Raw genomic sequence first — 115,343 nt, forward strand, 5'->3', positions numbered from 1 at the left:
GCACCAGCCCGTCGAGCGCGAACTCCCCGCCACTCGTCACCCCCGCCTCGCGGGTCGCGCCCAGCGTGGCGCTGCCTGCGGTGTCGCAGGCCGAGAGGATCACGAGATCGGCATCTAGCCTCAGGCCGAAGATCTCGGCGAAGCTGAGGAGGCCGTCTGACCCTGCCGCTTGCGCGAAGCTCGTCAGCAGCGCCGGGCGCGGCGGGCAGCCGGGCTGGGGCGCGGTGACGAGGCCGTGGGTGGCGAAGTGGAGGATGCGGTATTGCCTCAGCTCGGGCAGGCTCTCGATCGCCACGTCGGTGAAGGCCGGCCCGGTCAGCACCCGTGCGGTGTCGCCGAACTTCGCCGCCGCCTCGCGCAGCTCCTTGGCCTTGATCGGGTTCGCCCAGATGTTCGGCGACCAGGCGCACCGCTCGCCGTCGCTCGCCGCCAGGCCCGCGCCGGGCGCGTTCTCGCCGAGCCCGAGATAGGCGCGCGTGCCGCCCGAGGGCCGCGCCGCGCGCACGTCGCGGAACGCCGAGGCCGCGACCGAGGTGCTGATCTGCGTCCCCCGCCCCAGCCACTTCGTGCCCCGGAAGTCGTATTCGTCGGCGCCCTTGGCCTTCATCCGCGCCGCGTAGGCGGCAACGCTCGCATCGTCGGTGACGAGCAGGTTGATCGGCAGCCTGAGCAGCGCGCCGTCGGGCTCGAAGACGAGATGGCGGACCTTCGGCAGCTCCTCGCCGACGGGGGCGAACAGGCGCACGTAAAGCTCGCGCGCCTTGGCGAGGTCGAAGGGATAGGTGAGCACCTGCCCGCCCTCTACAATCGCGATGCTCTCGCGGATCGCGGTGACGAGGCTGTCGAGCTGCTTCGGCGTCGCATCGGCGCGCCAGGCCCGCGCGGTCGTCGGCGTGACGTAGATGACGTAGGCCGCCGCGTCGAGCGTCACCAGCTTCACGTAGGCCTCGCCCTCGCGCAGGCTCGCCTGGAGGTCGGCGAGCGGAATCGCGCTGCCGGTGACGGCGCGGTAGCGCGGATAGGCGGCGAGCTTCTGGAGCACCTCGGCCTGCTGCTGCCGGAGCAGGCCGAGCTCGCTTTCGCGCGCGGCGATGGCGGCGGCGGGGTCGCTCCCGTTCGGCGCGGCGCTGCGCAGTTCGAGCAGGGCGAGGCGCTGCTGCTCGATGGCGCGGCCGAGATTGGTGCTCGAACGGAACAGCTGCGCCGCCTCGTCGGTCCCGGCGGACAGCTCGCGGGCGAGCACCGCCTGGGTCTGGGCGAGGCCGGGGCGCTGGAGGAGCTGGCTGGCGGCGAACAGGTCGGCGGCGCCCGCATCGCTTGCACCGTTCGCCAGCAGCAGCTCGAAATAGGGCGCGAGCAGCCCGCGCAGCGAGGGCAGCGGACGGCCCTGCGCGTCGCTCACGATGTCGCGGTAAAGCGCCAGCGCCTCGGCCTTGCGGTCGGCGCGGGCGTAGAACCCGGCGAGCAGCGCCCGCGCGCTGTCGTAGGCGGGCGAGGCCGGATAGGTCGCCGCGAGCAGCGCCACCGCGCGGCCGTGCAGCGCCTCCGCATCGGCGGGGCGCCCCGCGCGCTCGGCGGCCTCGGCGAGCTCGCCGAGCACCTGCGCGCGCAGCCAGCCGATCGACACCACGCGGCCCTGCCGCACGCCGCCGAGCACCGCCTCGGCCTGGCCGAGCAGGGCCGCGGACGCCTCGGCGCGGCCGAGCAGGCGCAGCGCGGTCGCCTTCAGATAGGCGCTCTGCCCGTCGAGCAGCTGCGCGCGCTCGCGCGGGGTGAGGTTCGCCGAATAGGCGCTGGTCATCCGCTCGCCCTCGCTCGCCAGCTGGACCGCGAGCGCCGGGCCGATCCGGAGGGCGCGCAGCTCCTCGACATCGCCGAAATCACTGGCCAGCGGCGCGTCAAGCGCGGCGAGCGCGGCCTCCGGGCGGCGCTGGTTCAGCGCGTCCATTGCGAGGTAGTTGCGGTAGAGCCGGGCAAGCACGGGGCTTGCGGCGCTCCCGGGCCGGGCGGCGGCAAAGAGGCGCGCGGCTTCGGCATGGTTGCCGAGGTTCGACTGCTGGAGCGCCTGGTTGAGCCGTGCCTCGGCCTCGAGCGGGCCGGTCAGCGCGCCCGCGGAGACCGCGAAGAACTCGGCGGCCTCGGCGAAATTGCCGGCATTGCCGCGGCGATAGGCCTCGGCAAGCGCCTGGTCGGCGGCGATCGCCTCGGCCTGCTGGCGGGCGAAGGCGAGGTCGTCGGTCGCGCTGGTGAGCGGGATCTCGACATCGCCGGCGACGACGCGGTCGCTCGCCACCGAGGCGAGCGCGAATTCGAGCGCCCTGGCATAGGCCGACATGCCCGCGACCGCGATGGTCTGCCCCCCGCGCCGGGCGAGCAGCAGGTCGGTGCGGATCACGCTGCCCTCGGTCGCGCAGGTGAGGCGCTGGGCGTCCTTCACCCCCGCCAGCGACAGAGCGCCGGACGGCGTGCAGCTTGCGCCCGCGCCGGCGAAGCGCCCGGGCGCAGCGGCGGCGGCCGCGCCGTGCACCACCCAGACAGTCCCGACCGGCGCGGCGGCATCGCGGCAGATCACCGAGTAGCGCCGGTCGAGCACCCCGGCACCGGGCTCGGCCGCAAGGATCTGCGCCTCGCACAGCCCGTTGGAGCCGACCGGGAAGGTATCGCGCAGACTGACCCGCTCGGAGCCCGACGTGGCCTTCGCGCCCTGTGCCGCGGCAGGCAGGGCCGTGGCGGCGAGGCCTAACGCGAGGCCGGCGACGGCGAGATGCTGGAGGCGGGCCATGCTACTGCTCCCCCCCGTTCTGGCCCGGCGTGGTGGTGACCAGCGAATCGTTGCCGCTCGCCACCGGATCGTCGAGCAGGCTGTCGCTCCCGATCAGCCCGGCCTCGGGCTGCACCGGGAAGTCGATCCCGAAGGCCTCGTCGTCGCTGGTTTGGGGGTCCTCGCCCGGTTCCTCCTCGCCCTCGTCGACCGGGTCGAGCACGGTCGTCGGGTTGTCGAAGCCCGGCGGAGTCGGCGGCGGGTCGATGGTCAGCGTCCCGTCGACATAGGTGAGCGTGTAGTTCGGCCCGGCGGCAAGCGACCCCTGGCGGATCGCGAAGGTGCCGACCCGCTCGCCGGGATCGCGGGTGAGGCTCCCCGAGAGCTGGTCGCCGTTCACCAGCCCGTCGCCGGAGACGGCGAAGGTGAGCGCCGGGTCGATCAGGCCGAGCAGCTTGGCGAGGTTGTCGGCGGTGACGGTGATTGCACGCGGGGTGATGGTGAGCTGCCCGTTGACGAAGGTCACGGCGTAGTTGTTGCCCGCGGCAAGCGTCCCGCGGGTGATCGCGACGTTGCCGACGCCGGTCGTCGCCCCCGCGGTGGTCGCCAGCGCGCCGGTGAGCTGGTCGCCGTTGACGAGCCCGTCGCCGCCGACGGTGAAGGTCAGCGCCGGGTTGGCGTTGCCGTAAATGCGGCTTAAGCTGTTCGCTGTGATCGTGATCGGCCGGGCGGTGATCGAGAGCACGCCGTCGACGAAGGTCACCGCGTAGTTCTGGCTCGCCGCGAGCGTCCCCTGGGTGATCGCGACATTGCCGACGCCCGTCGTCGCCCCCGCGGTGGTGGCCAGCGCGCCGCTCAGCTGGTCACCGTTGACGAGGCCCTCGCCGCCGACGGTGAAGGTCAGCGCCGGGTTGGCGTTGCCGTAGACCCGCGAGAGGTTGTTCGCCGTGATCGTGATCGGGCGCGGGGTCACGGTCAGCGTCCCGCCCGGCGCGATTGCGAACTGATAGCCCTGCTCGCTCATCAGCGTGCCGAGCGCGACGGTGATCGCGTATTGCCCAATGCCGGAGGTCGCCGTCGCCGCGGTGCTGAACTCCGGCGCCCCCGAAAGGTCGCTCACGCCGTCGCCCGGCTGGAAGCCCGCGAAGCTCGCGGTGAAGGCCGGGTTGGCGTTGCCGTAGAAGCGGCTCGCATCGTTGGCGGTGATCGTCAGCACCGGCGCGAGGCGGAAGGCGGTGAAGTTGCCGCCCGGGTTGAGCGTGTCGTAGGCCGCGGCATTGCCGACATTGTAGCGCCGCGCGTAGTTCGCGAAGCTGCCGATCTGCGAGCCGGTGGGGGTCGCGGCGAAGATGCCGTAATGCCCGCCGCCGGTCAGGACGAGCCCGGCGTCGCCCGCGAGGTTGATCACCTCGCCGCCGAGCGAGGCGAGGTCGATCGCGCGCCCGCTGCCCGAGGCGGTGAGGACGCCGTCTGCGAGCATGCGGATGTCGGTGCCGCTGGCGGTCGCGAGGTTGCGCACGTCGATGCGGCCCGCCGCAATCCCGGCGAGCGTGATCGCGCCGCTCGCGCGCTGGGGATCGCTCCCCCCGTCGAGAAGGCGCATGGTGACCGTGCCGGCGCCGGCGTCGATGCGGCTGCCCTGCGCCATCGTGATGACCGCGCTGCCGGGCTGCGACACCCCCGGCCCCCCGCCGCGATTGGCGGTGAGCGTGACCGCGCCGCCCCGGCCCACAAGGCTCCCGCCGAGCAGCAACGAGCGGCCCGCGAGGAGGGTAATCGACTGCCCGCCGATCCCGCTCCCGCTGCTGCCGTCGCCGAGCGTGCGGATCGTGCCCGCCGCGGTCACCTCGAGCGTGGTCGCATTTCCGCTCGCGGCAAGGTTGCCGATGACGCCGCCCTGTGCGGCGGCGAGCGTGATGTCGCCGAGCGCATTGGCGGTGAGCGCGCCCGAGACGCGGATCGACCCGCCGCTCGCCGAAAGCTGCGAGGCGACAGGCGCGTCCGGCAGGGCGTCGCCGAGCGCGGCGGCGCTCAGGCGCGCAAGGTCGAGCGTGCCGCTCGAAGCGGTCACGGCGAAACGTCCGGCGATGTTCTCGCCCGCGTTCGGCCCGGCGCCCTGCGCATTGGCCGAGAGCGAGAGCTCGCCGGCGGTAAGTTGCGCGGGCGAACCGGCGAGGAGGTCGACCAGCGCCTCGCCCGCGGTGCTGCGCCCGCCCGGCGAGGTCGAGGCATCGGCCCGCAAGCCGATCGTGTCGGCGGTGAGCTGCGCGCCGCCGCCGAGCGCGAGGCGGGCCGTGCTGCTGGTGGCGTTACCCCCGGGACTGGCGTCGCCGGGCACGCTCAAGGCAAGGGAATCGATCAGCAGGGTGCCGACCGAGAGGCTCCCGCCGGTGAGCGTAAGGTTGGCAGCGCGGCTGTTCCCTGCTCCGGTCGTGCTCCCGGCGCCGCCCAGGCCGCGGGCGCCGATCACGAGGCCGCTCGGGTCGGACCCTGCCGCGGCTATCGTGACGCTCGAGGTGTCGAAGGTGACGTTGACGCTCCCGCCGCCGGGCGCCTGCGTGCTGCCGCCGATCCCGCCTGTGAAGCCCGCGCCGCCGCGCGCGGTGGCGGTCACGATGTTGCTGCCCGACAGGCCGAGGGTCGATCCGGTTACGGTCACATCGGCGCGCGCGACGGCGGCATTGCCCCCGCTGCCGCCGCTGCGCCCGCCGCCATTGCCGCCGGTTGCGGTGTTCTCGAGCCTGAGGTTGCCATTGGTGAGGGTCGAGCCGCGGATCTCGATGAGCGCCTGCCCGCCGAAGGCATTCCCGCCCGCGCTCGCGCCATTGCCGCCGACGAGGCGCGAGCCGATGTCGAGGCCGCGTTCGCCGCTGCGCGCGTCGGGGGTGAAGGTGATGGTCGCGCCGTCAGCGCGGAAGGCGACCTCGGGGCCGCCCGCCTCGCGCGCATCGGCATCGCCGCCGATCGCGCCGCTGCCGCCGGTGGTGCTGTCGACCCACAGGAACTTGCCGACGATGTTGAAGGTGCCGCCCGCAATGTCGACGAGGCTGCGCCCGGCCGCTGCCCGGCCGCCGTTCGCCCCGCCGGTGCCGCTGCCGCCGAAGCCGCCCGCGCGGCCCTCGGAGAATTCTCCGGTAAGCGTGCCGCCGTCGCTCACCCGGATTGCGCGCAGGCCGCCGGTGCCGCTGCCGCCGGCTATCGCCAGCGCGCTGTCGAGGCTCGACCCGCCCTCGCCGTAGACCGCGAAGCGGGTCGCGCCCATGCCGATGGTCCCGCCCGCGGCTTCGATCGCGCCGCTGCCGCCGGTGCCCGCGCCGCCCGCGCCGCCGCCCACCAGCGAGCCGCCGCCGAGGCCGGAGGCGGTAAGGCGGATCGCGCCCGGACTGCCCTGGTCGCTGAACGGCGTCTGCGGCAGGGTCACCGCGCCGCCCTGCTCCGCGCGCAGGAGGAACGTGCCGCCGGTGCCCGCGCCGCCGACGCCGTTCCCGCCGTTGCTGTCCCCGCCGAGGCCCAGCGCCGCGAGCAGCGCGCCGCCGTTCAGCTGGTCCGCGAACTGGCCGAGCGCGTTGGTCTCGACGATGATCCGGCTCCCGCTGCCGGCGCTGCGGATCGTCGCGCTGCCGCCGACGCCGTCGCCGCCGCGGTTCACGAGGCCGAGGCCTTCGCGCTCGCCGCCCGCGCCGCTAGCGGAGACCGAGAGGGCGTTGAAGGTGAGCGTGCTGCCGGCCAGCGCCTCAACCGCCGCGGAGCCGCCCCGGCCGGTGCCGCCGGTGGAATCGGCGCCTCCCCCGCCGCCGATGCCGTGCGCCTCGAGGCTGGCGAGCGAGCGGAAGGTGCCGCTGCCGCGCGTGCTGCTGCGCTGGCCGACGAAGACCGTGCCCCCGGTGCCGTCGCCCCCCTTGCCGCCCGTGCCGAACCCGCCCGAGCCGATCGCGGTGAGCGCGGTGATGCCATCGAAGGTCGCGTTCACGCCGTCGAGCAGGATTGCGGTCTCGCCGCCGCGCCCCTCGCCGCCCGCGCCGCCGTCGCCGAAGCCGCCGAAGCCGGCCGCGTCGAGGAAGGCGCTCGACGCCGCGATCGTGCCGCCCGCCGAGCCCGAGATGATCGCCCGGCCGCCCTGTCCAGTGCCGCCATTGCGCGAGAAGCCGGCGACGCCCGGCGCGCGAAGGTCGATGCTCGAGCTCTCGACCCGGCCCGCATTCGCGGTCAGCAGCGCATCGCCGCCGGTGCCGTTGCCCGCAAGGCCGAAGCCGGTGCCGAGGAAGAAGCCGTCGCCACCCTCGCGCCCGCCATTGCCGCCGCTGCCCTCGACATCGACGACCACGCCCGAAAAGCGAGCGAGGCCGGCGCCGAGCGAGCCGTCGGTCCCGAAGAGGGCGGTGCCGACCTGCGCGGTGCCGCCGAAGCCATCGCCTCCGTCGCCCGCATCCTCGGGGCCTTGCGAGGGATCGTAGGTCGAATAGCCGCCGCCCGCGCCGCCGAGCCCGCGTGCCGAGGCGCTGGTGAGCGCGCCGGTGGTGAGCGTGCCGTTGTCGCCGCCCGCGAGGATGTAGGCCCCGCCGACGAAGTTCGCGTCGGCTTGGTTGATGCGCGAGGCGCTGCCGCCGCGCCCGTCGCCGCCGCGTCCGCCGCGCGTGGTGCCGTCGGTCTGTGCGGCCTCGCCGCCGAGCCCGTCGGCATTGGCGATCGCCGACACGCCGACGATCAGCGCCGCCGTCTGGGTGAGCGTGCCCTCGGCCCGAAACAGCGCAGTGCCGCCGGTGCCCGCGCCGCCGTTTCCACCGCCCGAGAAGTAGCCGAACCCGCCGGTTCCCTTGGCGATCGCGCTCGCCGTGCCGCGCAGGTCGATGCGACCGGTCTCGGCGATCGCGCCCGCCACCCCGCCGGAGCCGGCGCCGCCGCTGAGGCCGAAGCCGCCCTCGGCCTCGGCATTGGCGGCGAAGGCGCCGGTCACGTCGAGCCGGCCGCCGCCGCGCGTCACCGCGAGCGCCACCCCGCCGAGCGCCTCGCCGCCGACACGGCCGTAGTTGTAGCCGCCCCGCGCGTTGGCGGAGAGCGAGAGGAGGCCGCCGACGCGCGTCAGCCCGTCCCCGTCGACGATCACCCGCGCCTCGCCCGCATCAGCAAGAGCGCCGTCGGCGTCGCTCTCGGTCCCGGCCGCGCTGGCCGAGGCGGTGAGGAAGGCGTCGCCGGTGATCGCGACCCTGCTGCTCCCGTTGTCGAGCCGCGCGGTGCCGCCGTAGACCGCGCCGGGGAGCTGGGCACCGAAGCTGCGATGATAGGCGTCGGCGGTGAGCACCAGCGTGCCGTTGATGGTGACCTCGGCAAGCCCCTGCGCGCTCAATTCGGCAAGCCCGCCGCGCAGCACGCCCTCGCGCTCGCCGAACTGCACGGTGGCACCGATCGCCTCGGCCGAGAGGGTCGCGCCCTTGCCGGTGGTGACGCTTGCGCCGTCGGCGACCAGCCGCGCGCTGCCGCCCTGCGCCGAGCCCGCCGCCCCGCTGGCGAGATTGGCGCCGGCGGTGGCATCGGCGCTGATCCGCAGCGCCCCGGCGATGTCGAGCGTGGCGCCCGCGCGCGCCTCGACCAGCGCCGCCCCGGCCTCGGCATCGGCATCGCTCGGCAGCGCGAGGTTGACGCTGCTCACCCCGAAGGCGTCGGAGGCGACCAGCAGGTCGCCGCCCACGGTCAAGCTCCGCCCGACCCCGAGGCGCACCTCGGCCGCCCCGCCGCCGGCGAGCAGCAGGTTGCCCGCGACGCTCGCATTGGCGCCCGAGGCGCTGAGCCGTGTAAGATGCGTGCCGACCGCCATCAGGCTGCTGGTCGCGGTGACGTTGTCGATGAAGATGTCGGCCCTGACCGAGCTCGTCCCGGCCTTGGCATCGAAGCGCGCGTCGAGCCCCTGGTCGATCGCACCGCCCGCCACGGTGCGGCCCGCGACGTTGTGGTTGGCGGCGAGGATGATCTCGCCGTTGACGATATCGGCGGACTGCGCGGGCTCGAAGCCGAGGTTGCCGCTGAAGAGCATCGAGATGGGATCGTTTTGCGCCGCAGCGACGCCGTAGATCACGCGGTTGTCGCCCGGTGCGCCGCTGCTCGCGGGGCCGCCGATCGTTCCGTCGAGGGTGAGCACGTTGCCGCTTGCCGCGGTGCCGACCGGCACCTCGATGTCGAACAGCCCGTTCGAAAGGCGCAGGTTAACGACCTCGCCCGCGACATAGGCGTGGCTGCCGTTGACGTGCGCGATGCCCTCCATCTTCACGTCGGCCGCGACGACCGCGAAGAAGGCATTATCGGCGCTGGCGGTGATCTGCGCGCCGGGCGCGATGCTGATCCGCGCCCGCGAGCCGGCCGCGCCGGTCAGGGCGAGGGTCTCGCCCGCGCGGAACCCGCCGAAGGCCTGGGGGTCGGGCGCGAGCGTCGTCAGCATCAGCTGGCCGACGTCGAAGCTCGCGGTGCTGCCGATCAGGAAGCCGGTCGGTGAATAAAAGGCGACGAAGCCGCCGGGCGCGACGCCCGGGCTGGTCATCGGCTGGGCGGTCCTGAGGCTCGAGCTGAAGTCGCGGATGCGCGAGATCACCGCGCCGTTGATGACGACGGGCGCGCCATTGGCGTCGGGGAGGATGCGGTTGAGCACCGCGAAGTCGCTGACCCCGAAGCCGTTCTGGAAGATCGCCTCGTTGCCTGCGGGCAGGAATTCGAGCGTGTTGCCGAGCGCATCGACGAGCGGCGTCCAGTCGATCACCACCGTCGGATCGTAGACATCGATCTGGGTGGTCTGAGTGCCGCCGCCGTTCTCGTAGGAATAGATCTCCGCCGAGCCGACGACGACATTGCTCTGGGCGTTGATGCCCTGCGCCCCGGCCCCGCTCGCGGCGAGCGCGAGCGAGAGCGCCAGCGCGGTGCTGGCGCAGCCGGCCAGCATGCGCACACGGTTGGCAGGCAGCGGAGGGGTCATCTCAACGTCTCCACGGAATGAGGCGAGCGGTCAGCGTGAACAGGATACGCACGTCGCCGCGGCTGGCGGCAAGGTCGGGGGTGGTGAGCGGGACGGCGACGATCAGGTCGCTCTGGATCCCCCCGCCCCACGCCGCGCGCAGGCCCGCGCCCGCCGACCACAGCCGGTCGGGATTGGCGGCGCGGCGGCTCGGGTCCTCGTTCCAGACGAAGGCGAGGTCGGTGAAGGCATAGGGCTGGAGCGCCACCGCCGCCTCGCCCTTCGGGGCGAGCGAGCCGTAGCGCAGCTCGAAGGTGCCGAGCACCCCGCTGTCGCCGAGCACCACGCCCGGATCATAGCCGCGCCCGGTGGTGAAGTTGCCCGCGGCGAGCTCCTCGAAGGCCGGGAGCGCGTCGCCCGTGAGCTGCACGGTGGTGTCGAGCGCCAGCGTCAGGCGCGGCTCGGGGCGGAACTCGGCGCCGCCGGTGATCCGCGCGAGCGTCGGCGTGGGATCGGCCTCGATCCGGCTCGGCGCGGCCTTGCCGCCGATCAGGCAGGCGACGAGGTTCGGCCGGCAATCGGGGCTCGCGCCGAGCACGTCGAAGCCCTGCCGCGCCTCGATCCCGTAATGCACCCGCCAGCGCGGCTCGAAAGGGCTGTAGCCGGCCGCGCGCAGCACCGAGTCCCGGTCGCTCGCGGTGCCGCCGAGCCGCAGGTAGCCCATGCGCACCCGGTCGCGGGTGAGCGGGATGGCGTTGACGGTCACGTCCTGGTCGACAAGGTCGAAGCCCGCTTCGGCGGTCAGGCTGTGCGCGCGGCGCCGGACCAGCGGGAAGCTCGCATAGGCGGTGGCGAAGGTGGTCTCCGAGGAGACGCTGAAACCCGCGATCCCCACCGAGGGGTCGGCGGTGCTCCAGGTGAACTGCCCGCCGAGCCGCAGCCCCTCCCCGCCCACGCGGAACTCGTGGCCGAGCTGGAGGGTCTGCTGCTCGGCGAAATCGAGCGTCGAGAAGGCCGAGACGGTGGTCCGGTCGCCGAGTCCGGTGAGCCCGTAGAGCTCGCCGCGCAGCACCCCGCCGAAGCGGCCGAGCGCGCGCGAGCCGAGGTTCTGGAGGTTGAGATCGAGGCTCCCGCGCTCGCGCAGCACAGCGATCTCGCCGACGAGGTCGCCCGGCTGGCCGCCCGCCGCCGGGCGCAGCGAGAGGCGCACGCTGAGGCCGGGGATGTCGTCGGCGAGCAGCAGGTAGCGCTCGGCCGCGTCGGTGTTGAAGACGTCCTGCTGCGTCAGCTTCTCGAGATAGGCCGCGACGAGCTTGCCCGAGGGCCCCGCATCGCCGCGCACCCGCACCGCGGTGAGGCGGCCGAACACGACGCGGAAATCGGGCGTGCCGTCGGCGAGGTTCTGCTCGGGGATCTCGACCGTTGCCAGATAGCCCTGGCGGCGCAGCAGCGCATTGGCCTCGGCGCGGATGTCGCAGAGCACCGAGACGGGCAACTCGCGCCCCTCATAGCTGCGCCACGCCGCATCGAGCGAAAGGCCGGGAACGCGCTCCAGCCCGAGGAACCGGGCGCCCCTGACGGTGAAGCGGATGCCGGCGAACTCGGGCCGGTCGAGCGCGCAGGCGGGCCGCTCGAAATCGCCGTCGATGGTGAGCGTGACGGGCCGCTCCTCACTGCGCAATTCGGGCGGGGCGAGGTCGCTGCGGGTCGGCGGGGCGATGCGCACCGGCGCGGGCGGCGCCTGCTGGGCGGCGGCGGGCAGCGCGGCGCCGGCGAGCGCCACAGCGGCGGCCGAGGCGAGCCAGCGCGCGGGGTACGTCCAGACGGCGCGGTGATGCTGATCGCTCGACAATTTCCCCCCCGGACGTGCCCGCGCCGCAGCCCGCGCGGCACCTGCAAACCTACAGGGGAATGCGGCAAAAACAAGCCGCCAGCACCTCGGCCGGTCGCATCCGGCCGGGGCCCTGAGGTCAGCTTCCGGCGGCGAGCATGACCTTCGCCGAGGCCCCCGAAAGGGCCCCCGCCTCGACCGGCAGCTTGGCCGGGCGTGCGGCACCCGGATAGGCCTTGGCGAGCAGCGCCAGCGCCTCGGCGATGCGGGCATGGGCCGCGGGGTTCTCGGCCTTGATCGCCGCGCCCGAGGCGGCGAACTGGCTCGCCGCGACCCGCGAGAAACCGTAGCCGTCGAGGTAGGGCTCGTAGGCGGCGTCCTTGGCGAGCCGGCGGTACATCGCGCTCGCGCGTTCGATCATGTCGGCGATGACGCCGGTCGCGACCTTGCCCCGGGTGCCCCCGGCGGGGGCCTTCTGCGCAGCGGCGCGCAGGGCGGCGATGATCTTGTCATAGGCGGCATTGACCTCGGCGACGCTCTTGCCGGCGAGGGCCGCGTCCGAGGCGGCCGAGAACAGCGGCTTGACGTCGGCGACGCCGAGCTGCGTGAAGACCGGGTCCATGTCGAGCAGCACCTCGCTCACCGGGTGGGCGAACATCTCGGCGGCGGCGTCCTTCTTGCCCGCGGCATAGGCGTCCTTCGCGGCGGCGACATGGGCCTCGGCCACCGCGAGGGCGATGCCGTAAGCGACCGGGTCCTTGGCTGCATCGGCGACCGCGACCCCGCCCTCGCCTTCGCCGCCGGCCGCCGCGCCGCCGCCTTCACCCTCCCCGGACCCGCCCTCGCCTTCACCGGCGGTGGCAGCCGCCTCGGGCTGGCTCGTCGCGCCCTCGCCCCCGGCCTCGCCGCCCGCCTCGCCGCCGCCGCTGCACGCGGCGAGCAGCCCGCCCGCGAGCGCGGTGCCGAGGCCAAGCTGGGTCCAGAGTTTGAGCGTGCTGTTCATCGGGGAAGGTATCCTTGTGCGCGAAATGGCTCGGGCAAGCCTATTGGCCGAGATGATAATCACTCGCAAGAGCCTTTCGCGCGCGCCTGTTGCGCGGAGGGATGCCCGCTGATAATGCGATGTTACAACATCACTCATCAGCATAGCGACCGCCTCATGACCCTGCTCGCCGAATCCCGTTCCCGCCTCTCGGGCGACCCTTCCGTCCTGAGCGCGATCCGTGACGAGGGCTGCAACCTCGCGGTGTGGCAGCGCGCCCCTTTCGCCGATTTCGCCCCGCTCGTCGCGGGCGAGCCGAAGGACCTGCGCTTCATCGGCGATCCCGCTTCGCTCGGCACACGGCTGCTGCGCGAGCTCGCTTCGGGCGGCTTCGGCGGTGGCGCGGCCCTGCACCACGTGCTCGCCGAGGACGCCGCCCACCTCGGTCGCCTGTTCTGCGCCGCGATGGACCTTGCCCTTCTCGAGCTGCGGCTCGAGGTGGTACGCACCGACTCCTGCCGCAAGTTCCATGCGGACTACGTCACCGCCCGGCTCATCACCACCTATGTCGGCGAGGGAACGCACTGGCTTGCGGACGAGGATGCGGCCCGCCTCGCCGCCGGTGGCGAACCGCGGCGCATCCATCGTCTCGCCCCCTTCGATGTCGGGCTCTTCAAGGGCAAGCTCGCGACCGGTAATCCAGTGATCCACCGCTCCCCGCCGATCGCCGGGACGGACGGGGGAGCGCGGCTGCTGCTGGTGCTCAATCCCGCGAGCCCGCCCCGCGGTGATGTTGCCCAATCGCCACTTCCGGCGCGCGGTCACATGGCCTAACAGCCCCGCCATGCGCCGAGGGGCGCGTCAACACCGATGCCGGCCGGCCGCGAGTGTCCGGAGGCATCCTTCGCGAGAGGTAAGCTGCCCGATGAAGAAGTTCCTGCTGGCCGGGGCCTCGGCCCTGATCGCCACCCTGCCGCACGCCGCGATGGCCGACGAGGGCATGTGGCTGCCGAGCCAGACCGGCGCGATCGCCGAGCCGATGAAGGCCGCCGGCCTCGAGCTCGACGCCAAGACCCTGGGCGACCTCCAGCGCCCGCCGCTCACCGCGATCGCCTCGCTGGGCGGCTGCTCGGCCGCGTTCCTCTCGCCGCAGGGCCTCGTCGCGACCAACCATCACTGCGTGGTCGGCTCGCTCCAGTACAATTCCTCGCCCGAGAAGGACTACCTCACCGACGGCTTCCTCGCGACGACCCTCGCCGATGAGCTCCCCGCCGCGCCGGGCAGCCGGATCTACGTGATCGAGGACCTGCGCGACGTCACCAAGGACATGCTCAAGGGCACCGAGAAGCTCGACGGCCGCGCGCGCTACGACCGGCTCCAGGCGAACCGCGCCGCGCTGATCACCGCCTGCGAGCAGCAGGCCAACCGCCGCTGCGACGTGCGCGCCTATTTCGGCGGGGCACAATATTGGCTCCAGCAGCAGCTCGAGATCAAGGACGTGCGCCTCGTCTATGCGCCCGCGCAGGGCGTAGGCAATTTCGGCGGCGAGAAGGACAACTGGATGTGGCCGCGCCACACCGGCGACTTCTCCTTCTACCGCGCCTATGTCGCGCCCGACGGCTCCTCGGCGCCGTTCAGCAAGGACAACGTGCCCTTCAAGCCCAAGGCCTTCCTGCCGATCGCCAAGGAGGGCGTGAAGGCAGGCGACTTCGTGATGGTCGCGGGCTTCCCCGGCACCACCGAGCGCCTGCGCACCGCGGCGGAGGCCAAGTTCACCTACGAGGCGCTCTACCCCTACCAGCAGCGCATGCTCGCCGAATACGGCGACCGGATCGACGAATTGACCGCCGGCAACCAGGCCGCGAGGATCGCCTATGCCGCGACGCTTCAGGGCACCGAGAACTACGAGAAGAAGATCGCCGGTCAGCTTGCGGGCGCGGATGCGATCTCGCTGGTCGCCCGCAAGGAGGCCGACGAGGCGGCCTTCCGCGCGTGGATCAAGGCCGATCCCAAGCGCGAGGCGCTTTATGGCGCGGCGCTGGCCGAGCTCGACAGGCTGGTCGAGGAGAGCAACGCCTCGGCCCTCGCCGAGGTGCGCAAGGGGATGCTCGGCCGCGGCCAGCTCTACGCCGCGGCGCGCACGCTCTACCGCTGGGCGAACGAGCAGGCCAAGCCCGACAAGGACCGCGAGCCGGGCTTCCAGGAGCGCGACAGGGCCTTCATGACCCAGCGCATGCAGATCATCGAGCGGCGTTACGTCCAGGCGATCGACCAGGCGCTGTGGGCGGACGGTATCGCCGAATACCGCCAGCTTCCCGCCGAGAGCCGCATCAAGAGCTTCGATGCTTTCATGGAAGGCCGCGACCCCGCCTCGCTCTATGCCGCGAGCGAGCTCGGCACCACCGCCAGGCGGCTCGAGTGGATGGGCAAGACCCCGGCCGACTTCAAGGCGTCGAGCGATCCCTTCATCCAGCTTGCGGTCGCCACCTATGACGAGGCAATGGCCGCCGAGGCCGCCGACAAGGAGCGGTCGGGCAAGGTCCAGAAGGCCCGCGCGAAGGTGATGGAAGCGCGCCTCGCCCATGCCGCCTCGCAGGGCAAGGCGATGTACCCCGACGCCAACGGCTCGCTGCGCTTCACCTACGGCAAGGTGACCGGCAAGACGCTCGACGGCCAGGTCTGGACTCCCTTCACCACCGCCGAGGGGCTCCTCGCCAAGCACACCGGCCGCGGCGAGTTCGATGCGCCGGACAAGATGATCGCGCTGATCAAGGCCAAGGACTACGGCAGCTACGTCGCGCCCGCGCTCGGCACCCTGCCGGTGGACTTCATGTCGACGGTCGACATCACCAACGGCAACTCGGGCTCCTCGACGCTGAACGCGCGCGGCGAGTTCGTCGGCCTCGCCTTCGACGGCACGATCGAGGGGGTGGTCTCGGACTGGATGTACGATCCCGCGATCAACCGCACGATCCACGTCGACAGCCGCTTCATGCTGTGGACGATGGAGAAGGTCGACGGGGCGGACCGCCTGCTCGCGGAGATGGGCGTCGCTGCCCGCTGAGGTTGAATACATATGCGGCGCGTGGGATTCCCGCGCGCCGCCTGCTAGGCTAATCCCTCGCTCAGGACGGACGAGGGGAATACAAGCATGGCGCGCGATCTGGTGGTGGTCGATATCGGCGGCACCCATGCCCGCTTCGCGATTGCCAACATCGGCGCCGACGGGGCGATCGCGCTCGACGCGCCCGAGACGCTCCACACCGCCGACCACGCCAGCTTCCAGACCGCGTGGGAGTCCTTTCGCGAGCGCAAGGGCGGCACCCTCCCCCCGGCGGTGAGCATCGCCATCGCCGGGCCGGTCGGCAGTCCGGGCAAGCCCAACCCGGTGATCCGCTTCACCAACAACCCTTGGATCATCCGCCCGGCGCTGATCCCCGAGAAGCTGGGGGTGACCGACTACACCCTCGTTAACGACTTCGCCGCCGTCGCCCACGCCGTGGCGCGCGCCGACGACAGCCAGTTCCTGCATCTCGCCGGGCCCGATGCGCCTCTCGGGCGCGAGGGCACGATCAGCGTGATCGGGCCGGGCACCGGGCTCGGCGTCGCGCACCTCTACCGCTCGGGCGACCATTACCGCGTGCAGGCGACCGAGGGCGGCCACATCGACTTCGCGCCGCTCGACACCATCGAGGATGCGATCCTCGCCCGCCTGCGCCGCCGCCACAACCGCGTCTCGGTCGAGCGGGTGGTCGCGGGGCCGGGGATCGTCGACATCTACCAGGCCCTGGCCGCGCTCGAGCACCGCACCGTGCCCGAGCGCGATGCGATCGAGATCTGGAACCTCGGCACCAGCGGCGAGGACAGCCTCGCCGCCGCCGCAGTCGACCGCTTCTGCCTCGCGCTCGGCTCGGTCGCGGGCGACCTCGCGCTGGCGCAGGGGGGCTTTGCGGGCGTGTGCATCGCCGGGGGCCTCGGATACCGCATCCGCGACACCCTGCTCGCTTCCGGCTTCTCGGCGCGGTTCAAGGCCAAGGGGCGCTTCGAAGGGCTGATGGGCTCGATCCCGGTCAAGCTCATCGTCCACCCCCAACCCGGCCTGTTCGGCGCCGCCGCAGCCTTCGCCTCCGAGCACGGAGCGGGCGCGTGAAGACCGTTGCTGACCTCGAGAACCGCCTCGGCGAGCTTCATCAGCGCACGCGGGAGACTCCGCTGTTCAACCCGGTGTTCCAGCTCTCGCTCGACCTGTCGCGCGCGCTCGAGGGGGGCGAGATTTCGCTCGACGACCTGAGCAGCCTCGTGGCCCAGCTCGAATGCGAGGGGCTGAAGTCGCGCGCCAAGCGGCTGCGCAAGCTGCTCGCCGCGCCGCCTGAAACCGGCCGCGCTGCCGAGGAGGAGGACTTCGCCGGTTTCGCCGCGCGCTGGCAGCACCCGCAGCTCCACGCGGTCTTCACCGCGCACCCGACCTTCCTCCTCGCGCCCGCGCAGGCCGAGGCGGTGGCGCTCGCCGCCTCGGCGGCGGGCGAGGTCGACGATACGGTCTGCGCCGTCCCGCCGACCCGCACCGCCGTCACGCTCGAGCACGAGCACCGCGCGGCGATGGCGGCGATGGCCCGCGCGCAGGACGCCCGCGACCTGATCGTCGCCCGCCTCTTCGCCGAGGCCCGGGAGCGCTGGCCCGACGAATGGCGCAGCCTCCGCCCGGTGCCGTTCCGCTTCGCCAGCTGGGTCGGCTACGACATGGACGGGCGCACCGACATTGGCTGGCACACCTCGATCGCCTTCAGATTGCAGGAGAAAGCCGAGCGCCTCGCGCGCTACACCGCTTCGCTCGAGGCGCTCGATCCCGCGCATCCGCTGCTCGCGCGCCTGAAGCCCGCCGCCGCCTTCGCCGCGGCGCGGGCGGAGGACTTCGCGGGCGACCTCTCGAGCGCCGAGGCGCTCGCCGCCGCCGCCAATCGCCTGACCGAGCACGGCGAGGACAACCTCCTCTCGCTCGCCCGGCTCATCGCCGCGCTCGAAGGCGAAGCCGAGAGCGCGCCTGCCGAGCGCGCCATCGGCCTCCTCACCCTCGCCGCCGCGATGCGCGCCGATGGGCTCGGCATGGGCTGGATCCACTTCCGGGTGAACGCCAAGCAGCTCCACAACGCGGTGCGCCGCCGCCTCGGGGACCATGAGGCGATCGATCTCGCCAGCAAGGGCGCGATCGCGACGCTGCGCCGGCTGGTCGAGGAAGCGAAGCCGCTTCGCACCAATTTCGCCGCGCTCGCCACCGAGAGCTCGACCGCGATCCGCCAGTTTCTGGCGATGGCCCAGATCCTCAAGCACATTGATGCCGACGCGCCGATCCGCATGCTGGTGGCCGAGTGCGAACAGCCCGCCACGGTGCTCGCCGCGCTCTATTTCGCCAAGCTGTTCGGGGTCGAGGGCAAGGTCGACGTCTCGCCCCTGTTCGAGACCGAGACCGCGCTGGAGCACGGCGGCCGGTTCCTCGACGCGCTCCTCGCCGAGCCCGCCTACCGCGCCTACGCCCGCGCGCGGGGCCGGGTGGCGGTGCAGACCGGGTTCTCCGACGCGGGGCGCTTCGTCGGGCAGGTCCCCGCCGCCCTCGCGATCGAGCGCCTCCAGGGGCGGCTCGCCGAGGCGATGGCGGCGAACGGAATGGGCGGCCTTGCCGCGCTGGTCTTCAACACCCACGGCGAGAGCATGGGCCGCGGGGCGCATCCGGCCTCTTTCGCCGACCGCCTCGAATGGCCGCTATCCCCTTGGGCGCGCAGGCGTTTTGCTCGGGCGGGCATCCGCCTCGAGCCCGAGGTGAGCTTCCAGGGGGGCGACGGCTACCTGTTCTTCGCCACCCCCGAGCTCGCCCTCGCCACCCTCTCCCGCATCGCCGAGGCGCGCCCTGCCGAGGCCGATCTCGCCGCGCCCGCGGACCCCTTCTACCACCGCACCGACTTGAGCCTCGACTTCTACCGCGCGGTCAAGGAGCACCAGGGCGAGCACCTCGCGAGCCGCACCTATGCGCGGGCGGTGACGGCGTTTGGATTGGGGCTGCTCAATCCAACCGGCAGCCGCGTCTCGCGCCGCCAGAGCGACATCAACGCCGACCGCGAGATGAGCCTGCGCCAGATCCGCGCGATCCCGCACAACGCGATCCTCCAGCAGCTCGGCTACCCCGTCAACGTGATCGCCGGGATCGGCAGCGCGGCGGACGGGAACCGCGAGGAACTCGCTCAATTGCTTGGAGAATCCGCGCGCGGGCGGCAGCTCCTGCGGCTCGTGCGGGCGGCCAATGCGCTCGCCAGCATCAAGACGGTCGCGGCTTTCGGGGAGCTCTTCAACTCGGCCTATTGGGCGAGCCGGACCTATCGCGGGACCGAGGACCACCTCGCGGGGCCCTGCGGGGCGCTCGCGGAGTATCTGGTCGGCGACGACCGGACCGGGGTGTTCCGCCGCCTCGCCTCGCGCCTTCGGATAGATGCCTTGCAATTCCACAGGTTACTCGACCTCGTGCCCGACGAGGATGCCGACCGCGAGGCGCGCGAGCACGTGCGGCGGCGCATCGGGGTGCTCCAGGCGCTGCGGCTGGCGCTGCTCCAGCACATGTTCCTGAAGGTCGTCGCGGTCCCCGCCTTCAGCCGCGCCAACGACATCAGCCGCCGCGATGTCGTTGAAATGGTTCTGACTTTGCGCGTCGACGAGGCCCTCGCCCAGCTCCGCCGCGCCTTCCCGGTGCGCGTCCCCGGCCCGCGCGATTTCCCGCTCGACGAGCCCTCCGACTACCCCGACGGCGGTGAGGAGGGCTACGGCGCCTACGAGCGCGACTTCATGACGCCGATCGCCCGGGCGCATGAATTGAGCCTCCGCATCAGCACCGCCATCGCCAACGAGTTCGGCGCGCACGGGTGATCCCGCCGATGCGGTGTTTCACGTGAAACATCGCGAAAAACGGCGTTATGGCGGGGGTCTGGAAGGGGTCTGGAGGGGGTGTAACCGGGGTCTGGGCGCGTTTTCGCCCGGCTTGGACGGGTCTTGCGGGAAGCCGCGCGCGCCCCTCCACCACCTGCGGTGCTCCTCGTCCCGTGAAGGGGAGGATTTCAGCGCGCGGTGCTGCCCCGCCGGATCAGGCGGACGGGGACGCGGCGGCGGGTGGTGCTGTCCTCGCCCAGCACCGCCTCGACCAGCGCGGCGCCGGCTTCGGCGGGGTCGGGGGCGATGGTGGTGAGCGGCGGGCGGCTGAAGCGGCCGGCGACGAGGTCGTCGAAGCCCATCACCCCGATGTCGCCCGGCACCGCCATGTCGGCGGCGGCGAAGGTCTCGAGCGCGCCGAGCGCCATCGCGTCGCAGGCGGCGAAGATCGCGTCGACCTCTTCCCCGCGCTCGATCAAGCGGCGGGCGGCGCGGCGGCCTTCCTCCTCGCGGGTCGCGGCATTGACGGTCGGGGCGAGGCACGGCTCGAGCCCCGCCGCCCGCATCCCCTCGGCATAGCCCTCGTAACGCTCGGTGAACTGCACCTGCGGGGTGTTCAGCGCGCCGAGGAAGCAGGGGCGCCGGTAGCCTGCCGCCAGCAGGTGCTCGACAGCCAGCCTTCCGGCGGCGCGGTTGTCCGAGCGCACCCAGTCCAATTCGTCGAAGGGCGAGCCCCAATAGGCGACACGGCGATCCCCGGCCTCGAGCCCGCGGAAGTGCTCCCACGCCGCCTGGTTCATGGTGGTGCCGATCACCACGAGCCCGTCGGCGCGGCCCTGTTCCTGGTAGTGGCCGAAGAACTCGCCCTCGCGCGCCTGGAAGCTCACCAGCGTCTCGAAGCCGCGCTCCGAGGCGGCGACGCAGACGCTGCCGAGCAGGGCATAGGCGAAGGGATTGATGCTGCCCGCGCTGTCCCCCTCGCGGCAGATCACCACCACCGCGAGCGTGCCCGTCGAGCCCCGGCGCAGCCGCGCGGCGCGCTCGTCGACGAAATAGCCCAATGCCTCGGCGGCCTCGATGACCTTGCGGCGGGTCGCTTCGGCGATGGCGGGAGAGCCCGAGAGGGCACGGCTGACGGTCGGCTGGCTGACGCCGGCCCGCTCCGCCACATCGAAGGATGTCGGCCGTCTGCGCGTGCTCCCGCTCATGGCGCACGTCTCTACGGCCTGTCGATAGCGGTGCGCAAGTCGCGCCTGCATTCCTATTCGCACTGGAAAAGCGGGCGACAGTCTTGCAGGTTGACAGCAGCGGGCGGATTGTGAACGTTCGCAAGAGAAGGCACGCGGGGTGAACCCGCGCGGCGGGGAGAGGGATCAGGCATGGCTTTGGCACCGGGCGGCAGCACCGCGGGGGATTTCGGACGGATCGCGGGCGAGGAAACGCCGCAGGTCGACGCGCCGGGGCTCAACTACTTCGTCTTCGCGCTGTTCTTCATCTTCGGCGGGATCACCTCGCTGAACGACGTGATCATCCCGAAGCTGAAGGAGCTGTTCACGCTCAACTTCTTCGAGGCGAGCCTCGTGCAGTTCTGCTTCTTCATCGCCTATGCGGTGATCGGCATTCCGGGCGCGCGGCTGGTCAAGCGGCTCGGCTACATGAGGGGCGCGGTGGCGGGGCTGGTGACGATGATGGCGGGGTGCCTGCTCTTCATCCCGGCGAGCCAGACCGCGCTCTTCCCGATGTTCCTGCTCGCCTACTTCATTCTCGCGACCGGCGTTGTGCTGGTGCAGATCGTCGCCAATCCGCTGATCAGCCTCCTTGGACCCGAGCGCACGACGCACAGCCGCCTGACCTTCGCGCAGGCGTTCAACTCGCTGGGGACAACGATCTTCCCCTATGTCGGCGCGATCCTGATCCTCGGCAGCCTCGCCACCGTCACCGCCGCCGAGCTGTCGGGCGCCGAGCTCGCCGCTTATCGCACCGCCGAGAGCCAGGCGATCGTCAACGGCTACCTCGGCCTCGCCGCCGCGCTTGCCGTGGTCGCGGGCGTCGTCTGGCTGTTCCGCAACCGCCTCAAGGGCGAGCGACACGAGCAGACCAGCCTCGCCGACGGTCTTGCGCTTCTGAAGCGCCCGCGGTTCGGCTACGGAGCAGCATCGATCTTCCTCTATGTGGGGGCCGAGGTCGCGATCGGCAGCTTCATCGTCAACTACCTCATGCAGCCTCAGGTGCTCGGCATCCCCGAGCAGGAGGCGGGCAAGCTGATTTCGCTCTACTGGGGCGGGGCGCTGGTCGGGCGCTTCATCGGCTCGGCGGTGCTGCGGATGGTGAGCCCCGGGCTGCTGCTGGCGACTGTTGCCGCAGGGGCGATCTCGCTCATCGCGATCTCGGCCAACTCCACCGGGGTTGTCGCGGGCTACTCGCTGCTCGCGGTCGGCCTGATGAACGCGATCATGTTCCCGACGATCTTCTCCCTCGCCTGCGAGAAGCTGGGCCCGCGCGCGGCGGACGGATCAGGTATCATCAACGTCGCGATCTGCGGCGGCGCGATCATCCCGCCGCTCTACGGCGCGCTCGCCGACGCGACGAGCCTCGCCTTCGCGCTTGTGCTGCCGGCGGCGTGCTACGCGATCATCGCCGGCTTCGGAGTGTTCGCACGGAAGCCCGCCTGATCCTCCGGCCACCTGCCGGTGGCGCAGCGCCAACGCAACCAACTTGAATAAGTATGCGCGCACTGGCGATTATGCCCCTGCGCGCCTAGGTAGGGCGCGACGCAAAAAGGGGCATCGCCATGGGCTTCACCGCTGACCGTCTGCTGCTGTTCGGGGCCACCGGCGACCTTGCCCAGCGCATGCTGCTGCCGAGCCTCTTCGCGCTCGACGCCGACGGCCTCCTCGCCCCCGACCTCAGGATCATCGGCACCGCGCGCAGCGAGATGAGCGACGGCGAGTATCGCAACTTCGCCCGCGCCGCGCTCGAGAAATACCTCCCCGCCGAGCGCCGCGGACGGATGGCGGAGTTCATGAACCGCCTCTCCTACCAGACCCTCGATGCGACCGCGACCGAGGGCTATGCGGCGCTGGCGGAGAAGGTCGGCACGCCCGCGCGCGGCCTCGCGATCTTCCTCTCGACCGCGCCGAGCCTGTTCGGCCCGACCATCAAGGGCCTCCAGTCCGCGGGGCTGACGGGCGAGACCGTGCGGATGTGCCTCGAGAAGCCCCTGGGCACCGACCTCGCCTCCAGCCGCGAGATCAACGACGCGGTCGCCGGGGCCTTCCCCGAGAGCCGCATCTTCCGGATCGACCACTATCTCGGCAAGGAGACGGTGCAGAACCTGCTCGCGCTGCGCTTTGCGAACCTGATGTTCGAGCCGCTGTGGAACGCGGCCCACATCGACCACGTGCAGATCACCGTCGCCGAGACCGTCGGGCTCGAGGGCCGGGTCGCCTTCTACGACGATGCCGGCGCGATCCGCGACATGGTGCAGAACCACATGCTCCAGCTGCTCGCGCTCGTCGCGATGGAGCCGCCCGCGCATTTCGACGCGACCGCGGTGCGCGACGAGAAGGTCAAGGTGCTGCGCGCGCTCAGGAAGGTCGCCGCGAACGAGACCGTCACCGGGCAATACCGCGCAGGCGCGATCAACGGCTCGGCGGTGCCGGGCTATGACGAGGAGCTCGGCAAGCCCTCCGACACCGAGACCTTCGTCGCGATCAAGGCCCATGTCGACAACTGGCGCTGGAAGGGCGTGCCCTTCTACCTGCGCACCGGCAAGCGGATGCCGCGGCGCGTCACCGAGATCGTGATCCAGTTCGCCTGCGTGCCGCACTCGATCTTCGCCGGGCGCGGCGCGACCATGCAGCCCAACCGCCTCGTCATCGGCATCCAGCCCGAGGAGAACATCACCCTCTCGCTGATGGCCAAGGTGCCGGGATTGGACCGCGAAGGCATCCGCCTGCGACAGGTGCCGCTCAACATCGCCATGCCCGACGCCTTCACCGGCGCGGTGCGGCGCATCGCTTACGAACGCCTGCTGCTTGATCTGGTTGAGGGCGACCAGACCCTGTTCGTGCGACGCGACGAGGTCGAGGCGCAGTGGGAATGGGTCGACGCGATCCGTGCCGGCTGGGAGGCGGACGGCCTCACCCCCAAGACCTACACCGCAGGGACCTGGGGCCCGAGCGCGGCGATCGCGCTCGCCGAAAGGGACGGAGTGACCTGGCATGAGTAAGCCCCTCAACGACACCCTCCACCGGGTGACCCAGCGGGTGATCGAAAACTCGCAGCGCACCCGGCAAGCCTATCTCGACCTCATCGCGCGCGAGGCCGACAGCCTCGGCAAGCGCCCGGCGGTCTCGTGCTCGAACCTCGCCCACGCCTATGCCGGGACCGAGGAGGACAAGTCCGCGCTGGTCGCCGCGCACGGCCCCAACATCGGCATCGTCACCGCCTACAACGACATGCTCTCGGCCCACGCGCCCTATTACCGCTACCCCGAGCGCCTCAAGATCTACGCCCGCGAGGTCGGCGCGACGGCGCAGGTCGCGGGCGGCGTCCCGGCGATGTGCGACGGGGTGACGCAGGGCGAGACCGGCATGGAGCTCTCGCTGTTCAGCCGCGACGTGATCGCGCTCGGCACCGCGGTCGCGCTCAGCCACGCGATGTACGAGGGCGCGCTGATGCTCGGCATCTGCGACAAGATCGTGCCGGGCCTCCTGATCGGCGCCCTCAGGTTCGGGCACCTGCCCACCATCTTCGTCCCCGGCGGGCCGATGCCGACCGGCATCCCCAACAAGGAGAAGCAGCGCGTCCGCCAGCTCTATGCGGAAGGGAAAGCGACCCGCGCCGAACTGCTCGCGAGCGAGATGGCGAGCTACCATTCGGCGGGCACCTGCACCTTCTTCGGCACGGCGAATTCGAACCAGATGATGATGGAGATGATGGGGCTGCACATCCCCAACAGCGCCTTCATCAACCCCGGCACCAAGCTGCGGCAGGCATTGGACCGCGCCGCCGTCCACCGGGTCGCCGAGATCGGGCCGGGCGGCAACGACTATCGCCCGCTCGGCCACTGCGTCGACGAGAAGGCGATCGTCAACGCGGCCGTGGGCCTGCTCGCGACCGGCGGCTCGACCAACCACGCGATCCACCTCCCCGCGATGGCGCGCGCCGCCGGGGTGATCCTCGACTGGAACGACCTTTCCGAGCTGTCGAGCGCGGTCCCGCTGATCGCCCAGATCTATCCCAATGGCTCGGGCGACGTGAACCACTTCCACATGGCGGGCGGCATGGGCTTCGTGATCGGCGAGCTGCTCGAAGCCGGTCTCGCCCATCCCGATATCCTCACCGTGGGGCGCGGCGGGTTCGCCGACTACGCGAAGGAGCCGGGGCTGGAGGGCGACGAACTCGTCTGGCGCGAGGTCGGCCCTTCAGGAGACGATAGTATGCTCCGCCCCGTCAGCAACCCCTTCAAGGCGGACGGCGGGATGCGCCTTCTCGAAGGCAATCTCGGGCGCGCCTGCTTCAAGACCTCGGCGGTCGAGGAGACACGCTGGACGGTCGAGGCGCCGTGCCGCGTTTTCGAGGACCAGGCCGCCGTCGCCGCCGCCTTCAAGGCGGGCGAATTGGACCGCGACGTCGTGGTGGTGGTCCGCTTCCAGGGGCCCCGGGCCAACGGGATGCCGGAACTCCACAAGCTCACCCCGCCCTTGGGCGTGCTCCAGGACCGCGGGCACAAGGTCGCGCTGGTCACCGACGGGCGGATGTCGGGCGCCTCGGGCAAGGTCCCCGCGGCGATCCACTGCACGCCCGAGGCGCTCGGCGGCGGGCCGCTGTCGCGGCTGCGCGACGGCGACATCGTCCGCGTCAGCGCCGCGACCGGCGAGCTCTCGACCACCGCCGACCTCGCCAGCCGCGAACCCGCGCCCGACCCCCGCGCCGAGATCGGCACGGGCCGCGAGCTGTTCGGGATGTTCCGCCGCTTTGCCGACGGCGCCGAACAAGGCGCGAGCGCGATGCTCGCCACCGGAGACCTGTGATGACCATCGACACCATCATGCGCACTGCGCCGGTCATCCCGGTGATCGTCATCGAAGACGAGGCCCACGCCGTCCCGCTGGCCGAGGCGCTGGTCGCGGGGGGCCTGCGCGTGCTCGAAGTCACCCTGCGCACGCCCGCGGCGCTCGGCGCGATCCGGGCGATGAAAGAGGTCGAGGGCGCGATCGTCGGGGCGGGCACCGTCACCAACCCGCGCGAGCTCGACGCGGCGCTCGAGGCGGGCTCGGAGTTCATCGTCTCCCCGGGCCTTACGGAAAGCCTCGGCAAGGCGGCGATCGCGAGCGGCGTGCCCTTCCTCCCCGGCATCGCCAATGCGGGCGACATCATGCGCGGGCTCGACCTCGGGCTCGACCGGTTCAAGTTCTTCCCGGCGATGGCGGCGGGGGGGCTCCCCGCTTTGAAGGCGCTCGCCGCGCCCTTCGGCCAATGCCGGTTCTGCCCGACGGGCGGGATCAGCCTGGAGAATGCGCCGGAGTGGCTGGCGTTCGATCCGGTGCTGTGCGTCGGGGGCTCGTGGGTCTCCCCCAAGGGCGCGCCGGACAAGGCGGTGATCGAAAAGCTCGCCCGCGAGGCCTACGGGCTGCGCTAAACAGTCCCTCCCCATCCTTTCAGGACGGGGAGGGACTTGAGGTCCTCACTTCCTCAGCAGCCACCCGAAAATCTCGGGCAACCTTGCCGCCCAGGCGTTCTCCTCGTGCTCGGCGCCCTCGTAGACCCGGCTCTCCCAGTCGCGGCCCTTCCGCCAGCCCGCCGCGGCGAAGCGCGCATCGACGACCTCTTGGTAGGGCGCGTAGAACTGGTCGAGCGTCGCGGTGCCGTGGTCCATCCACACCCGCCGCCCGTCCGGCTTGCCGAGACGCGCGGCGAACCAGCCGTCCCACAGCTGCTTGACCCCGCTGTCCTCCCCCGCGACGGCGCGTGGATCGACCGCCGGCCAGTGCGAGGAGACGCAGCCCGCGCGGCCGAACACCTGCGGCTTCTCGAGGAAGGCGTAGCAGCTCATCAGCCCGCCCATGCTCGAGCCGACGATCGCGGTGTCGTCGCGCCCGGTGCGGGTGCGATAGCGGGCGTCGACCCACGCCTTGAGCGGCCCGGCGATCCAGTCGAGGTAGCGGTCCGAGACGATCGCCCCGCTGGCGAAGGCATCCATCTGCGCCTTGAGCGCCGGCGGGGCCGCGTCGTAGGCGCTCTTCGGCAGGTATTGCCGGTAGCGGTCCGGCCCCGGCGCCCAGATGCCGACGATGATGTGGGGCTCGACCTTGCCGGTTGTCATCGCCGCCAGCATCGCTGTGTCGGCGGCCCAGATCTTGTTGAAGTTGCTGTTCTTCACGTCGAACAGGTTGTGCCCGTCGTGCATGTAGAGCACCGGGTAGCGCTTGCGGCCCTTGTCGTAGCCGGGGGGCAGCCAGAGGGTGATGCGCTGCTCTGGAAGGCCCGCGGCGGCGACGTGCTCGAACTCGACGAGGCGGCCCCGATCCTGCGCCGCCAGAGGGGCGGCGAGCCCCGCCAACGCCAGCAGCGCGAGCACTATGCGGATCATCGGCGGGCCCTCCCTCGTTCGTCCCCCGCCACCTATCGCGGGGAACACGCGCAGGCTCAAGCCCCCGCGGTGCCTTGCGCGAGCAGGAGGGCGCCGACGATCCCCGAGTCCCCGCCGAGGCGCGGGCGGATCACCGCGTGGCGCGCGCCGCCGGGGAGATAGCCCGCGTCGAGCTCGCGGGCGCGCGCGGCGACGCGGCGGGCGAGGCCGGGGGTCTGCGCGACCCCGCCGCCGATCACCACCTCGCCGACCGCCGTGGTCGCGAAGAGCAGGTGGCAGGCCTGTGCCACGTAGTCGGCGATGATCGCATGGCCGGGGTGGTCCTCGGGCAGGTCCGAGAGCGAGGCGCCCCAGCGTGCGAGGATAGCGGGGCCGGCGGCGAGGCCCTCGAGGCAGTCGCCGTGGTGCGGGCATACTCCTGCAAAATCAACGTCCTGCGGGTGACGGCGGGGGTAGATGTGGCCGACTTCAGGGTGGGCGATGCCGTGGACCGGGCGCCCTTCGAGCACCAGCCCGCCGCCGATCCCGGTGCCGATCGTGAGGTAGGCGAGGCTCCCCGCCCCGCCCCCCGCGGCACGGTGCTCGGCGAGCGCGGCGGCGTTGACGTCGGTGTCGAAGCCGACCGGCACCCCGAGCGCCGCGGCCATGTATCCGGCCACGTCGCAGTCGGCCCAGCCCGGCTTGGGGGTGGTGGTGATGAAGCCCCAGCGTTCGCTGCGGGGGTCGAGTTCGACGGGTCCGAAGCAGCCGATCCCCAGCGCGCCGATGCCGCGCCCCGCGAACCACGCGGCCGCCTCGGCGAGGGTCGTCGCAGGGTCGTGCGTGGGAATGACGTGGCGCGCAAGGACGGAATCCGGCGAGGTTCCTACGGCGAGCACGAACTTCGTCCCCCCCGCCTCGATCCCCCCGAGCATCATCCGGCGAGACCCGCTCGCTCGCCGTCGAGCGCCAGCCTCAGCAGCGGCGCGGGGACGCCGCCGAAGCTGCCGTCGGGGAGAACGTCGACGAAGCTCGACACCCTCAGGTCCGCGTCGACATACCAGCTGTAGGTCTGCTGCGGCGCGTCGGCGGGGTTGGCGAGCACCAGCCCGGTGCCGTTGAGGGGCCGCCAGGGGCCCGCCATGCTGTCCGCCACCATCCCGTAGAGCCCTCCCGGTGCATGGCGCAGACCGGGCGCGAAGGTCGCCGTCTGCGTCGACCAGAAGGCGTAGTAATGTTTCACGTGAAACACCAGATGGGCACGCTCCAGCTCGTTGTTGACGCCCTCTGCATGGAGGCAAGGGGGGGTCAGGACCCACCCAATGCCGGGCTGGCGGCGGGCTAACCCGAAGGCGCCGTTGAAGGCGCTCGCCGATCCGGCCAGCGAGGCGGTGAAGGCGATCCACTCGGCTCCGTCGGCGGGGTCGCGGAAATAGGAGGGGTCGCGAAAGGCCTTGATTGCGCCGGGTTCGCCCTCGTGCGCGTCGGCGGGCATGTAGTGCGCGCCGTAGCCCGCGACGAGCGGGGCGGGCTGCGACCAGCCTTCCGGCCAGCCGTCGGCGCCGATCCGCGCTTCGGCGAACCACAGCTCCTGCCGGTAGCCGCCGGGCCGCGCGGCGTCGCCGGCGGCGGTGAAGAACAGGGTCACGACGCCCCCGTCATACAGCGCCGATCCGGCCCACTCGCGCTCATAGGGAACCGCGAAGTCGGGCAGCACCGGCCCGCGGTCGTGCCACGCGCCGTCCCGCGCCTCGAGCCAGTGGATCTTCGCCTCGAAATGCCGCAGCGCCGGATCGCCGCGGTCGGGCGCGGTCAGCGCCATCCACAGCTCGCGGCCCGCGATCACCGCCTGCCGCCCGGCCGCGTCCTGCACCGGCCACATGTCCCAGTACAATCTCCCCGCCGCGAGGCCCCCTCGCTCACCCTCGCGCAGCGGCGGGATCGTTCCGCCCGCGCCCGGCGCAATCGTGCGCAGGTGTTCGGCTGTCCAGGCGCTGGTCATTTGCGCAGATGATCCCGTTGCGAAGGCAGTAAAGGGATGGGGCCGACCGCCAGGGGAGCGGCAGCCGGCCCCAAGGATGTCGCGGCCTCAGAAGTCGAAGCGCACCGAGGCCAGCACCGTCCGCCCCGCGATCGAGCGCGCGCGCACGAAGCCGTTGGCGGGGATCGAACCCTCTTCCGCCTCGGTGTAGCCGACCACGTTGAAGAGGTTGGTGGCGTTGAGGCCGAGCTCGACCCGCTCGATCGGGCGGAAGGCGAGGAAGGCGTTGACCTGCGTGTAGGCGGGCAGCTTCAGCTGGTTCGAATCCTGCGTGTAGCTGTCGGTGGTGCCGACCACGTTGGCGCCCACGGTGAAGGGCCCCTGCTCGTATTGCGCGGTGGCTTGATAGACGAGGTCCGCCTGCCGCCGCGGGGTGTTGCCGATGGTGGTCGCGTCGAGCGCGTCCTTGATCTCGGCATCGGTCCAGGTCGCGCCCGCCGTCAGCGAGAACGGGCCGGTGCGATACGAGCCCTCAAGCTCGACCCCGTAGGCTTCGTAGGTGCTGTCGAACAGCTCGATGGGCGCAAGCTCGACGTTGGTCTCCTTGGTCTTGGCGTAGAAGCCCGTCGCGTAGACCGCGAGCCCGCCCGACTGGTACTTGAGCCCGGTCTCGAGCTGGTCGACCCGCGCGATCACGCCCGCGTCACCCCCCGGAAGGCTGCCGTCGGTGGTGCTGACCGCCGGCGAGAACAGCGAACGGTCGGCGGTGTGGCGGCCGCCCTGCGAATAGCGCGCGAAGATGCCGAGATCGTCGGTGAGGAGGTAGTTCGCCCCCAGCGAGAAGCTGAAGTAGTCGAAATTGTAGTTCACCGGACGCGCGCTGCCGGGGATCACCGCGGTCTGGGCTTCTGCCGGGCTGATCGTGCCGTTGCGGTCGAAGTCGAAGCTGCCGATGCCGTTGCCGAAGCCCGTGTCCGAACCCGCGATGGTGCCGCTCGCATCGCCGAAGTCGTAGCGCACCGAGGCGTCGAGCGTCAGGCGATCAAGGTTCACCGAGAGCGAGGCGAAGGGCGCGTAGGTCGAATAGTCGACATCGTAGGAGCGGCGGCAGCAATTGCCGAAGAAGCTCGCGCTGTAGGCGGTCTGGCCGTTCTGGGTCAGGCGGGTGCCGCCGGAATTGCGGATGTCGACCAGCACCGACCGGCCATTGCCCTCGACGGTCTGGACGTGGCTCGTCCACAGCCAGTCGGTGTCGATGGTCTGGCGCGAGAGGTAGAAGCCGGTGGTGAAGTTGGCCGTGCCGCCGCCGAGCGCGAACTCCTTGTTCACGCGGAAGTCGTTGGTGGTGTTGTCGAGGCTGTTGAGCCGGACGTTGAACACCACGACATTGGCGAGAAGGCCATTGCCGCCGATGGTCGCGGGGTTGGCGACCTGTCCGGCATTCGGGCCGGTGGCGAAGACGATGCTCGATCCCGCGCCGCCGATGCCGTTGGCGATCGACTGCGCCGAGCCGACACCCGCCGGGAAGGGCGACTGGAAGCTCCCCGAATTGTCGGCGAAGCGGAAGCGGTTGGTGAGCGTCCAGCCGTCGGCGACCTCGACCTCGCTCTCGAGGCCGAAGGCGAGGCTCTTGACGGAAAGGCCGTCGCGGAAGTCGTAGCTCGCCGGGTTGTTGTTGCCGTCCAATGACTGCGCAGGCGTGAGGAAGGGGCTGTAGAGCGAGTCGCGGCGCGGGTCGAAGCCGGCAATCGCCTGGTAGTTGGGGTTGCCGTTGGTGCCCGTCACCCGCACCGGCTGGGGCAGGATGGTCGGGGTCTTGTCGTCGAGATACTTGGCATAGAGGCGGATGTAGCCCTTGTCGAAGCTCTTGGTGATGTTGGCCTTGATCTGGCCACCGTCATAGCCGTTGTAGCCGATGTCGCGCGGACCCTCGCCGGTGCGGTAGAAGCCGCCGACGTGGAACGAGAGGTCTTCGCCCAGCGGCGCGCCGTAGTCGAAATCGAGGCGGTAGCTCTCGAAGTCGAGGCCGACGCTGCCCTGGATCGCGCCGCCTTCCTGCTCGCCGGTCTTGGAGATGAAGTTGATGACCGCGCCCGGCGCGTTCGAGGCGAAGGTCGAGGCCGAGCCGCCGCGCACCGCTTCGACGCGGGCGACGTTGCGGTCGGCGCGCAGGAAGTTGTCGGCATTGCCAAAGATGATGTCGCCGAACTCGAGGATGGGGAGCCCGTCCTCCTGGAGCTGGATGTAGCGCGCGCCGCCGGTCGAGACCGGGATGCCGCGCACCGCGATGTTGGCGTTGCCCTCGCCGCCCGAGGCTTCCGAGCGGATGCCGGGGATCTGGCGAATGAGGTCGGCCGAGGAGGGGGCGTTGAGGTTCGCGATCGCCTCGGCGCCGATGGTGCTGACCGAGACCGAGCTTTCGATGCGGTTCTGGCCGCGGGCGACAGCGGTGACGATGATTTCCTCGCCCTGCGCCTCGGCGGCGGGGGCGTCGGCGGAATCCTGCGCAAAGGCGGGGGTGGCGGCGGCGAGCATCCCCGACAGGGCTGCACCGGCATAAAGCGCGTGACGCATTTTCATGGCTCTCTCCATTTCATTCTCGCGCTTCTGGGGGCGCTGACGAGCATGGCCTACTCATCTTGCAAACGATTGCAACCGGATTCTTGCAATCGTTTGCATCATCCCGCGAAACATGTCACCTGTAAGCCACAGCGCCGGTTATACAGGCGCGTAGACGAGGATGGAGAGGCCCTGCATGTCGGAAAAGCCGCGGCTGTCGCTGGCGCGAATCATCGAGATGAACATCGGCTTCTTCGGCCTGCAATTCTCCTTCGGGTTGCAGCAGGCCAACATGGGGCCGATCTACGGCTTCCTCGGCGCGGACGAGGCGACCATGCCGCTGCTGTGGCTGGCGGGGCCGATGACGGGCCTCATCATCCAGCCGATCGTCGGTGCGATGAGCGACCGGACCAACACCCGGCTCGGGCGGCGCACGCCCTATTTCCTCGTCGGCGCGGTGATCTGCACTCTCGCGCTCTTCGCCATGCCGCATTCCTCGGCGCTGTGGATGGCCGCCTCGCTGCTGTGGATCCTCGATGCGGGCAACAACATCACGATGGAGCCCTACCGCGCCTATGTCGCCGACCGGCTCGCGCCCGGGCAGCGCTCGGTGGGGTTCCTGACGCAGAGCGCCTTCACGGGGCTCGCCCAGACGCTCTCCTACCTCGCGCCCAGCCTGCTCACCGCCTTCGTCGCGCGCGACGTTCTGGACGCGAACGGCATCCCGGTGATCGTGCGGATCGCCTTCGTGATCGGGGCGATCCTGTCGCTCTCGACGATCCTGTGGTCGGTGCTGCGCGTGCCCGAACTGCCGCTCGACGCCGCGGAGCATGCCGAGCTGGCGGAGAAGCCGCTGACCGCCCGCGCCACCCTTGCCGAGATCCGCGACGCGCTGGCCGAGATGCCGCGCCCGATGCGCCAGCTCGCGGGCGCGATGCTGTGCCAGTGGTATGCGATGTTCGCCTATTGGCAGTACATCACCTTCGCGGTCGGGCGCTCGGTCTACGGCACCGCCGATCACGCCAGCGCCGCCTTCCGCGCGGCGACGCTCACCGCCCAGCAGGCGGGCGCGTTCTACAACTTCATCGCCTTCCTCGGCGCGCTGGCGCTCATCCCGGTGGTGCGCGGCTTCGGGGCGCGGCGCACCCACGCGGTGTGCCTCGCCGCCTCGGGGATCGCGATGCTGCTGATCCCGAGCGCCGCGACCCCGGCGGGGCTGTTCGTGCTGATGATCGGCATCGGACTCGGTTGGGCGGGGATGATGGGCAACACCTACGTGATGCTCGCCGACTGCATCCCCCCGGCGCGCAACGGCATCTACATGGGGATCTTCAACCTGTTCATCGTCATCCCCATGCTGATCCAGACCCTCACCATGCCGCTGATCTACGGCCCGCTGCTCGGCAGCGATCCGCGCAACGTCCTGCTGCTCGGTGGCGGCTTGATGCTGGCGGGCGCGCTCGCTACGCTGCGGGTCGACGCCGGTCATGCAAGGCCCCGGGACAAGGGGCTGGTGCCCGGCTAGGGAGGGGCAAGGACATGGCCGACGGCGACGACACCCCGGGGAACCGCGATACCCGCGTGATGGTGCGCACCATCACCGATCTCGCGCGGCTCGCCGGGGTCTCGGCCGGCACGGTCAGCCGCGCGCTCTCGGGCAACAGCCTCGTCAACCCCCGCACCCGCGAGAAGATCGTCGGCCTCGCGCGCGAGCACGGCTTCCGCCCCAACCAGATGGCGAGCGGCCTCCGCCGCCAGAAGACCGGGGTGATCGGCGTCGTCATCCCCTTGGGCCACGACACCCGCCAGCAGATCTCCGACAGCTTCTTCATGACCCTTCTCGGCCACCTCGCCGACGAGCTGACGCGCGAGGGCTACGACCTCATGCTGCGCCGGGTCGTGCCCGAGCAGGACGCCGACTGGCTCGACCGCTTCATCGGCTCGGGGATGATCGACGGGGTGATCGTGATCGGCCAGTCCGACCAGTTCGAGCGGATCGAGGAGGTCGCCGAGGGCTACCGCCCGCTGGTGGTGTGGGGCAACCGCCAGGAGGGCCAGCGCCACTGCGTCGTCGGCACCGACAACCGCCTCGGCGGGCGGCTCGCGGCCGAGCGTCTCGTGGCGGCGGGGGCGCGGCAGATCGCCTTCCTCGGCGACACCGGACCGATCGAGTTCGCCGCGCGCTTCGCGGGCGCGCAGGACGTCGCCACGCGGATGGGCCTGCCGCCGGTGCTCGCATTGCGCACCCACCTCTCGCCCGACCGCGCGAGCGAGGAGATCGCCCGCCACCTCGCCGCCCAAGGCCCCGCGTTGGACGGGATCTTCGCCGCGACCGACACCCTCGCGGCGCTGTGCCTCACCGAGCTGCGCGCGCTGGGGATGGCGGTGCCGGACGACGTTACGCTGCTAGGCTTCGACGACCTCCCGATCGCGCGCCAGACCGTGCCGCCGCTCACCACGGTGCGCCAGGATATCGCTGCGGGCGCGCGCGGGCTCGTCGACCTGCTGCTGCGGCGGCTGGGCGGCGAGGCGACCGAGAGCCTCGTCCTGCCCCCCGAACTGGTGGTCCGCGAGACCGCCTAGGCGCTTATCGCCTTGACCAGCGCCGCGGCCGAGGCACCCTCGAGCGACAGCCCGTAGCCGACCTCGCGCACCAGCCGTTCCTTCAGGGGCTGGATGAAATGGATGCGCGTGTTGCGCCGCGTCACCGCGGGCTTGACGAGGTAGAGCGCGGCAATCTCCCGCGCCCGGGCGAGCGCCGTGCCGTCGGGCACCACCTCGGCGACCACGCCCCAGTCGCGCGTGGTCGCCGCCGGGATCGGCTGCGGGTCGAGCAGCCAGGCCTCGGCGCGGCCCGGGCCGGCGCGGTAGGCCCAGGTGGTGAAGATGCCGTCCCCCGCCACGATCCCGCCCGCGAAGTGGGGCAGATCGTGGAAGGTGGCACTCTCCCCCGCCACGATCACGTTCGCCATCAGCGCATATTCCGAATGGACGTGCGCCGCCCCCTCGACCGCCGCGATCACCGGCACGCGGATGTTGGCGAGGTTCTCGAGGATCTGCACCCCCTCGTCGTGGACGCGGGCCCAGACGTCGGGGTCGGCGACATTGCCGAAGCTCGGGAAGTCGATGCCGGGAATGAACTGCCCGCCCGCACCGGTCAGGATGACGACGGCATTCTCGCGGTCCTGAGCGATGCGGTAGAAGGCCTCGGTGTAGTCCGTGTGGTCGCGCGCGGTGAAGGTCAACGGGCCGCCCGCGGTGTGGAAGGTGGCGACGAGAACGCCAGCCGCGTCGCGTTCGAGCGCGAGGCCGGGGAAGACGTCGAAGTAGGCGGGACGGGTCATACGGCGGCTCCCTTTCGGTGCGAACTGGCGGGGCGAATGGCGGCGACGCTATCGCGGCGGGCGCGGCGATCTTTCGGATTCTCCATTATCTCGCGGGACTTGCAGAAAGCCGCTTGCGTTGTTGCGAATCATTCGTAGGAGAGTTGCGCGAATGATTATCAGGAACAGTTCATCCATGCGTGTCAGCCTCCTCCTCTCCGCCGCCCTCCTCCCCCTCGCCAGCACCGCACAGGCCGCCGAGGAGGACACCGCTGGCACCAGGCCGGAGAACGAGGCCCCGATCGTCGTCACCGCCGCGCGCACTGCGCTGCCCGTCACCGCCCTCCCCCTCACCGCCGAGGTGATCGACCGCGCCACGCTCGACCGCCAGGTGCAGATCTCGGGCTCGGTGGTCGACGCGATCGCCGCGCTCACCCCCTCCTTCTCCCCGGCGCGCCAGAAACTCAGCGGCCAGGGCGAGACCCTGCGCGGCCGCTCGCCGCTCTTCGCCATCGACGGCATCCCCCAGACCGCGCCCTTGCGCGACGGGTCGCGTGACGGCTTCACCATCGACCCGTTCTTCGTCGACCGGGTCGAGCTGATCCTCGGCTCGAACGCGCTTCAGGGCATCGGCGGCACCGGCGGCGTCATCAACCAGGTCACCGTCTCCGCCCCGGTCGAGGACGGGTGGAGCGTGCGCACCATCCTCCAGGGGACCGCCGAGAGCGGCTTCAGGTCCGACGGCTTCGGCGGCAAGGCCGGGGCGCTGGTCGCCAACCGCTCCGGCGCCTTCGACGTGGTCGCGGGCGCCGCCTACGAGCGCCGCGGCGTGTTCCGCGACGGCGAGCAGCGCCGGATCGCCCCCGACGGCACGCAGGGCGACCTTCAGGATTCGGACAGCCTCTCCTTCTTCGCCAAGGCCGGGGTGGAGCTCGGCGGCGGCGTCAGGCTCGAGGCGATGGGCCAGCGCTTCCACTTGCAGGGCGAGGGCGACCTCGTCGCGGTCGCCGGGAGCCGGGCGCTCGGCCGGCCCGCCACCGCGGTCAAGGGTGTCGTCCCCGGCGAGGCGCCCGAGAACCTCGCCGAGAGCCTGTCGCTGACCCTCACCGCCGAGGACCTTGCGGGCGGCGCGCTCAGGGTGCGGGGCTTCTGGAACCGCACCGCCGACATCTACGGCGGCGGCACCTTCGCCGACTTTCAGGACCCGGCGATCGCCCCCGTCGGCACGCTCTTCGACCAGTCGCAGAACATCAGCCGCAAGTGGGGCGTGAACGCGAGCTGGGAGCGCGGCTTCGGCCCGCTCAACCTCGTGCTCGGCGCGGACCTCCTCAACGACCACACCGTCCAGAAACTCGCCGCGACCGACCGCGCCTGGGTGCCGCCGACCGACTACCGCTCGATCGCGCCCTTCGCGCAAGGCAACCTCGCGCTGTGGGACGGCAAGGTCCGGCTCGCAGGGGGAGTGCGCTGGGAGAATGTCGAGATCACCATCCCCGATTACCGGACGCTGTGGTTCTACGGGCCGCAGCAGGTGGGCGGCGGCTCGCCGAGCTTCGAGCGACTGCTCCCCAACGGCGGGATCGTCGTCGAGCCGTCCCCCGGCATCCGCGCCTATGCCAGCTATTCGCAGGGCTACACCGTTCCCGACGTCGGCCGCATCACCCGCGCGATCCGCACCCCGGGCGTCGACCTCGACCGCTTCCTCGACATCGCCCCCGTCGTCGCGGACAACCGCGAGATCGGGGTCGAGGTGAACCGCGGACCGGTCAACGCGAGCGCGACCTACTACTGGTCGGACAGCGACCGGGGCCAGCTCCTCGTGCTGGTCGGCGACGTCTTCGAGGTGCAGCGCCAGCGGATCGAGATCGAGGGGATCGAGCTCAACCTCTCCACCGCCACCCCGATTCCGGGCCTGCGCCTCGGCATCGGCTATGCGCACCTCGACGGGCGGGTCGACACCAACGGCGACGGGCGCGTGAACGCCGACCTCGACGGCGCGAATATCGGACCCGACCGGCTCAACCTTTCGGCCGACTACACCAACGGGCCGGTGAACCTGCGGGTGCAATCGCGCACCCACTATTCGAAGAGGTTCGACGGCGGCGATCCGCGCAACGACTTCGGCGGCTACACCCTGCTCGACGGGGCGGTCTCGCTCTCGACCGACGTGGGCACCTTCACGCTCGCCGGGCAGAACCTCCTCGACAAGCAGTATATCGACTACAATTCGGACACCCAGCGGCCCACCGACTCCCTGCGGTTCTTCGCCGGGCGCGGGCGCTCGGTGACGCTCGGCTGGCTCGGCCGCTTCTGATGCGCCGCGCGCTCAGCCTCGTCCACCGCTGGCTGGGGGGCCTCGTCGGCCTCGGACTGGCGGTGCTCGGGCTGACGGGGGCGGCGCTGCTGTGGAAGCCTTGGTGGGTGGGCGTTCCACTCGCGCCCCACGCGCCTTCGGACGCCGAGACGCTGGCGATGATCGAGGCGGCGGGCAGGCTCGGGGCGCGCTATGTGACGCTCCCCTCGGCCGAGTTCGGCGCGGGCCAGGCCGGGCTCGCCGCCGAGGGCGCGGGGGCCTATCTCGCGCATGACGGCACCCTGCTCGCCCGCTGGGGGAGCATTTGGGACCGGCCCGAGACCTTCCTCTTCGATCTCCACCACCACCTGCTGATGGGCAAGACGGGCGAATTGCTGAGCGGCTGGCTGGGCATCGCCGCGGTGCTGTTCTGCGTCACCGGCCTCGTCCTGTGGTGGCCGACGCGGCGCACCTTCCGCCTGCGCGCGCTGCCGCCGCGGATGACCCGCCCCGCGGTGATCCGCCACCACCGCGACATCGGCGCAGTGCTCGCGCTGCCGATCCTCCTTGCCGGGCTTACCGGCGCGCTGATGGTGCTGAAGCCCCTGGGCAGCGCGGTTGTCGCACCGCTCTCGCCCGCGGGCGAGGTCGCGGCGTGGCAGGCGAAGCCCCCCACGCCTGCCGTCGCGGCCTCGACCCTCGACTGGGCCGCGATCCTCGCCGCCGCCCGTGCCCGCTTTCCCGACGCCGAGCTCAGGATGATCGTCTGGCCCAAGGCGCCGGGCGAGGCGGTGACGATCCGGATGCGGCGCCCGACCGAGTGGCATCCCAACGGGCGCACCACCCTCACCCTCGCGAGCGACGGCACGCTGCTGACGGCGCGCGACGCCACCGCCGCGCCGCTCGCGATCCGGGCGCAGAACGCGCTCTATCCGCTCCACTCGACTCGGATGGCGGGGAGCGCGATGGCGCTGCCGCTGAGGATCGTGATGACCCTCGCCGGGCTCGGCCTCGCGCTGTTGGGAAGCCTTGCGGTGGTGACCTTCTGGCGCAGGACGTTCTCGCAGCCCGACAGGCCCGCCCCGATCCTCCCGCAGCGCCTCGGCGCGGGCTAGCTACCAACGAACCAGCCGCGGGATCACCGCCCGGCCGAGCGCCGCCATCACCACCACCGCGCTGGCGTGCCACATCCCGATGTGGACGATGTCGTTGTCGGGGCAGTGGAGCGAGACCGCGAAGCTCCCGAAGGCCCCCGCGGCGACGCCTGCGACCAGACCGGCGCGCCCGGGAGCCGTCGGTGCGCCGCGGCGCAGCCAGGCGGTGAGCATGGCGAAGACCAGCAGCGAGGCGACCGCGCCGATCACGAGGCACTCCGCCCCGTCACCCGCCACCTCGTGCGCGACGCCCGCGCGGCCGCGCGCGACGGCGACGATCAGCGCGGCGAGCGGCAGCAGCGCCGCCATCCCCGCCGCCCAGCGCCACCCGCCGTGGTCGGTGCCGACCTGCGGGCGGCCCATCACGATCACCGTCACGCTCGCCGCGAGCGCGAGTCCCGCGAAGAGCCCGGTGGCGACGAGGTGCATCGGCTCGGCCGAGCCGAGCACCCAGTCGGGCCGCGCGCCGAGCAGCACGATCACCGCCGCCGCGGACAGCCCCGCAGCCCCCAGCACCCCGGCGAGACCGGAGCGCAGGTGCAGCGGCTTCACCGGCTCGAGGTCGCCCACCAGCTCGGCGATGAGGGCGTCGGAATTGGGGGTCATCCGTGTCATTCTTTCTCGATCATCAGGGCAAGCTTCTTGAGCCCGCGATGGATGTTGACCTTGACGAGGCTCTCGCTCTGCCCGGTCGCGGCCGAGGCCTCGGCGATGCTCAGCCCCTCGATCTTGACCAGCGCGATGGCCCGCTGCTGGCCTTGCGGAAGCAGGCCGAGCAGCCGCTCGAGGCTGATCCGCGCGGCGATGGCGGGCTCCTCGTCGGTGCCGAGCAGCTCTTCGTGGAGCTCGTGCTCGTCGGCGCGGTAGAGGCGCCTGAGGTGATCGACCCAGCGGTAGCGCGCGATCGCCGCGAGCCAGGGGAGGAAGGGCCGGGTGGGGTCCCACGAGGCGCGCTTGGAGTGAAGCGCGATGAGCGTCTCCTGCACCAGGTCCTCGAGGCTCGCAGGCGCGATACGGCGCGAATAGTAGCTGCGCAGCCAGCGGTTGCACGCCTCGAGCAGCGCCGCATAGGCCTGCCTGTCGCCCTGCTGCGACAGCGCCATCAGGCGCGCGAGGGAGGCTTCGTCGGCTCTCATGCGGCCCGGTTCGCGGGCGCCCCGCCCGGGGTTACAGCGGATGCGAAAAGCCCCGCGCTTGGCCTTGGCAAGCGCGGGGCTGTCCTTGTCATCCGGGTCTCGTCAACGCGCCGGTCAGCTCAGGGCGACGTGGCGCTTCAAGTGATGGTCGACATTGCCGAACTCGCTGTCGAAGATCGTCAGGCGCTTGAAATAGTGGCCGATCGCATATTCGTCGGTGACGCCGTTGCCGCCGTGGATCTGCACCGCTTCCTGCCCGATCAGCCGCGCCGCCTGGCCGACGCCGACCTTTGCCGCACTGACCGCCTTCTTGCGCTCGACCTCCTCGCTGCCGAGGCGCAGGGTCGCGAGATAGGTCAGCGACACCGCCTGTTCGTAGGAGGTGTACATGTCGACCATGCGGTGCTGGAGCACCTGGAAGCTCCCGATCGGCACCCCGAACTGCTTGCGCTGACGCGAATATTCCACGGTCATCGCATGGGCCACCTTCATCGCCCCGCAGGCCTCGGCGCACAGCGCGGCGATGGCCTCGTCGGTGACCCGCTCGATCAGCGCCAGCCCCTCGCCCTCGGCGCCGATAAGCGCTTCTGCGGGAACGGAAACATTCTCGAAATAGACCTCGGAGGCGCGCCGCCCGTCGACCGTCACGTAGTCGCGGGTGGTCACCCCGGGCGTGTCCTTGGCGAGGACGAACACCGAGACACCCGAGCGATCCCGCCGCTCGCCGCCGGTGCGGGCGGTGACGACGAGGTGGCTCGCCCAGGGCGCGCCGAAGACGACCGCCTTGTGGCCGTTGATGACGTAGCCCGAGCCGTCCTTCCTCGCGGTGGTCTCGAGATCGGCGTAGTCGTAGCGGCCCTTGGGCTCGGCATAGGCGAAGGCGAAGACCGCCGAGCCGGAGACGATCGCGCCGATGTGCTCCTCCTTCTGCGCCGCGGTTCCGGCGTGCTTGAGGAAGCCCCCGGCGCACACGACGGTTGGAATAAACGGCTCAATCACAAGCCCTTTTCCGAACTCCTCCATGATCACCATGGCATCGACCGCCCCGCCGCCGAAGCCGCCGTCTCCTTCCGAGAAGGGCATCCCGAGAATGCCGAGTTCGGCGAGCTGCGACCAGATTTCCGGCCGCCACCCGGCGCCGCCGGCGATGGTCTTGCGGCGGGTCTCCCAGTCATACTGCTCGCGCACCAGCCGCGAGAGGCCGTCGCGCACCATCTGCTGTTCTTCGGTGAAGTTGAAATCCACGAATTCTCTCCCGTCCCCAGTGGCTTACAGACCGAGGATCATCTTGGTGATGATGTTGCGCTGGATCTCGTTCGAGCCGCCGTAGATCGAGGTCTTGCGCATGTTGAAATAGGTCGCCGCGGCATACTGGGCGTAGTCGGGCCCGACCGGGTGCTCGTTGGAATTGTCGTTGGCGACGCCGCCGTGATAGGGCGCGCTGTAGGTCCCCACCGCCTCCAGCGTCAGCTCGGTGAGGCGCTGCTGGATCTCGGTGCCCTTGATCTTGAGGATCGAGCTTTCCGGCCCCGGCCCCTTGCCGGCCTGCTCGCCCGCGAGCGTGCGCAGCTCGGTGATCTCGAGCGCGGCGAGATCGATTTCGAGCTGGCTCACCTTCTTGGCGAAATCGAAGTCCTCGATCAGCGGCTTGCCGTCGAGGCTTTCATGCGCGGCGATCTCGCGCAGCTTCTCGATCCCGCGCTTGCTCCGCGCCACCCCGGCGATCCCCGAGCGTTCGTGGGCGAGCAGGAACTTGGCGTAGGTCCAGCCCTTGTTCTCGACGCCAACGAGGTTCTCGACCGGCACGCGCACGTCGGTGAGCCAGGTCTCGTTGACCTCGTAGCCGCCGTCGAGGAGCTTGATCGGCTTCACTTCCACGCCGGGCGACTTCATGTCGACGAGGATGAAGCTGATCCCCTCCTGCGCCTTGGCGGTGGGATCGGTGCGGCACAGGAAGAAGCCCCAGTCGGCGTGCTGGGCAAGCGTCGTCCAGGTCTTCTGGCCGTTGATGACGTAGTGGTCGCCGTCGCGCACCGCGGTGGTCTTGAGGTTGGCGAGGTCCGACCCCGCGCCGGGCTCCGAATAGCCCTGGCACCACCACACCTCGCCCGAGACGATGCCGGGGAGGTGCTTCGCCTTCTGTTCGGCATTGCCGAAGGTGTAGATGACGGGGCCGACCATCGAGACGCCGAAGGGCAGCGGCATGACGGTGCTCGCGCGGGCGTTCTCCTCCGACCAGATGTAGCGCTGGGTCGGGGTCCAGCCGGTGCCGCCGTATTCGACCGGCCATGCGGGGACCGACCAGCCCTTTTTCCCGAGGATCTTGTGCCAGGCGAGGAAGTCCTCGCGGCTCATGTCCTCCCTCATGCCGAAATCGGCGAGGTGCTTGGGATAGTTCTCGGCGATGAAGGCGCGGACCTCGTCGCGGAAGGCCTGCTCTTCGGGGGTGAACTCGAGGTTCATGGGGTCTCTCCTCTCTCGATCGGATGTCGATTTGCGATACGTCTTGTCACCGGCGGCGGACGCGGAAAAGAGGAATTTGCGGACGCCTCGCCGAGGGCGGCGTTGCAGTAGGGGAAGGTGTCGCGTGAAACACGTGAAAGGGCGGGGATGAGGCGGGCTAGCGGGGTGTGGAGGGGGTGTGAGAAGGGGCTGGAGGGGGCTTGAGTCGGGCTGCGGGCTGGCCGGCGGCGGCCAACATTTCGGGCTTAGGATTCGACCAAGCCTCCTACATCGTCATCCCAGCGAAAGCTGGGACCTCGAGCCTCACGGCATCGCGCTAGCGGCCCTGGGCCCCAGCTTTCGCTGGGGTGACGGATGAGGCGAGAAATCACATCTCCAGCGGCCCGTGCTGGATGTGGGGCAGCACGTGCCTCGCGAACAGGTCGGCTTCCTGCATATGCGGGTAGCCCGACAGGATGAAGGCCTCGATCCCCTCGGCCTGATAGGCGCGCAGCTTGGCGAGCACCTGATCGGGGGTGCCGACGATCGCCGCCCCGCAGCCCGAGCGGGCGCGGCCGATGCCGGTCCACAGGTTCTCCTCGACGAAGCCGTCGCCGTCCGCCGCGCCGCGCAACTCCTGCTGGCGCTGGACGCCGTAGTTCCTGGCATCAAGGCTCTTCTCGCGGATCGCCCGGCCCGCCTCGTCGTCGAGCTTCGAGAGCAGCCGGTCGGCATAGCGCCTCGCCTCGTCCTCGGTCTCGCGCACGATCACGTGGACGCGGTAGCCGAATTTGAGGCTGCGGCCCTTGGCGGCGGCGCGCGCCTTGAGGTCGGCGATGGTTTCGCGCACCTTGTCCATCGTGTCGGGCCACATCAGGTAGACGTCCGCCGCCTCGGCGGCGCATTCGCGCGCCTCGTGGGAGAGGCCGCCGAAGTAGAAGGGCGGGCACTTGCCGGAAAGCGTCGTGATCCGCGGCGGATCGAGCTTCAGCTTGTAGAACTCGCCGTCGAAATCGAGGTGCTCGCCGTTCAGCAGGGTGCGGACAATCTTCATGATCTCGGTGCCGCGGCGGTAGCGCGGGGAGCTCTCGATCTTTTCGCCCGGCATGTCGGAGGAGATGATGTTGACGTTGAGGCGCCCCCCGGTGCCGGCGGCGTTCGGACCGAGGATGCGGTCCAATGTCGCGATCCGGCGCGCGAGCTGCGGCGGCCAGTCCTCGCCCATGCGCGTCGCCCAGAGGAGCTTGATGCGCTTGACCTGCGTCGCCACCGCCGCGGCGAAGACCGTCGTGTCGAGCCCGAGCTGGTAGCCCGAGGGCAGCAGGATGTTGTCGAACCCGCCTTCTTCCGCGCGGGTGACGATGTTGCGGCAATGCTCCCAGCTCGAGGCGAGGTAGGGGTCGGGCACGCCGAGGAACTCGTAATCGTCGTCGCACAGCGCGGAGAACCACGCGATTTCGCATTGCTGTTCGGTCATTGCTCTATTCCCATCCCTACGTCCGTTCGCCCTGAGCTTGTCGAAGGGCTGCATTTTTCTTCGATCCACCCGCGCTGACCCAAGGAAGGGCAGGGCTTCGACAGGCTCAGCCCGAACGGGGTGGTATTTGTTCCCTCAGGGCAGCGGCACGCCCCGCGCCGCGACCAGCACCGCGTACCAGTCGGTGCGCGTCCACCTGACCTTGAGCGCAGCCGCCCCTTCCGCGATCCGCGCGGGCGTCTGCGAGCCGATGATCGGGATGATCCCGGCGGGGTGCGCCATCAGCCAGCTATAGGCCGCGACGGTGCGCGAGACGCCCTGCGCCCCGGCCACGGCATCGAGCGCCGCCGCCACCGCTGTGTCGCGCGCGCTCTCGGGCGCGGCGAGCCTGCCGCCGCCCAAGGGCGACCAGGCGAGCGGGGTGAGCCCCAGCATCATCGCCTGATCGAGCTCGCCGTTTTCGAAGCAGTCGATCCGCAAGGGGCTGATCTCGGGCTGGGTCGCGACCAGCTTGTGCCCGAGGAAGTGCTGGAGCGCGACGATCTGGTCCTTCGTGAAGTTCGACACGCCGAGCGTGCGCACCTTGCCCGAGGCCACCGCATCGTCGAGCACGCGGGCGACCTCCTGAGGGTGCGCCAGGATATCAGGGCGGTGGATCTGGTAGAGATCGACGCTCTCCACCCCGAGCCGCCGGAGCGAAGCCTCGAGCGCGCCGCGCAGGTAGTCGGCGCTCTGGTCGTAGGGGAGCGGCGGCATGATCCCGCCCTTGGTCGCCAGCACCATGCGGTCGCGCAAGGCAGGCTCGGCGGCGAGCACCTCGCCCAGCAGCGCCTCGGCATCGCCGAACCCGCCCTGCCCGTCGAAGCCGTAGATGTCGGCGGTGTCGAGGAAGTTGATCCCCGCGTCGAGCGCCGCGTGGACCAGCCGCGCCGCCTCGCTCGCCGTGCGGCCGTTCTCGGTCAGGCGCCACATTCCCCAGGCGATCGGGGAAACCTCGATATCGCTTCCGCCGAGGCGGCGGGTGGCGGGCGGCAGGGGCAGTTCGCTCATGGGGCTTTCCTCTGTGGGGGCGCGACCGAGGCGCGCTCGACAAGTTCATGGGGCAGGCGCTTGTGGGTGATGTCCCCGCCCGCGATCAGGATTTGCGTCGCCGTCCGCGCAAGGTCGGCCATCGGCTGGCGGATGGTGGTGAGCGGCGGCCAGACGGTGCGCGCCAGCGTGGTGTCGTCGAAGCCTGCGACCGAGAGCTCCTCGGGAACCCTGATCCCCCGGTCGTGCGCCACCGCGAGGACGCCCGCGGCCATGTCGTCGTTCGAGGCGAAGATCGCGCTCGGGCGGTTCGGCTGACCCAGCAGCGCGTGCGCGCCCCGCACCCCGCTGTCGAAGTCGAACTCGCCGTCGACGACAAGCCCGGGCTCGTAGGCGATCCCGACGCGGTCCAATGCGCGGCGGTAGCCGAACAGGCGGTCGTCGGAGGCCATGTGGTTGGCGTGGCCCTTGATGAAGCCGATCCTGCGGTGCCCGGCATTGATGAGGTGCGTGGTCATGTCGTCGGCGGCCTGCGCGTCGTCCATGAACACCGATGATGTGAGCGCGTGGTTGGTCCCCGGCGAGATGCGCACGAAGGGCACGTCCATCGTCTCGAGCGCGCGCAGGACGGGGTCGCAGTCGGTAACGGGAGAGGAGAGGATGATCCCGTCGACATGGGTCTCGCTGACGAGGCCGCGGACCTGCTCGCCCACCCGCGGGTCGGCGACGTCGACCGGCTGGGCGAGGAGGCGGATGCCGGCCTCGTGGCACACCTCCCAGCAGCCGGTCTGGATCTGGAACATGTAGTAGGGGCTGTGATTGTCGTAGATCAGCGCGACCTGACCCGACTTGGCGCCCGAGAGGATGCGCGCGGCCACCGAGGGGCGGTAGTCGAGCTCGGCCATCGCCTGTTCGACCTTCTGGCGGAGCGCGTCCGAGACATAGGGGTGGCCGTTGAGCACGCGGCTGACGGTCTTGACCGCCACGCCCGCGCGGGCCGCGACGTCGCGGATGTTGGCGCGGGCGCTCATGCCGCGAGGCTCTCGAAGAGGGGCGCGAAGGCGCTGTCCTCGCGGTAGAACACCGGCGGCTCGCCGAGGGGCGCGGCGACCTCGTGCCAGCCGGGGGCGTGCGGCGCCCCGCTCCACAGGTGCCGCCACTCGCCCGCAGGCAGATAGACCTTGCGCATCGTCGCCCCCTCCCCGATCACCGGTGCCACCAAGAGGTCCGCGCCATAGAGGAACTGGTCCTGGATGGTGAAGGTTTCCCGGTCCTCGGGATGGTGGAGGAACAGCGCGGCTTGCGCGGGGAGGCCCGTGTCCTGCGCCTCGGCGACGAGGTGCCGGACATAGGGCGCGAGCGCCGCGTGGAGGCGGCTCCAGCGCACGAAGCCTGCGATCAGCGCGGGGGTGGAGTCGATCTGGAGATTGTCGTCCGGCCGGTTGCCCTCGTGGGTGCGCATCACCGGGGAAAAGGCGCCGAGCTCGTACCAGCGGAGGATCAGCTCCTCGGTCCGGACATTGCCGAAGAGGCTCGTGTAGCCGCCGACGTCCGAATGGCTGAAGGCATTGCCGACGAGGCCGGAAGAGAGCGCGGCGGTCACCACCGTCCCGATCCCGTCGTGGCGCGAGAAGTCGACCGACTGGTCGCCGGCCCACAGCAAGGGGCAATGCGCCTGCACCCCGGTGTGCCCGGCGCGCATGAACCAAAGCACCTCGCCCGTCTTCCCCCGCGAGGCGACCGCGCGCGCGTTGACCTCGGCCCAGCGCACCGGCCAGCGGTTGTGCTCCTGCATCGGGTCGCCGTCGTGGAGACGCAGGTCGGTCGGGAGATACTCGCCGAAATCCGCCATCCACCCGTCGAGCCCGAAATCGAGCATCCGCTTGCCGATCACTTCTTCCGCGAACCACGCCGCGGCTTGCGGGTTGGTGAAATCGACCACCCCCGCCTCGAATTCGCCGAAATCGACGAGGTAGGGGGCGTTGCTGTCCAAGCGGCGCGCGAAGAAGCCCTGCGTCGCGGCCTCGAAGAACAGCGGGCCGTCGACCGCGAGATAGGGGTTCACGTAGCCGAGGAAGCGGATGCCGCGCGCCTTGAGGGCGGCGATGCGGGCGGGCAAGTCGGGGTAGCGCGCGGGGTTCCACTGCCAGTCCCAGAACAGCCGCCGCCCGAAGCTCGTCTCGCGGATGCCGACCCAGTCCTCGCACCACAGGCCCGCGACGGCGGCGCCCGCGTCGATGAGCGTCTCGAGCCGCGCGAAGGACGCCTCGCCCTGCTTGAGGCCGACGATTGCGCCGCCGGTGGCCCACTCGGGCAGGGCATGGCGCGGCCCGAAGCGCGCGCCCAGCTGGCGGGTGAGGTCGGCGGGCGCGCCCTCGAAGAGGTCGATCGCCACCGCGCCCGACCAGACGTGGACCCTGAGCCGCCCGGCCTCGGAGGCGTCCACTTCGGCATATTCGGTGTTCGCAAGGCTGATCGCCCAGCCGCCCGAGCACAGCACCGTGGGTTCGGGATAGTTGGTCGTCCAGTAGTCCCCGCCCGCGAAGCTCCCGTCGGCGCTTGCCATGTCGGTGAGCGGCGTGCCGGGCTCGCGGCCGACGCCCGGCTCGCTCGTCCACAGCGGGAAGCGGCGGCCATTGAGCACGAGGTGGCTCATCTGCTCGCCCCCGCCCCACAGCACGTCGTCGGCGGCGAGGTCGAAATCGAGCGTCATGCGGTCATGCGGCGGGTCGGCACGCAAGGTGAGGCACTGGCCATCGAGCGTCACCCGCACCCGCGCGTCGGCGCCGGCGAGGACCACCGCCCCGCCCTCGGCCACTTCTGCGCGGGATAGTGGCGCAGCGGCCACAGGTTGGTCGGCGAGGCGGAAATTGCCGCGCACCATCGTCACTTGCGGCGCGCCGCAAGCGACGGAAATCGCAGGGCTCTCCGGGCGATGGCGCAGGATCGAGCGGCCCGCGAGCCGCAGGTCGATGCCTTCCCCTTGTCGCTCCAGCAACGCCATGAAAGTCCCGCGATCCTCTCCCGGACGGCGCCTCGCCCGCCTCTGACACCGCTTGACAGAATGCGCCGGAAAGCGCAACCCGACGCACCGAAGATCGACCGCACGGGCGAGGGTCTTCACCTATCCGCCCGCAGACCGCCGATCACGCCAGGGGAGAGTACACCAATGCCGGCCACCACCCGTCTTGCGCTCAGGACGCTTGCCATCACCGCCAGTTCGCTGGCCCTCGCCCACACCGCGCCGGCGCTGGCGCAGGTCGAGGAAATCGTCGTAACCGCCCAGAAGGTCGAGGAAAACGCGCAGGACGTGCCGATCGCGGTGACGGCCGTCTCGGGCGACCGGCTCGACCAGGCGCTGGTCCGCAGCCTCGAGAACATCGCCACCGTCGTCCCCTCGGTGAACTTCCGCAAGGGCACCACCAGCGCCAACAACGCGGTCATCATGCGCGGCGTCGGCACCATCACCTTCGCGATCGGCGCCGAGCCGTCTGTGTCCACCGTTGTCGACGGCGTGGTGCTGAGCCGCTCGGGCCAGGCCTTCGCCGACCTCCTCGACCTCGAGCGCATCGAGGTGCTGCGCGGGCCGCAGGGCACGCTGTTCGGCAAGAACGCGAGCGCGGGCCTCATCAACATCGTTTCCAAGGGCGGCACCGACACGCTTCAGGTCGACGCGCTCGCCGAGGCCTTCGAGGGGAGCGAATACCGCGCCCGCGTCGCCGTCTCCGGCCCGCTCGCCGAGAACCTCACCGCCCGCGTGACCGGCTTCTACGGCACCTTCGACGGCAACATCACCAACATCAACGGCGGCAAGCGCAACAAGGTCAACGGCTACGAGCACTACGGCGCGCGCGGCATCCTCGACTACGACAACGGCAGCAGCACCGTCCGCCTGATCGCCGATTACTTCAAGGCCGACGACGATTGCTGCGCCGACGTGACCGGCGTGAGCCGCGGCGCGGTGCTTGATGCCGAGCTCGGCCTGCCGGGCGGCGTCGCGCAGGGCATCAACCAGCGCTTCGTCAACCACAACACCGTGACCTCCACCAATGACCGTCAGTGGAGCCTCACCGCCAACGGCGACTTCGCGCTCGGGGAGAGCCACATGCTGAGCGTGATCGCGGGCTACCGCAACTGGCGCAACGAGGAACTGCGCGAGGCCGACTTCCTGCCGCGCGCGCTGGTCGGCTTCGGCCAACAGATCGACAACGGGGTGGTGCGTACCGAGCAGATCAGCCTCGAGACGCGGATCGCTTCGGACCAGTCGAAGCCGTTCTTTTACCAGTTCGGCGCCTTCGCCTGGCAATCCAAGAACAAGCAGGACTTCATCCGGCGAGCCGTCACCTGCGCCTCCTCGACCCTGCCCGTCGACCCGCGCACCGGCGGGCGTCCGTGCAACCTCACCGACACCGTCAACACGCTGTTTCCCTTCGCGATCGGCGACAGCGACGTGACGATGAACAATTACGCGGTGTTCGGCCAGGCGACCTACAAGCTGACCGAGCAGCTCGCGCTGATCGGGGGCCTGCGCTACACCTGGGACGAGGTGTCCTTCACCCACACCCGCGCGCCGGGCGCGAACGCCACCAACGGCGCGCCGGCGTCGACCGGGACGATCCTTGCCGTCGGCGCGGGCGGCCTCATCGCCAACGGCGGCAACGGCACCAACACCTCGCGCGGCACGACCGATCACAGCGAGCTGTCGGGCCGCGCGGTGATCCAGTACACGCCGGTCGAGGACGTGATGGTCTACGGCTCCTATACCCGCGGCTACAAGGGCCCGGCGTTCAACGTGTTCTTCAACCACGTCGCGCCCGACAACGCCGTGCCGCTCGATCCGGAAATCTCGGACAGCTTCGAGATCGGCCTGAAGTCGCAGTTCCTCGACCGCCGGGCGCAGCTGAACATCGCCCTGTTCACCGTCGAGTATGACGGGTACCAGGCCAACAACTTCTTCCTGGTCGGCGACCAGCTGATCTCGAACTTGACCAATGCCGGCACGATCAAGAGCGAGGGCTTCGAGGCCGATCTCGTCGTCAACCCGGCCCCCGGCTTCAACCTGCGCGCCAGCGCCGCCTATGCCGATGCCCGGGTCAAGCGCTTCAACCCCAACCCGCGGACCGGTGCGCCCGACGCGCGCAACGGCACCGTGCTGCCCTTCGCGCCCGAGTTCGTCTACACTTTCGGGGCGGACTACACGCGCGACCTCGGCGACTGGTCGGTGCTCTACCTCAACACCGACTATCGCCACACCAGCCAGCAGTTCTCCGATCTCGGCCAGGCCGCCGCGACCCGGATCGCGCCCTACGGCATGTGGAACGCCGCGATCGGCCTCTCGGACCCCGAGGACAAGTACCGCGTGACCTTCCATGTCCGCAACATCGCCGACGAGAGCTACGTGGTCTCGAGCGTCCAGAACAAGCTGCGCATGCAGATCCCGCGCGATGCGGACCGCTATGTCGGCGTAACCTTCCGCGTGCGCACCAATTGAGACTGCGCCGTCCGAGATGATCGGGAGGGGCCGCCGGAGCGATCCGGCGGCCCCCTTTGTATCTGGGCCCCACTTGCCCTTCCCGCCCGCGCCGCTTTAGGAACCCGTGATGGCCGCCCACCCCTCCCCGCTGCTCTCCAACCGCCTGCGCTGGTCGCTGTTCACGGTGCTGTGCATCGCCGGGGTGTTCAACGCGATGGACCGCCCGATCATCGCCATCCTCAAGCCCGACATGATGAAGGATTTCGGCTGGACCGACAGCGACTTCGGCGACCTTGCCGCAGTCACGCAGTTCTCGGCCGCCTTCGCTTTCCTCGTCACCGGCTGGCTGGTCGACCGGCTGGGGGTCAACCGTTCGATGCAGGTCGGCGCCTCGGCGTGGAGCCTCGCGGCGATGGCCCACGGCTGGGCTTACACGACCTGGCAGGTGGTGCTCGCCCGCGTCGGGCTGGGGGTGACCGAGGCGGTGCAGACCCCGCTGACGATCAAGACCGTCGCGACCCTCTTCCCCGCCGACACGCGCAGCTTCGCCTTCGGCTTCGCGACGCTGCTGGCGGGCGCGGGGACGATCGCGATGCCTTTCGTGATCCCCGGGCTCGCCGATGCGGTCGGCTGGCGCGGGGCGCTGGTCGTGGGGGGGATCGGCGGGCTCCTCTCGCTCCTCGCCTGGATGTGGCTCGCGCGCGGGATCGCCGGGCTCAATGCGCGCACCCTTGCCGAGCGGGCGAGCGAGGCGGGCGTCCCCGACGCCTACGGCCCGATCCTGCTCGCCCGCGCGACCTGGGCGATCGTCGTCGCCAAGGCGCTCTCGGACATGACCTGGTGGTTCATCAACTTCTGGCTCGCCGACTACTACCGCCGCGCCTTCGGGCTCTCGACGCTCGAACTCGCGGTGCCGCTCGCGATCGCCTTCGCCGGGTCGGGGCTCGGGGCCTTCGGGGCGGGGTGGATTTCGACTCGCCTGCTCGAGCGGGGCTATAGCCCCAACGCGGTGCGCAAGGGCGTGATGCTCGCCGCCGCGCTGATCGTCGCACCGCTGCCGCTGGTCCTGCAGATCGATGCCTTCTGGCCGGTCGCGGTGATGATCGGGGTGGCCATGGCTGGGCACCAGGCTTTCTCGCTGTCGATCTTCTCGACCATCACCGATGTCGTGCCGCAGGCCAAGGTCGGGCGGGTGACCGCCTTCGGCGCCTTCATGGGCAACATGGGCGGGGTGGCGATCAGCCTCGTCACCGGGCGGGTGCTCGATGCGGGCTACGGTTTCGTGCCGCTGTTCGTCTTCGCCGCCTCCTCCTACCTCGCCGCGCTGCTGTGGTTCCAGCTGCTCCTCCCGGTGATCCGCCGCCCCGGCGAGCCCGCCGCGTTCGAGTGAAGTCTGGCGCATTTGACTGAGGCCCGGCGCGGTTGCATTGAGGGGCGCCCCGCGATAGGGGTGTGACACCGTGAGACAGAAGGGCAGAGTGGTCAGGGCATGAACCGTGGGTCCCGCCCCGATTATGAGGCTTACGCGGGCGACCTGTTCGGCGAGATGATCCTCGCCGACACCGCTTCCGCCGCGCCCGCACCGCCCGGTGCGCGGCCGCTCTCGCGCTTCGTGCCGGGGATGTCGATCGCCGCCATCGCCGGTGCGGCTGCCGCATGGCTCAGCCAGAACTACGGGGTGCCGGTGATCCTCGCCGGGCTGCTGATCGGCCTCGCCGTGAATTTCGCCGCCGCCGACCCGCGCACCCATGACGGGCTCGACGCGGTCTCGCGCCACGGCCTCAGGGCGGGGATCGTGCTGCTCGGCTTCCAGGTCACCGCGATGCAGGTCGCCGCGATGGGCCTCGTCCCCTTCGCGGGCCTTGCGCTGGTGATGAGCGCCGCGCTTCTCGCCGCCCTCCTCGCCGCGCGCGCGATCGGGCAGAGCCCCGCGATCGGCCTCCTCGGCGGGGGCGCGACCGCGATCTGCGGGGCCTCGGCGGCGCTCGCGCTCTACGGGGTGATCGGGCGCGAGCGGGTCGACCAGGCGCGCTTCACCCTGACGCTGGTGATCCTCGCCGCCGCGAGCGCCATCGCGCTCATCGCCTATCCGCCGCTCACAAGGATGCTCGGCTTCGACGATGCGCAGGCGGGGTTCCTCGTCGGCGCCTCGATCCATGACGTCGCGCAGGCGATCGGCGCAGGCTTCGCCGTCTCGGACGCGGCGGGCGCGCAGGCGACGGTGGTGAAGCTCACCCGCGTCGCCCTGCTCGCCCCGCTGGTCACCCTCGCCGCGCTGTGGATCGCCCGCGTCGAGCCGCTCCCCGCAAGTGTGGGCCGCGCGCGGGTGCCGGTGCTGCCGGGCTTCATCCTCGCCTTCCTTGGGCTCGTGGCGCTGAACTCGCTCCTGCCCCTGCCCCCCGCGCTGGCGGGCCATGCGCTGACCCTGTCGAAGACCCTGCTGCTGCTCGCCGTCACCGCGACCGCGATGCGCACCCGCACCGATCTCCTCCTCGGCCTCGGCTGGCGCGCGGTGATGCCGGTGCTCGCCGCGACCATCGCCTCGCTGGCGGTGGCGCTCGCCTATGCCGAATGGGTGATCCGGTGAGCGCGATATACGACCTCGCGGTGATCGGCGGCGGCGTCAACGGCGCAGGCATCGCCCGCGACGCGGCAGGGCGCGGGGCGAAGGTGCTGCTGCTCGAGCGCGGGGACCTGGCGGAAGGCACTTCCTCCAACTCCACCAAGCTGATCCACGGCGGGCTGCGCTACCTCGAGCACTACGAGTTTGCCCTCGTGCGCGAGGCCCTGTCCGAGCGCGAGGTGCTGTGGGGGATCGCCCCGCACATCATCTGGCCGCTGCGCTTCATCCTGCCCCACCGCCCCGGCCTGCGCCCGCGCTGGCTGCTGCGGCTCGGCCTGTTCCTCTACGACCACATCGGCGGGAGGAAACGCCTGCCCGCGGCCGAAAGCGTCGATCTGACGCGCCACCCTGCGGGCGCGCCGCTCAAGAGCGAATATACCCGCGCCTTCGCCTATTCCGACGGCTGGGTCGACGATGCGCGTCTCGTCGTCCTCAACGCCCGCGACGCCGCCGACCGGGGCGCGGAAGTGCGCACCCGCTGCGAGGTCACCGCCCTAACCCGCGAGGGCGCGTTGTGGCACATCGACGCCGGTTCCCAGACCTTCCGCGCCCGCGCCGTCGTCAACGCCGCTGGCCCCCGCGTGCTCGACCTCCTCGGCCGCGCCGGCGAGCCCACGACGCAGAAGATGCGCCTCGTGCGCGGCTCGCACATCGTCGTCCGCAAGCTGTTCGAGCACGACTACGCCTATTTCTTCCAGCTCCCCGACGGGCGGATCTTCTTCGCCATCCCCTACGAGAGCGACTTCACCCTGATCGGGACCACCGACGTCGACCACCACGAGGGCCTCGACGCCGTGCGCGCCAGCCCCGAGGAGATCGCCTACCTGTGCGAGGGCGCCTCGGAGTATTTCCGCACCCCCGTCACCCCCGCCGACGTGGTCTGGACCTATTCGGGCGTGCGCCCGCTGGTCGACGACGGCTCGGGCAAGCCCGAGGCGGCGACCCGCGGCTACCGCTTCGAGCTCGACGGCGGGGCAGACGGGACCGCGCCGCTGCTCTCGGTGTTCGGCGGGAAGATCACCACCTACCGCCACCTCGCCGCCGAGGCGGTCGACAAGCTCAAGCCCTTCCTCCCTGCCCTGACCGGCGGCGACTGGACCGGCACCGCCCCGCTCCCCGGCGGCGACTTCGCCCGCGACGGGGCGGGGGCGCAAATCCGCGCACTGGCGGCGCGCTACCCCTTCCTTACCGAGGGCGAGGCGCGGCGGCTGATCCAGCTCTACGGCACCCGCGCTTTCGCCTTTCTCGGCGAGGCCCGGACGGCTGAGGACCTCGGCCCGACCTTCGGCCACGGCCTCACCGCCGCCGAAGTCGACTACCTCGTCGCTGAGGAATGGGCGCGGACAGCTGAGGACGTGCTATGGCGCCGGACCAAGCTGGGCCTGCGCTTCTCGCCCGGACAGACCGCGGAGCTGGCCGCCTATCTCGCTGAAAGGACATCGCAATGACCCGCATCGTGGCCCTCGGCGGCACGGTCAATCCCGGCTCCTCGACCGAGCAGGCGCTCCGCCTCGCCGCCGGCATCGCCGCCGGAGAGGGCGCCGAAGTGACGGTGTTCGGCGGCGACTACCTCGCCGCGCTCTCGCACTACCGGGGGCCCGGCTACACGACGCAGATGGGCGGCGAGATGGTCGAGGCGGTGCGCGCCGCCGACGGCCTGCTGGTGGCGGCCCCCGGCTACCACGGCACGATCTCGGGCGTGGTGAAGAACGCGCTCGACTATCTCGAGGACCTCGCCAAGGACGAGCGGCCCTATCTCGACGGGCGCGCGGTCGGCCTCATCGCCACGGCCTTCGGCGACCAGGCCTCGATGTCGACGCTCCTCACCATGCGCGCGATCACCCATGCCCTGCGCGGCTGGCCGACCCCGATGGGAGCGACGATCCGCACCTATCAGGGGATGTTCTCGCCCGACGGCGAATGCCTCGACGAACGCGCGCGCGGCCAGCTCGAACTGGTCGGCAAGCAGGTGGTGCTCGGCGCGCGGAGCTTCGCCGCCGGGAGGGAGCGCGCGTGACGCTCGGCCTCGACGCGGCGCTCGCGGCGATCGCCGCCGGGCGGATCGTCGTCGTCGCCGGCGACCGGCTGCGCGGCGGGGACATCGACCTGATGATCGCCGCGAAGCACGTCACCCCAGAGGCGATCAACTTCATGGCGACCCACGGACGGGGCCTTATCTGCCTGTCGGTGACACCGGAGCGGGCCGCGCGGCTCGGGCTCTCCCTCGTCAACCCCGGCACCGCGCGCCAGACCGGGCGGCCCTTCGCCCGCTCGATCGAGGCCGCGCATGGCGTTTCCACCGGCATCTCCGCCGCCGACCGGGCGCACACCGTGCAGGTCGCGATCGCCGAGGGGGCGAGCTCCTCCGACATCCACTCCCCCGGGCACGTCTTCCCGCTGATCGCGAAGGCCGGCGGAGTGCGCGAGCGGCCCTCGGCCTGCGAGGCCTCGATCGACCTCGCCCGCCTGGCCGGCGCAGGCGATGCCGCGGTGATCTGCTCGATCATGCGCGACGACGGCGAGATGGCACGGCTTGACGATATCGCCGATCTTGTGGAGACTTACGACCTAGCTGTAGCCGACATCGGAGCGCTAATCGAACGCCTCGAGGGAGCGAAAGCGTGAACAGCAGAATGACCCGCCGCGCGCTGATTGCCGGAGTCGGCACGGCTGCGCTGGCGGGGCCGGTGCTGGGGCAGGTGAGCGGCATGATCGATCTCGGCCTGCCCGGCGGGCCGAGCCTGCGGCCCCTCGATCCCCCCTTCCCCGGCAAAGGCGCGATGATCGTCCAGCGCATTCGCCCGCCCCTGCTCGAGGCGCCGATGGAGGCGTTCCGCAAGGGCACCATCACCCCCAATGCCCGGATGTTCGTGCGCTGGAACTGGCCCTTCCCGACCGACATCAGCGCCGCGAAGCACCGCGTCGCGATCGGCGGGGCGGTGAAGGCGCCGGTGTCGCTGACCCTCGATGAGGTCGCAGCGGCCGGCGAACCCGTTGATATCGTTGCTGTCAACCAGTGCGCGGGGAATGGGCGCGGGCTCTCCGAGCCGCGCGTCACCGGCACCCAGTGGGGCAACGGCGCGATGGGCTGCGCGAAGTGGACGGGGGTGCGGCTGCGCGATGTGCTCGCGAAGGCGGGGGTCGCCGAGGGGGCGAAGCGGGTGCGCTTCGCCGGGCTCGACGTGCCGCTCACCGAGGGCGCGCCGCAATTCATCAAGTCGATTCCGCTGGATATCGCGATGCGCGACGACGTGCTGGTCGCCTGGGCGATGAACGACGAGCCGCTGCCGATCCTACACGGCTTTCCCTTGCGGATCGTGGTGCCGGGGTGGTTCTCGACCTATTGGGTGAAGATGCTGAGCACCATCGAGGTGCTCGGCGGCGAGGACGAAAGCCATTACGTCGCAGAGACTTACCGCTGGCCGACCGTGCCGGTGAAGCCCGGCGACAAGGATTTCCCGACCGTCCCCATCACCACTATGCCGCCGCGCTCCTTCATCACCAGCCATGACGATGGCGCGACGGTGGCGCGTGCCAGGCCGCTGAAGCTCGAGGGCTTTGCCTTCGGGGGCGACACCGGGCTCGCCAAGGTCGAACTGGTGGGTGAGGGCTGGTCGGTCCCCTGCGAACTCGGGCCGGACGAGCACGGCCCCTACGCCTTCCGCCGCTGGTCGGTAACCCTGCCGGACGGGTCGGGCAACCTGACCGGGATCGGAGCGAAAGCGACCAATCTCAACGGCTTGACCCAGCCCGACGCGCTGGTCTGGAACCCCTCGGGCTATGCCCGGGGCGTGATCGAGCGCATCACCCTGAGGGCGGAATGAGAGGCCTCCTGCTCCTCTCCGCGCTGCTGCTGGCGGGTTGCGATGCCGCGCCGCAAGTCCAGTTCCAGGACGCCAGCGTCACCCTGCCCGACGATCCGAACGCGCTGCCCGACCTCCCCGGGCGCGACGCGGTGCTCGCCAACTGCACCGCCTGCCACTCGCCCTCGACCTTCCTCCAGCAGCCCAAGATCCCGCGCGAGAAGTGGGAGGCCTCGGTCGCCAAGATGGTCAAGCTCTACAAGGCCCCGGTCGATCCGGCGGCGGTTCCCGGAATCGTCGACTACATGGTCGCGATGCAGGACGTTCCACGTGAAACATCGCGCTGATCGGGGGTCTGGAGGGGGTATAGCCGGGGTCTAACAGGGGTCTAGACGCGGGCTGGAGCGAGCTAAGCCCCCGCTTCGTCACCCCAGCATCGAATCCGCCGGGTCGCGCAGCAGCGCCAGCGCGAGCGCGGCGATCGTCACCGTGCGCGACAGGCTCTCGTTGGCGGGGTCGGCGAGGATCAGCCGCGCCTTGCCATTGAGCTCCACCGCCGCGACCTCGCGGCCGTTCTGTTCGAAGACATAGCCGATCGGGCTCGCCATCTCGAAGGGCGAGCCCTTCAGCCTGTGCACCGAGCGCATCTGCACCACCTCGCCGCCGAGCGCGATCTCGCCGCGGCGCTGGCGGCGGTTCAGAGCGTCGGCGACGCCGGTCCGCGCCTCCTGCAATTCGAAGCGGGCGGGGAAGGCGCGGCCCTCGGCGGTGAAGGCGCACCTGTAGGCCATGCGCTCGGGGGTGAAGGACACGTCGTCGTCCAGCGCAATCTCGCGCTCGCGCAGCCGGCAATCGGCCTCGATCGTCTCGGAGATCCCCGGCCCCTCGATGATGAACCCGGCCCCCGCGCGTCTGGTGACGAAGGTCTCCGCCACCGCCAGCCGCTCCTCCGAGCGGCGGAAGCTCCCCTGCCAAGGGCCGACATAGAAGCGTCCGGCATTGCCGCCGCCGATCCCCTCGACAGCGAGCACCTCGCCCCCTGCGGCAAGGCCGGGGGAGAGGCGCATCTGGGCGGGCGCGCAGGCCGCGGCGAGCAGCGCGGCGGCGAGGGTAAGAACTGTCTTCATGTCGTCAGGTCCGTCGATGAGAGCTTGGGGTGCCGGCGCGCAGCGGGGGGGCTTGCAAGCCGCCGGCACCCCGCGAGCATCACCAGCCGAAGCGAAGCGATGCGCGCAAGGAGTAGCCGATCTGGCCGAACTGCTCCTCGAGCCCGACCTCCCCGGCGATCTTGTATGAGCCGTCCCCGCCGAGCGCGCGGGCGCGGGCGAACCACCCGCTGTCGCGTCCCTCGGGATCGAGCGTGAACCACGCGCCGTTGTTGTAGCGCGCGCGGGTCGCGCCGAGGTCGTCGGTGAGGAGCTCGCGCCAGCCGCCCTCGGCCTCGAGCCGCAGCCAGCCGCGGTCCTGCGCCTGCATCCCCCACAGGTCCGCGCCGACCGTGAGGCCGCCGTTGACCGCGACCTCCTTGCTCGAACGCTTGTCGACGGTGAGGTTCAGCGCATTGCCGCCGCCGGTCTCGGTGTAGCCGTCTTCCTTCAAACGCAGGTAATCGACCACCACCGAGGGGCGGAAGAAGAAGAACTGCGAGCCGCCCTCGATCGCAACGCCGCCGGTGGCGGTAACGAAATCGCCGCTCCACTCGCGGGCGATGGTGTAGCTGAAGGCGTTGCTGCCGGTGCCGCCGCCGATCACGCGGCTGCCCGAGAAGTCGGACTTGCCCGCGCCGACACGTGCGAAGCCGAGCACCGGACCGAACTTGCCACGCCAGTGAACCCCCGCCTCGTAGCTGTCGGAGAGCACCGAATTGTCGCCGAGGCCCGCCTTGTGCTTGTTCCAGAGCCACGAGCCGGTGACCCCGAACGCGCCGATGCCGGTCATGTATTCGGCGCCCGCGCGAAGGCCGAGGCCGCCCAAGTCGAAGTCGGCGCTGGAGCCGCGCTCCTTGTCGACGTTCCAGTTGCCGAAATCGGCGATGATGCGCAGCTTGCCTTCCTCGTCGAAGGGCGAGTTCGGGTCCATGAAGCTGCGCGCGAGGGTCCTGAGGCCCTGGCTCACGCCCTCGAAGCTGCCGCCGGCGTGGTCGGGCAAGGTCTGGGCGACATAGGCCTGGAAGACGTCCTTGTCGGCGATGTTGAGGAACAGGTCGGCGACCTTGGCGTCCTTGGACAGCGCCGCGAAGAGCGGGTCGAAGGCGCGCCCTTCCGAGGTGTTGAGGCCGAGCTCGCTCGTCGCCTTGCGGGTCACCGCGACATTGACGGCGTTGCCCGCCACCGCGACCGTCGCCTTGTAGAGGAAGGGCACCAGCGCGGAGTCCGCGGCGAGGTTCGCCCCGCCGGTCAGGCTCCCGGCGTTGATGACGGTGAAGGTGCCGACCGCGGTGTTGATGTCGGCGACGCGGATGCGCAGCTTGGTGCCGGTGCCGAAGGTGGCGTTGCCGGTGACGGTGATCGCGGTGTTGGTCCCCGCCGCGCCCCCGACGGTCGCGCCGATCACGCCGTTCGCGCCGGTCTCGAGGCTGGCGATGGTGGTCGGGCCGGACAGCTGGAGCGTGCCGCTGCCGACATTGACCGCGACGTTCTGGGCATTGGTCAGCCGCCCGTTGAAGAGCGCGGTGCCCGCAAGCGTCAGGAAGCCCGCGCTGCCGCCGAAATCGGCATTGCCGTTCATCACCGCATCGCCGCTCATGACGAGGCGGTTGGTTCCGCTTCCGAAGCTGACATTGCCGGTGAGCGTCCCGTCGAGCAGTTCGAGCCGGTCATTGCCGCTGCCGAAGACGACCGCGCCGGTGATGGTCGGCGCGGTGACCCCGCTCGCGACGACGGTCTGGCGGATGATGCTGTCGCCGGTGCGCGCCGAGAGGTCGATCGCGACGTTGCGCGTCGAGGTCGCCTCCGCGCCGCTCGCGGTGATCGCGCCCGAGTTCTCGATCAGCGAGAGCGTCCCCGAGCGGTCGAGGATCGCGTAGGCGCTGCCGTCCTTGATGGTGGTGGCGGTGATCGTCCTGGAATTGCGCAGGGTCGGCAGCGTCGCGTTCTCGCCGACCAGCAGCGCGGTCGCCTGGCCGGTGCCGGTGGTGCCGCTGACGGTCGCGGCGAGGGTGCCCGCGTTGCGCAGTTCGGGGAGGCGCGTGCCCGCCGCGAGGTTGAGGCCGGTCGCATTGGCCCCGCGCGCGGCGCCGCGGATCTCGCCGTTGACCTGCATCCCGTTCGCGATCACGACCTCGCCGCCGCGCCCGCCGATGCGCATGCCCGTCCCCTCGACGCCCTGGTAGACGCCGTCGCCGAGGACCTGCCCGGCCATGATGATGCCGAAGTTGGTCGCGGTGCCCTGGGTCGCGCCGATCGCGATATTGTTCGCGCCGCCGATCTGGACCGCGGGGGCCGAGCCATAGGCGATGATCTTGGTGGTGCCTTCCTTGGCGTCCTCGATCCCGTCCTTGTCCTCGTCATTGTCGCTGGCGACGGCGTCGGTGGGCGGGATCTCGAAGACGATGCCCTGCGCGACATTGCCCTCGATTGTCAGCGCGCTGCCGCCCTGGAGGAGGTCGTCGGCGTCGAGCTTGGAGGTGTCCGAAGGCGCCGGCACGGTGCGGTAGCCGGTGGTGGTGATGGTGCTCTGCACCTGGAGCCTGCCGCCGATATTGCCGCCGAGCACCGCCCCGCGCGAGCCCTGCCCCTGCGTGGTGATCTCACCCGCGAGGCGGACATTGCCCGAGACGTTGCCGAGTTGGACCCCGACGCCCTGGTTGCCGATCACGGTGGTCTTGCCCTCGTTCACGACGTTGCCGGTGATCGGCCCGAGCGCGCGCACGCCGGCCGAGTTGTTGCCCTCGACGAGGATCGTGCCGGTCTGGCTGAGGTTGCCGGTCAGCGCGCCCTCGAGCAGGATCGCGGTGCGGCCCGTCCCGGTTGCGAAGGGCCCGTCGAGGTCGCCGTCATTGTCGCTGTCGGTCGCGGTGTAGGTCTCGTCGATGGTGATCGTGCCCGAATTGGTGATGTTCGCGGTGCGGCCCGCGGTGACCCGGATGCCGGTCGCGTTGTCGGCATTGCTGATCTTGATCGCGCCCTGGTTGGTCACGGCATTGTTGCTGTCGACCGTGACCGCGGTGCCGCTTGTCACGGTCACCGACCCGGCGCTCTCGATCCGCACGTCGGCGGGCTGGCCGTTGTTGACGGTCGAGGTGACCACCGGCGTGGTGCGCGCGGTGTTGATGACGCTCTGCGCGGCGGCCGGCTGGGCGAGCGCGGCGACGGCGGTCCCGGCGAGCAGGGTGCAGGTGATCGGGGTGATGCGGGGCATTCGGTTTCCTCCTGTGTGTTTTCACAGGAGAAGACGGAGCCGTTGGCCCGGCACCTTGGCCGCGCGCGCGAAAAAATCAGAAGCGCGTGTCGAAGCCGATGCGTACGGTGCGCGGCTGGAGCGGGGTGATCTGCGCGCGGCCCGTCGCGAAGGGGGTGCCGAGCGCGAAGCGGTTGCCGACCACGTCGGCGAGGTTGGTGACCGACAGCGTCAGCCCCGCATTGTCGCGGCCCCAGCGGACAATCGCGCCGCTGTCGAGATAGTCGCCCTGAAGGTCGCCAAGCTCCGGCCCGATCCCGAGCCTGGACTTGCCGACATAGCTCGCCCAGCCCTCGGCCTCGATCCGCGTGCCGTCGGCGAAGTCGCGGCTCCAGCGCAGCCCGGCGCGTCCGCTGAACCGGGCGATGTTGGGGATGCGCGAGAGGCGGGTGAGCGGGACGATCACCGGCTCGTCGACGTTGCTGTCGTTGAGGGTCGCGCCGAATTCGAGCCTGAGCGGACCCGCGATCCGCGCGCTGCCGTTGACGCTCGCCGCCCAGATCCGGCCATTGCCGATATTGGCGGTCGAGGGCAGCCCGCCGTCGTCGATGAAGTCCGCCTGGATGTCGCGCCAGCGGGTGTAGGAGAGGCTCGCCCCGATGTCGAAGGCGCCGCGCCCCGGCAGGCCCCAGCCGGTGCCGAGCTCGACGGTGCGCGCGTGGTCGGAACGGAACTGGCGCACGAAATCGCCCGCGACCGCGAGCCCGCCGGGGCGGAAGCCCTCCTGGTAGCGGAGATAGGCGCGGGCGTTGCTGCCGATGTCGAGCAGCGCCGAGGCGGCGGGCAGGATCGCGGTCTCGCGCCGCTCGGCAGTGATCGCCGCACCCGCGAGCGCGCGCTGCACCGAGACGTCCTCGCCCGCCCCGCCGAGCTCGACCCTCGTCACCCGCAAGCCCGCCGAGAGGGTCAGCGCCGGGAGCACCCGGTAGCTCGCCTCGCCGTAGCCGGTGATCTCGAAGACGGTGTTGCGCACGCCGGTCGCGGCGGGGATCGCGGCGAAGCTCGGCGTGGCGGGGCTCGAGACCGTGCCGCCCGCCCCGAGATCGGCCGAGGGCGCGGGGACCACCCCCTCGCCGAGCGCGCGGGTCAGGGTGTTGCGGTTGTCGATGATGCTCGTCCCCAGCACCCAGCCGAAGCGCCCCGCTCCCGCCGGCTGCCACAGCCGCGTCTCGTTGGCGATCATCCGCATCTCGTTGCGCTGGCGGAACAGCCGCGGCGCGCCGCCGGGCATGGTCGCGTCATAGCGCTCGGCGAGGTCCTGCGCGCCGAAGCCGGTCGAGGACTTGAGGCGCACCTCGCCCAGCCGCCCGCTCACCACCAGCTGCGCCTGCCCGTATTGCGCGCGGCTCCCCTCGGGCACCTGCGCCGAGCTGCCGAGCCGCCCGCGCACGCCCGAGCGGTCGGCATACTGGCTGTCGCGCGCCTCGGTGTCCTGGCCGAGCAGGATCACGTCGGCGGTCCAGTCGGGCGCGAGGTCGAGCCGCAGCGCCGCGCGCCCGGAGAAGATGTTGGTGCGGTTGACGTCGCGGCGGCCGATGACGGGCTTGTCGATATAGCCGCCAAGCGTTGCCGCATCGAGGTTGAGGCGCAGCGTCGCGGTCTCGCCCGAGAGCGGCAGGTTGACGGTTGCGTGGGCATCGCCGCCCGGCTCGCCCTTGGCGATTGCGCTCGCCCCGCCCGAGACGATCAGCAGTGTCTCGCCCGGTTCCGGCGCGCGCGGCACCAGCCGGATGATCCCGCCCAGCGATCCCGCGCCGTAGAGCGTGCCCTGCGGGCCTTCGAGGATCTCGACCCGCTCCATGTCGGAGAGGCGCAGGTCCGGGTCGGGGGCGTTGTAGGAGAGGCGCAGGTCCCCGAAATACTGGCCGACGGTCGCCTGGGTCGGCCCGGTGAAGCTCGAATCCGCGATGCCGCGGATGAACAGCTTGTTGCGCCCGCTGCCGAGATAGGTCGAGGAGACGGTCGCGGCGCGCTGGGTGATGCGCTCGGTCCCGCCGACCCCGCCCGCTTCCAGTCGCGCGCCGTCGAGCAGGGTGACCTGCCCCGCGACCTGCTGGAACAACAGGTCGCGCTTCGAGGCGGTGACGGTGATCGGCGTTCCCTCGGCCTCGGTGACGGGCGCGCTCGGCGGGCGCGCGGCGACGGGCACCGGGCGGGCGGGCCGGGCGCGGGCGAGCAGCGAGGGCCGCTTCGGCGGCGCGGCGACCAGCCGCCACGCGCCGGGGCCGACGCGCACCGCCTGCATGCCGCTTGCCTTGGCGAGTTTCCGCACCGCCTCCTCGGCGTCCATCCGACCCTTGAGGCCGGGGACGCGCGTGCGCCCCAGCGCCGGGTCGGCGATGACGATGCTGGCATCGGTCGCCCGCGCGATGCCGATCGCCACCTCCGCCGCCGTGCCCGGCGGGATCGCCAGCACCGCCTCGCGCGCGGCGAGCGGCGCGGGGGCGGCGATGACGGCGAGCGCGGCAAGAGGGGCGAGCGGCTTCATGGCGTCACTCGGCTTCGAGCACCCAGTCCTCGTCGGCGCTGCGCACCCGCACCCCGAGCAGCGCCTCGAGGGCGCGCGGGTCCTCGCGCACCTGACCTATCGCGATGCTGCCGGAGAGGCGCGTCGCGGTGTCGGTGCTCGAGAACCGGCGGCCGGTGGCGCGGGACAGTTCGGCGGCGATCTCGGCGAGGCTCGCGCTCTCGAAGCTGATCCGCCCGCGGCTCCATTCGCCGACCGCGTTGGGGTCGACGCTCGCAAGGGTGTAGCGCCCGCCGCTCCCGCGAACGGCGCGCCCGCCGGCGGTGACCTTGAGGTTCTGCCCGCTGGGGTTCACGATCACCGCCCCTTCGGCGACGGCGAGGTCGAGCGTCGCACCCGCCAGCCTGACGTCGAACACCGTGCCCGCATCGACCAGCCGGTCATCGCCCGCGGTCAGCACGAAGGGATTGGCGGCGTCGTGCTCGATGGTGAAGAGCGCCTGCCCCCGCTCGAGCCGCGCCATGCGTGTCCCCTCGAGCGCGATGCGGCTGCCGCCCGCGAGCTCGACCGTGCTGCCGTCGCCAAGCGCGATGAGGCGCGTCTCGCCCGGCGCGGTCTCGTAGGTCGAGCCGCCCGGCGAGAGCCACAGCACCGAGGTCAGCGCCAGCACCAGCGCGGCGGCGATCGCCCCGCCGAGCCAGCCGCGGCGGGTGAGCCAGCCCGGAGGGTTGTCGTTGGCGGCGGGGGCATATTCGGGTGCCGGGAGCAGCTCGAGCGCCGCATCGGCCTCCTCGAGCGCGAACTGGACCTCGTCATAGGCTTGCGCGTGTGCCGGGTCGGCCTCGAGCCAGGCGGTGAAGCCCTCCCAGTCGTCGAAATCGGGATCGCGCGCGCGCATCGCCCAGTGGGCGGCGACATCGCGGATCGGCTGGTCAGGGTTCATCGAAAGGGGCCTCCTGATCCATAGACGGAGACGATCGCCTCATGCCTCATCGATGTCCCTCCGAATTGCCGCGATCCGCGCATAGGCGCGCCTCAAATCGCTCTCCACCGTGCTGAGGCTGACCCCGAATTCCTCGGCGAGCGCGCGCTGCGAGATGCCGTCGATGCGGTGGCGGCGGAAGAGCGCGGCAGGGCGCTCGCCCACCTCCGCGAGCGCCTCGGCGACGAGTGCGACCTGCTGGCGCGCGGCGATGCTCCGGTCGGGTCCGGGGGCGGGGGCGATGTTGTCGGCCAGCCCCGGCTGCGCCTCGGCCCAGGCCTTCTCGCGTGAGCGCGCCTGCCGGTCGGAGCGGTAGCGGTCGATCATCAGCCGGTCGGCGGCGCGCATCATGTAGCCTTGTCCCGCGGCAGCCGCCGGATCGGGCGCGGCGGAGAGGCGCAGCCACAGCTCCTGGAGCAGGTCCTCCGCCTGCTCTCCCGCGCCGCGTGCGCGCAGGAAGCGCAGCAAGCGCTCGCGATGGGCGAGGAAGGCCGTTTCGAGGGGGGCGGTCGGGGCCATCGGGTTCAGGGTCGGGTCAGCTTCTCGGCGGCGGCGCTTGTCAGCATGGCGCCTGAACGCAGGCGGAACGCGCGCGGAATGCGGCGAATCGTCGCCGCGCTCGGTGGCAGCGCGCGCGCGGGGATGCAAGCCGGGCTCGACGAACTTCCGCGCCGCCCGGACCAAGCGGGGCTTGCGCGGCGGGCCTGATCGGGCGCAAGGCTGGGACATGAGCGAACCGAGCGCGCACCCCGACGATCCGCACTATGTCCACCGCACCGGCTGGCTGCGCGCCGCGGTGTTGGGCGCGAACGACGGGATCATCTCCGTCGCCTCGCTGATCATCGGCGTCGCCGCGGCCACGCCCGAGCCCGGCGCGGTGCTCGTCGCCGGGGCGGCGGCGCTGATGGCGGGCGCGATGTCGATGGCGGCGGGGGAGTATATCTCGGTCTCCTCGCAGGCCGACAGCGAGCGCGCCGACATCGCCCGCGAGGCCGATGCGCTCGCCGCCACCCCAGCCGACGAGGAGGCCGAACTCGCCGCGATCTACCGCGCGCGCGGCCTCTCCGAGACGACCGCGGCGGCGGTCGCGCGCGAGCTGACGGCGCACGATGCCTTGGAGGCGCACGTGCGCGACGAGCTGGGGCTGTCGGAACACCTCGCCGCCAAGCCCCTTCAGGCCGCGCTCGCCTCGGGCGCGACCTTCAGCGCGGCGGCGGCGGTGCCGCTGCTTGCCGCATGGCTCGCGCCGGCCGGGGCGATCATCGCGGTGGTGGTTGCGGTGTCGGTGCTGAGTCTCGCGATCCTCGGCGCGCTCGGCGCCCGCGCGGGGGCGGCGCCGCTGGTCCCGGCAATCTTGCGGGTCGTCGGCTGGGGCGTCTTCGCGATGGCGACGACCGCCGCAGTGGGCCACCTGTTCGGGGTCAGCGTGTGACCTGTATCGCCGATGAATCGAGGCGCACCGTCGCCGAAATCAAATGAGGCAATAGCAGGATAGCGCAAGAGGCGTGCCAAGGCGGCAATGTCGGGGTCCAGACGAGGAGGGGTCTCAGCCCCACGAAAAGGAACCCGACATGGCCATCTGGCAATTCTTCAAATCCAAGGCCCGCGTCCGCTCGAAGCCCGAACAGGCGCCCGACATCCAGGTCGACTACAGCTACACCCAGTGGCGGCACGCGCAGATGAGCCAGCTGGTGAGCAACTATCACGCCGCCTGCGACTCGACCGAGCGCTCGCCGGCCTGACGTGCCTACCGGGAGCGCGCGAGCGGGCGCGCTCCCTTAGCCTTCCGCGCCGAAGCGGAAGATGATCGCGTGACGATAGGCCTCGCCGGGAGCGAGGCGGATCGAGCCGAATTCCGGACGATTGGGCGTATCCGGGAACATCTGCGGCTCCAGCGCGACGCCGTCCCCCATCCGGTAGCACTGCCCCGCCTTGCCGACGCTGCTGCCATCGAGGAAGTTTCCCGAATAGAACTGCACCCCCGGCTCGGTCGAGAGCACGTCGAGGCTGCGCCCCGAGCCCGGATCGACGAGCCGCGCGACGAGCCGCGGCGCGGCGCTGCGCTCGCGGGCCACCACCCAGTTGTGGTCATATCCCGTGCCGATGCGGATCTGCGGGTGCGAGGCGTCGCGGACCCGCGCGCCGATCGCCGTCGGCGTGCGGAAGTCGAAAGGCGTGCCTTCGACCAGGGCGAACTCGCCGGTCGGGATCGCGGTTTCGTCGGTCGGCAGGAAGTGCTCGGCGGGGATGGTCAGCACATGGTTCATCGCCCCGCCCGGAGCGCCCTCGCCCGCGAGGTTCCAGTAGGCGTGGTTGGTCATGTTGACGAGCGTCGGGCGGTCGCTCGCCGCCGCGTAGTCGATCGCCAGCTCGCCGTTCTCGCGCAGCGCGTAGGTCGCGGTGACGCGCAGCTCGCCCGGAAAGCCTTCATCGCCGTCGGGGCTGACATGGGCGAGCACGACCCGCGGCTCGGGCTCGGCGGCGACCTCGAGGATCGTCCACAGCGCCTTGTCGAAGCCGCCCGGGCCGCCGTGGAGCGCGTTGAGGCCGTTGTTGCAGGGCACCTGATAGTTCTGTCCGTCTAGGATGAAGCGCCCCCCGGCGATGCGGTTCGCGACCCGGCCGACGCTGGAGCCGAAATATTGCGGCTGGGCGAGGTATTCCTGCAAAGTGGCATGGCCGAGCGTCACGTCCGCGAGCACCCCATCGCGCCCCGGCACGATCACCGACTGGAGCGTCGCCCCGTAGGCGAGGATCGTCGCGCTGATTCCCCGCGAACTGACCAAGGTCACCGCCTCGACCGCGCGCCCGTCGGGCAGGTGGCCGAAGAGGCTGCGATGCGCGCCGGGCGCCGGATTGCGGAGGGTGGTATCTTTCATCGCAGGGTCATTTATATGATAATACGCATCGAACAAGCGGCGTGCCCGCGACCAGTCTCACAGGAGCCACGCTTGCGCAATTCCGTCCCCTTCTGTCTCGCCGCCGCGCTCCTCGCCTGTGCCGCCCCGCCCGCCTCGACCGCCGAGCTCCAGCCCTTCGTCCCCGTCTACCGCACCGACTTTCCCGACCCTTTCGTGATCGATCACAACGGCAAATACCTCGCCTATGCCACCAACGCGCCGCGCGATCAGGCCAATGTGCAGATGGCGGTCTCGGACGACCTCGTGAACTGGGCGCCGCTCAGGGACGGCGGCCGGCTCCACGACGCCATGCCGGTGCTCCCGTCATGGGCGAGCCGCGGGTGGACCTGGGCGCCCGAGGTGATGAAGCTCGGCGAGACCTATCTCCTGTTCTTCACCGCGCGCGAGACCGCGAGCGGCAAGCAGTGCACCGGGGTCGCGACCGCCGCCGATCCGTTGGGGCCGTTCACCTCGCCGGCGAAGGAGCCGCTGATCTGCCAGCGCGACCTCGGCGGGACGATCGACGCGAGCCCGTTCCGCGATGCCGACGGCCAGCTCTACCTCTACTTCAAGGCCGACGCCAACGCGGTCGGCAAGCCCACCGACATCTTCGTCCAGCCGATGACGCCCGACGGGCTCGCGCTGACCGGCGAGCCGAAGGTGCTGCTCACCAACGACCGCGAATGGGAGGCGCACGTCGTTGAGAGCCCGACGATGGTGCGCCATGCGGGGGGCTACACGCTGTTCTACTCGGCGAACCACTTCGGGTGGGAGCCGCACCAGCGCCTCAGTCCCTATGCGATGGGCTATGCCACCTGCGCGGGACCGATCGGTCCCTGCACCGACGCGCCCGAGAACCCGATCCTCCACAGCTACATGGACAAGGCCGCGGGGTGCCTCAGCGGCCCCGGCCACCAGGCGGTGTTCGCGGCCGCCGGGCGGCAATACATCCTGTTTCACGCCCACATCGCGCGCGGCGGGTGCCAGAACGCGCGGAAGGGCCGCGCGATGTACATCGCCCCGCTCGGCTGGCGCGAAGGCAAGCCGGTGATCGGCAACAGCCTGAGGCTCGCCGCCCCGGCAAAGTGATCGCTCCCTCCCCCGGCGGGGGAAGGGGCTCACCAGGCTCAGCGTCCGAAGCGGAAGCGGAAGCCCAGCGAGACGGTGCTCTCGTCGTCGCGCAGGTAGCGGATGAACTCGGCCTCGGGCGCGCCGTTGCGGGCCGAGGTGAAGTCCTGCCGGAACTGCTCGCGGGTGATGTTCGTCCAGTCGCCGAACAGCGCGAGATCGTCGTTGATGTTGTAGGACAGCGACAGGTCGAGCCGGCCTGCCGGGCGGGCGCGCTCGGTGTAGATGTCGTCGCCGCGGAACTGCTGCGTCGCGCGGTAGCTCGACCGGTCGTTGTAGGCGAGCCGCACCGAGGCGCCGTAGCGCTCGTAGATCCCGACCACGTTGGCGTTCCACTTGGAGACGCCGTTGAGCTGGTCGGTGATCGGCTGGTAGCTGAGCCCGCCCGCGCCGTCGGGCTGCTGGGTCTTGCCGTCGATGTAGGTGACGTTGACCTGGACCCCGAAGCCGCGCGCCCAGTCGGGCAGGCTCTCGAAATCGGCGAAGGCCTGGCCCTGGAGCTCGGCGCCGGTGATCCGGCCCTTGCCGGTGTTGACCGGCCCGGTGATCTCGACGACGCCCAGCGTGGGATCGTTGATGCGGAAGGTGTTCTGCTGGATGAACCCGTCGATCTCGCGGTGGAAGCCGGTCAGCGAGACGAAGGAGGAGGGCGCGAAGTACCACTCCACCGCCGCGTCGAAGTTCCACGAGGTGAAGGGGTTGAGGAACGGGTTGCCGCCGTTGCCGCGCCGCGGATTGCTGTCGGTACCGACGCCGCCCGGAGGCGGGGGGCCGAGCACCAGCGCCGGGTTGAGGTCCGCGAAGGTCGGCAGGGTACGGGTCTTGGAGACCGCCGCGCGCAGCTGGATTTCGGGCGTGGCGCGGAACCGGATGCTGGCGTTGGGCAGCCACGAGGTGTTGGTGCTGCCATCGTCGATTGCCGGAATGCCGGTCGGCGCGGGTCCGGCGACGCGGGTCTTCACCCGGGTGTAGCGCACGCCCACCGTCCCCTCGAGATCGCCCGAGCCGAGGTTGACCTGCCCGTAGCCGGCAAGGTTCTTCTCGCTCGCGGTGTAGAGGAGGTTGCGGTTCACCGGGTCGGCGCCGAAGCCGACCAGCTGGCGGATCGCGACGATGTTCTCGCGGATCGAGCCGTAGGTCGGCGCGGCCCAGCGGTAGGTGCCGCCGACGTCGACGCCGCGGAACACGTCGAAGATCACCGGCAGGCTCGATGCGTTGGTCGGCGTGCCGGGCCGCGCGAAGCGGTTGGCATATTCGCGCACCGCGTCGCGGTCGGTGTAGCGCACGCCGGCCTGGATCGAGCGGATGATGTCGCCGTCGACGAGGTATTCGAGATCGCCGCGCAGCTGCCAGTCGTCACCCGCCGAGCGCTGGTTCTCCTCGAACAGGCCGTCGAAGAACTGCGCGCTCTCGTCGCGGAAGTTGATGTTGGTGATCTCGAAGGCGGGGCGGTCGGTGTCGAAGTTGATGGTCGGCGCAGCGGTCCAGCGGCGGTCGACGCTCTCGGTCGAGCCGGTGAAGGTGCTGTCGGTGCGGGCGACATCGATGTGGACGTTGAGCTTGTCGAAGGTCGCCTTGACCCCGCCGGCGAACTGGTAGGTGTCGGTCTTGTTGAAGGTCGCGCCCTGGAAGGAGAACAGCGAGCCCGCAGGCGCATTGACCGTGCCCGAGCGCACGAGGTTGGTGCCCTCGCGGAACACGAGGCTCGCAACCTGCGCGCCGTTGAACAGCTCGGCGGCGAGCAGGCGGTCGTCGATCTTGTTGCGGAAGCCCTGCCACAGGCCCTCGACATAGAATTCGAGATCGGGGTTGGGCTTGTACTGGATCGCGCCGTTGACCGAGGGGCGCACGCGGTTGCCCGAGCGGTAGAACAGGCGCTGGATGTCCGGGAAGCGCGCTGCGGTGCCCGCGCCGGCGTCGGCGACGAGCGTGCCGGTGCCGCCGTTGCGGAAGGTCTGGAGGAAATCGGTGTTCGAGATCTCCGCGTCGAGATAGGTCATCTCGACCCGCGAGGCGTTGAGGAGCACCCCGAACTCGCCGCCGTCGCCCACTTCCCAGCGCTTGGTGGCGAGCAGGTTGAAGTTGGGGTCGAGCTTGCGTCCCTGGCGGGTGTAGAGGCCCCAGACCGAGCCCGCGAACTGGCCGTCCTCGAAGTCGAAGGGCTGGCGCGAGCGGACGTTGACGAGCCCCGCAAGGCCCGGCTCGACGAGGTCGGCGGCGGAGGTCTTGTAGACCTCGAGCGCGGCGACATTGGCGGCGGGGAAGTCCTGGAGCGCGACGACGCGGGTCTCGGCGGTGAAGATCTCGCGGCCGTTGTAGGTGGTGGTGAAGTTGGGGAGGCCGCGGACCAGCACGTTCGAGGCCTCGCCGCCCTGGCGGTAGACCTGCACCCCCGGGATGCGCGCGGCGATCTGCGCGGTGTTGAGGTCGGGGAGCTTGGCGATGTCCTCGGCGACCACGGCGTCGACGATCTCGTCGGAGTTGCGGCGGATGTTGGCGACGCTCTCGAGCGAGGCGCGCAGGCCGGTGACGACGATGCCCTCGCCTTCCGGAGTGTCCTGCGCAGGCTGGGCCCTGGCCGGATCGGCGGTGGTCGTGGTGGTGGTGTCCTGCTGGGCGTGGGCAGCCGTCGCGGCGAGCGACATGGCCATGACCGACACGGTGCAGCGAACGACGTTTACAGCACGCATCACTATCTCCCCTTGTTGTCGCGGCCGTGTTGATCGGCTCGCTTTTGTGTTGCGCAGGATAGCCGCGCGGCTACCTGCGGGTGCAATATATATTATAAATAAGATAATGTCTGGCAATGTGGCCATTTGGCCACGCTTTCTCCTCCCTCACCATTCGGCGAGCGAGCCGTCGGCGTGCCGCCAGACGGGATTGCGCCAGCGGTGTGGGGCGCTCGCCGCAGCGCGCACCCGCGCCTCGTCGATGGCGATGCCGAGGCCCGGCCCGGTGGGGATCGGCAGGAACCCGTCCACCGGCGTCAGCACCGCAGGCTCGACCATGAACTCGAGGAGGTCGTGCCCCTCGTTGTAGTGGATGCCGAGCGACATCTCCTGAAGCACCACGTTGGGCGTGCAGGCGGCGAGCTGGAGGCACGCGCCCAAGGCCAGCGGCCCAAGTGGGCAATGCGGCGCGACCGCGACGTCGTGCGCCTCGGCCAGCGCGGCGATGCGGCGGCATTCGCTTAAGCCCCCGGCGTGGCTCAGGTCGGGCTGGATCACGTCGACCGCGCCCGCTTCCAGAAGCGGCTTGAAGTCCCAGCGCGAATAGAGCCGCTCTCCAAGCGCGATCGGCGTCGCGGTCAGCGCCGCGATCTGCGGCAGGGCCTCGGCGTGTTCGGAGAGCAGCGGCTCCTCGATGAACAGCAGGCCGAGCGGCTCCAGCGCGCGGGCGAGCTGTTTCGCCATCGGGCGGTGGAGGCGCCCGTGGAAGTCGAGCGCGACGTCCATGCCCTCGGCCTGCGCCGCCTCGACCCGCGCTACCACCTCGGCAAAGCGCGGCGCGGCGAGCCAGGCGACATCGCCGGTCGCATTCATCTTGACCGCGGTGAAGCCCTGCGCGCGGCGCGCAGCGGCGGCGGCGGCGATGTCGTCGGGCCGGTCGCCGCCGATCCAGGCATAGGCGCGCACCTTGTCGCGCACCCGCCCGCCGAGCATCTCGTGCGCCGGGAGGCCGTAATGCCGCCCCTTCCAGTCCCACAGCGCCTGGTCGAGGCCCGAGAGCGCCGACATCAGCACCGCCCCGCCGCGGTAGAAGCCGCCGCGGTAGATCACCTGCCAGATGTCCTCGATGGCGCGCGGGTCAGCGCCGATCACCCGGTCGCGGATCGCCTCGAAGGCGCCCATCACCGCCTCGGCGTGTCCCTCGAGGCTCGCCTCGCCCCAGCCGACCGAGCCGTCGTCGGCCTCGACCCGCACGAACAGCCAGCGCGGGGGCACGAGAAAGGTCTCGAGGCCAATCAACTTCATGAGCGCATATCCTGCTGGCGTTTCACGGAGTCGTATTTATATGATAATTAGCGGGCGGCAAGACTTGCCTGCATCTGGTCGAGGAGTCGGTTGTGAGCTGGGAGGGTCCGTTCATCGCGGTCGACTGGGGCACGACCAACCGCCGCGCCTGGCGGATCGCGCCCGATGGCACGGTCGAGGAGGCCTGCGCCGACACGGGCGGGATCACCGCGGTGCGCGAGCGCGGCTTCGCCGACGAGGCGGCGGCGTTGCGCGCTCGGCTCGGCGACCTCCCCATGCTGCTCGGCGGGATGATCGGGTCCGACCGCGGCTGGCGCAATGTGCCCTATGCCCCCTGCCCCGCCGACGCCCGCGCGCTCGCTGAGGGGATCGACTGGATCGATTCGCGCACCGGCATCGTCCCCGGCGTCTGCCAGCCCCACCCCGCAGCACCCGAGGTGATGCGCGGCGAGGAGGTGCAGATCGTCGGCGGCCTCGCGTGCCGCGCGCTCCCCCCCGACGCACTCGTCTGCTGCCCCGGCACCCATGCCAAGTGGGTGCGGATCGAGGGCGGCCGCATCGTCCGCTTCGCCACCTGGATGACCGGCGAGGTCTTCGCGCTGCTCTCCCGCCACTCGATCCTCGCGCCGCAGCTCGAAGGCGAGGCGCAGCCCGGCGCGGCCTTCGCCGCCGGGGTCGCGGACTCGGCCGGGGGCGACGCGCTCGGCCACCTCTTCGGCTTGCGCGCCGGTCACGTCCTCGGACATCCCCGCAAGGACGCGCCGAGCTATGCCAGCGGGCTCCTGATCGGCGCCGAGGTCCGCGCCGCGCTCGCCCGCTTCGGCGACACCGCGCCCGCCCTCGTCGGCCGCACCGATCTCGGCGCGCTCTATGCCGCCGCCCTTGCACAGGTGAGGGGCAAGCCGCTGCCGCCGGGACACATCATCGACGGCGAAGCGGCGTTCCGCGAGGGGCTCCGCGCCATCATCCGGGAATTGCCATGACGAGCACCGCGAACTTCACCCGCCTCTTCGCCCGCTGCCCGCTGGTCGCGATCCTGCGCGGCGTGCGGCCCGAGGAGGTCGAGGGCGTAGGCAGCGCGCTGGTCGAGGCGGGGATCTGCATCATCGAGGTGCCCCTGAACTCGCCCGAGCCGCTCGAGAGCATCGCCCGCCTCGCCCGGCTGGTGGGCGATGAGGCGCTGGTCGGCGCGGGCACGGTGCTCGAGCGCGCCGACGTCCTGCGCGTCGCCGAGGCGGGCGGGCAGATCGTCGTCTCGCCCGGCACCGATCCCGAGGTCATCACCGCGACCCGCGCCGCGGGCCTCGTTTCGGCGCCGGGCTACTTCACCCCGAGCGAGGCCTTCGCCGCGATCCGCGCCGGGGCGAACGCGATCAAGCTCTTTCCCGCCGAGGCCGCCTCTCCCGCCGTGGTGAAGGCCCAGCGGGCGGTGCTGCCGAAGGATGTCCCGCTGATCGTCGTGGGCGGCATTACCCCCGAGAAGACCGCGGACTACCTTGCCGTAGGGGCCGACGGCTTCGGCCTCGGCGGGGCGCTCTACAAGCCGGGGACGACCCCCGCCGAGGTCGCCGCCAGCGCGCGCGCCTTCGTCGCCGCGCTCGGGGAGCGGGCCGCATGACGATCCGCCCCCCCATCCGCATCGCGATCATCGGCTACGGCAAGATTGCCCGCACCGAGCACGCCCCGGCCATCGCCGCCCATCCGGAGCTCGCGCTGGTCGCCGTCGTCGCCCCTGGCGGCGCGCCCGACGCGGGGGTGCCGGTCTTCGCCTCGCTCGCGGAGCTGCTCGCCGCCCTGCCGGACGGGGTCGACGCGGTGAGCCTCGCCACCCCGCCGCGCGTGCGCCACGCCATCGCCGCCGAGGCGATCGCGGCGGGGCTCGCGGTGCTGCTCGAGAAGCCTCCCGCGGCGACCTTCGGCGAGCTCCAGGACCTCGAGGCCCGCGCCCGCGCCGCGGGGACCTGCCTGTTCGCCGCCTGGCACTCGCAATATGCCCCCGCCGTCGCTCCCGCCGCCGCGTTGCTCGATGGCGAGACCGTCACCGCCCTCGCCATCGAATGGCGCGAGGACGTCAAGCGCTGGCATCCCGGACAGGACTGGATCTGGGAGCCCGAGGGCTTCGGGGTGCTCGACACCGGCATCAACGCGCTCTCGATCGCCTCGGCGATCCTGCCCCAGCCGCTGTTCGTCGAGAGCGCGGAGTTCACCATTCCCTCGAACCGCCAGACCCCGATCGCTGCAACGCTGCACTTCGCCGGGGGCGCCCTCTCCGCCGGCTTCGACTGGCGCGAGACCCGCGAGGAGGTGCGCTGCCTCACCGTCGACACAGCCAGCGGGCGGCGGGTCGCAATCCACGACGGCGGTGCGCGGCTGGTCGTCGACGGCGCCGAGCACCCGCTCGGACCCTTCGCCGAGTACCCCGCGCTCTACGCCCGCTTCGCCGCGCTCGTCCCGGCCCGCGCCATAGCCGTCGACGCCGCCCCGATGCGCATCCTCGCCGACGCCGCGCTGATCGCGCGCCGTCTCTCCACCGCGCCCCACGACTGACCTCGGATGACTGACCGATTGCGCCCGCCCGCGATATCTGCGAATCAGCCCGCAGAACGGGGACGGGGCATCTCGCACATGACGAAAATGGAGACCGTCGGGGCGGGTCTGGGGTCGGGCCGCAACCTGACCTACGCGCTGCTCGACGCGGTCGGAAAGGCGATCGTCACCGGGCACTACGACGCCGTGCCCTTCCCCACCGAGGCCGATCTCGCTCGGCAATACCAGGTGAGCCGCTCGGTCACGCGCGAGGCGGTGAAGATGCTGACCGCCAAGGGCCTGCTGGTGGCGCGCCCGCGCAAGGGCACCACCGTCCAGCCGCCGCGCGCCTGGAACCTGTTCGATCCCGACGTGCTGCGCTGGATGCTCGAGCGCAAGTTCTCGCTCGATCTGCTGCGCCAGTTCAACGAGCTGCGCATCGCCATCGAACCGCAGGCGGCGGTGATCGCGGCGCGCGCGGCGGACGCGCAGGGGATTGCGGGGATCGCGGCGGGCTACCAGCGCATGGTCGCCGCCGAGGCCGGGGACGACGACCCGCTCGAGGCCGATATCGCCTTCCACATCGCCATTCTCGAAGCCTCGGCCAACCCCTTCTACGCGCAGTTCCGCGACGTGGTGTCGACGGCGCTGAGGACCTCGATCCGCTTCACCAACCGCTTCAAGGGCCGCACCGCGAGCCTGCCGCAGCACCGCGCGGTCCTGACCGCGATCGAGGCGCGCGACGCCGAGGCCGCGCGCGCGGCGATGGCGGCGCTGATCGAGGAGGTGATGGACCTCATCGCCGACGCCGAGCGCGCCGCCTGAGCGCGCCGCCCGGCCGGGCGCCTCACATCATTTGCGCGTAGAGCCGGTTGACCCGCCGCTCGGCATCCCTGAGCGCCGCGTCGATCGGTTTGGTCCCGGTGATCGCCGCCTCGAGCTCCTCGCCGATCAGCCCCTGCACCGCGCCCTGCCGCTCGACATAGCCGGGAAGCTGCTGGCCGGTGCGGGCGAGCGCGGCGATGTCCTCGCGGTGCGGGAGCGCGCGGAATTCGCGGGTTGCGAGGACGCCTGCGAAGGCGGGGAGCTGGCCGGTGCGCGACCAGTCGTAGTTGTGCTTCGCGAGGAAGGCGAGAAACCGCGCCATCGCCGCGCGCTCGGCCGGGCTGCGCTCCGCTGCGGGCACCACCCAGGCGTGCCCGTCGACGAACGGCGCCGCCGTCCCCCACAATCGCGGGAAGGGCGCGACGGCATAGTGCCCGTGGAGCGCCGATCCCGGCTTCGCCGCCTCGGCATCATAGGGCCCGAGCATCCAGGTGCCGACCGGGAAGATCCCGCCCCTGCCTTGCGTGAAGGCGGCGGTCGCGGCGGGGAAGTCCTGATCCCGCGTCGTCAGCCCCTCGACATTGAGCTGCCGCATCAGGCCGACGACCGTGCGCGCCTCGGGGGTGTCGAGGCGGATGTGCCGCGCGTCGGGGTAGATCGGCTTCCCCTGAGCAAGGAGGTAGGTGTAGAGGAAGGCGACGTTGAAGTCGGGCGCGCTGACCTGCGCCTGGATCAAGTAGGGCTTGCCGGTCTTCGCCTTGAACTGGCGGGCCTGCGCGAGCAGTTCCTGCGGGGAGTTCGGCAGCACCGGCTTGCCGCCGCGCATCAGCCCCGCCTCGGCCATGAGCTGCGTGTTGATGTGGAACAATCGCCCGATCGTGTCCCACGGCATGCCGTAGAGCCGGCCCTCCTTCTCCACCCCCGCACGCGCCGCCGGGGTGAAACTTGCCGGATCGATCTTCGCTTGCGCCAGCAAGGGCTCGACCGGCTCGATCAGACCGCGGCCCGAATAATCGGAAATCACCGACTGGTGCATCGTCACGAGATCCGGCGGATCGCCCGCCGCGATCTGCGCGGCGAGCTGCGGATAGCCCGGCCAGGCGACGACGTTGAGCTTGACCCGGACGTCGGGGTTCTCGGCCTCGAAGCGGTTGATGAGCGTGGTCAGGATACCGCACTCGGTGTCGGCCTTGGCGACGTCGGTGCTCGCCCCGTAGACCGCGCCGCATTCGCCGAAGAAGCGCTGGACGACGATCTCCGGGCGGTCGTCGGCGGGCGCGCAGCCGGCCAGCAATCCCGCGAAGCCGAAGGCGAGCGCCCGCTCCCACCTCATCGCACCGCCGTCCCCGCCATCGCGCGCACGATCTGCTTCTGGAAGGCGATGTAGACGACGAGAATCGGGATCGAGGCGAACACCGCCTGCGCCATCAGGAAGCCCAATCCGCTGGTCTGCGCATAGTTCATCTGCGCCGACGCGAGGCCGACCGTCAGCGTGAAGTAGTCGCTGGTCGTCGCCGAGATCAGCGGCCACCAATAGTCGTTCCACGAGCCGAGGAAGGTGAAGACGCCGAGGGTCGCCTGCGCGGGCCAGGTGAGCGGCAGCAGCACCTTCCAGAACAGCGTGAGGCGCGAGGCTCCGTCGAGCAGCGCGGCCTCGTCGAGCTCCCGCGGGATGGCGCGGAAATACTGCGTCATGAAGAACACCCCGAAGGCGCCGGTGAGGCTCGGCAGGATCAGGCCGGGGTAGGAGTTGTGCAGCCCGAGCATCGCGAACAGCTGGTGGCGCGGCAGGATCACGGCCTGCTCGGGCACCGCGAGGCCGAGCAGCACGATCACGAACAGCGTGCGGCGGAACGGGAATTCGAGCCGCGCGAAGCCGTAGCCCGCGAGGCTCGAGAGGACGAGCACGCCGATCGTCGAGCCGGTCGAGACGATCAGGCTGTTGACCAGCCAGCGCGTCGTCAGCGAGCCGGCGAGGATCGCCTCGTAGTTCTCGAGCGTCCAGGGCGGGGAGAAGGCCGAGGCGCTGTCGGCCATCAGCGCCGCGTTGCTCTTGAAGGAGAGGAGCAGCGTCCACAGCATCGGTGCGAGCATGATCGCGGCGCCGATCAGCAGCAGCACGGTGACGAGCGGCGAGAGGCGCTCGCGGTTCACGCGCGGGGCTCGTCGTGGCGGGTGACGAGCCAGTATTGCAGCAGCGTCACGGCGAGGATCATCCCGAACAAGAGCTCGGCGATGGCGGTCGCATAGCCCAGCTCCCAGCGGCCGAAGGAGACCTCGAAGATGTAGAGCACGATGGTCCGCGACGCCCCGCCCGGGCCTCCGCCGGTGAGGAGCTGCGCCTGCCCGAAGATCTGCAATTGCGCCGCCGTCTGGAGCATCACCACCAGCAGCAGCGTGCGCCGGACCTGTGGCAGCGTGATGCGCCGGAACACGGTCCAGCGCCCCGCGCCGTCCAAGGCGGCAGCCTCGTAGATGTCGCCCGGCACCTGCTGGAGCCCGGCGAGGAACAGCATGATCGGAAAGCCCAGCGACCACCACAGGGTCGTCACCGCCAGCGCGGGGATGACGGTGGCGGGATCGGAGAGGAAGGGGATCGGCGGGCGGCCCAGTGCCTCAAGGCCGAGCGCGACCAGCCCCGCATCGGGGGTGAGAATGAAGCGCCAGATCAGGGTGACGATCGTCACCGACAACACCAGCGAGGAGAAGAACACGCCGCGCAGGATCGCCGCGAGGCGCGTGCTGCGGTTCAATGCGAGCGCGAGCAGCAGGGCGATGACCGTCAGCGGGGGGACGATCAGCAGCGTCAGGGTGAGCGTGTTGGCGAAGGCCTGGAGCAGCACCGGATCGCCGAGCGCCTCGGCGTAGTTCGCCAGCCCCACCCACTCGCGCCGCCCGAACAGGTCGGCGTTGTTGAGGCTGATCCACAGCCCCATCAGCAAGGGCACGATCAGGATCGCGACATAGGCGAGGAGGAACGGCCCGACGAAGGCATAGCCGACCAGCGCGTCGCGGCGCGCGCGGTTCATGCCCGCGCCTCGGGTTGGGGGTGATGCGCAGTGCCGTCGGCGGTGAAGAGATGCGCGGCGGCGGCGTCGATCGCGAGACTCACCCTGTCGCCCTGGCGCACCGCGCTGAAGCCGGGGGCGCAGGCGATGACCTCGCTGCCGTCGCCGAGCCGCGCATAGAGGAAGCTGCGGTCGCCGAGCCGCTCGACGAGGTCGACCGTCGCGGGGATGCCGTCCTCGCCCGGCTCGGCAATGCAGACGTGCTCCGGGCGCAGGCCGACGTCGACCTCTGCGCCGGGCACCATGTCGCCCGCAGGCACGGCCGTAAGGAGGTCCGCGCCGCAGGGCAGGCTCACCCGCACCCGTCCGCCCGCGGTGCCGGTCACGATCCCGGGAAGCATTGCCATCGCCGGGGAGCCGACGAAGCGCGCGACGAAGGCGTTGGCGGGGCGGGCGTAGACCTCGGCCGGGGTGCCGACCTGCTGGATGCGCCGATCGTTCATCACCACGATCCGGTCGGCCAGCGTCATCGCCTCGGCCTGGTCGTGGGTGACCATGATGAGCGCCGCCTCGACCCGGTGCCGGAGCTGGGCGAGTTCGACCCGGGTGCGGTTCCTCAACGCCGCGTCGAGATTCGAGAGCGGCTCGTCGAGCAGGAACAGCTTGGGCTGCTTGACGATCGCGCGCCCGATCGCGACCCGCTGGCGCTGGCCGCCCGACATCTGCCCGGGTTTCTTGTCGAGCTGGCTCGCGATCTCCAGCGTGTCGGCAGCCTGTGCGATGCGCCGCGCGATCTCGTCCCTGGGAACGCCCGCGTTGACCAGCCCGAAGGCCATGTTCTCGCGCACCGTCATGTGCGGGTAGAGCGCGTAGTGCTGGAACACCATCGCGATGCCGCGCTTGCCCGGCGCGAGGCCGTCGATCCGCGCGCCGCCGAGCCGAACCTCGCCCGCGTCCAATGTCTCGAGCCCGGCGATGATCCGCAGCAAGGTCGACTTGCCCGAGCCCGAGGGGCCGAGGAAGGCGATGAACTCGCTGGGAGCGATCGACAGCGAGACGCACTCGAGCACGCGCGTCGCGCCATAGGACTTGCAGACGTCGATCAGCTCAAGGCCGGACAAGCGGCTCTCCCCTCATTTATCATATTTATTCCACTCTGCGTGACAATCGCCCGCAGGTCAACGGCTGGAGGTCAATAGGCGGGGGTCAGCAGGCCATCGATAACATGGTGCTGGATGACCGGCTCGAGCCGCTCGACAATCCGGGCAGGCAGGTGGTCGCGCACCACCGGGGGCAGCGCCGCGTGCCACGGCGCGGTCGCCTGGAGATCGTGGTGCGCGCCGTTGGTCGCGTCGGGCGCGTCGACCCCGATCACCAGCACCGGGCGCGGCTCATCCGAGACATTGGCGGTGCCGCGGTGCACGGTCAGCGCCGAGCGGGCCGAGATGTCGCCGCGCCTGGGCAGCTTCTTCACCGCCCGCGCCTCGTAGCGCGGCCAGAGGTGCGCGGGCGGGAACATGCCCTTCGCGCAGCCCTCGAACCGGTCCCACTGGGTGCCCGGCGCGATCTCGAAGGGGCCGTGCTCGGGACGGGTGTCGACGGTGGTGAGGTTGAAGGCGAGCGAGTTCAGGCGCCGGCCGATGGTGGTCGCCTCCGGCACGGCGAAGTCGCGGTGCCACGGCTGGTCGGCGGCGCCGGGGAAGGGGATGTCGAAGCCGACTTCGACGATCCGGTAGTCGGGCCCCAGCACCGCCTCGCACACCGCGACGAACCACGGGTGGGAGGCGATTCCCGCGAAAGCGGAGATTCGCTCGGGCTGGATCTCGACATACCAGCGCGCGGGCCCCCGCGGCAGGGCGCCGCCGGGCAGGCCGCGCACCTCGGCGAAGATCGCCATGATCTCGGCATGGAGACCGTCGATCAGCGCCGGGTCGAAGGCCCCGCGGCAGGCGATGATCCCCTCGCCGTAGAGCCCCCCCAATATATTCCCCGCTTCGTAAGCCGGAGCGTCGAAAGCGCTTGCCATTGCCGGTCCCTCATTTATCATACAAATGAGATCTAACATCTGCGACGTGCCTTGGCGAGAGGGCAAGAGGAATGCTGAAGAATACCACGGACGAGACCGAAACTTTCGAGGTCGACGCCGTCGCCGAGGGCATCGCCACGCGCTTCACGGTGCGGCTCGGCGACGTCGAGAAGACCTACCGGATCCCGACCGGCCAGCATAACCACTACGCGGTGTTCTTCAGCGAACTCGCGCGCGATTTCGGCACGCGCGCGCATCACCATCGCCCGATTCCCATCGACGGCGATCACGAGCCGGACTGGCGCCCGCTGATCCTTGAGAATCTCTCCCCGCGCACCTTTGCAGGCTATGGCGATCCGGCGGTGCTCAAGACCGACGAGGGCTATTTCCTCGTTGCGACCTCGAACGACGCGCTCGACGCCTTCCCGATCCTCCACTCGGACGACCTCGAGAAGTGGACCCACGTCGGCTTCGTCTTCCCCGAGGGCGAGGCGCCGGAATGGACTGCGCACGGGCGCACCGTCGGCGACTACTGGGCGCCGGAGATGGCCAAGTGCGGGGACGAGTACTGGCTGGTCTACACCGCCCGCCAGCGCTCCAACGCGCTCGCCATCGGCCTTGCCAAGGCCCCGCACCCGACCGGCCCCTGGACCGATCTCGGCCACCCGCTGGTGAGCGGCTTTGCGATCAACACCACCAATTTCCCCGACGACCCGACCCAGCCGATGCTGAGCGGCGGGGTGATCGATTCGCACATCTTCATCGACGCCAATGGCGAGCGCTACCTGTTCTGGAAGCGGGACACCAACGGGGTCTGGCCCCGCCCGCTCGCCGGATTGCTGCGCCGCCGTCCCGAACTCGTCGCGCAACTCTTCGAGGAGGAGGCCGAACGCCGCGCCGCGCGCTTCGCCGCCGCGGTCCAGCCCTGGGCCAACACCCGCCGCCCAATGGAGCGCTTCTTCCTCATGCAGCCGCTGATCGAGGCGGTGCTCGACAACTGGGAGCGGGTGCGCACCATCCTCGCCACCATCCCCGAGGCGGACTTCATCTACGACGCGATGAGCACCCCGATCCACGCCCAGCGCCTCGACGAGAACGGCGAGCTGATCGGCACCGACACGATCGTGCTCACCAACGACCAGGAATGGGAAGGCCACCTCATCGAGGGGCCGTGGGTGACGCTCCAGGAGGGGCGCTACTGGATGTTCTATGCGGGCAACGACTTCGGCACCCCCGCCTACGGCATCGGGGTGGCGGTCGCCGACCATCCGCTCGGGCCCTATGTCAAGCAGGACGGGCCGCTGCTGAAGTCGGTCAAGACCTGGTGGGCGCCGGGCCACGCCTCGGTCGCGCCCGGCCTCGACGGCAAGCCGCAGCTGTTCTTCCACGCCTTCTTCCCCGGCACCGGCGGCTACAACGCCTTCCGCGCGCTGCTGACGACGAAGCTCGAATTCACCCGCGACAAGGTGACGCTGGGTTGACCTTGCCCCTCTTGCGGTGACACCTTGCCCCTGCGCAATCCGCGCCGGGGGGATCACGCAGCATGAACAGGGACACCGGCTTGCGCCTTGCGGCCGTCGCCATCGCCGTGACCGCGTGGACGGCGGAGGTGCTGTTCGTCGCCGAGCAGGTCGGGGACGGCGGCGCGCTCGGCGCGGTGCTCATCGACACCACCGCCTTCCTCACCGACTGGACCGCGACCGCCGTCGCAATCACCTGCTCGATCATGGCGCTGCGCGGCATCGGCGCCGTTCCGCCCTTCTGGCGCGCGGCGGCGGCGATGGGGACGGTGACGGTCGGCATCCTCTTCGCCGGGATCGGCGGGCTCGAGGTGGTGTTCATGCAGGGGACGAGCAGCGTGCTCGCGCACCTCGCCGTGCCGGTCGCGATGGGCCTGTTCTGGCTGGCGCTGCCGCGTGGCGGCCTGAGGTGGCCTCAGGCCGCCGCGCTTGCGGGGCTGATGGTGCTCTATCTCGCGGTCATGTTCGTCCGGGGCGCGGCGAGCGGGTTCTACCCCTACCCCTTCATGGACGCGGGAGCGATCGGCTACGGCCCCTCGCTCGCCTTCGCCGGGGTGATGGTGGCGACCGCCCTCGCGGTGGCGCTCGCGCTGGTCGGGATCGACCGCTGGCGCGCGCAATCGCCAACCGGCGTCGACGAATGACGGGAGAATTCTACGAGCGTGATTGGCGCATCCGGCTCCCACGCTAAGATAACGTGCAACAAGAACACCGCATCGGGGGCCACAACATGCTAGAACTCACCGGCGTCAGCCACGTCTATCCCAACGGCACGCACGCGCTCGACGACGTGAACCTGTCGATCCCCAAGGGGATGTACGGGCTGCTCGGCCCCAACGGCGCGGGCAAGTCGACGCTGATGCGCACCATCGCGACGCTCCAGGCGCCGACCGCCGGGAGCATCCGCTTCGGCGACATCGACATCCTCGCCGAGCCCGACCGGCTGCGCCGCACGCTGGGCTACCTGCCGCAGGATTTCGGCGTCTATCCGCGCGTCTCGGCCTACCAGATGCTCGATCACATGGCGGTGCTGAAGGGCGTCGCCAAGGCCTCCGAGCGCAAGGCGATGGTCGAGCACCTCCTCAACCAGACGAATCTCTGGGCCGTGCGCGGCAAGGCGATCGCGGGCTTCTCTGGCGGGATGCGCCAGCGCTTCGGCATCGCCCAGGCGCTGATCGGCGAGCCCGAACTCATCATCGTCGACGAGCCGACCGCCGGCCTCGACCCGGAGGAGCGCAACCGCTTCTTGAACCTTCTCGCAGGGATCGGCGAGAACGTGGTGGTGATCCTCTCGACCCACATCGTCGACGACGTCGCCGACCTGTGCCCGCGCATGGCGGTGCTCGCCGGGGGCAAGGTCCGCCTCGAGGGCGCGCCGCTCGAGCTGATCCGCCAGACGCAGGGACGGGTCTGGCAGAAGACCGTGCCCCACACGCAACTCGCCGAGATGCAGGAGCGCCACGAGGTCATCTCGCACCGCTTCTTCGCGGGCGAGATCGTCGTCCACGTGCTCGCGGACAGCCAGCCCGAGGGGTTCGACCACGTCAGCGGCGGGCTCGAGGACGTCTACTTCGCGACCCTCGCCGAAACCCGCCGCGCGCCTGCGCAAGCGGCGTAAGGGAGGGCTGCCACCATGCTGACCGCCAGCCTTGCCGCGTTCGAAATCCGCTACCAGCTCAGGAACCCCGTCTTCTGGGTCTCGGTCGCGATCTTCTTCCTCCTCGGCTTCGGCCTTGCCGCCTCGGAGAACGTGAGCTTCGGCTCGCCCGGCGCGGTGCACGAGAATGCGCCCTACACGCTGACCATCGCGATGGCGCTGTTCGCGACCTTCTACCTCTTCGTCATCACCTCCTTCGTCGCCAACGCCGTGGTGCGCGACGACACCACCAAGTTCGGGCCGATGATCCGCGCGACGCCGGTGGGCCGCACCACCTTCCTCGCCGGGCGCTTCCTCGGCGGCCTCGCGATCGCGACATTGGGCTACATCGCCGTGCCGGTCGGCATCGGCGTCGGCGCGGCGATGCCGTGGGTGGACCCGGAGACGGTCGGCCCCAACAGCCTCGCGATGTATGTCTGGCCGTTCCTGATCATCGCCATCCCCAACCTGATCCTCTCCTCGGCGCTGCTGTTCAGCCTCGCGACGCTGACCCGCTCGATGCTGGCGAGCTATATCGGCGTGCTGGTGCTGGTGATGGGCTACCTCGCGGTAAGCATCGTCGCCTCGGCAGACCCGACCAACCTGCCGATCGTCGCCCGCTACGAGCCGCTCGGCACCGCCGCGATCGGCGAGGCGACGCGCTACTGGACGGCGGCCGAGATGAATTCCCGGCTGATCCCCTTCGAGGGCAACCTGCTGTTCAACCGCCTGTTCACACTTGGCCTCTCGGCGCTGTTCCTCGCCGTCGCCTGGGCGCGCTTCAGCATGACCGAGCGCGCGCCCTCGCGCTGGCAGCTGCGCCGCCTCGCCAAGCAGGCCGCGAAGACCGCCAAGGCCGAGGCCGTCGCCCCCCGCGCGCTCACCGCCCCGGTCCGGCGCAGCTTCGGCCTCGACCATGCGTTCGCCGCCTTCCGGGTGCGCCTCAAGGCCGAGGTGCAGCTGGTGATCAAGAGCCCCGGCCTCATCGTCCTGCTGCTGATCGCGGTCGCCTTCTCGACGCTCAACCTCGTCAATTCCGAGACGATCTACGGCACCTCCTCCTACCCGCTCACCGCCGACGTCATCTCGACCCTGATCGGCAGCGTCTCGCTGTTCAGCCTGATCGTCGCGGTGTTCTACGGCGGCGAGCTCGTCTGGCGCGAGCGCGACGTGAAGATCTCCGAGATCGTCGACGCCACCCCGGCACCCGGCTGGGCGGTGTTCGTGCCCAAGATCCTCGCGATCTTCACCGTGCTCATCGCCATGTCGCTCGCCGGGGCGGCGACCGGCCTTGCCTATCAGCTCGCCAAGGGGACGGGCAGCATCGACGTCGGCCTCTACCTCTCGGCCTTCATCGTGCCGCAGAGCATCGACCTCCTGCTGATCGCGATCCTCTCGGTGTTCTTCCAGGTGCTGAGCCCCAACAAGTATGTCGGCTGGGGCCTGATCCTGATCTGGTTCGTCAGTCGCATCTTCATCCAGAACCTCGGCTATTCGAACATGCTCTACATGTTCGGCGCGGGGCCGGGCGAGCCGCTCTCCGACATGAACGGTACCGGCGGCTTCTGGATCGGCGGGCTGATCGCGCGCGCCTACTGGGCGTGCTTCGGGGTGCTGCTGCTGGTCTTCTCGCACTGGGCCTGGCCGCGCGGGACGGTGGTCGCGGTGGTGCCGCGCCTCAGGGGGATCGCGCGGCGGATGACCTGGCAATCGGGCGGCATCGCGCTCGGCGCCCTCGCCGGAATGGTCGGCACCGGGCTCGTCATCCACGAGAACATCAAGGTGCTCAACACCTACGAGACCTCCGACGAGGGCGAGGCGCGCCTCGCCGAACTCGAGCGCAAGTACCTGAAATACGAGAACCTGCCTCAGCCGGTCGTCACCGATGTCGTCTTCGACATCGCGATCCACCCCAAGGAGCGCCGCGTCGAGGTGGCGGGCAGCTACAATCTTCGCAACGACAGCGGGGCACCGATCAGCGAGCTCCACGTGCGACAGGGCGATCCCGAGGTGACCTTCTCGCGGCTCGACATCGCCGGCGCCAAGCTCGCCAGCCTCGACGAGCGCCATGCCTACCGCATCTACCGCTTCCGGGAGCCGCTCGCCCCCGGAGCGACGACCCGGCTCGACTTCAGGTCGCAGGTGTGGCGGCGCGGCTTTCCCAACGGGGCGCCCGCGACCGACGTCGTGCTCAACGGCACTTTCCTCAATAACCAGACCTTCGCGCCGATCATCGGCATGAGCCGCCAGGGCCTGCTCCAGGACCGCACCCAGCGGCGCCGCCAGAAGTTGCCGGCCGAGCTCAGGATGGCGAAGCTCGAGGACACGCGCGCGCAGGCGCACAATTACGTCCGCGCCGACTGGGTGAACTCGCGCATCACGATCAGCACCGACGCCGACCAGGTGCCGATCGCGCCGGGCAACAAGCTCTCCGACGTCGTGAAGGACGGGCGCCGCATCGCGGTGTTCCAGAGCCCGGCGCCGATCCTCGACTTCTTCTCGGTGCAATCGGCACGCTACGCCGTCGCCGAGGCGAAGGCGGGGCAGGTGCAGCTTGCCGTATACCACGACCCGCGCCACGCCTGGAACGTGCCCGCGATGCTCAAGGCGATGCAGAACGCGCTCGGCTATTACGAGCGCAATTTCGGGCCCTACCAGTTCGGCTATGCGCGGATCGTCGAGTTCCCCGGCTACGACAGCTTCGCGCAGGCCTTCGCCGGGACCATGCCCTATTCGGAGAGCATCGGCTTTGCCGCCGACGTCCGCGATCCGGACACGATCGACTACGTCACCTACGTCACCGCGCACGAGGTCGCGCACCAGTACTGGGCGCACCAGCTGATCGGCGCCGATATGCAGGGATCGACCTTACTGTCTGAAACCCTTGCACAATATTCGGCGCTGATGGTGATGAAGCAGCTCTACGGCGAGGACAAGATCCGTCGCTTCCTCAAGTTCGAGCTCGACCGCTACCTCGCGGGGCGCAAGGCCGACGTGCTCGAGGAGCAGCCGCTGATCCGGGTCGAGAACCAGCAGCACCTCCACTACCGCAAGGGCAGCCTCGTGATGTACCTGCTCCAGAAGCGCCTCGGCGAGGACGCGGTCAACCGTGCGCTCGCCCGGCTGGTCGCGACCTACCGCTTCAAGGGCGCGCCTTTCCCGCGCAGCCTCGACCTCGTCGCCGAGCTGCGCAAGGAGGCGAAAACGCCGGCGGATCAGGCGCTTGTCACCGACCTGCTCGAGAGGATCACGATCTACGACCTCAAGACCAAGTCGGCCGAGACGGCGAAGCTTCCCGACGGGCGCTGGCGGACGCGGATCACGCTCGAGGCGGGCAAGTTCCATGCCGACGGGCGCGGCAAGGAGACGCCTGCCCCGCTCGCCGAGGACATCGAGGTCGGCCTCTTCACCGCCCGGCCCGAGACCGGCGCCTTCCGCAAGGCCGACGTGCTGGCGATGCAGCGCTACCCCGTCAGGGGCGGTAAGCAGGTGGTCGAGGTGGTCACCGCGAAGCAGCCGAAGTTCGCCGGGATCGATCCCTACAACTTCTTCATCGACCGCAACTCGGACGACAACCTGCTCCCGGTCGACGGCCCGAAGTGAGGCGATGTTTCACGTGAAACATCGCCGCCGGGAGGGGATCTGGTGCGGGTCTGGAGGGGTCTAAGGAGGGTGTGGAGGGGGTCAAAGGGGGGTCTTAAGGCGTCTGGCGCCGGTCTGGCGCGTGGCAGGATTCCGCCCCTCCCCCGCCCCGGAGCTCAATTGGGCCAGTAGATGAACTCGTCGCCCTTGCGGTAGGGCTCGGCCAGGGTCCGGTCGATCGACACCGGCGTGTCGAAGGTGCTCGCGTAGAGCGGCGGCTTGCGGCCCTTCTCGTGCCCCGCGATCAGCGCGGCGAGTGCCGCCCGCCGCGCGGGCTGGCTCGCGGCGAGGTTGACCTTCTCCGTGGGATCGGCGGCGAGGTCATAGAGCCACGCCCTGCCCTGCTTGCCGTTGACCTGGAGCTTCCAGTTCCCGGCGCGCACCGCCTTGTAGTAGCCGCTCGACCAGAACAGCGGGGCCTGCGGGTCGAGCGCCGCGCCCTTGCCGGTCAGCGCGGGCAGCAGGTTGCGCCCGTCGATCGCCACCCCCTGCGGCAGCGGCGCGGCGGCGGCGGCGGCGAGGGTCGGCATGAGGTCGACCTGCCCGACCGGGAGCGCGACCCGCTGGCCGGGCGCGATCCGCGCCGGCCAGCGCGCGAACATCGGCACGCGGATACCGCCCTCGAAGAAGGTGCCCTTGCCCCCGCGGTAGGGCGCATTGAGGCCCTGAAGCCCGACATAGCCCGGCGCGCCGTTGTCCGAGGAGATCACCACCAGCGTGTTCTCGGCGAGGCCTTCCGCCTCCAGCTTGTCCATGATCCGCCCCACGCTGCGGTCCAATGCGCGGATCATCGCCGCATAGACCCTGAGGCGATGCGAGCCGACATTCCCCACCGCGTCGTAATCCGCCCGCGTCGCCTGCAAGGGCGAGTGCACCCCCCAATGCGCGAGGTAGAGGAAGAAGGGCCGGTTGCGGTTCGCCTCGATCACCTTCAGGCTTTGGTCGGTCCAGTAGTCGGCGAGATAGCCGCCGGGCGCGAATTTCGTGCCCCCATTGTAGCTCGTGACGAAATGCGCCGAGGCCCACAGGAAGCGGTCGATGGGATCGAAGTCGACACGGGCGCTGACGATGTCGGGCGAGTCCTCCGGCCCGTGCAGCATCCCGTCCATGTTGAGGCTCTCGTCGAAGCCTTGCGCATTGGGAAGGAAGCGAGGGGCGTTGCCGAGGTGCCACTTGCCGATGTGGACCGTGTGGTAGCCGCGCGCCTTGAGGACCTCGGCGATGGTCACTTCCTCCGGCGGCAGGCCCTGCTCCTCGAAGGGCGGCGCGGCCGCCGCGGCGGCGGGGTCGGTGAGGATCGGCGGGCGACCCGGCTGGATGTCGTTCCACACCATCGGCACGATCCGCGGGAAGCCTGCCGGGGTGGGGGTGAACTCGAAGCCGGTGCGCGTGGGATAGCGCCCGGTCATGATCTGCGCGCGGCTCGGCGAGCAGGTGGCGTTGCCGGCATAGGCCTGCGTGAGGATCGCGCCCTCGGCCGCCAGCCGGTCGATGTTGGGGGTTTTGACCTTGCCCCCGGCGACCCCGCCGCCGAAGGTCGAGAGGTCGTTCATGCCGAGGTCGTCGAACAGGATGAAGACGATGTTGGGGGGCCGCTCGGCGGGGCTCTGCGGGCCTCGCGCTGGGCCCTGCTGCCACGGCACCGGGCGGTTGGGGGCGACCGCGACCGTGCTCCGCCAGCGCACGAGGCCCAATGCGATGTCGGTGCGCAAGTGATACGCCCCGCCGCCCAGCACCGCGAGGCCCGCGGCGGTTCCGAGCAGCGCCTTCCCCCAGCGCCTCACGCCGCCGCCCCGGCGCGGGGCTTGGTGCAGATGTTGAGCTGCCCGGCGAGCCCGGCGTCGCGGTGCTTCGCGACTTGCTGGTATTCGGGCGACTGCACCATCGCCAGCATCGCCTTGCGCGAGGGGTATTCGGCGATCGCCACCATGTCCCACAGCTCCTCGATCTCGCCGATCAAGAGGCCGGTGACGGCCCCGCCGAAGCGCAGCGTGCCGCCCACCGCTGCGATGCAGGCGTGGACCCCTGCGGCATAGCGCGCATAGGCCTCGCGCCCCGGAAGGTCGGGATCGCTGCCGTCGGCATAGGCCGCCTTGTCCTTGAACTTGAGGAGGTTGACCATGCAGATCGGCTCATCGTCGCCGCCCGCGAAGAAGGCCATCGCCTGCTGCGGTGCGGGATGAAGCTGGTTCATGACGATCATTGCGGTGCTCCGGCTCGTGCGGCGTCGAGGATGGCGGCGACGAACCCTTCCGGGTCGTCCTCCTGGATGAAGTGCCCGCCCCTGAGCGTGCGGTGCGCCTGCCCGGCGGTGCCGGGGACGCGGCCGATGAAGCGCGTCTCGCCGGTGCGGGTGATCGGATCGCCGTCGGAGAAGGCGCACAGGAACGGCTTGTGCCAGCGGTCGAGCACTTGCCACGCCGCCTGCTGGTCGGGGATCGCGGGGTTGCCTGCGAAGGGCACGAAGCTCGGGAAGATCCGCGCGCCCGCCTTGTAGCGCGCGTCGGGGAAGGGCGCGTCATAGGCGGCGATCTCGTCTGGCGAGAGGCCGCGCTTCGTGCCCCTGGAGATGATCCGGCCGATCGGGAAGACCGGGCTCCACTTCGAGAAGGCGCGCCAGATCGCGAAGGCGCGCGGCGCGGGGCCGCCTTCGGGCAGGCCGCCGTTGGAGAGCACGACCGCGCGGAACCGCTCGGGCATGGCGGCGACGAGCCGGAGTCCGATCAGCGAGCCCCAGTCCTGGCAGGCGAGGGTGATGTCGGTGAGGTCCGTCGCCTCGAGCCACTGGCGCATCCAGCCGACGTGGCGGGCGTAGGAATAGTCGCGCGCCGCCGCGGGCTTGTCGGACTTGCCGAAGCCGACGAGATCGGGGGCGAGGACGCGGTAGCCTGCCGCGACGACGGGGGCGATCATGTGGCGGTAGAGATAGCACCACGAGGGCTCGCCGTGCATCATCAGCACCACCGGCGCATCGCGCGGGCCCTCGTCGAGGTAGTGGATGCGCAGGGGCGTGCCGGTCGCGGCGTCGCGGATTTCCAGGTAGTGGGCGGCGAAGGGAAACCCGGGCAGTCCCGCAAAGGCCGTGTCGGGCGTGCGCAGCACCTTCACGGCAGTTTCCCTCCCCCGATTTATGGCACCATGAATGTCATTACTTCGCGCCCGCGTCAATCCTCGGGCCAGCGGGCGAGGGCATCGCCGAGCATCCGCCGCACCACCGCGGCGGCCTCCTCGGGCGCGAGGTTCTGGTCGCGGCGCAAGAGCTCCCAGGTGGCGAAGCTCAGCACCACGTTGAGGCCGCGCACCCCCGCCTCGTCGGCGCGCACCGCGAGCGGCAGGTGCGCCGCGAGCGCCTCCGTCTCGAGCCGGACCATCCGCCGGTGGTCATCCATCAGGTAGGCGGATTCGAAGCGCCTCAGGCTCGCCGAGATGCGGTAGGGCATGATCGTCTCGAAGATGCGGGCGCGGCGGGCGGCGATGTCGAACAGGCGCTGCTGCCAGGTCGCGCCCTCGGGCGGGCGCATCAGGATCGGCAGGACCTGAAGCTCGATCGCCTCGGTCATCTCGCGGTAGAGCGCGTCCATGTCCTTGAAGTGCCGGAACACCGACCTCAGGCCCACCCCGGCGACTTCGGCGACCTCGCCGGCGCTGGGCGCGACATTGCCGGCGGCGACGAGGTCGAGCATCGCGGCGACGATCTTCGCCCGGCTCGACCGGCTGCGCGCGCGCCGCCCGTCCACGCGCGGGGTGGCGGGGCGGGACATCTCCAATGAGCTCATCGCGCGCGTGCCCCCCCTGCGGGGCCAGGGTGGCCCCGTAAGCGGTTGACCCTATGAACCCCCGGGCGGGGTGTCAAATGACGCGATTGCTAGTCGAGCCGGGTCTTCGGGAACAGCGGCCGCAGCGCGAGCGGCGGGACGAAGGGCTGCCACGTCCCCTCGCCCTGTGCGAGGCGGTCGGCGATCGCGACCATCACGCTGGGGTTGACCCCTAGCCCGCAATGGCTGGCATAGACCTCGATGTTCTCGGTCGGCGCGTGGGCTGCGGGCTTCTGCACCGAGCCGCGCCAGTGGACGATCCCGTCGGTCTTGGTGAGGATCGAGGTGGTCGGCACCGGCGGCGCCTCGGCAAGGCCGCGGAAGCGCCCGCCGCGCATCGCCTCGGGCTCCTTGCCGTTGAGCATCTCGAACAGCCGCGCGGCGTTGGTGTGGCCGCGGTCGTCGGAGATCGGGCTGCCGAGGCTGATCACCAGCCGAACCCGCTCGGGATGGAGCTTGGCGAGCTCGCGCGCGAGCACCCCGCCGAGGCTCCAGCCGATCAGCGAGACCTTGCGCCCGCTCGCGTCGTTGAGCCGCGCGAGCTGCGCCTCGAGCCGCGAGATCAGCGCGTTGTCGACCCGGACGTTGCGCCCCGAATCCCAGCCGTGGGCATCGTAACCGAGCCGCTTCAGCAGCCGCCGCAGCGGGTGGGTCGAGGTGTTGGTGGCCATGAAGCCGGGGAGCACCTGCACCGCGTGCCCGTCCCCCCGGGGGAGCTGCGCGAGCAGGGGCTGGCTCATGTAGAAGGCCCCCAATTCGAACAGCGCGCGGCCCTCGGCGAGGGTCCAGATGCGGTTCGGCGGGCGCGCGGTCTCGGCCTCGAGGCGGGTCCGGGCTGCGGCCGATGCGGATGCTGATGCTGCGGCCATGTCGGCCTCCTTGATGGTTCGGGCCTTGCGGCCGGTCATGCCGTCCGGGCCTTGCGGGCCGCACCCTTGCGCTTGCCCGCAGGCCTCGCTTGCGGAGCGGCTGCGGCCCTCCCCGTAGCAGAGAGCAGCGCGGCGAAACTATCCTCGATGCACTTTACGTAAGTTTCGGGATCGGGGAGCAGCTCGCGGTCGGCGGTGAAGGCGATCGTCGCCTCCTCGCAATAGGACTGCACCACGTGGCCGAGGCCAAGCCCGTCGGTGAGGCACAGGAGGCCCATCATGCTCTCGAGCCGCGCGCCGGCGAAATGGATCGGCACGGGCGGTCCGGGGACGTTGGTCACCACCGTCGTGAACGGCGGCGCGACCCCGCGGTTGGCGAGCCCGAGCCGCGTGTAGAGCTGCGCGCCCAAGGCCATGAACAGCGCCGGGGAGACCTTGCTCATCTCGGTCATGTTGCGCGCGCCGATCGCGTCGGACATGGCCTTGGAGTTGGCGGTCTGCGAGACGACGAAGGCGAGCCGCTCGGCCGGGTCCGCGATATGCGTGCCGAGCGGCGCGATCATCGCCGCGACCTGATTGCCCATGTCGCCCTTCTCCGCGCCCGCGCGCACCGAGATCGGGGCCATCGCGGTCAGGGTCTTCTTGGGCAGGTCGTCCTTGGCGAGCAGATACTCCCGCATCGCCCCGCCGATGATGGCGAGGAACACGTCATTGACCTTCGCCCCTTCCGCCAGCGCGCGGATCGCCTTGATCTCGGCGAGCTTGAAGCTCCTCCCTTCGACCACCCGGTGCGGGGAGATCGCGCGGTTGAAGCGCGACTTGGGCGCGAGCATGTCAGCGCTGACGGTGAAGTCCTTGACGACGAGGCCCTTCAAGGCCTTCGCCAGCCCCGGCGCGGCCTTGGCAGCGACCTCGAGCTGCCTCAGCGGATTGGTCACCGCGTTGAAGTAGCTCTTGCCGAGCAGTTCGATCGGGTTCGGGATGCGCTCGGGCTTCCAGGTGTCGGGCTCGGGCGGCGGCGGGTCTCCTGGGCGCAGCGTGTGGAGCGCCTCCATCAGGTCGATCCCGCTCATCCCGTCGATCGCGGCGTGGTGCACCTTGGTGACCATCGCGAAGCTGCCTTTGGCGACGCCCGGGACGTTGTCGAGGCCCTCGACCACGGTGAACTCCCATGGCGGCCGGTCGAGATCCAGGGGCCGCGCGAAGATCCGCGCCGCCTGGATGCACAGCTGCCGCCAGTCGCCCGGCTGCGGCAGGGCGATGTGGCGCACGTGATATTCGAGATCGAAGTCCGGGTCCTCGACCCAGTAGGGATAGTCGAGGTCGAAGGGCACCCGCACCAGCCGCTGGCGCATCGTCCGGCTCAGCTGCGCCCGTTCGCAGATGAACTGCAGGATGTCCTTGAAGCGCACGAAGCTGCCGGGCGCGGTCGCGGGATTGTAGATGAGGATCGAGCCGATGTGCATCGGCGAATTGCGCGTCTCGAGCGCGACGAAGGACGCATCCATTCCCTGCAACTGGCGCAAGGCCCTCTCTCCCCCTGCCTGCCCCTTGTTCCAGGGCTTGTGGGAGCGAGGCTAACAGACGCGCGGGGGCGGTCAACCTGCCGCGCCCGTCAACAGCAGGGCCCCGTGCTGCGCGGCAACCCTCAGGGGAGCGCGACGCGCGCGCGCAGGTCAGAACCGCGCCGAGAGGCCGACGAAGGGGGCGACCGGGTCGGCCCCGCGCGTGACGCCGATGTTCACCCCCGCGTCGAGCTGCCAGTCCTTGCCGAGCGCATAGGTGAAACCTGTGTCGAGCGTCACCGCGTCGCCCTCCCCGCCCCCGCGACTGAACTCCCACACCACCTCCGCATAGGTCCCGAGGCGGTCGGTCCACTCGTAGCCGAGCGAGGCGGAGGTGAGGATCGCGGCGTCGTAGGGATCGGCGGAGCGCTCGCGGGTGAAGTCCGCCGCGGCGTTGAGGCCGAGGCCGAAGCCCCCGCCGAGCTCGACCGCGAGCGGGACGATCAGGCCGAAGCCGACCTGCCGCTCGCCCACGCCGTTGTCGCGGTCGGTGGGCAGGGTGACATAGGGCAGCAGCGCCAGCGCCGTGTCGCCCGGCGCGGCGGGGCCGTCATTGCCCCACAGGTTGACCTTGGCGCGCAGCTCGGCGCTGCCGATCCCATGCCGGGTCGCCCCGCCGCCCCGCGGGTCGAGGATGCCGTAGGGCTGCCAGACGAGATCGAGCTCGACGCTCTCGGTGAGCCCGATGCGCAGGTTGGTGGTGCCGAGCTCGTAGCTGTCGGTGACGGTACCCGAAGCGTCGCGGCGCGAGCGGGTGTAGCCGAAGAGCGTGGTCTCGACCTGGAGGTGCCCCGGATCGATGGTGAAGGGGCTCTCGGTGACGTCGGGCCGATCGGTGGTAAAGTCGCGTAAGGGTGCCGGGGAGCCGGTGCGTATGACCGCCTCGTCCTGCCCGGCCTCGCCCTCGGCCCCCTCGGCGGCGAGCGCGGGCGCCCCGGCGAGGAGCGCCAGCGCGACGATCGGTGGGAATGCGGCGCGCATCATGAACTCCTCGCCCGTCTCGCCCGCTCGCCTAGCCTGCAAGGAATGCGCCGGGAAGATGCACTGTCTTCCCGGCGCGAGTTGCAGATCATGCCGGAGGGGGCACGGCAGGACCCATGGGGACCGATGCGATCCGCCCGCTCAGTTGATGCGGTAGACCACCGGGCAGTTGACGATGAAGCCGACCGCGCGGAACTCGCCGCCGTCGAGGCTCTTGAGATAGCCGCGGGTCGACATTTCGGCGGCCTGCAGCGCGCTCGTCATGCGGTAGCGGTAGCCCTTCTGGATCGCCTCGTCGGTCCACACCGCCGGGAACACGCGCCACAGCGGCGAATAGTCGAGGTTGATGGTCGGGATACCGCCCAGCACGTTCAAGGGCCCGCCCTCGCCCGACAGCGCGCTGACGAGGCCCTGGCGGTGCGGGTTGTCCTTGCCGGTCGGACCATTGACGACGACCACGATCCGCTCCGCGCTTTCGCCGGGCGAGGCGTCTTCCAGCATCGAGGGCAGGCCATTGAGCGCGGGCGTGTAGATCGCATTCTCGAGCGTCGCCACCAGCGGATCATTGGCTTCGGTCGAGATGTACTGGATCGGCTTGTCGAAGGTGAAGCCGAGCGTCAGCCTGATCGTGACCGTCCCGTCGCGCGGGCAGATCGCGGTGACCTTGTCGTGGACCTTGTCGTAATCGACCTTGCCGGCGCACATCGTGTTGAGCTCGGCCTCGCTCGCCATCGACAGGACGGGGGCGTTGAGCAGCACGTCCTTGGCGGCATTGGCGATCTTCACCAGCGGCGTATAGGTCGCATCGCCCACCGCGCCCGGCTGGAAGCTCTTGGGCGGGAAAGGCGCGTTGGCCGGACCCGGGACGATCGACAGCTTCGGGCTGAAATCGACCGAGCCGGTGTTGAACACGAAACTTCCGTCCTTCTCGATCGTCACGCTGCGCGCGGCCATGCTGGTTTCGCCATAGGCCATTTTCGGGGCGTAATTGACGCCGTGCAGGTTCGACAGGTTCTCGTCGGTGGTGTCGGTGATGATGAACCACACCGGCTTGCCGCTCGCCAGCCGCCCCCTGCGCAGGGGCAGCGTGACGGTGCCCTTCTCGAGGTCGATGTGGCCCGATTTCATCAGCACCACCGGGCCGAGAAACTCGGGCTTGACTTCAGAAGGGGAAGGCTGCGCGACGATGGTCTTGAGATCGTTCGAGATCGAGGCGGGCGCCTCGCGGATTTCGTCGAGCGGCTTGCCTTCCTTGCCGCGCACCACGACGTCGGCGCTGGCCGCCGACGGCAGGGCGAGCGCCAGCATTGCCCCCGCCGCCACGAACCCGTTTGTGATAAAGCGCATGATCTGCTCCTGATGGTCCAGTTTGTGTGACGGCAGGAATGGGCGCTGCCGATCGCCGCGGGTCGTCATGCGCGCTGCCCGGCGGGCCATCTTTCGCGATGTACGAGGTTTTGCCGTTTCTCGCTGTCATCGCCGCTTGACACCCCGCACCGACACGTCATCCCGCAGGTCTGCGCAAGATTTCGAAAGCGAGGCGCGGCCCGCAGGCCTATGGCGGGGCAATCGAAAGGTGGTCCCCGCATGACCTGGCTGAGGTGGATCGAGTGGTTTTCGGGGCGCCGCGAGGGCGCGCTGGCCCCGAACATGCCGGTCACCCTCGTGACCCTCAGAATCACGCCCGCTGCCGGCTCGGACGAGGTCGGCTTCTACCGCGGCGCCGAATACGAGGCGCTGCTCGAATGGGCGCGGATGGGCCGCTTCATCCTCGCGCTCGCCAGCACCGACCGCGACGAGCTGACCCTCCTGTGCATCCAGTCGACCGAAGCCATGCGCGCCGAGATCGCCGAGCTCCCGCTCGTCGCCGCGGGGCTGGCGATGGCCGACATCCGCCCGGCGATGTCGCTGCGGATGGACCGCAACGGCTTCGCGATCCTGCAATAGCGCGCGCCGCCTCGACTTCGGCCGGTTCCCGCGCAGCTTATGAATTGTTGCGGTTTTCTCAGCCGACTTGCAGACACGTCCTATCCAGCGCCCGCGACGAGCCGTAATATGCCGCGTGTCAATCCGGCCGGACACTCCCGGCCGGCCCTGTCCCGGGGAGGGCGAGACGATGACACTCACCGAACGGACCGACTACCGCATCGAGGCGGAGGCCGCGCCCGATTTCCTGCGCCACGTGCACTGGTCGGCGCAGCCCGAGGTCACTTTGTTCGAGACCGGCACCCTGCCGGTCGTCGCGCTCCGCCACCACCGCACCTTCGCGAATGGCGGGCCTGTCGAGCTGGTCGCTGACGCGCCGGCGGAGGAGGACTGGGACGCGCTGCTCGTCAACCGCAGCGGGGCGGGCCGGCTCGGGATCGATTTCTGCGGCGCCCGCACCGCGCCCGCGCTGCACCGCGACCTGTGCTGCTTCTTCCCGGCCGGGGCCGACAGCCGCCTCGAGTTCGGCGGCGATGCGGGCTCTTTCGTGCTCTATCTGCGCCCCGGGGTGATCGCCTCGCTGCTCGAGAGCGAGGGCCGCGCGGCCGCCGCGGCGCAGGTCCCGATCCTCGGCAAGCAGGTCCCGCGCGTCGCGCACCTCCTCGGGTTGATCGAGTCCGAGCTGCGCCGCCCGAGCCTCGGCTCGCGGCTGATGATCGACGGGCTGCTGCGCGCCATCGCCGGGCTGATCGCCACCCGCGACGGCGCGCCCGAGCCCGCCGGGGCCGAGCGCATCTACCTCTCCCCGCCCCGGCTCAAGCGGGTGATCGAGTTCATCGAGGCGAACCTCCACGAGAGCATCGGGCTCGGCGATCTTGCCGAGGCGGCGGGGCTCTCGGCCAACCACTTCCTGCGGGTGTTCAAGCTCGCGACCGGGGAGACGCCCTACCACTACCTGAGGAACCGGCGGCTCGAGCGGGCGCGGCGACTGCTCGCCGACGACGCCATACCGCTCGCCCAGCTCGCGCTCGAGTGCGGCTTTGCCAACCAGGCGCATTTCACCGCCGCCTTCACCCGCGAGCTCGGCATTTCGCCGGGACGCTACCGCCGCACCGTGCGCGCCTGAGACGCGCCGCGCATTTGCGGCAAAGCCCTCGGGTTTCTGGCAAGATGCAAGGCCGGCGAGGCGGCATCCTTGGCTCCCATACCGTTGTAATGGAGCCTAGCAGAACAATGTCGCAGACTGTCTCGAGAACCGCCGCGATCCTCCTCGCGGCGGCCGCCGCCCTCGCCGCCACGCCCGCCCTCGCCGATGATGCCGAGGCCGACGCTTCCGCCGAGCCGACCGGCAATGTCGCCATCACCGCTGCCGCCGCCACCGCCGCCGCCGCGCAGGAGAGCCCCGCGGGCGAGTGGACCCCGCTCGGCTCGCAGCCTCTCGGCGAGGAGCTCTTCGCGAAGTGGATCCCTGTCCCGGGCGGCGAGAGCGGCGCGCCGCGGCAGGGCTGGCTCGGCACCGCCGACGGCTTCTTCACCCGCGAGGTGCACCTTGCCTACACCTATGTCGACGTCGACGGGGCGGACGCCGAGCAGGGCCTCGCGCGCTTCCACCTGCCGCTCTCGCGCCGGCTGTGGGCGGGGCTCGAGGTGCCCTTCTACCAGGACCGCGGCGGCAGCTCGGACTTCGGCGACGTCACCCTCAACACCCAGGTGATGCTCGCCGAGACCCGCAACCTCTCGCTGAACGCGGGCGTGGGTTGGCGCCTGCCGACCGGATCGGAGAGCTTCGGCAACGGGGTCTTCGCCGCGCAGCCGCAGCTCAATCTCTTCACCGACGTCGGCGGCGGCTTCTCCTTCCGCGGGCGGGTCGCCTACGACTTTCCCGACAGCGGCGCGCCCGAGAGCTTCATTCTCAACGCCGCGATCGGCCAGACCGTCACCGACCACGACCGCGCGCCGCTCGGCGACCTCACCTGGTATGTCGCGAGCACCTGGCGCGAATTCTCGAACGGGCCCACTTTCCTCTCGGTGACGCCCGGCGTGCGCACGCATCTCGGCGGCAACCTGTTCATGCTGGCCGGGGTCGAGATCCCGCTCACCAACGGGTCGCAGTTCTTCAACGAGGCCTTCACCGTCCAGCTGGTGAAGGGTTTCTAGCGCAGCATCTCGCGCCAGGCGGTAGGGGCGAGCCCGGTCACCTGCCGGAAACGGCTCGAGAACTGGGCATGGCTGGCGAAGCCGGTCGCCGCGGCAATCCCGGCGATCGGCTCGTCACGCGCCGCGAGCAGCTCGCAGGCGCGGGCGATGCGCCGGCGGATCAGGTAGGCATAGGGCGGCATCCCGGTCGCCGCGCGAAAGCCCCGCGCAAAGTGGAAGCGGCTGTAGCCGGCGATCCGGGCGAGCTCGTCCAATGTCATCGCACTATCGAGATGCGCCGCAATATAGTCGCACACCCGCCGCACGCTCGCGGCGGTGATGAGCATCCGCTCGAGGCTGTGCGGCGCGGCCGACTGGCGCTCGAACAGCCGCATCAGCACGGCGTCGAGCGCGGCCTCCTGCTGCATCAGGGCAACGTCCGAGGTCCCGCTCGCCTGCACCAGCGCGGCGAGCAGCTGGCCGATCAGCGGGTCGAAGCTGCCGACCTCCTCGTCGAGCGCGATCCTGGCGGGATCGCGGTCGAAGGCCTCGGCGATGGTCTGCGCATACCATTCGGGCTCGAGATAGACATGGCCGAAGGCGATCGGCCCCTCGGTGCGCCACGAGTAGCTGCTCCCCGCCGCGATGGTCGAGAAGCCGCGATTGCGCACGTCGCGCACCAGCGACCGGTCCGCGTGGCGGCGCGTCACCCGCTTGTCGCCGCCCAGGTGGACGACGATGTAGTGATGGTCGAGCGGCGGCTGCTCCATGCGCCGCGCGCTGCTCTCCCAGCGCTGGACGATGGCGCCGCCGACCGCGCGCGGCTCGGTGGTCCGGGTGCGCGGCGAGGCCGCCCAGTCGCGCCAAGAGAGCGGGTGATGCCAATCCTGAAGTACCGAGGGGGCGTGCGGAAGCATGACCTCATGGCTTACCGCGAAAAGAAATCCTCACAAGCTGTAACCTGCGCGTGGGCGCTGCGGTGAGCACGAAGACAGCAAAATCGCGATAGTCGCCGCGCGGGAGCGAACCTGATGCATCGGCCGAGGCTGCGCAGCGAATACAGCGAATTACCGCAGGGGCGGTGGCGGAGCAGTCAGGACACGCGCAACCCGTCTTCCCAGCCAAGTCCCGGGAGACGGGCTTGCGTTACTCGATCGACCTGGTTTTTGATGGCGGGCATGGTCCCGGGCGCGGCTGCGGGCCGCCAAACGGCTCGAGTGGCGTAAGTTGAATGCGCCGCAACGTGTTCAATTCTGAATTCGTTCCGGGGCGCTGCGCACCGTGCCGACCGATCGTAACGCGTTGTTCGTACTTGCCGGCGTCGTTGACACGACATCCGGGATCTGCGTCAGACATGTGTGGAGACCGGAATGTTCTCCACGATAACTGCCATGTCATTCAGAAACCTTGCGGAACGTCAGGCGCTGCAGGTTCCGCGTCTGGAGCGACACGACGGCCTCGCCGGCAGGCTCGTCGGGCCCGCTGTAGATTTCCTCGACCATCTTGTCGCCTTCCACCTGGGTGACGCCGACGAGCAGGATCGATCCATACTTGAACGTGGAGACGAGCTTGCCGCCAAGCAGGCGCGCCTTGAGTTCGACGCCGCCGCCTTCATCGACCACGAACTCATTATCGGTCGCTCCCCGGCAAAGCCTGTAATCCTTGCGCCCTTTCTCCACCCCATCCTCGATGTAGATGGTGCGAAACACGGAGCACTCCCCTTCACCCTTGGGCCATGCGCCGACCTCGCGTCGAACCTCGACCCGGGGAGCGCCGGGGCGGGCGGGGAAGTTCTGCAACTCTCCCCGCCAGCTCCCGCTCCAGTCAGGCCCTTCCGGCACCGACGGCGTCTGCGCCCCGCCGACGGAAGCGACCGCGACGAGGCACAGGCTTGCCCGCCTCAGGACGTTAGAAACCGACACGGATACCGGCATAGAAGAAGCGGCCGATGGCATCGAACTGCGCCCCGCCGAACCCCGACCCGTAGATGCTGAAAGGCGGCTTGCGATCGGCCAGATTGTCGACGCCGACATAGAACTCGCCCCCTTCCCGGAATTCGAACGCACCCCGCAGCGCATGGATGAACGTGTCTCCGGTCTTGATGAACTCCGGCCCGCGGCGATTGGGCTGGAGCGGAGGTTGCCCGTTGACGCTTTCGAAGAAGGCCACGTCGTCGTTCTTGTAATAGACGCTCGAGAAATAGCGGACCGTATGGGAAAGCTGGAACTTGCCTAGCGTCAGGTTGGTGGCGAAATTCAGTTGGAAGCGCGGATTGCTCGGCGTCTCAACGATCTGCGTGCGGAAGTTCGGGTTGAAGGGCGATCGGAAGTCGTCGCGCTTCAGGACATAGGAGGCCAGTGCTCTGAAATCGAGCCCGGCCTCCTCACCGATATCGATGCCGTAGCGCGCATCGAAATCGAGGCCCGAGGCTTCAAGGCGCGTCAGGTTGATCGGCGTCTGCGAGACGCGTGTGATGGTGAAGGTCGTCGGATTGCGCTCGACCAGGGCGCAGAACGGGTTGTTGATGGTCGGGGCGTCAACACATTGCGAGGGAACCCGGAACGGGTTGATGATCGTGCTGTTGGTGTTGGCGATCGCACCGCGCAAGGTGATGTTGTAGTAATCGACGTTGAGCGCAAAGCGCGGCAGGAACGTCGGATTGAGCGACAGCCCGAAGGTGTAGGTCGTCCCTCGCTCGACGTCCAGATTGGGATTGCCCGAGGTGCGGGTCTGGATCGTTGTCGGGATCCCGGACTGGAATGTGGTGGGGATGCCAAGCGCCGCGCAATTGGCCGCCCGGGTCGCGGTGCCGTTGTTGATGAAGCGGTTGTCGCACGGGTCGGTGATCTGCGTCACGCCGTTGATCGTCGGCTGGAATAGCTCGGCAATGTTAGGGGCCCGCACCGCTTTCGAGTAGGAAGCCCGGAAGGTGATGTCGCGGATCGGCTGATAGAGCCCCCCCACACCCCAGGTGCTCTGCGTGCCGACGCGGGTGTTGTAGTCGCTCACCCGTCCGGAAGCGGTGAACTCGAGCTTCTGCGCGCCCGGAACATCGGCGAGGAGCGGCACCTTCAGTTCGGCATAGGCTTCCTTGACGTCGAAGGAGCCGCCCGAGGGAGAGGGATTGATCGGCGTGCCGGTGACATTGTCGGGCACGTAGCGCGATGTCTCCTTGCGGTATTCGAGGCCGGCGACGAAAGCGATGGGACCGCCGGGGAGTTCGAAAAAGCCCCCGGTGTCGCCGCTCAGGAAACCGCCGACCAGGGTCTGGGTCAGTCTCCCATCCGCCTGCCGGCTCGCCGAGAGATAGTCGCGCGATGCCTGGCTGATGTTGCCCGAGCCGAAAATGTTCGCGGGCACGCACCCGGCGATGTCGGGATTGGTGCTGGTGGGCGAAGCCAGCCGCGCAGCGCAGACGATCGCGCCCGGAGTGCCAAGCACCCCGGTCGTATCGCGGACCGCGTCGGCCGCGAGCGCGAGGCGCTCGGGACGATAGCTCCCCAGGAAGCGGGTACGGATATCCGTGCGGCCGTAGCTGTAGGACACCTCGTAGCGAAGGTGATCCGACAGATCGCCCTCGAAGCCGACGACGCCGCGGTAGGTTTGCCGCCGGTTCTCCTCGCGCGATATCGCGAAGTCCGCCGTGTCGCGCAGCAGCGGGAACACCGGCCCGGCGGCCGTCGGCCCGTAGTTCGCGAGCACGTTGAGTGCCTGAGCCGAAAGGTAAGGATTGGACTTCGAGACGAGGATGAATTCGACGCCGGGGCTTCCGAAGGCGGACGCCGTGGCGTGGGTATAGTCGAACTGTCCGAAGAAGCGCACCGCATCGCTGAAATCGAAATGAGTCAGCAGGGTTCCCGAATAGCGCTCGTTGTCAGGCAAGAGCGAACCCGAGGCGATCGGGCTGGTGCCGTCACCGCCATCGCTGATCCCGAGGTTGAGAAAGGCACCCTGCCCGGTATTGGCCGGATTGAGGGTTCCATCGGTGGCAAAGCGGTAGAATGGCGGGCCGACAGGCACGGTGCCGCCGGGGGAATAGGACAGGAAGCGGATGTCCGAGACGGGAACGTTGCGCGGCTGGCCCGCCTGCGCGGCATTGGGGTTGTTCACGAAATCCGACTGCCCCCGAGAGAAGGACCGGTCGAAATATCTGAGACCCTCGCGGCGCGCATACTCGAAACTGACCGCGACATTGCCACGACCGTCCGCGAAGTTCTTCCCCGCGACGAGGCCGATGCTTTGCGTGCCGGCATCGCCTGCATCGCTGATCCCGCCTTGCGCGCGCACCGCGAAGCCGTCGTAATTCTTCTTGAGGACGAAGTTCACCACGCCCGCAATCGCATCGGCGCCATAGACGGCCGAAGCCCCGCCGGTGAGAATCTCCACGCGCTCGAGCAATTCGACGGGAATGGTGTTGGTGTCGGGCTGAGAGAGAGCCTGAGTGCTTGAGACCAGACGGCGCCCGTTTTGCAGAACGAGTGTCCGGCTGGGTTCAAGCCCGCGCAGGTCGAGCAGGTTGAGCCCGACCTGGCCAGGTGCCTGGGTCCCGAGGTTCGTCGAGGCGGCCTGAGTGAAGGTCGTGCGGAATTGCGGCAGCAGGCTGAGCTGGTCGCCGATCGATATCCCGCCATTGCGCCCGACGATGGTGTCGGCCGAGATCGTTGCCACCGGGTTGGGTGTCAGGGTTGCGGCCCCGAGGCGTGTGCCGGTCACCACGATCGTGGTATCGGGCGCGGTCGAAGCCGGGGTTGCTCCGGGTTGCTCCTGCTGCGCACTCTTGCGCAGGATGATGGTGCCGCCCTTGTCAGATACGATCGCAAGACCGGTGTTCGCGATGAGCTCGCGCAACGCGGCTCGCGTGTCGCGCCGGCCGCGGATGGCGGGCGTCACGATACCGGCAAGGTCGTCTGCGCTGGCGATGATCTGGATCCCCGCCTGACGGGCAAATTCGGGGATCGACTTGCTCGCTGCCTGGCTCGCAATGTCGAATTCCCGTTCCTGTGCCTGAACGGCGGTGCCACTTACCAAGGCTGCCACACACACGCTCGTTGCGGCGATGATCCGGCTATTCAACATGACGTCCCCCCTGTCCCGATTGCAGCATCGAAGACAGAGATGCGTCAGACTTGATCTTCCGCCAGTCCGTGCCGGTCAGGGGACGATGACGATGGTGCCGCCCTCGCGCGCGATCTGTGCATCGAGACTGATCGCCACGGCCTCTGCGAAGCCTTCGGGATCCGACAGCGAGAACAGCCCGGTGATGGGCCGCGCCCTCAACGCAGGATCGATGCGAATCCGGGTGCCCACGCTTGCGGCATTGAATGCGAGCACCGCCTCGGACAGCGGCCGCGCTTCGAAAGCGAGCATCTGCGGCTTGCCCGGCGCGGGTTTAGGCCGCTCGGCCGCCACGGATTTGGCGCTGGGCGGCGTCGCAATCGGCCGAGCGGTGAACGATGCCATTTCATTGGCCGACAGCCGTGTCGCGCCTTCTTCGCCGTCACGCTCGATCGCGACGACCCCTTCGAGCACTTTCACGCTTACCCGGCCCTTGTCTCTGGACACGGTGAAGCTGGTGCCGATGGCGGTCACACGGACATTTCCGGCGACGACGGTGAAGGGTCTGGTGGGGTCTTTGGCGACGGAGAACAGCGCCTCACCGCCCAGCAGCGTGACAATGCGCGCATCGGGCCGAAAGCTGGTGCTTGCACGGGCCTGCGCGGCGAGCTCGACGCGCGATCCGTCGGGCAGATCGATGTTGCTTGTCGACTTGGCTGAAGGCGACGAGATCGTGCCGTTGACCGCTGCGACACGCGGCGCTTCTGCGCCGGTGCCCCCGAACGGCGATGTCGATAATGCCGCAAGGGCCAGAGCGAGCGACGCCGCGATTCCGCCGGTCCACCACCACCGCTGCGGACCGCCCGATGGCTCCGCAAATCCCTTGCCGAGTGCCGAGACGCGCTCGCTTGCGGCGAAGATCGCCTGCATGCGAATATACGCGCCGCGGTGGCGGACGTCCTCCGCCAGCCACGCATCGAAGGCGGCTTGCTCGTGATCGGCGAGCGCGCCCCGATCGACACGCGCCAGCCACCCGGCCGCCGCATCATCGATCGCGTTGGTCTTTGCGCTCTGCTTCATCATGCCCTTCATCAGGAAACTCGAGGTAGCCAGATGCGCGGTGGGCGCGCTTTCCGCCATCACCATAGGCCATCGCCAAAGCGCGCAGGGCCTTGCCGATGTGTTTTTCGACGGTGCTCTCGGACAGGCCCATGCGCCGCGCCACCTCGCGCTGCGACAAGCCCTCGACCCTGCGCAACTGGAACGCCTCGCGACACCGGGAAGGGAGGGTCTCGAGAAAACCGACGAGGCGCTGCAATTCGCGCCGGCTCGACACCTCGTCCTCCGGCGAGGGCGCGTCCCACCGCGCCTCGAAATTCTGCAAGTCCTCGATCGCCTGGATCGGGACGACGATCGAACGACGGACTGTCTGGAGGATCAGCGAATAGGCTGTCCTGAAAAGGTAAGCGCGGGGGTTCGCGATGTGATCGACCGACGCAAGCGATGCAAGTGCGGCATAGCATTCCTGGATGATGTCATCGACTTCGAGCCCCTGCACGGTCTTGTGCGACAGCCAGGCCCGCAGCGAAGGCTCATGCGGGAGGATATGCTGCGCAAGCCAGAAGGCACGCTCGTTGGAAAGCGGATCCATGGCCTCGTTGCGTAATCAAGTTCGGCCCTGCCCGCAACTTGGCCGGTGGGATGGCGGACAAGCGGCGCTTCTGCATCATCTCGGGTATCCGTGGAGGAGAAAAAATGGATCGTCGGCTGTTTCTGGGGTCCGCAGCGGCAATTCTGGCGAGCTCCCGGGTCGTCCATGCGCGGGCACTGCGGCCCCTGGCGGCGCCCTTCGTCGAGGCCGGGCCGATCGTGGAGACCGACACGGGCAAGCTGCGCGGCTTCCGCAAGGACGAGGTCCATGTTTTCCGCGGCATCCCCTATGCGGGCGCTCTGAAGCCCGAGCATCGCTTCGCCGAGGCGCCGGCGCCCGAACCCTGGACCGCCGTGCGGGGGGCCTATGGCTACGGCCCCATCTGCCCGAGCGAAGACCGGATCCCGGGCGACGATTCCGCGATGGAATGGCCGTTCCTGATCCAACGCGGCCCGATCACGACCGCGCAGGAAGATTGCCTCAGGATCAACATCTGGAGCCGGGGCCTTGGCGACGGGCGCAAGCGGCCCGTGATGCTCTGGCTCCACGCCCAAGGGTTCGGCGGCGGATCGAGCCAGCACTTCCTTGCCAACGACGGCGAAAACCTCGCGCGGACCGAGGATGTTGTCGTCGCCAGCATCAACCACCGTGTCGGCGTGCTGGGCTATGCCGATCTCTCGCAGGTGCCGGGAGCGGACGAAAATGCGGGCAATGTCGGCATGCTCGACATCATCGCCGCGCTGCGCTGGATCAGGCGCAACATCGCGGTTTTCGGCGGCGACCCGGACAATGTGACGATCTTCGGCCAATCGGGCGGCGCGTTCAAGGTGAGCGTGTTGATGGCGATGCCAGAGGCGCAGGGCCTATTCCACAAGGCGATCATCCAGAGCGGTGCCCGTGCGAAGGTGCACAGCCGCGAAACCGGGGCAACCCTGACGGCCGCTTTCCTCAAGGCACTGGAGATGCCCAACGCCGATCTCTCCGCCTTGCGCGCCCTGCCGGTTGAGCGGCTGATCGCGGCGGGCCGCGACGCTGCCCGCGCGGTCGCCTCGGCCAGCAGCCCTCCGCCGGACTACAGCCCCCCGCCCTGGTTCTGGCAGCCCGTCGCGGGCGTATCGAGCCTGCCCGACCAACCCTTCGGCGAACACGCACCAAAGAGCTCGGTCGGCGTGCCGCTGATTGTCGGCAACACGCTGCACGAATTTCCCCGCAGCGTCGATGCGCCGGAGCTGGAAGCGATGAGCTGGCCGCAGGCCGAGGAAGCGCTCCGCCGGGATCTGGGAGACCGGACCGCGAGCGTGCTCGGTGCGATCAGGCAGGATCATCCGGGCATCGCGCCGATCGCCGCGATTGCCGTCGCTTCGGGGCGACACTTCCGGATGGGAGCGGTTCGGCAATGCACCCTGCGTGCGCAGAGCGGCGCAGCGCCGAGCTGGAATTACATCTTCTCCTGGCAGACACCGGTTTTCGAAGGCAGGCCTCGCGCCTTTCACGGCCTCGATGTGCCCTTCGTCTTTGCCAATACCGATCTTTGCGATCAGGCGACGGGCGGAGGCGAGCGGCCGCGAGCCCTGGCATCGGTGATGACCGCCGCCTGGGCGCGCTTTGCAAGGACAGGCGACCCCAATGGCAAGGGTCTCCCGCATTGGCCGGCGTTCCAGCCCGAGAGCCCGGCAGCGATGATCTTCGATGACACACCCCGGCGGGTCCCGGATCCCGACCCTGCCATGCGTCATGCGCTGGATGCACCCTCGCCAAGCTGAGCGTCTGCTTGTCCGTGTGATTGCGACTTCCGGCACCGGCCCTTCTTCGGCCTCTAGCCCGAGCCGACCTTAGCCGAATTTAGCGGCTGCCGGATGGCGGATTTTCGGTCTTGCTCCCTCTTGATTGCAGCGGACGAACAAGGGGGAAAAAGCGATGTTGCACCTTAGGCCAAGGCTGTTGGGACTTGCAGTTGCGGCGCTCGCACTCGCCCCCTTGATGGCACAGGAGGTGCCGGTTCGAACCGTCGGACCGGCGCGCCTCGAAAATGTTCCCGCGATCCCCGATGCCGTCCAGCGGGCTTCGGAAGCCTATGCGACCGCGCGCGCCGCGAGCCTCGCCGATTGGTTCGATGATGGCTCATTGCTGATCCAGACGCGGCTGGGAACAGTCGACCAGTTGCACAGGGTCATCATGCCAGGCGGCGCGCGGAGCCAGCTTACGTTCGCATCGGAACCGGTCGCGGTCGGATACGCGACCAAAGGCCGATCTTTCGCTTTCATCCGCGATACCGGCGGCGACGAGCAGTTTCAGGTCTATGTGCAGGGCCTGTCGGGCGAACCCGAGGCATTCACCGCCCCCGGTACGCGCAATCTGCTCACGGCAGTCAGCCCGGATCGCAGGCTCATCGGCTGGTCCAGCACGGCGAGGGGATCGTCGGATTACAGTGTGGTGATCGCCGATCCGTCAGATCCCGGCAGCGCGCGGACCGTCTATACCGACAAGGGATCGACCTATCCCGCCAGTTTTTCGGCCGACAATCGCCTGCTGGCAGTGACCCGCCAGATATCTTCCGTCGAGCAGGCCCTGATTGTCGTCGATCTTCAAACGGGCGCGGTGCAGCAGGTGTCGGCAAGCGCGGGTGACGCCATCCGTTCCCCGGTGTTCCTCCCGGGCAAGCCCAAACTCCTGGCAATCAGCAATGTCGGCAGCGATGTGGCGCGGCTGGTCGAAATCGACATCGCGACCGGACATCAGAAAGTGCTGACGCCCGGCCTCGAATGGGATGTCGAGGCGATCGAAATGTCGCCCGATGGGCGCCAGGTTGCGTTCATCGTGAATGACGAGGGCTATTCGCGGCTGCACCTGCTGGACCTCGCGACAGGGCGAGAGCAAGCCGCACCGCAGCTTCCGACCGGTGTCATAACCGGCTTGAAGTTTTCTCCCGACGGGACGCGGCTTGCGTTCAGTCTTTCCGCGCCGAACTCCGCTGGCGATGTCTGGGTGGCGGAAATCGGCACGCGAGAGGTCGTGCGCTGGACGAATTCCGAGCTCGGGCTGATCGATGCAACGACGTTGGTCGAGCCGGAACTGGTTCGGTTCCCGAGCTTCGACGGGCGGCAGATACCCGCCTTTGTCTATCGACCTGCGGCAAGACCGGGTGGCAAGTTGCCGGTGGTGATCGATATCCATGGCGGGCCTGAAGGTCAGGCGCGGCCCGGCTTCAATCCGGGCGTGCAACACCTCCTCGACCAGTCCGGCGCCGTGATCATCCAGCCGAACGTTCGCGGAAGCAGCGGCTATGGCAAGCTGTTCATGACGCTCGACAACGGCCTCAAGCGCGAAGATTCGGTACGCGACATCGGCGCCCTCCTCGACTGGATCGGTCGGCAGCCGGACCTCGACAGCAACCGGGTGGTGGTGCGCGGCGGCTCTTACGGCGGCTATATGGTGCTGGCTGCGCTGACGCATTACTCCGATCGCTTGGCGGGAGGCATGGAAGCCTACGGCATTTCGGACTTTCTGTCCTTCCTCGAGAACACCGGAGCTTATCGCCGCGACCTTCGCCGACCGGAATATGGCGATGAACGTGTGCCTGAGGTGCGCGAAATGCTCAGGCGTATCTCGCCGCTCAACAATGTCGGCAAGATCACCAAACCACTGCTCGTCATGCAAGGTGCCAATGATCCCCGTGTTCCTCAGCGCGAATCCGACCAGATCGTCGCCGCTCTGCGCAGCCGGGGTGTGCCTGTGTGGTATCTGCTTTTCAGCGACGAAGGGCATGGTTTCCGTAAGGAACCGAATGAGGCGCTGCGACGCGCCGTCGAGACCGTCTTCCTTCGTCAAATGCTATCGGGAAATGACAAAGGAGCGCGGCGCAATTAGTCGGCTCATGAATATGGCCTCTGCTGCGGACCAATCATCGGCAGAGACCGAGGGCACGTATCCGCGCCGAATGCCTCCAATGAAACGGCCATGACGATGCAGCTGCAACGGGATGCTCGCCACAAATTGCACCGATCTACAGAGTTGCTGCATCAGACCGGAAATCCATGAAATCTGGGAGAACAGGTGGCGGTGCTGTCAAGCGCAGCGCAACTCGTCCCCGCTGAAACACGAACGCATCAAGCGGACGCCTGTCCCGTATCGATCCCGTCGACCATCGCATGAAGCGCGGCAAAGAAAGCCGCTTTCTCATTTTCGGCGAAGAGCTTGAGGCCAATTGCATTGCAGAGCCAATAGCCGTCGAGCGCAGTGCGGATAGCAAGCACCTTCGGATAATCCGGGTGTGCGCCGTGCTGTGCGAGGCGCTGTTGCATCATGACACCGAACGGGGACAAGAGATCCGGCTCGTTCGCCACAGCTGAAAGCAAGGCTGCGGCCATTCTCTCCACCTTCGGGTCCGGAGTTTCGGTCAATCGGATCCAGGCATGCAGCTGCGGCTTGAGATCCCGGCCCGCGATCCTTTCGATGATCTCTGCATCGCCTTCGAACACGGCGAGCAGTCGGTCGAGCATTGCCCCGATAAGGTCACGCTTGGTTGGAAAGTGGTGGAGCACGCCGCCCTTGCTCACGCCGGCCCGCAAGGCGACGGCATCCATCGTCAGGTGCGCAGCCCCAGTCTCGAGGACGAGCGTCTCGGCGGCGTCGAGCACCGCCTCGCGCCGTTCACCCGGTGCCTGGCGCCTAGCTGTCTTCGCCATCTTCATCCCTTCACTCGGCGCGCACCATAGCGCTGCGAGCACCATGATCAACGCCACCGCAAAAAGCTAGCAGGGCGGCAAAACCGTCTATATGGACGGTATTGCGGATCATCTGGACTGATTCGTGCCGTCATCACCTAGCCCGAAGAGGACAGCCATGCGCCTCCGTCTTGAACCTTTCGCCTATGCGATCATCGCCAGTGCCTTAGCAATCTCGCTCGGTCACCTGCTTGGCCATGACCCCTTGCAGCGAGCACTGTACATGACCCGGTTCACTGCACGCGTTGGCTTGCCGCTCGTGCTTCTGATCTACACCGCTTCCTCACTCTACCGACTATGGCCCAATCAGTGGACGGCGTGGCTGGCACGCAATCGAAGGTCGCTCGGTCTCAGCTTTGCACTCACGCACAGCGTTCACCTCGGGGCGGTGCTCAATTACATCGCGCAGCCAGGCAGTCCGCCGCAGCCAGCCGCCGGCATTATCGGTTACGTCTTCATCTACATGATGGCATTTTCGTCGAATGCGGCATCGATGAAGAGACTTGGGCAATGGTGGCATCGCTTGCATGCGGTGGGCGTGCAGGTTGTCTTCCTCTACTACCTGTCCGGCTACGCCTCGATGCTATTCGAGCCGGAGATGCGCGCGCTTGGCCTCGCAGTGGTGCCGATGCTGCTTGCAGCACTCGCCGTGAGAATTGCAGCATGGCGTAAGCGCTCGGTCGCAACAGTGCGCGTCTAGACGGCTGTCGCCCCAATCCATCGGAATACGCGGGGATCTATCTTCGAGCGCTTAGGTCGAGGCAAGGCGGGGAAGTTCAAGCATGTTTCGCATCCAGCCAGACAATGTCTGCCGGACATCTTCCGCGCTGATCGCGGGGGAGACATGGCTTCGTTCCAACGCGAAGCCTTGCCGCAATGCGATGAAGATCGCCGCAGGTTCAAGCGATAGCTCGGTGGTATGGGGCCGACGCGGAGCTCTCCATTTAGCGATGACCAGGCGGCAGCTCTAGACCCGGAAGGCGATCATTATTGCAGGACTGGAACGCTGTCTCTTTCAGCAGCTATGCCGGTTACGCGATCGACCATCGGTCGCATTCATGGCCGCACATCAATGGCGATCAGTGTGTGCGATCTCTCAACCGACTCAGGCGCGCAGCTGGCGATCATAACCTGAGCCTTCGCGCAGCATGCCGGCGACGGCGTCGGCGCTCACCGGACGCGAGAACAGGTAGCCCTGGATGTGCTGGCAACCCTCCCGCGCAAGCACCTCGAACTGGGCGATGTCCTCCACCCCCTCGGCGAGGGTCTCCATCCCGAGCGCGCTCGCGAGCGAGGTGATCGCGCGGATCACCGCGTGGCCATTGCTGCTGGTGCCCAGATCCTCGACGAAGCTCTTGTCGATCTTGACCTTGTCGAAGGGGAAGGAGCGCAGGTAGCTCAAGGAGGAATAGCCTGTCCCAAAATCGTCGAGCGCGATGCGCACGCCGAGATTGCGCAGCGAATGCAGCGTCGCCAGCGTTTGATCGACATCGGCGATGAAGATGCTCTCGGTGATCTCCAGTTCGAGCCGGCGCGGCGCGATCCCGCTCGCCGACAGCGCCGACAGGACAGTCGCGGCGATCCCGCTCGCGGCGAACTGCTTGGGCGAGACGTTGACCGCGACCGAGACGTCCTCGGGCCAGGTGCTCGCCTGGTGGCAGGCCTCGCGCAGCACCCATTCGCCGATCGGGATGATGAGACCGGTCTCCTCGGCGAGTCCGATGAAGTCGGCCGGGTTTACGCGCCCGCGGACCGGGTGGTTCCAGCGGATCAGCGCCTCGAACCCGGTCAGGCGCTCCTCCGCGAGGCTGTAGAGCGGCTGGAAGTTGAGCTCGAACTGGCCCTCCTTGATCGCCGTGCGCAGGTCCAGCTCGAGCTGGCGGCGCCGGCGGGCGGCCTCGTCGAGCGAGGGCTCGAAGAAGTGGTAGGTGGCCTTGCCCTCGTGCTTGGCGCGATAGAGCGCGAGGTCGGCGTTCTTCATCAGGGTGATGCCGTCCTTCCCGTCGCCCGGCGCGACCGCGATGCCGATGCTCGCCCCGCAGGCGGCGTGCTGGCCGTTGATGGTGATCGGCCGGTCGAAGCTGCGTTGCAGCGTATCGGCGATGGTCCCGAGGTCCGCGCTCTCCTTGACCCCGCCGACGAGGATCGCGAACTCGTCGCCCCCGAGCCGCGCGACGATCGCATCGGGGAGGTCTTCGCGCAGGTGATCGGCGATGATCCGCAGCAGAGCATCGCCCGCCGGATGGCCGAGCGTGTCGTTGACCATCTTGAAGTCGTCGAGGTCCACATAGGCGATCAGGACCTTCTCGCCCCGGCGCCGCCGCGCGAGGGCGTTGGCGAGCTGCTCGGTGAACAGCTTGCGGTTGGGAAGGCCGGTGAGCCCGTCGTGCAGGCCGACATGGACGATCTGCCGCTCGCGTTCCTCGATTGCGGCGACCATCTGGTTGAAGCTGCCGGCGAGCCGTCCGATCTCGTCGTCGGTCTCGATCGCGAGGCTGACCTCGCGGCCTTCGCCGATCATGCGGGTCGCGGCGTCGAGCTTCTGGAGCGGCTCGGTGACGCTGCGCGCGACCTTCCAGCTCATCCCCAGCACCATGGCGATCCCGCCGATCGCGAGCGCGATGAGCCAGGTCCTGAGGCTGGCATAGGCGGCGAGCGACCGGGCGAGGGCGTGGCGCAGCACCAGCCGCGGCGCGACCCCCTGCTCGAGCACGGCGAGATCGGAGGTGTGATAGAGAAAGCGCTCGCCCTCGGCGCTGCGTTCGAACACCTCGCCCGGCGCCGCATCGCGCAGCCAGCCTGGCTGGGAGCCGGTCTCCACCACCTGCGCCTCGAGCGCGATCGGGGCCAGTTCGACCAGCCGGTCGAGCTCCTCGCGGTCCAATGGCTGCGCGATCACCAGCCAGCCGATGAGATCGGGCGCCTCGATCGGTGCGGCGGCGGCCAGCGCGAGCCCCTGCCGCGAGCGGATGATCCCCTGCGTTTCGCCCGCATCGAGCCGGGTCATGAGAGCGGCGGGCGACGGCACGGCCGCCGCGTCTGCGGCGAGCGCCTCGCCCTCGAGGGTGAGGACGAAGGCCTTGCCGCTGCGGGCGCGGCCCTCGAGACTGGCGAGCGCGCTGGCGATGGTCGGCACGTCTCCGGTCGCGACCGCCTCGCGGAAGCCGAAGTCGCGGGCGAGGACGCTGGCCTGATCGCCCATCTGTCGTCCCCGGGCGGCAAGGATCTCGTCGAAGACGCGGGCATTGGCCTCGAGGTCGCGCGCCGCGCTCGCCTCGCCGAAACGCTGCAAAGCCTCGGCCGCGAGCGAGATGACGAGGCCCAGCACCATCGCGAACAGCCCGGCATAAAGCAGCGCGATCCGGGTGCGCAGCGTTCCGAAGCGCAGCATCCCGAGCCGTGCCAGGCTTGCGCGTGCGGGCGCGCCAGAGGCTTCGGCCGGGGTCACCGCAGCGTGACCTTGAGCTTGTGCGCCTGCGCCCCGCCGGTGACCGAGAGCGCCGAGGTGCTCTCGTTGTCCGCCCCGCGCAGCTGCGGGTGCCACACGGTCACGCGCGCAGGGCCGGCCGGAACGCCGGTCAGGGTGACATAGCCGTTGTGGTCGGTCTTGTCGGCAAACGGCGTATCCGAGACCCGGATGTAACCGCGCATCCGGTCGTGGATGTTGCACCCGAGCTTGACGCTGGCGACGATCGGGAAGGCTTGACTGCGGGTCTGGTCGCGGCCGTACAGCTCGATGGTGAAGCGCGCGGGCTTGGAGAAGCTGTAGATCGAGTGGCGCACGTTATCGAGGTTGGGAAAGGCAACCGTGCTGCCCTTGGGAACGACCAGCGTGCCGGGCACAAACTGCTGGTTCTTCTGGCCCATGCCCATTTTCCAGGGGTAGCGGACCGGACCCGCGTCGCCCGCGGCGCTGTGCAACTCGACCACCGCATCGCTCACCGGCAGGCCGTTCGCGTCGACGACGCGGCCGCGAGCGAGGCCGCGCGCCTGACGCTCGAGGAGCGGCGGGGCACATGATTTTTCAAACCCGCCGCATGGGCGCGCGACTGGATGCTCGACGCGGCGCAGTGGATAGCGCTGGTGGTGATCGTCACTGGCCTTGCCCAAACCGCCTTCTACGTCGTGCAGCTCGTCTATGCCGCGATCGCGCTCCACAACCGCCCGCCGGTGCCGCGCGGCGCAACCCTGTGGCGTCGCTACTCCGACCAGGCGCCGCCCATCGCGGTCATCGCGCCCGCCTACAACGAGGAGCTGACCGTCGTCGAAAGCGTGCGCTCGCTGCTCGCCCTGCACTACCCGAATTTCGAGGTGCTGCTGGGCAACGACGGTTCGAAGGACGGCACGCTGGCGCGCGTGATCGCCGAGTTCGGGCTGAAGCGGGTCGGGCGCTATATCGACAAAAGCGTGACGCATCAGCCGATCCGGGGTTTCTACGCCAGCCCCGACCTGCCGCGCCTGCTGGTCATCGACAAGGAGAACGGCGGCAAGTCCGCCGCGCTCAACGCCGGGATCAACGCCTCGCGCTCGCCCCTCTTCTGCGCCATCGACGCGGACTCGATCCTCGAGACCGATGCGCTGCTGCGCGTGGTGCGGCCCTTCATCGACTTTCCCGACCGGACGATCGCGGTCGGCGGCACGATCCGCATCGCCAATGGCTGCACGATCGACGCGGGCCGTGTGACGGGCGTGCGGCTGCCGCGCAACTTCCTCGCGCTGGTGCAGATCATGGAATACCTGCGCGCCTTCCTCATGGCCCGTCTCGCGCTCGGCCAGATGCAGGCGCTGACCGTGATCTCCGGCGCCTTCGGCCTGTTCAGCCGGCAGCGCGTGGTCGAGGTCGGCGGCTACAGCCACGGCACCGTGGGCGAGGACATGGAGCTCGTCGTCAAGCTCCACCGTCACATGCGCGACCTGAAGCTTCCATACCGCATCGATTTCATCCCCGAGCCGGTGTGCTGGACCGAGTGCCCGGAGGACGTCGGGGTCCTCGCCCGCCAGCGCAGCCGCTGGCAGCGCGGGGCGCTCGAATGCTTCGCAAAGCACCGCGACATGACCTTCAACCCCCGCTACGGCCGGATCGGCTTCGTCGGCTTCGGCCACATCGTGCTGGTCGACGTGCTCGGGCCGCTGATCGAGGTGCTCGGCTACCTGCTCGTGCCGCTGCTGTGGGCGCTGAACCTCCTCGCCCTGCCGTGGCTGCTCGCCTTCCTCGCGGCGACCTTCACCTTCGGGATCGCGATCAGCGCGCTGACCCTGATCCTCGAGGAGGTGCAGCTGCGCCGCTTCCCCCGCGCCCG

The 115,343-nt window shown here is 69.9% G+C and carries 85 protein-coding genes (2 of these 85 only partly in view); 38 read left to right on the forward strand and 47 right to left on the reverse strand.

The window, feature by feature from the left end:
• From ACLBKU_RS01800 to ACLBKU_RS01815, 4 genes are all read right to left on the reverse strand, one after another.
• Positions 1 to 2,782: the 5' portion of a CHAT domain-containing protein gene (locus ACLBKU_RS01800; protein ID WP_410177818.1), read on the reverse strand. Its footprint begins 236 nt before the window's first position; 2,782 of the gene's 3,018 nt are visible here — the first part of the coding sequence; the start codon lies at positions 2,780 to 2,782; its stop codon lies beyond the left edge, outside the window.
• Position 2,783: 1 nt separating this feature from the next.
• Positions 2,784 to 9,686 carry an MBG domain-containing protein gene (locus ACLBKU_RS01805; RefSeq protein ID WP_410177819.1) on the reverse strand — a complete coding sequence of 2,301 codons (6,903 nt, stop codon included), beginning with the start codon at positions 9,684 to 9,686 and terminating at the stop codon, positions 2,784 to 2,786.
• A gap of 34 nt (positions 9,687 to 9,720) precedes the next feature.
• The gene (locus ACLBKU_RS01810; RefSeq protein ID WP_410177820.1) at positions 9,721 to 11,550 is read right to left on the reverse strand and encodes a ShlB/FhaC/HecB family hemolysin secretion/activation protein; all 1,830 of its coding nucleotides are present in this window, start codon (positions 11,548 to 11,550) and stop codon (positions 9,721 to 9,723) included.
• A gap of 118 nt (positions 11,551 to 11,668) precedes the next feature.
• On the reverse strand, positions 11,669 to 12,532 hold the full coding sequence (locus tag ACLBKU_RS01815) for a hypothetical protein (RefSeq protein WP_410177821.1): 864 nt from the start codon (positions 12,530 to 12,532) through the stop codon (positions 11,669 to 11,671).
• A 156-nt stretch (positions 12,533 to 12,688) separates the two neighbouring features.
• Here ACLBKU_RS01815 and ACLBKU_RS01820 point away from each other — a divergent pair, with 156 nt between their 5' ends.
• From ACLBKU_RS01820 to ACLBKU_RS01835, 4 genes are all read left to right on the forward strand, one after another.
• On the forward strand, positions 12,689 to 13,345 hold the full coding sequence (locus tag ACLBKU_RS01820) for a DUF1826 domain-containing protein (RefSeq protein WP_410177822.1): 657 nt from the start codon (positions 12,689 to 12,691) through the stop codon (positions 13,343 to 13,345).
• A gap of 91 nt (positions 13,346 to 13,436) precedes the next feature.
• The gene (locus ACLBKU_RS01825; RefSeq protein ID WP_410177823.1) at positions 13,437 to 15,575 is read left to right on the forward strand and encodes a S46 family peptidase; all 2,139 of its coding nucleotides are present in this window, start codon (positions 13,437 to 13,439) and stop codon (positions 15,573 to 15,575) included.
• 87 nt (positions 15,576 to 15,662) lie between these two features.
• Positions 15,663 to 16,661, forward strand: a complete 999-nt coding sequence (locus ACLBKU_RS01830) for a glucokinase (RefSeq protein ID WP_410177824.1) — start codon at positions 15,663 to 15,665, stop codon at positions 16,659 to 16,661.
• A complete protein-coding gene (locus ACLBKU_RS01835; RefSeq protein ID WP_410177825.1) occupies positions 16,658 to 19,420 on the forward strand; it encodes a phosphoenolpyruvate carboxylase in 2,763 nt (920 codons plus the stop codon). Before ACLBKU_RS01830 ends, ACLBKU_RS01835 begins: the two co-directional genes overlap by 4 nt.
• A 188-nt stretch (positions 19,421 to 19,608) precedes the next feature.
• On the opposite strand, the gene ACLBKU_RS01840 is transcribed toward ACLBKU_RS01835, so the two are convergent.
• On the reverse strand, positions 19,609 to 20,628 hold the full coding sequence (locus ACLBKU_RS01840) for a LacI family DNA-binding transcriptional regulator (RefSeq protein WP_410177826.1): 1,020 nt from the start codon (positions 20,626 to 20,628) through the stop codon (positions 19,609 to 19,611).
• A gap of 171 nt (positions 20,629 to 20,799) precedes the next feature.
• Here ACLBKU_RS01840 and ACLBKU_RS01845 point away from each other — a divergent pair, with 171 nt between their 5' ends.
• From ACLBKU_RS01845 to eda, 4 genes are all read left to right on the forward strand, one after another.
• Entirely contained in the window at positions 20,800 to 22,092 is a 1,293-nt protein-coding gene (locus tag ACLBKU_RS01845) for a sugar MFS transporter (RefSeq protein ID WP_410177827.1), read from the forward strand.
• Positions 22,093 to 22,211: 119 nt separating this feature from the next.
• Positions 22,212 to 23,651 (forward strand): glucose-6-phosphate dehydrogenase, encoded by a 1,440-nt coding sequence (gene zwf / locus ACLBKU_RS01850; RefSeq protein WP_410177828.1) that lies wholly within the window; start codon positions 22,212 to 22,214, stop codon positions 23,649 to 23,651.
• A complete protein-coding gene (gene edd / locus ACLBKU_RS01855) occupies positions 23,644 to 25,458 on the forward strand; it encodes a phosphogluconate dehydratase (RefSeq protein WP_410177829.1) in 1,815 nt (604 codons plus the stop codon). The genes zwf and edd overlap by 8 nt, the downstream gene beginning before the upstream one ends.
• Positions 25,458 to 26,066: a bifunctional 4-hydroxy-2-oxoglutarate aldolase/2-dehydro-3-deoxy-phosphogluconate aldolase gene (eda, locus tag ACLBKU_RS01860; RefSeq protein WP_410177830.1), complete on the forward strand. Its 609-nt coding sequence runs from the start codon at positions 25,458 to 25,460 to the stop codon at positions 26,064 to 26,066. Before edd ends, eda begins: the two co-directional genes overlap by 1 nt.
• A gap of 45 nt (positions 26,067 to 26,111) precedes the next feature.
• On the opposite strand, the gene ACLBKU_RS01865 is transcribed toward eda, so the two are convergent.
• The 4 genes from ACLBKU_RS01865 to ACLBKU_RS01880 all read right to left on the reverse strand — a co-directional run bounded on the left by ACLBKU_RS01865 (position 26,112) and on the right by ACLBKU_RS01880 (position 31,557).
• Entirely contained in the window at positions 26,112 to 27,017 is a 906-nt protein-coding gene (locus ACLBKU_RS01865) for an alpha/beta hydrolase (RefSeq protein ID WP_410177831.1), read from the reverse strand.
• 56 nt (positions 27,018 to 27,073) lie between these two features.
• Entirely contained in the window at positions 27,074 to 27,934 is an 861-nt protein-coding gene (locus ACLBKU_RS01870) for an ROK family protein (RefSeq protein ID WP_410177832.1), read from the reverse strand.
• Complete coding sequence (locus tag ACLBKU_RS01875) at positions 27,931 to 28,998, reverse strand: glycoside hydrolase family 68 protein (RefSeq protein WP_410177833.1); 1,068 nt, start codon at positions 28,996 to 28,998, stop codon at positions 27,931 to 27,933. The genes ACLBKU_RS01870 and ACLBKU_RS01875 overlap by 4 nt, the downstream gene beginning before the upstream one ends.
• Before the next feature lie 87 nt (positions 28,999 to 29,085).
• Positions 29,086 to 31,557, reverse strand: a complete 2,472-nt coding sequence (locus ACLBKU_RS01880; protein ID WP_410177834.1) for a TonB-dependent siderophore receptor — start codon at positions 31,555 to 31,557, stop codon at positions 29,086 to 29,088.
• Positions 31,558 to 31,732: 175 nt separating this feature from the next.
• Between ACLBKU_RS01880 and ACLBKU_RS01885 the strand changes: the two genes are divergently transcribed.
• Positions 31,733 to 33,061: an MFS transporter gene (locus ACLBKU_RS01885; protein WP_410177835.1), complete on the forward strand. Its 1,329-nt coding sequence runs from the start codon at positions 31,733 to 31,735 to the stop codon at positions 33,059 to 33,061.
• A 14-nt stretch (positions 33,062 to 33,075) separates the two neighbouring features.
• Positions 33,076 to 34,119 (forward strand): LacI family DNA-binding transcriptional regulator, encoded by a 1,044-nt coding sequence (locus ACLBKU_RS01890; RefSeq protein ID WP_410177836.1) that lies wholly within the window; start codon positions 33,076 to 33,078, stop codon positions 34,117 to 34,119.
• Here the strand turns inward: ACLBKU_RS01890 and ACLBKU_RS01895 are convergent.
• Positions 34,116 to 34,880 carry an enoyl-CoA hydratase/isomerase family protein gene (locus tag ACLBKU_RS01895; RefSeq protein WP_410177837.1) on the reverse strand — a complete coding sequence of 255 codons (765 nt, stop codon included), beginning with the start codon at positions 34,878 to 34,880 and terminating at the stop codon, positions 34,116 to 34,118. The genes ACLBKU_RS01890 and ACLBKU_RS01895 overlap by 4 nt on opposite strands.
• 175 nt (positions 34,881 to 35,055) lie before the next feature.
• Between ACLBKU_RS01895 and ACLBKU_RS01900 the strand changes: the two genes are divergently transcribed.
• Together ACLBKU_RS01900 and ACLBKU_RS01905 are read left to right on the forward strand one after the other, a co-directional pair.
• A complete protein-coding gene (locus tag ACLBKU_RS01900) occupies positions 35,056 to 37,173 on the forward strand; it encodes a TonB-dependent receptor (protein WP_410177838.1) in 2,118 nt (705 codons plus the stop codon).
• The gene (locus tag ACLBKU_RS01905; protein ID WP_410177839.1) at positions 37,173 to 38,267 is read left to right on the forward strand and encodes a PepSY-associated TM helix domain-containing protein; all 1,095 of its coding nucleotides are present in this window, start codon (positions 37,173 to 37,175) and stop codon (positions 38,265 to 38,267) included. The genes ACLBKU_RS01900 and ACLBKU_RS01905 overlap by 1 nt, the downstream gene beginning before the upstream one ends.
• Here ACLBKU_RS01905 and ACLBKU_RS01910 read toward each other — a convergent pair whose 3' ends face one another.
• The 8 genes from ACLBKU_RS01910 to ACLBKU_RS01945 form a co-directional block, all read right to left on the reverse strand.
• A complete protein-coding gene (locus ACLBKU_RS01910; RefSeq protein ID WP_410177840.1) occupies positions 38,268 to 38,921 on the reverse strand; it encodes an NrsF family protein in 654 nt (217 codons plus the stop codon). It abuts the gene before it with no gap.
• Complete coding sequence (locus ACLBKU_RS01915) at positions 38,918 to 39,442, reverse strand: sigma-70 family RNA polymerase sigma factor (RefSeq protein WP_410177841.1); 525 nt, start codon at positions 39,440 to 39,442, stop codon at positions 38,918 to 38,920. Before ACLBKU_RS01915 ends, ACLBKU_RS01910 begins: the two co-directional genes overlap by 4 nt.
• 114 nt (positions 39,443 to 39,556) lie before the next feature.
• Positions 39,557 to 40,687 (reverse strand): acyl-CoA dehydrogenase family protein, encoded by a 1,131-nt coding sequence (locus tag ACLBKU_RS01920; protein ID WP_410177842.1) that lies wholly within the window; start codon positions 40,685 to 40,687, stop codon positions 39,557 to 39,559.
• 24 nt (positions 40,688 to 40,711) lie between these two features.
• Positions 40,712 to 41,905 (reverse strand): acyl-CoA dehydrogenase family protein, encoded by a 1,194-nt coding sequence (locus ACLBKU_RS01925; protein WP_410177843.1) that lies wholly within the window; start codon positions 41,903 to 41,905, stop codon positions 40,712 to 40,714.
• Between the two features lie 367 nt (positions 41,906 to 42,272).
• Positions 42,273 to 43,361: an LLM class flavin-dependent oxidoreductase gene (locus tag ACLBKU_RS01930; protein WP_410177844.1), complete on the reverse strand. Its 1,089-nt coding sequence runs from the start codon at positions 43,359 to 43,361 to the stop codon at positions 42,273 to 42,275.
• A gap of 135 nt (positions 43,362 to 43,496) precedes the next feature.
• Positions 43,497 to 44,411: an aldo/keto reductase family oxidoreductase gene (locus tag ACLBKU_RS01935; RefSeq protein ID WP_410177845.1), complete on the reverse strand. Its 915-nt coding sequence runs from the start codon at positions 44,409 to 44,411 to the stop codon at positions 43,497 to 43,499.
• Positions 44,408 to 45,421, reverse strand: coding sequence for a LacI family DNA-binding transcriptional regulator (locus ACLBKU_RS01940; protein ID WP_410177846.1), 1,014 nt, complete (start codon positions 45,419 to 45,421; stop codon positions 44,408 to 44,410). Before ACLBKU_RS01940 ends, ACLBKU_RS01935 begins: the two co-directional genes overlap by 4 nt.
• Positions 45,418 to 47,394: an alpha-glucosidase gene (locus ACLBKU_RS01945; protein ID WP_410177847.1), complete on the reverse strand. Its 1,977-nt coding sequence runs from the start codon at positions 47,392 to 47,394 to the stop codon at positions 45,418 to 45,420. Before ACLBKU_RS01945 ends, ACLBKU_RS01940 begins: the two co-directional genes overlap by 4 nt.
• Before the next feature lie 165 nt (positions 47,395 to 47,559).
• Here ACLBKU_RS01945 and ACLBKU_RS01950 point away from each other — a divergent pair, with 165 nt between their 5' ends.
• The 8 genes from ACLBKU_RS01950 to ACLBKU_RS01985 all read left to right on the forward strand — a co-directional run bounded on the left by ACLBKU_RS01950 (position 47,560) and on the right by ACLBKU_RS01985 (position 56,636).
• Complete coding sequence (locus tag ACLBKU_RS01950) at positions 47,560 to 49,881, forward strand: TonB-dependent receptor (protein WP_410177848.1); 2,322 nt, start codon at positions 47,560 to 47,562, stop codon at positions 49,879 to 49,881.
• Between the two features lie 109 nt (positions 49,882 to 49,990).
• Positions 49,991 to 51,253, forward strand: a complete 1,263-nt coding sequence (locus ACLBKU_RS01955; protein WP_410177849.1) for an MFS transporter — start codon at positions 49,991 to 49,993, stop codon at positions 51,251 to 51,253.
• A gap of 99 nt (positions 51,254 to 51,352) precedes the next feature.
• Positions 51,353 to 52,450, forward strand: a complete 1,098-nt coding sequence (locus ACLBKU_RS01960; RefSeq protein WP_410177850.1) for a YeiH family protein — start codon at positions 51,353 to 51,355, stop codon at positions 52,448 to 52,450.
• On the forward strand, positions 52,435 to 53,934 hold the full coding sequence (locus ACLBKU_RS01965; protein WP_410177851.1) for a glycerol-3-phosphate dehydrogenase: 1,500 nt from the start codon (positions 52,435 to 52,437) through the stop codon (positions 53,932 to 53,934). Before ACLBKU_RS01960 ends, ACLBKU_RS01965 begins: the two co-directional genes overlap by 16 nt.
• Positions 53,931 to 54,503, forward strand: a complete 573-nt coding sequence (locus ACLBKU_RS01970; protein WP_410177852.1) for an NADPH-dependent FMN reductase — start codon at positions 53,931 to 53,933, stop codon at positions 54,501 to 54,503. The genes ACLBKU_RS01965 and ACLBKU_RS01970 overlap by 4 nt, the downstream gene beginning before the upstream one ends.
• Positions 54,500 to 55,111, forward strand: a complete 612-nt coding sequence (ribB, locus tag ACLBKU_RS01975; protein WP_410177853.1) for a 3,4-dihydroxy-2-butanone-4-phosphate synthase — start codon at positions 54,500 to 54,502, stop codon at positions 55,109 to 55,111. The genes ACLBKU_RS01970 and ribB overlap by 4 nt, the downstream gene beginning before the upstream one ends.
• Positions 55,108 to 56,310 carry a molybdopterin-dependent oxidoreductase gene (locus ACLBKU_RS01980; protein ID WP_410177854.1) on the forward strand — a complete coding sequence of 401 codons (1,203 nt, stop codon included), beginning with the start codon at positions 55,108 to 55,110 and terminating at the stop codon, positions 56,308 to 56,310. The genes ribB and ACLBKU_RS01980 overlap by 4 nt, the downstream gene beginning before the upstream one ends.
• On the forward strand, positions 56,307 to 56,636 hold the full coding sequence (locus tag ACLBKU_RS01985) for a cytochrome c (protein ID WP_410177855.1): 330 nt from the start codon (positions 56,307 to 56,309) through the stop codon (positions 56,634 to 56,636). The genes ACLBKU_RS01980 and ACLBKU_RS01985 overlap by 4 nt, the downstream gene beginning before the upstream one ends.
• A gap of 78 nt (positions 56,637 to 56,714) precedes the next feature.
• Here ACLBKU_RS01985 and ACLBKU_RS01990 read toward each other — a convergent pair whose 3' ends face one another.
• From ACLBKU_RS01990 to ACLBKU_RS02010, 5 genes are all read right to left on the reverse strand, one after another.
• Complete coding sequence (locus tag ACLBKU_RS01990; RefSeq protein WP_410177856.1) at positions 56,715 to 57,416, reverse strand: hypothetical protein; 702 nt, start codon at positions 57,414 to 57,416, stop codon at positions 56,715 to 56,717.
• Positions 57,417 to 57,495: 79 nt separating this feature from the next.
• Complete coding sequence (locus ACLBKU_RS01995) at positions 57,496 to 60,648, reverse strand: autotransporter domain-containing protein (protein ID WP_410177857.1); 3,153 nt, start codon at positions 60,646 to 60,648, stop codon at positions 57,496 to 57,498.
• 76 nt (positions 60,649 to 60,724) lie between these two features.
• A complete protein-coding gene (locus tag ACLBKU_RS02000; RefSeq protein ID WP_410177858.1) occupies positions 60,725 to 63,175 on the reverse strand; it encodes a TonB-dependent receptor domain-containing protein in 2,451 nt (816 codons plus the stop codon).
• Positions 63,176 to 63,179: 4 nt separating this feature from the next.
• On the reverse strand, positions 63,180 to 64,097 hold the full coding sequence (locus tag ACLBKU_RS02005) for a FecR family protein (RefSeq protein ID WP_410177859.1): 918 nt from the start codon (positions 64,095 to 64,097) through the stop codon (positions 63,180 to 63,182).
• A 39-nt stretch (positions 64,098 to 64,136) separates the two neighbouring features.
• Complete coding sequence (locus ACLBKU_RS02010; RefSeq protein WP_410177860.1) at positions 64,137 to 64,655, reverse strand: RNA polymerase sigma factor; 519 nt, start codon at positions 64,653 to 64,655, stop codon at positions 64,137 to 64,139.
• 208 nt (positions 64,656 to 64,863) lie between these two features.
• Here ACLBKU_RS02010 and ACLBKU_RS02015 point away from each other — a divergent pair, with 208 nt between their 5' ends.
• Both ACLBKU_RS02015 and ACLBKU_RS02020 read left to right on the forward strand, forming a co-directional pair.
• Positions 64,864 to 65,568: a VIT1/CCC1 transporter family protein gene (locus ACLBKU_RS02015; RefSeq protein ID WP_410177861.1), complete on the forward strand. Its 705-nt coding sequence runs from the start codon at positions 64,864 to 64,866 to the stop codon at positions 65,566 to 65,568.
• Positions 65,569 to 65,707: 139 nt separating this feature from the next.
• Positions 65,708 to 65,878 carry a hypothetical protein gene (locus ACLBKU_RS02020; RefSeq protein WP_410177862.1) on the forward strand — a complete coding sequence of 57 codons (171 nt, stop codon included), beginning with the start codon at positions 65,708 to 65,710 and terminating at the stop codon, positions 65,876 to 65,878.
• Between the two features lie 36 nt (positions 65,879 to 65,914).
• On the opposite strand, the gene ACLBKU_RS02025 is transcribed toward ACLBKU_RS02020, so the two are convergent.
• Entirely contained in the window at positions 65,915 to 67,015 is a 1,101-nt protein-coding gene (locus ACLBKU_RS02025) for an aldose epimerase family protein (protein WP_410177863.1), read from the reverse strand.
• Positions 67,016 to 67,087: 72 nt separating this feature from the next.
• On the opposite strand from ACLBKU_RS02025, the gene ACLBKU_RS02030 reads away from it, so the two are divergent.
• Positions 67,088 to 68,125: a glycoside hydrolase family 43 protein gene (locus tag ACLBKU_RS02030; protein ID WP_410177864.1), complete on the forward strand. Its 1,038-nt coding sequence runs from the start codon at positions 67,088 to 67,090 to the stop codon at positions 68,123 to 68,125.
• Between the two features lie 38 nt (positions 68,126 to 68,163).
• Here ACLBKU_RS02030 and ACLBKU_RS02035 read toward each other — a convergent pair whose 3' ends face one another.
• On the reverse strand, positions 68,164 to 70,854 hold the full coding sequence (locus tag ACLBKU_RS02035) for a TonB-dependent receptor (protein ID WP_410177865.1): 2,691 nt from the start codon (positions 70,852 to 70,854) through the stop codon (positions 68,164 to 68,166).
• Between the two features lie 147 nt (positions 70,855 to 71,001).
• Positions 71,002 to 72,138 (reverse strand): galactonate dehydratase, encoded by a 1,137-nt coding sequence (dgoD, locus tag ACLBKU_RS02040; RefSeq protein WP_410177866.1) that lies wholly within the window; start codon positions 72,136 to 72,138, stop codon positions 71,002 to 71,004.
• Positions 72,139 to 72,230: 92 nt separating this feature from the next.
• On the opposite strand from dgoD, the gene ACLBKU_RS02045 reads away from it, so the two are divergent.
• From ACLBKU_RS02045 to ACLBKU_RS02060, 4 genes are all read left to right on the forward strand, one after another.
• The gene (locus tag ACLBKU_RS02045; RefSeq protein ID WP_410177867.1) at positions 72,231 to 73,121 is read left to right on the forward strand and encodes a 2-dehydro-3-deoxygalactonokinase; all 891 of its coding nucleotides are present in this window, start codon (positions 72,231 to 72,233) and stop codon (positions 73,119 to 73,121) included.
• Positions 73,118 to 73,756, forward strand: coding sequence for a 2-dehydro-3-deoxy-6-phosphogalactonate aldolase (locus tag ACLBKU_RS02050; protein ID WP_410177868.1), 639 nt, complete (start codon positions 73,118 to 73,120; stop codon positions 73,754 to 73,756). Before ACLBKU_RS02045 ends, ACLBKU_RS02050 begins: the two co-directional genes overlap by 4 nt.
• Positions 73,753 to 74,685, forward strand: coding sequence for a Gfo/Idh/MocA family protein (locus tag ACLBKU_RS02055; protein ID WP_410177869.1), 933 nt, complete (start codon positions 73,753 to 73,755; stop codon positions 74,683 to 74,685). Before ACLBKU_RS02050 ends, ACLBKU_RS02055 begins: the two co-directional genes overlap by 4 nt.
• Before the next feature lie 78 nt (positions 74,686 to 74,763).
• The gene (locus ACLBKU_RS02060) at positions 74,764 to 75,489 is read left to right on the forward strand and encodes a FadR/GntR family transcriptional regulator (RefSeq protein WP_410177870.1); all 726 of its coding nucleotides are present in this window, start codon (positions 74,764 to 74,766) and stop codon (positions 75,487 to 75,489) included.
• Between the two features lie 22 nt (positions 75,490 to 75,511).
• Here the strand turns inward: ACLBKU_RS02060 and ACLBKU_RS02065 are convergent, their stop codons facing one another.
• The 5 genes from ACLBKU_RS02065 to ACLBKU_RS02085 all read right to left on the reverse strand — a co-directional run bounded on the left by ACLBKU_RS02065 (position 75,512) and on the right by ACLBKU_RS02085 (position 80,523).
• Positions 75,512 to 76,822 (reverse strand): ABC transporter substrate-binding protein, encoded by a 1,311-nt coding sequence (locus tag ACLBKU_RS02065; protein ID WP_410177871.1) that lies wholly within the window; start codon positions 76,820 to 76,822, stop codon positions 75,512 to 75,514.
• Positions 76,819 to 77,643 (reverse strand): carbohydrate ABC transporter permease, encoded by an 825-nt coding sequence (locus ACLBKU_RS02070; RefSeq protein ID WP_410177872.1) that lies wholly within the window; start codon positions 77,641 to 77,643, stop codon positions 76,819 to 76,821. The genes ACLBKU_RS02065 and ACLBKU_RS02070 overlap by 4 nt, the downstream gene beginning before the upstream one ends.
• A complete protein-coding gene (locus ACLBKU_RS02075; protein ID WP_410177873.1) occupies positions 77,640 to 78,518 on the reverse strand; it encodes a carbohydrate ABC transporter permease in 879 nt (292 codons plus the stop codon). Before ACLBKU_RS02075 ends, ACLBKU_RS02070 begins: the two co-directional genes overlap by 4 nt.
• Positions 78,515 to 79,618 (reverse strand): ABC transporter ATP-binding protein, encoded by a 1,104-nt coding sequence (locus ACLBKU_RS02080; protein WP_410177874.1) that lies wholly within the window; start codon positions 79,616 to 79,618, stop codon positions 78,515 to 78,517. The genes ACLBKU_RS02075 and ACLBKU_RS02080 overlap by 4 nt, the downstream gene beginning before the upstream one ends.
• Before the next feature lie 71 nt (positions 79,619 to 79,689).
• A complete protein-coding gene (locus ACLBKU_RS02085) occupies positions 79,690 to 80,523 on the reverse strand; it encodes a phytanoyl-CoA dioxygenase family protein (protein WP_410177875.1) in 834 nt (277 codons plus the stop codon).
• Between the two features lie 71 nt (positions 80,524 to 80,594).
• Here ACLBKU_RS02085 and ACLBKU_RS02090 point away from each other — a divergent pair, with 71 nt between their 5' ends.
• The 4 genes from ACLBKU_RS02090 to ACLBKU_RS02105 all read left to right on the forward strand — a co-directional run bounded on the left by ACLBKU_RS02090 (position 80,595) and on the right by ACLBKU_RS02105 (position 87,282).
• Positions 80,595 to 82,004 carry a family 43 glycosylhydrolase gene (locus ACLBKU_RS02090; protein ID WP_410177876.1) on the forward strand — a complete coding sequence of 470 codons (1,410 nt, stop codon included), beginning with the start codon at positions 80,595 to 80,597 and terminating at the stop codon, positions 82,002 to 82,004.
• A gap of 62 nt (positions 82,005 to 82,066) precedes the next feature.
• A complete protein-coding gene (locus ACLBKU_RS02095; protein WP_410177877.1) occupies positions 82,067 to 82,687 on the forward strand; it encodes a Pr6Pr family membrane protein in 621 nt (206 codons plus the stop codon).
• 86 nt (positions 82,688 to 82,773) lie between these two features.
• A complete protein-coding gene (locus tag ACLBKU_RS02100) occupies positions 82,774 to 83,661 on the forward strand; it encodes an ABC transporter ATP-binding protein (RefSeq protein WP_410177878.1) in 888 nt (295 codons plus the stop codon).
• 15 nt (positions 83,662 to 83,676) lie between these two features.
• Positions 83,677 to 87,282 carry a M1 family aminopeptidase gene (locus ACLBKU_RS02105; protein ID WP_410177879.1) on the forward strand — a complete coding sequence of 1,202 codons (3,606 nt, stop codon included), beginning with the start codon at positions 83,677 to 83,679 and terminating at the stop codon, positions 87,280 to 87,282.
• A gap of 155 nt (positions 87,283 to 87,437) precedes the next feature.
• On the opposite strand, the gene ACLBKU_RS02110 is transcribed toward ACLBKU_RS02105, so the two are convergent.
• From ACLBKU_RS02110 to ACLBKU_RS02145, 8 genes are all read right to left on the reverse strand, one after another.
• Positions 87,438 to 89,105 (reverse strand): sulfatase-like hydrolase/transferase, encoded by a 1,668-nt coding sequence (locus tag ACLBKU_RS02110; protein ID WP_410177880.1) that lies wholly within the window; start codon positions 89,103 to 89,105, stop codon positions 87,438 to 87,440.
• Positions 89,102 to 89,524, reverse strand: a complete 423-nt coding sequence (locus ACLBKU_RS02115; RefSeq protein WP_410177881.1) for a DUF1330 domain-containing protein — start codon at positions 89,522 to 89,524, stop codon at positions 89,102 to 89,104. Before ACLBKU_RS02115 ends, ACLBKU_RS02110 begins: the two co-directional genes overlap by 4 nt.
• The gene (locus ACLBKU_RS02120; RefSeq protein ID WP_410177882.1) at positions 89,521 to 90,429 is read right to left on the reverse strand and encodes a haloalkane dehalogenase; all 909 of its coding nucleotides are present in this window, start codon (positions 90,427 to 90,429) and stop codon (positions 89,521 to 89,523) included. Before ACLBKU_RS02120 ends, ACLBKU_RS02115 begins: the two co-directional genes overlap by 4 nt.
• Positions 90,430 to 90,485: 56 nt before the next feature.
• Positions 90,486 to 91,082: a TetR/AcrR family transcriptional regulator gene (locus tag ACLBKU_RS02125; protein WP_410177883.1), complete on the reverse strand. Its 597-nt coding sequence runs from the start codon at positions 91,080 to 91,082 to the stop codon at positions 90,486 to 90,488.
• A gap of 104 nt (positions 91,083 to 91,186) precedes the next feature.
• Positions 91,187 to 92,044 (reverse strand): lipase family alpha/beta hydrolase, encoded by an 858-nt coding sequence (locus tag ACLBKU_RS02130; protein ID WP_410177884.1) that lies wholly within the window; start codon positions 92,042 to 92,044, stop codon positions 91,187 to 91,189.
• A complete protein-coding gene (locus tag ACLBKU_RS02135; protein WP_410177885.1) occupies positions 92,041 to 93,513 on the reverse strand; it encodes a WS/DGAT/MGAT family O-acyltransferase in 1,473 nt (490 codons plus the stop codon). Before ACLBKU_RS02135 ends, ACLBKU_RS02130 begins: the two co-directional genes overlap by 4 nt.
• Before the next feature lie 168 nt (positions 93,514 to 93,681).
• Entirely contained in the window at positions 93,682 to 94,554 is an 873-nt protein-coding gene (locus ACLBKU_RS02140; RefSeq protein ID WP_410177886.1) for a transporter, read from the reverse strand.
• A gap of 138 nt (positions 94,555 to 94,692) precedes the next feature.
• Complete coding sequence (locus tag ACLBKU_RS02145) at positions 94,693 to 95,898, reverse strand: hypothetical protein (RefSeq protein ID WP_410177887.1); 1,206 nt, start codon at positions 95,896 to 95,898, stop codon at positions 94,693 to 94,695.
• A gap of 240 nt (positions 95,899 to 96,138) precedes the next feature.
• Here ACLBKU_RS02145 and ACLBKU_RS02150 point away from each other — a divergent pair, with 240 nt between their 5' ends.
• The 3 genes from ACLBKU_RS02150 (at position 96,139) to ACLBKU_RS02160 (ending at position 98,634) form a co-directional block, all read left to right on the forward strand.
• Positions 96,139 to 96,498 carry a hypothetical protein gene (locus ACLBKU_RS02150; protein ID WP_410177888.1) on the forward strand — a complete coding sequence of 120 codons (360 nt, stop codon included), beginning with the start codon at positions 96,139 to 96,141 and terminating at the stop codon, positions 96,496 to 96,498.
• A 169-nt stretch (positions 96,499 to 96,667) separates the two neighbouring features.
• Positions 96,668 to 97,603 (forward strand): helix-turn-helix domain-containing protein, encoded by a 936-nt coding sequence (locus ACLBKU_RS02155; protein WP_410177889.1) that lies wholly within the window; start codon positions 96,668 to 96,670, stop codon positions 97,601 to 97,603.
• Positions 97,604 to 97,710: 107 nt separating this feature from the next.
• The gene (locus ACLBKU_RS02160; protein WP_410177890.1) at positions 97,711 to 98,634 is read left to right on the forward strand and encodes a transporter; all 924 of its coding nucleotides are present in this window, start codon (positions 97,711 to 97,713) and stop codon (positions 98,632 to 98,634) included.
• On the opposite strand, the gene ACLBKU_RS02165 is transcribed toward ACLBKU_RS02160, so the two are convergent.
• The 5 genes from ACLBKU_RS02165 to ACLBKU_RS02185 form a co-directional block, all read right to left on the reverse strand.
• Positions 98,631 to 99,530, reverse strand: coding sequence for a helix-turn-helix domain-containing protein (locus ACLBKU_RS02165; protein WP_410177891.1), 900 nt, complete (start codon positions 99,528 to 99,530; stop codon positions 98,631 to 98,633). The genes ACLBKU_RS02160 and ACLBKU_RS02165 overlap by 4 nt on opposite strands.
• Positions 99,531 to 100,007: 477 nt before the next feature.
• Positions 100,008 to 100,547 (reverse strand): hypothetical protein, encoded by a 540-nt coding sequence (locus tag ACLBKU_RS02170; RefSeq protein ID WP_410177892.1) that lies wholly within the window; start codon positions 100,545 to 100,547, stop codon positions 100,008 to 100,010.
• Positions 100,522 to 103,689: a TonB-dependent receptor gene (locus ACLBKU_RS02175; protein WP_410177893.1), complete on the reverse strand. Its 3,168-nt coding sequence runs from the start codon at positions 103,687 to 103,689 to the stop codon at positions 100,522 to 100,524. Before ACLBKU_RS02175 ends, ACLBKU_RS02170 begins: the two co-directional genes overlap by 26 nt.
• Before the next feature lie 75 nt (positions 103,690 to 103,764).
• Positions 103,765 to 104,760: a FecR family protein gene (locus ACLBKU_RS02180; protein ID WP_410177894.1), complete on the reverse strand. Its 996-nt coding sequence runs from the start codon at positions 104,758 to 104,760 to the stop codon at positions 103,765 to 103,767.
• Positions 104,714 to 105,319: an RNA polymerase sigma factor gene (locus ACLBKU_RS02185; RefSeq protein ID WP_410177895.1), complete on the reverse strand. Its 606-nt coding sequence runs from the start codon at positions 105,317 to 105,319 to the stop codon at positions 104,714 to 104,716. Before ACLBKU_RS02185 ends, ACLBKU_RS02180 begins: the two co-directional genes overlap by 47 nt.
• A 50-nt stretch (positions 105,320 to 105,369) precedes the next feature.
• On the opposite strand from ACLBKU_RS02185, the gene ACLBKU_RS02190 reads away from it, so the two are divergent.
• Together ACLBKU_RS02190 and ACLBKU_RS02195 are read left to right on the forward strand one after the other, a co-directional pair.
• Complete coding sequence (locus ACLBKU_RS02190) at positions 105,370 to 107,082, forward strand: carboxylesterase/lipase family protein (RefSeq protein ID WP_410177896.1); 1,713 nt, start codon at positions 105,370 to 105,372, stop codon at positions 107,080 to 107,082.
• Between the two features lie 217 nt (positions 107,083 to 107,299).
• A complete protein-coding gene (locus ACLBKU_RS02195) occupies positions 107,300 to 109,186 on the forward strand; it encodes a S9 family peptidase (RefSeq protein ID WP_410177897.1) in 1,887 nt (628 codons plus the stop codon).
• A gap of 239 nt (positions 109,187 to 109,425) precedes the next feature.
• Here the strand turns inward: ACLBKU_RS02195 and ACLBKU_RS02200 are convergent, their stop codons facing one another.
• A complete protein-coding gene (locus tag ACLBKU_RS02200) occupies positions 109,426 to 110,049 on the reverse strand; it encodes a TetR/AcrR family transcriptional regulator (protein WP_410177898.1) in 624 nt (207 codons plus the stop codon).
• Between the two features lie 112 nt (positions 110,050 to 110,161).
• Between ACLBKU_RS02200 and ACLBKU_RS02205 the strand changes: the two genes are divergently transcribed.
• Positions 110,162 to 110,743, forward strand: coding sequence for a hypothetical protein (locus ACLBKU_RS02205; RefSeq protein WP_410177899.1), 582 nt, complete (start codon positions 110,162 to 110,164; stop codon positions 110,741 to 110,743).
• A 405-nt stretch (positions 110,744 to 111,148) separates the two neighbouring features.
• On the opposite strand, the gene ACLBKU_RS02210 is transcribed toward ACLBKU_RS02205, so the two are convergent.
• Both ACLBKU_RS02210 and ACLBKU_RS02215 read right to left on the reverse strand, forming a co-directional pair.
• Entirely contained in the window at positions 111,149 to 113,434 is a 2,286-nt protein-coding gene (locus ACLBKU_RS02210) for a putative bifunctional diguanylate cyclase/phosphodiesterase (RefSeq protein ID WP_410177900.1), read from the reverse strand.
• 53 nt (positions 113,435 to 113,487) lie between these two features.
• Positions 113,488 to 113,985 carry a methylamine utilization protein gene (locus ACLBKU_RS02215; RefSeq protein WP_410177901.1) on the reverse strand — a complete coding sequence of 166 codons (498 nt, stop codon included), beginning with the start codon at positions 113,983 to 113,985 and terminating at the stop codon, positions 113,488 to 113,490.
• 111 nt (positions 113,986 to 114,096) lie between these two features.
• On the opposite strand from ACLBKU_RS02215, the gene ACLBKU_RS02220 reads away from it, so the two are divergent.
• Positions 114,097 to 115,343 carry the 5' portion of a glycosyltransferase gene (locus tag ACLBKU_RS02220; RefSeq protein ID WP_410177902.1) on the forward strand. It continues 157 nt past the right edge of the window, so the window shows 1,247 of its 1,404 coding nt (coding positions 1-1,247); it begins with the start codon at positions 114,097 to 114,099; the stop codon falls past the right edge of the window.

The organism is Erythrobacter sp. NE805, assembly GCF_046452355.1.
Classification (GTDB): Bacteria; Pseudomonadota; Alphaproteobacteria; order Sphingomonadales; family Sphingomonadaceae; genus Erythrobacter.

Coding starts and splice junctions, on each gene's coding strand:
- ACLBKU_RS01805 (WP_410177819.1), bottom strand. CDS start 9,686: ATGCTGGCCGGCTGCGCCAGCACCGCGCTGGCGCTCTCGCTCGCGCTC.
- ACLBKU_RS01815 (WP_410177821.1), bottom strand. CDS start 12,532: ATGAACAGCACGCTCAAACTCTGGACCCAGCTTGGCCTCGGCACCGCG.
- ACLBKU_RS01820 (WP_410177822.1), top strand. CDS start 12,689: ATGACCCTGCTCGCCGAATCCCGTTCCCGCCTCTCGGGCGACCCTTCC.
- ACLBKU_RS01825 (WP_410177823.1), top strand. CDS start 13,437: ATGAAGAAGTTCCTGCTGGCCGGGGCCTCGGCCCTGATCGCCACCCTG.
- ACLBKU_RS01830 (WP_410177824.1), top strand. CDS start 15,663: ATGGCGCGCGATCTGGTGGTGGTCGATATCGGCGGCACCCATGCCCGC.
- ACLBKU_RS01840 (WP_410177826.1), bottom strand. CDS start 20,628: ATGAGCGGGAGCACGCGCAGACGGCCGACATCCTTCGATGTGGCGGAG.
- ACLBKU_RS01845 (WP_410177827.1), top strand. CDS start 20,800: ATGGCTTTGGCACCGGGCGGCAGCACCGCGGGGGATTTCGGACGGATC.
- zwf (WP_410177828.1), top strand. CDS start 22,212: ATGGGCTTCACCGCTGACCGTCTGCTGCTGTTCGGGGCCACCGGCGAC.
- edd (WP_410177829.1), top strand. CDS start 23,644: ATGAGTAAGCCCCTCAACGACACCCTCCACCGGGTGACCCAGCGGGTG.
- eda (WP_410177830.1), top strand. CDS start 25,458: ATGACCATCGACACCATCATGCGCACTGCGCCGGTCATCCCGGTGATC.
- ACLBKU_RS01865 (WP_410177831.1), bottom strand. CDS start 27,017: ATGATCCGCATAGTGCTCGCGCTGCTGGCGTTGGCGGGGCTCGCCGCC.
- ACLBKU_RS01870 (WP_410177832.1), bottom strand. CDS start 27,934: ATGATGCTCGGGGGGATCGAGGCGGGGGGGACGAAGTTCGTGCTCGCC.
- ACLBKU_RS01875 (WP_410177833.1), bottom strand. CDS start 28,998: ATGACCAGCGCCTGGACAGCCGAACACCTGCGCACGATTGCGCCGGGC.
- ACLBKU_RS01880 (WP_410177834.1), bottom strand. CDS start 31,557: ATGAAAATGCGTCACGCGCTTTATGCCGGTGCAGCCCTGTCGGGGATG.
- ACLBKU_RS01885 (WP_410177835.1), top strand. CDS start 31,733: ATGTCGGAAAAGCCGCGGCTGTCGCTGGCGCGAATCATCGAGATGAAC.
- ACLBKU_RS01890 (WP_410177836.1), top strand. CDS start 33,076: ATGGCCGACGGCGACGACACCCCGGGGAACCGCGATACCCGCGTGATG.
- ACLBKU_RS01895 (WP_410177837.1), bottom strand. CDS start 34,880: ATGACCCGTCCCGCCTACTTCGACGTCTTCCCCGGCCTCGCGCTCGAA.
- ACLBKU_RS01900 (WP_410177838.1), top strand. CDS start 35,056: ATGCGTGTCAGCCTCCTCCTCTCCGCCGCCCTCCTCCCCCTCGCCAGC.
- ACLBKU_RS01905 (WP_410177839.1), top strand. CDS start 37,173: ATGCGCCGCGCGCTCAGCCTCGTCCACCGCTGGCTGGGGGGCCTCGTC.
- ACLBKU_RS01910 (WP_410177840.1), bottom strand. CDS start 38,921: ATGACACGGATGACCCCCAATTCCGACGCCCTCATCGCCGAGCTGGTG.
- ACLBKU_RS01915 (WP_410177841.1), bottom strand. CDS start 39,442: ATGAGAGCCGACGAAGCCTCCCTCGCGCGCCTGATGGCGCTGTCGCAG.
- ACLBKU_RS01925 (WP_410177843.1), bottom strand. CDS start 41,905: ATGAACCTCGAGTTCACCCCCGAAGAGCAGGCCTTCCGCGACGAGGTC.
- ACLBKU_RS01930 (WP_410177844.1), bottom strand. CDS start 43,361: ATGACCGAACAGCAATGCGAAATCGCGTGGTTCTCCGCGCTGTGCGAC.
- ACLBKU_RS01935 (WP_410177845.1), bottom strand. CDS start 44,411: ATGAGCGAACTGCCCCTGCCGCCCGCCACCCGCCGCCTCGGCGGAAGC.
- ACLBKU_RS01940 (WP_410177846.1), bottom strand. CDS start 45,421: ATGAGCGCCCGCGCCAACATCCGCGACGTCGCGGCCCGCGCGGGCGTG.
- ACLBKU_RS01945 (WP_410177847.1), bottom strand. CDS start 47,394: ATGGCGTTGCTGGAGCGACAAGGGGAAGGCATCGACCTGCGGCTCGCG.
- ACLBKU_RS01950 (WP_410177848.1), top strand. CDS start 47,560: ATGCCGGCCACCACCCGTCTTGCGCTCAGGACGCTTGCCATCACCGCC.
- ACLBKU_RS01955 (WP_410177849.1), top strand. CDS start 49,991: ATGGCCGCCCACCCCTCCCCGCTGCTCTCCAACCGCCTGCGCTGGTCG.
- ACLBKU_RS01960 (WP_410177850.1), top strand. CDS start 51,353: ATGAACCGTGGGTCCCGCCCCGATTATGAGGCTTACGCGGGCGACCTG.
- ACLBKU_RS01965 (WP_410177851.1), top strand. CDS start 52,435: ATGGGTGATCCGGTGAGCGCGATATACGACCTCGCGGTGATCGGCGGC.
- ACLBKU_RS01970 (WP_410177852.1), top strand. CDS start 53,931: ATGACCCGCATCGTGGCCCTCGGCGGCACGGTCAATCCCGGCTCCTCG.
- ACLBKU_RS01985 (WP_410177855.1), top strand. CDS start 56,307: ATGAGAGGCCTCCTGCTCCTCTCCGCGCTGCTGCTGGCGGGTTGCGAT.
- ACLBKU_RS01990 (WP_410177856.1), bottom strand. CDS start 57,416: ATGAAGACAGTTCTTACCCTCGCCGCCGCGCTGCTCGCCGCGGCCTGC.
- ACLBKU_RS01995 (WP_410177857.1), bottom strand. CDS start 60,648: ATGCCCCGCATCACCCCGATCACCTGCACCCTGCTCGCCGGGACCGCC.
- ACLBKU_RS02000 (WP_410177858.1), bottom strand. CDS start 63,175: ATGAAGCCGCTCGCCCCTCTTGCCGCGCTCGCCGTCATCGCCGCCCCC.
- ACLBKU_RS02005 (WP_410177859.1), bottom strand. CDS start 64,097: ATGAACCCTGACCAGCCGATCCGCGATGTCGCCGCCCACTGGGCGATG.
- ACLBKU_RS02010 (WP_410177860.1), bottom strand. CDS start 64,655: ATGGCCCCGACCGCCCCCCTCGAAACGGCCTTCCTCGCCCATCGCGAG.
- ACLBKU_RS02015 (WP_410177861.1), top strand. CDS start 64,864: ATGAGCGAACCGAGCGCGCACCCCGACGATCCGCACTATGTCCACCGC.
- ACLBKU_RS02020 (WP_410177862.1), top strand. CDS start 65,708: ATGGCCATCTGGCAATTCTTCAAATCCAAGGCCCGCGTCCGCTCGAAG.
- ACLBKU_RS02025 (WP_410177863.1), bottom strand. CDS start 67,015: ATGAAAGATACCACCCTCCGCAATCCGGCGCCCGGCGCGCATCGCAGC.
- ACLBKU_RS02035 (WP_410177865.1), bottom strand. CDS start 70,854: ATGCGTGCTGTAAACGTCGTTCGCTGCACCGTGTCGGTCATGGCCATG.
- dgoD (WP_410177866.1), bottom strand. CDS start 72,138: ATGAAGTTGATTGGCCTCGAGACCTTTCTCGTGCCCCCGCGCTGGCTG.
- ACLBKU_RS02050 (WP_410177868.1), top strand. CDS start 73,118: ATGACGAGCACCGCGAACTTCACCCGCCTCTTCGCCCGCTGCCCGCTG.
- ACLBKU_RS02055 (WP_410177869.1), top strand. CDS start 73,753: ATGACGATCCGCCCCCCCATCCGCATCGCGATCATCGGCTACGGCAAG.
- ACLBKU_RS02060 (WP_410177870.1), top strand. CDS start 74,764: ATGACGAAAATGGAGACCGTCGGGGCGGGTCTGGGGTCGGGCCGCAAC.
- ACLBKU_RS02065 (WP_410177871.1), bottom strand. CDS start 76,822: ATGAGGTGGGAGCGGGCGCTCGCCTTCGGCTTCGCGGGATTGCTGGCC.
- ACLBKU_RS02075 (WP_410177873.1), bottom strand. CDS start 78,518: ATGAACCGCGCGCGCCGCGACGCGCTGGTCGGCTATGCCTTCGTCGGG.
- ACLBKU_RS02085 (WP_410177875.1), bottom strand. CDS start 80,523: ATGGCAAGCGCTTTCGACGCTCCGGCTTACGAAGCGGGGAATATATTG.
- ACLBKU_RS02090 (WP_410177876.1), top strand. CDS start 80,595: ATGCTGAAGAATACCACGGACGAGACCGAAACTTTCGAGGTCGACGCC.
- ACLBKU_RS02095 (WP_410177877.1), top strand. CDS start 82,067: ATGAACAGGGACACCGGCTTGCGCCTTGCGGCCGTCGCCATCGCCGTG.
- ACLBKU_RS02100 (WP_410177878.1), top strand. CDS start 82,774: ATGCTAGAACTCACCGGCGTCAGCCACGTCTATCCCAACGGCACGCAC.
- ACLBKU_RS02105 (WP_410177879.1), top strand. CDS start 83,677: ATGCTGACCGCCAGCCTTGCCGCGTTCGAAATCCGCTACCAGCTCAGG.
- ACLBKU_RS02115 (WP_410177881.1), bottom strand. CDS start 89,524: ATGATCGTCATGAACCAGCTTCATCCCGCACCGCAGCAGGCGATGGCC.
- ACLBKU_RS02125 (WP_410177883.1), bottom strand. CDS start 91,082: ATGTCCCGCCCCGCCACCCCGCGCGTGGACGGGCGGCGCGCGCGCAGC.
- ACLBKU_RS02130 (WP_410177884.1), bottom strand. CDS start 92,044: ATGACCGGCCGCAAGGCCCGAACCATCAAGGAGGCCGACATGGCCGCA.
- ACLBKU_RS02135 (WP_410177885.1), bottom strand. CDS start 93,513: ATGGATGCGTCCTTCGTCGCGCTCGAGACGCGCAATTCGCCGATGCAC.
- ACLBKU_RS02140 (WP_410177886.1), bottom strand. CDS start 94,554: ATGATGCGCGCCGCATTCCCACCGATCGTCGCGCTGGCGCTCCTCGCC.
- ACLBKU_RS02145 (WP_410177887.1), bottom strand. CDS start 95,898: ATGCGCTTTATCACAAACGGGTTCGTGGCGGCGGGGGCAATGCTGGCG.
- ACLBKU_RS02150 (WP_410177888.1), top strand. CDS start 96,139: ATGACCTGGCTGAGGTGGATCGAGTGGTTTTCGGGGCGCCGCGAGGGC.
- ACLBKU_RS02155 (WP_410177889.1), top strand. CDS start 96,668: ATGACACTCACCGAACGGACCGACTACCGCATCGAGGCGGAGGCCGCG.
- ACLBKU_RS02160 (WP_410177890.1), top strand. CDS start 97,711: ATGTCGCAGACTGTCTCGAGAACCGCCGCGATCCTCCTCGCGGCGGCC.
- ACLBKU_RS02165 (WP_410177891.1), bottom strand. CDS start 99,530: ATGCTTCCGCACGCCCCCTCGGTACTTCAGGATTGGCATCACCCGCTC.
- ACLBKU_RS02170 (WP_410177892.1), bottom strand. CDS start 100,547: ATGCCGGTATCCGTGTCGGTTTCTAACGTCCTGAGGCGGGCAAGCCTG.
- ACLBKU_RS02175 (WP_410177893.1), bottom strand. CDS start 103,689: ATGTTGAATAGCCGGATCATCGCCGCAACGAGCGTGTGTGTGGCAGCC.
- ACLBKU_RS02180 (WP_410177894.1), bottom strand. CDS start 104,760: ATGAAGGGCATGATGAAGCAGAGCGCAAAGACCAACGCGATCGATGAT.
- ACLBKU_RS02185 (WP_410177895.1), bottom strand. CDS start 105,319: ATGGATCCGCTTTCCAACGAGCGTGCCTTCTGGCTTGCGCAGCATATC.
- ACLBKU_RS02190 (WP_410177896.1), top strand. CDS start 105,370: ATGGCGGACAAGCGGCGCTTCTGCATCATCTCGGGTATCCGTGGAGGA.
- ACLBKU_RS02195 (WP_410177897.1), top strand. CDS start 107,300: ATGGCACAGGAGGTGCCGGTTCGAACCGTCGGACCGGCGCGCCTCGAA.
- ACLBKU_RS02200 (WP_410177898.1), bottom strand. CDS start 110,049: ATGGTGCTCGCAGCGCTATGGTGCGCGCCGAGTGAAGGGATGAAGATG.
- ACLBKU_RS02205 (WP_410177899.1), top strand. CDS start 110,162: ATGCGCCTCCGTCTTGAACCTTTCGCCTATGCGATCATCGCCAGTGCC.
- ACLBKU_RS02210 (WP_410177900.1), bottom strand. CDS start 113,434: ATGCTGCGCTTCGGAACGCTGCGCACCCGGATCGCGCTGCTTTATGCC.